Below are 92,646 nucleotides of genomic sequence, written 5' to 3'. Positions count from 1 at the left end.
ATAGTATTATTTATTTATTGTAACAAACTTCAGGCCAATTACAGAATGGGCTATATTTTCTTAAAATCAGGTACAAATCAACCGTACCAAAAACGCCTACATTTGTTTTACAGAGGCTAACCGCCATGACCTTTAATATAGGTCTCTAAAAACTTAATTTGACTGCCCTGAAGTTCAATAATATTTTTTACTAAATCCCCAACTGAAATAACGCCGATTACTTTATTTTTTTCCAGCACGGGTAAATGTCTAATATGTTTATGAACCATAATTGCCATACACTCATCGACCGAGTTGGTTAGGGTGACAGACAGTGGATTTGCTGTCATGATTTTAGAAACATTAACCTGTTTTGGATTGTTGTGAGGTAATAACACTTTTATAGCGCAATCGCCTTGAGAAACGATACCAACTAAATTACCGTCATCAATTACTAAAATGGCCCTTACTCGATGATCTCTCATCAGTATTAAAACCTTCTCTACAGTATCTGTTGAGCTAACCGAAATGATAGTGTTATTTTTTTGTTCAATAACTTGTTTAACTGTTGTCATTAAAATCAACCTATTAAATGAAAATCGACTAAATTCGTTACTACGGAACTATTTTCTACTGAAACATCAACTATTGTATTCTTTCTCGCTAGTAGACAAAAGGAAAAAGAAATTTACGCCATTTTGTGTTGAAGTTATTTAAATCCTCAAGACTTAATCTTACTAACCATCCATTGATGTAAAAAATCAGCAATTTCTAAATTATTTTTTTCAAGCATAACCATATGACCATTACCGCGAATACCCCTGTCAGGTAATCGAATGAAATCGATTTGCGCTCCGGCTTGTTTTAAATACGCTGCGGTGCAATGATCGTAAGGTGCATGATAAGAACTCTCTGATACTGTCACTAAAATCGGAAACTTTTGAAAGTTGACTAACTGCCGTGGCGGATCAGCTTGCAAGGTACAAGCAATCAAATCCTTACCATCTGGTGATACTTGTACTTGAGTTTTGATTTGCTCAGGTGCTGTTACGACAGGTTTATAAGTAAGAGCAATATCTGTTATACCCCAAGCACGTGCTTTGGGGTTACCTGGTGCATTGTTATGAAATGGCGGACCGGACGGCTCAATGGCAACAATACCTTTAATCATTTGCGGACGAGCCTCCGCAATGACCCAGCCCAAAGGACCTGACTGTGAATGTGTTAACAAAATAGCCGGGCCAATTTTATCTAGCAAAGCAGCACCAGCGACTTGATTTAGAGTTTGCGTTTCGACATCACTTAATAATGACTCAACCTGCGTTGCATAAAAAGCATCAAACGTTGCGTCTCCTCGCTTACCCGATCCCGGCCATTGAGTGTGAAGTTTTGCCTGAGGCCAATTTCCCAATGTGGCTAACGCCGTAAAAAGTTGCTCAATTTGTGGCGCAGTATACATACGCAATTTGCCATTCACGTCTGGATGCCATGCCGACCGTCCGCGTGCTGGTTGGTCTACCATATAGACCACATAGCCCAAGTCTAGAAAATGCTCAGCCTACCCCTTTCGACCATCGGGTGTCATCATCCAATTGGTGGCCGTTTGTGCTGCACCGTGGATCAACACCAATGGATAAGGTTGTTTAACTTGTTGGGGCTGGAGTTTTTCAACATATATTTGTCCTTGCATGATTTCCTTACCCGGACTACCAACATAACTGCCACCCACGTAAAAGAAACTTCTATTAGGTACTGATTGGTTCGACAAATTGGCGCAAGCAGACAAGAAAAATATCAATGAACAGATCCAAAAACATTTGGGGGTTTTTAATTGCATATTGCACCTTATGAATGATTTTTCCGCGAAATAATGAAGAACAAAACGACTACTCACCTAGCGCGAGTATATGGAATCCTTGAAGGCAATTCAATCAGTAATTACGTTAGCAATGAATTCTAAACTTTGATCGATGAACGGCGATCTTACGCTAATACGATAGTTCTGTAATTTGACGCCACTAGAGTTGACTTGATGAGTAACCATTTTTTGGATATGCGTATCGATGGATGAGAACTCGGCGTACTGGGTTACTTTCATTAGCAAAATGAAAGCGACCAATTGGGGGGTTCTTGTGTTCAATCAAGTTTTATTCTAAAGTAAGACTAAAACTGACAGGAAAGAGTACGTTACTCTAATTTCAACACAAAAAATGAGGCATCCTGAAAGTAATAAAGTTGGGGACTTCGTCGTCTTTCTTCGTTGTCGATAATCCTCAAGAATGAAGGTATCGAAGTAAAAAAAAGTTAACGCTTATTAAAACAACAATTGACCTATTAGGGAGATAGATATGCCAAAAGACTTTTCAAGAAGACGCTTTTTAATAACGGCTAGTGCACTTGGTGCCATGAGCTCGATGAACTTATCTTTTTCGCAGACTCCTCCTAATTGGGAATTTCTTCCCCCCTTACCAGAGGCATCAGGTGAATTAGTCGGTGCAACTATTGGTAATACGATGTATGTGATGGCTGGGCTAGATGACATTGAGTTCTCACCGAAAGGCTTAAGCTATAAGTACGATAAAGCAACCAAAGCATGGACCAAACTCCAAAATATGCCATTGCCAGCTCATCATATTGCTTTAGTGCCACTCAATGGAAAACTATACGTGTTTGGTGGTTTTAATAAACCTAACCCAGAAAAAGAATGGAAGCCTCTGGATAACGCGTGGGAATATACGCCAGAAACAGATATATGGAAAGCCATTGCTCCATTGCCTAAAGCAAGGGGTGCGGCGCAAGCCGTAGTTGCCGGAGGTAAGATTTATCTGATTGGTGGTGCAAGGTCTAATTCAAAGAATGGCCCTGGTACACCAATTCCTAGAGGTTCAAATACGCATATTGTTATTGGCGATGTGGATGAATATGATCCCGCTACGAATAAATGGCGTTCAAGAACACCAATGCCAACCCCAAGAAATCATTTTATTGCTGGAGAAGTTGGGGGGAAAATTTACGCCATTAATGGTAGGATTGGTGCGGTTTTTGTCATTGCTTCCGATGTGACCGATGTCATTGAAGAGTACGATCCCGTCAGCGATACCTGGCTATTAGTCGGGCGTGCTCCAACGAGTCGAAGTGATGTAGGTGGTGGTGTTTATAACGGAAAAATTTATATCACTGGTGGAGAATATCAAGATACCAAGAGAAAAATGACGTTTTGGGCATTTGAAGCATATGATCCCGCTACGAAAACATGGCAAATTTTGCCCCATATAATGGTCGCTCGACATGGTTTTGCAGCTGCCATGATGGGGAATGAGCTACATATTGTTGGCGGTAGTTTTCAATCGGACGGTATGCCTGGAGCGGCTTCTCCAATACCCTCTCATGAATACTATAAGCTTTAAAAGAGCAAACATTATGATTTCTTGATTCTAGTGGTAAATTAATTTCGTCAACTAGATTACATTTACCTTAATCATATGCGGGTGTCTGACTCAAGAGGATTAATTTCATTCGGCTATAAAATGTCTTAGTGAAAGATTCCAAGTTCAATTATCTAGAGCTTAAGGGAGTAACCATCTCTTATCTTGGCTCCCTAAAATCTGACAAGGTCTTATTATTCCTTGGACGAAACAATTCACATAAAAACTCAATCCCCCTTCAAGAGCTTTTGAATAGGCTGATTTTGGATGGATATCTTCTCGTCTGGACCAAAGAGAGAACTCAATTAATTAGTGAGTTTTTAGAAGAAAAAAGTAAAAAAGTAGTAAGTTTTCTCGATAGAATCCATGGTCCACAAGAGCGACCAATCAAAGTTTGGACGCTAAGATTCGTTAGGGGATTGATCTTGATTTTTCATCCATCCAAGTGGAATTATTTTATTCATTGGGTCTTTGTTAGGCAGATTAATGGCCAAAACCAAGTCATCAGAAAAGTCATCCAAACACTGGGTGAGAATAAATCCATCTTTATCCTATCTAATTCGGCTGGGGGTATTACCGCTTCGGCTTTAGCGAACTTACCAACGATAAATGGAATTATTTGTTTTGGATATCCGTTCAAGCATCCCGATAAAGGGGAAGAAGGTTATAGAACGAATTGTCTCAAAGATATTCAAAAGCCATTTCTGATTATTCAGGGCGCTAATGATGAGTATGGCGGGAAAGAAGTTCCGCATCGTTATGTCCTTTCACCATGTATAGAGTTTGAATTTGTTGAAGCGACACACGAGTACGAAAACCTTTCAGCTGACGACTGGGCTAGGGTTACTCATAAGATTGAGACATTGCTCCAAACCAAATAAATTATGCTACATGAAAATTCAGCCGGAGGATGTTTTGACACCTATTGGGAGACTGATACTGAATAGAACTACCGACACAGGAATTTTTAATCCAATTTTCAACTACTTCTTACCGAGATCTAGCTGTTTATTAGTTGCCTTGAAGACTTCCAATAAGGGTTTGAACGTTAGTCGATGTTTTCATATTGAATCCTTTCTATGTCGGCTAATCCCCCTAAGAAATCAGACACCCGTTTTCTATCAGTTCACTTTGGAATTTGTAAACTGAGTTATTACTAATCCCAAGATCAGCAATCCAACTCCTACAAGTCTCAACATGCTAACTGGACGCATAGCAGCACCAAATAAACCAAAATTATCTATTACAACGGACATAATGATTTGGGCAACAACTATGAAGACTATAAAATTAACGACTCCAATACGCGGCGAAATAATCGTCGCACTGATTATATAAAAACCCATAATCAATCCACCTAACAGCTCTATGGGTTTTGCCTCTGAAATCCTACCAAGATCTGGAAATGATCGGGTTAATACCAAGCTGACTAACAAACAAAACAGCAGGCCAACACACGATGCGATAACTGGAGCATGAAGTGTAACTCCCAAAGTCCTTCCAAGTCTGCCATTAATAATTCCTAAGATTGGAATAAGACTACCTGAAAGTAAGGCCCACATAGCGTATTTCAAATAGTCCATGATGAGACTTCCTTCCATTGATTATTGTGGTCTAAATAATTTAAAAAGTTGTTCTTTGCCAATAGTGAAGTAATCACCTGGTCCACCGCCTCGAAGAACATGACCAGCTTCTGAAGTTTCATAAATCCCTTCTTTTAATAAAGAATTGCTGATATGAATCTGGACAACTTCGCCAAGCACTAGCCATGACTGCACCTTTTCACCTGAAATGCCTTTGAGCTGAACAATTTCAGTGCACTTACATTCAAAAGCAACTTTGGATCTAGCAACTCTGGGTGGAATGACCAAAGTAGATTTAGCTTGTTCAAGACCTGTTGCATCAAATTCACTAACTTCAGGGGGATAAGGAGCACACGATTGATTCATGGCTTCTACCAAATCAGTTGTAACCAAGTTCCAAACAAATTCACCAGTCTCTTCAACATTTCTTAGAGTGTCTTTATAACCAACGCTAGAAAAACCAACAATCGGTGGGACATAGTTAAACGCATTAAAGAAGCTATAAGGAGCCAGATTAACTATACCCGCCTTACTTTTTGTTGAGATCCACCCAATCGGTCTCGGACCAACAATGGCGTTAAAAGGATCGTGTGGTAATCCATGGCCATTCTTTGGTTCGTAAGAATACATATCTGTCATCAAAACTCCTTAAACGAGTGGTGGTACTAACGCCTCTAATTTGGATATAGCCACTTTTACTGCTGGACGTTGTGCTATCTGTTCATACCACCGCTTTACATGAGGATAGTCTACCAAATTTATTCCAGCAAAAGCACTTCGCCACATCCAACCAAGGTGTGCCATATCAGCAATGGTGTATTCATTACCAGCAACAAACTCTTTATTTGCTAAGAGCGCATCTAACAATCCGGTTAAGCGTTTCGACTCACCAAAAAATCGATCAATAGCCATTGGTACTTTTTCAGAGGCTAACTTTTGAAAAAATCCTGAGTTGCCAAAGGCAGGACTGATGCCAGAAGCATGAAAGAATAATTGCTCAAATACAATAGCTTTTTCTTCCACGGTAGTTGGCAGGAATTTGCCATACTTTTCAGCCAAATAAACCAAAATTGCTGCTGACTCTGTCAACACAAATTCATTTCGTCTACCCTCTGGATCAACTAGAACAGGTACTTTTGCGTTTGGATTGAGCTTTAGAAACGCATCCACTTTTTGTTCTCCCTGACGAATATTGACGGGGAGTAATTCGTACTCCAATCCAAGCTCTTCCATCATGATGACAGGCTTGAGATTATTTGGCGTAGCAAAAACATATAACTTCAAAATAAGATTTCCTTTACTGTTGCTGTCCTCTAAAAAGACCTATTCAAAAAATTAGCTGATTGCAGGTGCCGCTGGAAAATCGACTGGCACTTTTGTTGTGCCATGTAAATAGTTACTAATAACTTTATCTCCAATAACAACGATTGCATCAATAAGGTTTGCTTCACTCCAACCAGCGTCGAAGAAAGCCTGAACGAATAGTTGATTAGCGTGACCACGATCAACAACAATATTCTTAACCAATATTGCCAAAACATCTAAACGCTGATCAAATGACGCTGTTCCTTTACGGATTTCTATGATTTGTTCGTCTGTAAAACCAAGCATCTTCCCTAACGCTGTATGAGCGGCTAGGCAATATTCACAATTGTTTACTTGACTCACCACCAAGTTAATGACTTCACGAGCTTTAGGTGGCAAAGAGCTCTTGGCATTTTGCAGGGCCAAGTAAGTTCCTAAGGCCGTCTCTGAGTGTGCAAAGGTAGCATAGAGATTGGGAACAAACGATAACCCTTTTTTAAGTTGATCAAATATCGCTTGATTAGCTGGACTAACTTGTTCATAAACTGGTACTCGAATGATTTTCATCATAGCTCCTTAATTAAAGAAGTATTGATTCTGATTCATTCAAATTAAGAATACTAGATAGATAATAGAGCTATCATATATTCTTATTTAGAATATATTCATTATGGACAAACTATCCGCCATCCAAACCTTTGTTCGCGTAGCTGAGGCCGGCAGCTTTTCTGCAGTGGCAAAGGAGCAAGGCACATCCCAAAGCTCCGTCAGCAAAAGTGTTGCGGCCCTAGAAAAAGTTTTAGGCACACAATTACTAAGCCGTACTACACGCTCTATTTCACTAACGGAGGAAGGTGAGCGTTACTTTGAACAAGTTAGACGCTTGGTTGCTGAAATACAAGATGCCGAGTTAGCACTAAAAAAAGGTGAGCATCAACTAATCGGTATATTAAGAGTAGCAGCCCCAGTCGGTTATGGTCGTAAAGTTTTATTACCATTAATTGATCAGTTTTTAACACAGCACCCTGAAGTGAAAATTGATTTGAATTTGAATGATGGATTTATTGATATTGTTGAACAATGTATCGATGTGGCTATTCGAATTGGTGAACTACCTGATAGCTCACTTCTTGCAAAGAGGGTAGGGACAACTTATAGGGCATTGATGGCTAGCAAAGGCTACTTAAGGAAGATTAAAAAAACCATTGGTGTACCTCAAATACCCTCAGATATTGAACAACATGAGTGCGTGATTTATACAGGACTTCAACATATGGTCAGGGTGCTTCAGCTGAGTTAGTTGTTATGACTACAATTTTTGCAGCTGATCACTATGGTCTACCGGTATCAACTACCCAGGTTTTATCTTCTGGAATGGCTGGAACAATGGTTGCGAATGGGTCAGGTATGCAAGCAAGCACGATTCGTAGTTTAGCTCTCGCTTGGCTCTTAACCTTACCTGTAGCAATGTGTTTATCTGCGCTGCTATTCTTTCTATTTAGTCAGATTTTTTAATTAATATTGCTTTAGATAAAAACCGCCTCTTTTATTTGGCGGTTTTTTTATTAGGAAAAACCCTAAAAATGACAATTTTGAAATAAGTCTTTCATCAATTTAGTCTACAAATAAAAAATTATCTATTTTTTAACAAGAAAGGGAACACTATGTCACACGCACAAGACGCAAAAACAATCAGTGATGAGCACCATGAGTTACAGTATGTGGCGACGAAGTATAGTTGCACAATTGACCAGGTGAAACAAGCTAAAAAGGATGCAGGAACCAATGAGCGTCAAGCTGTATATGCTGCGCTTGAAAAGATTTTAGCTAACTAATACAGCCACTAGCTATAGCTTTAAAAATTGTAGCTAGTGTTTTTGAGATTTATACCGTTTCAGTATTAATCTAGATTAGTCTTCTCCCCAAAGACTAGATATGGGCACAGCCCAAATCCGATCTCCAACTGGCAGAGTTTCTGATCCGTCATACAGTAAAACTCCCATTTGAAAATTCTCACCACAAATTGTGGCAAGCTTTTTTAAACCTTTTAAATGCGTATCTTTGACTGTTGCAGTTGCTTTCACTTCAATTCCAACTACTTGACTACGTGCATTTTCAAGAACGAAGTCGACTTCTACTTTTTCTAAATCTCTGTAGAACATTACTTGATAGTCTTCGTTTGAAGTAGTGATATGTTTTAGTATTTCGCTGTAAACAAAACTCTCCAGCACATTACCAAAACGGCTTCGATCGATGAGGACTTCTTGTTTATTTAGGCCAATTAAGGTACTTAAAAGACCAGAGTCAATAAACTGTAATTTAGGAGTTTTCGTAATTCGGCCAAGTTGATTATTTGAAAAAACCTCAATTCTGCGCAAAAGATACATCTTTTCAAAAATACCTATGTATTTCGCTACAGTTTTACTATCCAATCCAACCTGTCCGCCTAATTGACTGTAGTTACAAATTTGTCCTGCAGTTTGCGCTAATCCCCTTAAAAATCTCGGTAATTGATCTAATTTTTCAATTTCTGCTATGTCACGCACATCGCGTTGGATGATTGAATCAATGTATTGCCTAAACCATGCCAATCTGCGATGGTCTTGTGACCTTGAGACGGCTTCAGGAAATCCACCATGTAATACACGATCTATTAGACTCTCGCCAATAGCAAGATTTCTAACTTTCAGAATTTGCTGAAGAAATAGGCGATCAACCCAATTTTCCTTCTGCCCCCCTAATTCACTTTGAGAGAGAGGTAACAAAACAAGTGTTTCCATTCGTCCAGCTAATGAATCAGCGACGGTAGGAAGTGTCATGATATTAGCCGAGCCAGTTAATAAAAATCTGCCTGGTCTGCGATCTTCGTCGACTGATTTTTTAATTGCTAATAGCAATTCCGGAGCACGCTGAATTTCATCAATGACCACATAATCTAAACTGCGAATAAGACCTTCGGGGTCTTCTTTTGCAGACAACCGGGTTAATTCATCATCCAATGTAAGAAAGCGTAATTTTTTTTCTTGTGTAACTTGCTTTACTAAGGTTGTTTTTCCAGCTTGCCTAGGTCCTGCAAGAAGCACAATAGGCGTATCCTGAAGAGCCTCTAAAAGCTTAGGTTCAATAGCTCGAGCAAAAAAATGTTGTGGATTCATAACCGTATTTTACTGTAAATTACGGAATTAATGTCAATAAATTACGGAATAAACGTCAATAAATTACGGAATTAAGGCGCTTAAATTACGGAATAAACATCCAAATATTGATATTTATTCAAGATACTTGCTAAGTAAAAGTGATTTTTACTTAGCAAGTTGAGATTCAATCAAGAGTAATGTTCGCAGCTTTAATTGCTGCTTTAGTTTCAACAATCTCTTTATTAAGCATTTCTGTCATCTTAGCTGGTGGTAAATAACGCAGTTCAATCCCAGCTAGTTCAGCACGTTTCTTTGTTTCAGGTAAAGCTAAGGCCTTCTCAACGCTACTAGACAAAGATTGAATTACATTTGCAGGCGTGCCTGCCGCAACGTATAGTGCAACCCATGATTCAAGCTCAAAGTTTCCACCGCCTGCTTCAGCCATGGTTGGGACATTCGGTAACATCGGGTGTCTTGTTTTACTCGTTACTGCTAAGGCCTTGAGTTTACCTGTTTGCACTGCGCCCATCACGGAAGGAGGTGTAGACATGAAGACTTGTACTTGACCAGCTAACACATCTGCCATAGCAGCTCCTGACCCTTTATAGGGTACATGGACCATTTCAATCCCTAACTTTTGCTTCAGAATTTCAGTGCCAATGTGTGAAACAGATCCATTGCCTTGCGAAGCATAGTTCAGTTTTTGTGGATTCGCTTTGGCATAAGCAATAAATTCTTTTAGATTATTTACTGGTATGGAAGGATGGATTGCAATGACGTTGGTGGACGTAGTAATTAAACCAATTGGGGTCAAAGACTGTAAATCCCATGGTAATTTATCCATCAAAATTGGATTAGATACATGGTAACCAGAGTAAGACACTAACACGGTATAGCCGTCTTTATTGCTTCTGGCAACTGCTTGATAGGCAATATTGCCACTACCGCCAGGTTTATTTTCAATAATGCTAGGCTGAGGCAAAATACTAGTTAAGGCATCTCCAATAATTCTGCCAGAGGTATCAACTAGGCCACCCGGAGGATTTGGGACTATAAAAGTAATCGGTTTACTCGGATAGTTTTGAGCGATCGAAAACGCACTCATCACCATATAAAGCCAAATTGCTAACAAGAATTTTTTTGAGTTCACTTTAGTGCCTTTACATGAATTATTAAACAAACAGTTTTAGTAAAAGATTATTGTATTTCAAATGCTATATTCATTGGGCTCTTGCTCAATGCTATGACTGGACGAGAGTGCTTGGTCTACTAATTTTTTATTTAGTGTAGGTGAGAATTGTTCAATGAAAAAATAGGTATAAGCCCTTAAGTAAGCATCCTTTTTAATGGCTAACTTTGTCGTATTCGTCCCAAATAAGTGACCGGCAGGTAACATCTCTAAATCCTTGTCACGATTCACATCGTAGGCCGCACCAGCGACGATACCAACCCCTAAACCCGTTTCAACATAAGTTTTGATCACATCTGCATCAATCGCCTCAAGAACGACGTCAGGAATTAGCCCTTTTCTGGCAAACGCTTCATTAATTTTTTTGCGACCCGCAAAAGCTACATCATAGGTAATAATCGGATACTGGACTAAATCTTCTAAAGCAAGTGGCTTTTTTTGAAGTAACGGATGGCCATGGGGTACAACCACAATATGCTGCCATTGATAGGCTGGCAAAGCAATAATCCCTGGCACCTTACTCAAACCCTCTGTAGCAATTGCAATATCCGCTTGATCATGCAAAATTAATTCAGCAAGATGTTCGGGGCTTCCTTGTTGGATGCTAACTCTGACTTTGGGAAACTTTTTAGTAAATTCAGAGATAACCTTAGGCAAAGCATATCTAGCCTGAGTATGTGTCGTTGCAATCACAAAATTTCCTTGGTCTGATGAAGCATACTCAGTACCAATCTTTTTGAGGTTTTCAATATCGCCCAAAATACGTTCAATCGCTTCAAGTATTTTTTTACCCGGTTCGGTTAAGTTACGGATTCTTTTACCGTGGCGGCGAAAAATCTCCACCCCTAGTTCATCTTCTAGCTCCAAAATTGCCTTAGAGACCCCTGGTTGTGATGTGAAGAGTGCTTTGGCAGCATCCGTGAGGTTGAAATTTTGACGAACTGCTTCTCTGACGAACCGAAATTGATGAAGATTCATGAGAAATACCTTTTCTTTATATTGATTTCGTTATATTAAAACGATTTTATATTATTTGTAAATCTAATTAAATGCCGTCAGAATGACGTCTATGGAAAATTCTCTCATTCAAACGATTCCTTACATCCTTTCTGGAGGACTTGTTGGCCTTTTAGTTGGGCTAACTGGGGTAGGTGGCGGGTCTTTAATGACGCCTTTATTAACCTTGATTTTTGGTATTTCACCCTCTGTGGCGGTCGGTACTGATTTAGCATTTGCCGCCATTACCAAAGGTGTTGGCACGATTGCTCATCGAATGCATGGTCATATTCGCTGGAATATTGTGAAGTTGTTGTGTCTAGGAAGTTTAACGACCGCATTGTTCACTTTATTAGTTTTAAAGCAAGTAGGTACTCTGAACGATCAATGGCAATCATTAATTAAAGTTTCGATTGGTATTTCAGTGATTTTGACCGCTCTATCCATCGTATTTAGAAAAAAAATGCTAGTTTGGTTAGATTCTCATCCCAAATGCCAACTTGAGGGGCATTCTTTACAGATAGCAACCATCATATTGGGTGCCGTGATTGGAGTATTAGTTACAATTTCATCTATTGGTGCTGGAGCAATTGGTGCAACAGGAATTTTGCTGTTATATCCAAAGCTAAAGCCTGCCGATGTAGCTGGAACTGATATTGCTTATGCTGTTCCCTTAACAGCGTTAGCAGGTTTAGGACACTGGTGGTTAGGGAATGTGAATTTTATGCTGCTTGGTGGACTACTGATTGGCTCAATACCTGCAATTTGGTTGGGCGCAAGGTTATCAAAACAACTGCCAGAGAGATATACGCGAACAGCTTTAGCTGTCGTGTTGACTTTGGTTGGTTTTAAATTAGTTATTTAATAGAATTTAGGATTTTTAATTTATGTATCAATATGACGCGATTGATCAACAACTAGTCGATGAGCGAGTTAACCAGTTTAAAGATCAGGTGCAAAGAAGAATAAGAGACGAAATCGCTGAGGATGACTTCAAACCTTTGCGTTTGCAAAATGGCTTGTACATGCAGCGCCATGCTTATATGTTAAGAGTAGCGATACCATATGGCATGTTGAGTAGTCGCCAACTCAGGAAATTAGCAGATATCAGTGATCGTTACGACCGTGGGTATGGTCACTTCACGACGCGTCAAAATATTCAATTTAACTGGGTGACTCTCGAAGAATCGCCCGCAATTTTGGCAGAATTAGCCAGTGTCGAAATGCACGCAATTCAGACTTCGGGTAACGTCGTGCGCAATATTACAAGTGACCCATTTGCTGGAGTTGCCAAAGATGAGCAAGTCGATCCAAGACCTATTTGTGAGTTGTTGCGTCAGTGGTCAACTTTACATCCTGAATTTGCCTTTTTACCAAGAAAATTTAAGATTGCGATTAATGGTGCGGACCATGATCGTGCCGTAATATTGGCACATGATGTTGGTTTACAACTTAAAAAAGATGCCAGCGGAGAAATCCTTGTTGATGTATATGTTGGTGGTGGCTTGGGTAGAACGCCTATATTAGGATCATTGATCAAAACGGACCTGCCATGGGCAAAATTACCTAGTTATTTATCAGCTATTTTACGCGTCTACAACCGCTTTGGTCGTAGAGATAATATTTATAAGGCACGCATTAAAATCTTAGTAAAAGCACTAGGTCCTGAAGAGTTTACTCGTCAAGTAGAAGCACAATGGCAAGATTGGCAGGACACGAGTGAAGACTTTTTACCAACGGAGTGGAACCGCGTCGCAAAATATTTTTCTGCGCCAAATTATTTAAAGCTTGCAGAAATTACTTCATCTTCCCTCATTGCGCTAGCCCCCGAAAAAGAACAAAAATCTTTTGGGCGTTGGTTAACAAGAAACGTTAAACATCATCAGCAGCAAGGTTATGTGAGTGTGACTTTGTCGTTAAAGCCTCATGGAACGGCAGCAGCTGGGGACGCAACTAGTTTGCAAATGCGTCAAGTTGCTGATTTGGCGGATGAGTATAGTTTTGGTGAGTTACGCGTTACTCATGAACAAAACTTAGTTCTAGCAGATGTTGAACAGTCAAGATTGTTTGAACTGTATCAAAAGGCGTCAGAGGCAAATTTAGTGATTCCAAATATTGGCTTATTGACTGATATGATTGTTTGTCCAGGCGGTGATTTTTGTTCCTTGGCGAATGCTAAATCTTTACCTATTGCCAGCGCCATCCAAGAGCGTTTTGATAATTTGGATTATTTGTTTGATTTAGGCGATATCTCTCTCAACATCTCTGGATGTATCAACTCTTGTGGTCATCATCACATTGGTAATATTGGTATTTTGGGCGTTGATAAAGATGGTTCAGAATGGTATCAAGTAACCCTAGGTGGTGCTCAAGGAAACCAAACCAGTATTGGTAAGGTCATCGGCCCGTCATTTGGCGCAGAACAAATGCCAGATGTAATTTCTGATGTGATTAATGTCTACGTCGAAAACCGTGAGCCTTCTGAAACTTTTGCTAGCACTGTAAGTCGAATTGGAATTACACCATTTAAAGAACGCGTTTATCCAGTTAAAAATATTGTGAATGAGGAATCAACTCATGCATAAAATTATTTCATATAAAAAGCTGGCAACACCCTCCATTCAAGATGATGTTTGGCAAGTTATCCGCTCTGATAAAGAGCAATTATCCGCGGACCTACCAGATGGAAAGCTGATTGTGCCATTTACGATGTGGCTTACTGAACAGCATAATCCAAAGTGGACCCAGCGTATCAAAGCAGGCGATATTGCCGTATGGTTTGGAGTTGAGGATGATGTCCAACTACAAGCAGATGTGATTCAGCAATCACTAGGTGTCTGGCCCCTGATAGCGATTGATTTTCCGATTTATAGAGATGGTCGAGGATTTAGTACGGCAGCAATACTACGCAAACGTTTTACTGCGGATAAAGAAATTCGTGCAATCGGTGATGTCCTAGTCGATCAACTAATCCAAATGGCTAGAGTTGGTTTTGATAGTTTCGATTTGCGCGCTGATCAATCGATTGAGGTTGGCTTGGCACAGTTTTCCATTTATCACGTGAGTATGCAAAATGATTGGCGTAGTGCTCGTTCACAATTAAAGACTGTGATCTCATGAAACCTGTTTTTTGGAAAATTCCAACTTCTCAACGAACACCAGCAAATATTCAGGAATTATTTGATAAGCTGGCGAAGCGATTACAGTTGATTACAACAGAGTATCAGCAGGTTAAGTTTGCAACGAGCTTAGCCGCTGAAGATATGGTCTTAACTGACGCCATTGCAGCTTTGTCGCTGCCGATTCAATTCTTTACCTTGAATACCGGTAGACTCCATGCCGTGACAGTGCAAATGGTTGAGCAAGTAAAAACTCACTATGGGATTCAAATTAAGTCTGTAATTCCAAATGAAGGGGATGTTAGTACATTCTTAGCACAATATGGTCTAAACGGCTTTTACGATTCTGAAGCTGCGAAAAAGGCCTGTTGTGGAGCACGTAAGGTGATTCCTTTGAATCAAGCTCTATCTGGAGCCGATGCATGGTTGTCTGGACAAAGAAGAGGGCAAGCGGTAACTAGGTCAGAACTTGATTTTCAAGAAGAAGATACAGATCGCAGCATGATGAAATTTAATCCTTTATTTGATTTTTCAGAAGAGGATGTTTGGGCTTACTTAACCCATCGAAATGTACCAATTCACCCATTACATTTTGAAGGTTATCCCAGTATTGGTTGTGAACCTTGTACTCGACCTGTCAAAGAGGGTGAGGATATTCGGGCTGGACGTTGGTGGTGGTTGCAAGGGGATAGTAAAGAGTGTGGCTTGCACGTAAAAGACGAAATAAATGAAATAGAAAATAATGACGAATCAACAATTACAAAATGAACACTTAGATTGGCTTGAAGCTGAGTCAATTTATATCATTCGTGAAGTGGCTGCACAATGTGCGAATCCGGCATTACTCTTTTCAGGTGGTAAGGATTCGATCGTGATGTATCACCTAGCGCGCAAAGCTTTTCAGTTTGGCACTCGTCCCATACAAATCCCTTTCCCTTTACTCCATGTAGATACCGGTCATAACTATCCAGAGGTCATCCAGTTTAGAGATGACATTGTCGCAAAGACGAATGCGAAGTTAATCGTTGCCCATGTGGAAGACTCGATCAAGAAGGGGACCGTAAAACTTCGCAAAGAAACGGATTCTCGTAACGCTGCGCAAGCCACGACCTTGCTTGAAGCGATTGAAGAATATGGTTTTGATGCCTTGATGGGCGGTGCAAGAAGAGATGAAGAAAAAGCGCGGGCCAAGGAACGCATCTTTTCATTTCGCGATGAGTTTGGTCAATGGGATCCTAAAGCACAACGCCCAGAATTATGGAATCTCTATAATGCCCGAATCCACAAGGGCGAAAATATGCGTGTTTTTCCCATTTCTAATTGGACAGAGTTGGATGTATGGCAATACATTGCCCGTGAAAATTTAGATTTACCAACCATTTACTTTACTCACCAACGTGAAGTGGTTCGACGAGGTGACTTATTATTTCCTGTGACTCCCTTAACACCCAAAGCAAGTAATGATCATAGCGAGCTGTTGTCGGTTCGTTTTCGTACTGTAGGGGATATCAGTTGTACCTGTCCAGTGCTCAGTGTGGCGGATAATCTATTCGATATTATTGCCGAAACTGCCTTGTCGGAAATTACGGAGCGAGGTGCTACACGAACGGATGATCAAACTAGCGAAGCATCGATGGAACGTCGTAAAAAAGAAGGATATTTCTAATGAGTCAAGGTTTAATCAGGTTTATTACCGCGGGTAGTGTAGATGACGGAAAGAGTACGCTCATTGGTAGGATGTTGTTTGACTCAAAAGTAGTCTTAGCAGACCAGTTGTTGGCCGTCTCTAAGACGAAATACGCAAGAGTGACATCGAGTGATGCCGCCATTGACTTAGCCCTTTTAACGGATGGCCTCGAGGCAGAGCGTGAACAGGGAATTACAATTGATGTCGCATATCGTTATTTTGCGACAGCCAAGAGAAAATTTATTGTTGCCGATGCTCCTGGTCATGAGCAATACACTCGAAATTTAGTAACGGGTGCTTCCCAATCCGATGTGGCGGTAATATTGATCGATGCCACTCGCGTAGATCTTTCGACTACACCCCCAACATTATTGGATCAGACGAAAAGACATAGTGCGATAGTGAAGTTGTTAGGTATTCGTCACATGATCTTTGCGATCAATAAGATGGATCTAATGGGGTTTGATGAAGTTGTTTTTCAACAAATTGAAACGGCTATTCAAGACCTTAAAAATACTTTATCTCTCGGTGAAATACAGTTAATTCCGATGTCAGCCTTATTAGGTGATAACGTTGTAACCCGAAGCGATCAAATGCCATGGTACTCTGGCCCAACTTTTATCGAGTATTTAGAAGACTTAGATATCTCTCAAGATTCCTACCTGACCGGTTTACGTTTGCCAGTGCAATATGTTGCTAGGCAGGATGGTAGTGCAAATGAAGACTTTAGAGGCTATCTTGGTCGAATCGAATCAGGAAAAATACAAAAAGGTCAGACTATTCAAGTTTTGCCAAGTGGACATGAAGCTAAAGTGACTGAAATCCATGTTGGGAATGACCACGCTAATAATATTTCGGAAAATGGCTCTGTGCAAGCAATTGCTGGTCAGGTAGTGACAATTTGTTTGGATCGTGATGTGGATGTTTCAAGAGGCGATATGATTGTTGAGCTAATAAACTCTAGCTCAATTGAAACTTCCCAGCCACATTTGGCCAAAAATATTATGGCTGACATTTGTTGGTTGGACCAAGATGCTTTATCCCTTGCTCGTAAATATATACTGCGCCATACTACTAATCAGGTATTTACAAAAATCAAATCGATTGAAACGGTGCTTGATGTGAAAACGTTGTCACATGGTTCACAAACGAATCACATGAAAATGAATGATATTGGAAAAGTGCAACTCACCTTACAAAAACCGATTGTGACGGATACTTTTATGCAAAATCCTTTGACGGGCGCCTTTGTACTCATCGACGAAAGTACCAACCATACTGTCGCTGCAGGCATGATTCGAGAGATTTTAGTTTGATATCCCCTCCTAACTCTCCTCTGCAAAATTCGACTGACTTAGATCGCAAAGTCTTGGGTAAAGTTTATTTAATTGGTGCAGGGCCCGGAGCGGCAGACTTAATAACGGTGCGCGGAGCGAGAATTTTAGCAAAAGCCGACATTGTTTTTTATGATGCTCTGGTCGACCCAAGTATGTTAGAGCTTTGCCCCCAAGCAAAGTTGGTACTCGTTGGTAAGCGTTGTGGCAAATTATCTACTGCGCAAACTTTTATTTCGAAGCGATTAGTGGATGCGAGTGAGCAATATGGTTTAGTTGTTCGACTCAAAGGAGGCGATCCGATGATTTTTGGTCGTGCAGATGAGGAAATCACCACTCTCAGAAAACATGGCGTTCCCTTTGAAATCGTGCCAGGTATTACTTCTGCTTTAGCTGCAGCTGCTAGTATTGAGCAGTCACTTACTTTAAGGGGCGTTTCGCGCAGTGTCGCGTTTGTAACCCTAGCTAAAGCAAAAGAAGAGGGGGACGAACCCAGCTCAAATCATCCTACTCTTTCAAACTTAGCAGATACGATGGTTTACTACATGGGCAAAAAGGATACTTCCACGATCGCTCATGGATTAATGCGTGCAGGTAAAGTTGCTGATACGCCTGCAGTAATTGTAGAGTCGATTAGTACCCCTGCTGAGCGGATTTTTAGAACGACCCTGTCAGAGCTAGCGAATGGCGTTGCACAGTCATGGTTGAGTGAAAACGCTCCTGCTATTTTGGTGATTGGTGAGGCGCTTCGCACCCATTCAATCGATTTGCTCGAAAGCGAAGCCCAAGATGGCTTGCAAAATCAAATCACTTTCACCGACAGCGCAAGAAGCGCTTAATTCGATATTTGGGAATTTTAATTTCGCGTCATCTAGCAACACAGGGAAATCTTTGCGTAAATGACCCCCCTGGCCAAAAAAGACCGGAATAATTTTGATATTTTGGATACTTTGATCGACTAAGCTTTGAATTGCCTCCTCCAAGCTTGGATTCATCATTTCTAAAAAAGCTAACTCACAGGGTATATTAGGGTGAGCAGATTGCCAAAGTTCTTTTAAACGATCAAAGGGCTCGCGCCACCGAATATCTCTGGCACCATGCCCAAAATAAATAATTCCTGTTAGCGTCGAGATACCCATAATAAACCGCCGATTCCTAAAAGTAAGTAAATTGCAGGAGGAATAATGGCCGTGACCGGTGCTGTCCAGTCTGCCAGTAAACCTAAGTGTGAAAATAAAGTATTAAATAATTGAAAGCTCATCCCGAGCATGATCCCACCAAACACTTTAATACTAATTCCACCAGATCTCGCATGCAGATAACCAAATGGTAGGGCGAGGCTTAGCATGACTAAAATAGTAAAGGGATAGATGATTTTTTTCCATAGCGCAATACTGTAATTTTTACTATCTTGTAAGTTCTCTTGAAGGTGATTGGTAAATTTAATCAAGCTACTAATGGACATTCTTTCAGGGCTAATTGATAAGACAGAAAGAATTTCAGGCGTGACTTCAGACTTAAGCCTTTGGGTGGGTAATTTAATGGAACTAGCCTTATAGCTGGTATCTAAATCGGTAGCACCAACCTGTTCTTTTACTCGTGTTTCTGTGACATCCACCAAATTCCAAAAACCTCTTTCATCGTAACTTCCTGAAGCAGCTTCTCGGATCACAATCAAATAACGATTTTCATCAAACTCGTACATCCTAATCCCCATGATTTCAGCCCGATTTTTAATCGTGTTGACATTCACAAAGCGCACACCCGGCAGAATGGGGCCTGGCCCATCAGGATCTTGTAATTTATCTTTTACCCAAGTGCCCGATTTGAAACTTAGCCCAGTTGCAGAGCCCACCGCATTAGCCCTTATTTCTTCAGCTTTGGTGTCACAGTAAGGGCCGACAACTTCACTTAACATCAAAGTAAAAAAAACAATTGGAATGCCAACTTTAAAAAGGGTCCAAAGTCCTTTGGGGATATTTAAACCTGCCATTCTTAAAATCGTAAACTCAGACTGACTTGCCATCTGAGCAAAAACATAGATCGAACCAATTAAGCCAGCAATTGGGATAATTTCAACCAATCTACCTGGCGCCTTGAGAATAATGTGAAGAAACGCCAAATAATTATTGTAGTTTCCCATTAGGGAATTAATTTCATTGAGGTAATCAAAGAAAATAAATAGGGTAATAAGGGCAAAAAGAATAAATGCAAAGATCTGATAGATCTGCCTCGCTAAATATTGCTCATAAATTTTAGGAAAAAGTAGGGAGAGCATTATATTTTTTTACCACCTGGAATTTGTCTTTTCCACCAGACAATTGAAGGATTTAAGCGGTGATTGACTAGAAGCATAGCAGTGATAAAAGCCAATAAATGAAGTGGCCAAACCGCATTCGTGAAGCTTTCTTTCGAATCTGAAACTAAAGTTTGTGAAATGTTTAATAAATTACTATAAATTAGGTAAATCAAAACCGCATAAAGGAGCGCAATGTAATTCCCCCTTCTTGGATTTACATAGGCTAAGGGGATGGCAATCAAAATTAGCCCCAAAGCCATTAAAGGCAGACCGATGCGCCACAATAACTCCCCATTGGCAATAGGGGTATGCGTTTTGAGTAGCTCTAAAGTGGGAGATTCTTTGGAACTTAAATTAACGGGTGATTGTGCCTTCTTTTCAATATCGACGGTATATTGTTTAAACTCCAAGATCTTAAAGTCCCCCTCAGTTGGCTTACCTTCATAACGGCGACCGTTAAAAATTTTTACCACTTTAGTACCGTCTGGTAAGTTTTCAATATAACCTGACTCCGACATGGCAACTGTTAGCCTTTGATTACGAAAGTCAGTAACAAAGACATTTTGAATTTCATTCGAAATACTATTGATTTTTTCAACAAAAAAGACTCTTCCTGAATTGGCTGATTCAAAAAACTGCCCAGGAACTATCATTGAGGCTTCATCACGCCCTTTAAATTTTTGCGTAATTTCGGTAGTTTTTGCGTTGGACCAAGGCCAAATGAAAAGTGACAGGGCAGTAATAATGATCAACCAAGGGAAAGCAAAGCGTAATACTGGGTAATAGAGCCTTTTGAGACTTAAGCCACTGGCATACCAAACTACCATTTCTGAATCTTTATGCCAGCGAATCAAGACAAAAATAATGGCAATAAAAATAGATACAGATAAAAGCACCGCAATATAACCAATCATTGCTAACATAATGAGTATGATGACATCTTTAGGACTGACAGAACCAGTTGCAGCGAAACCTAAGATACGAATGACTAAGGTGGTCATCATGATCGTGATTAAAACCAAAAAAACACCGCCCGTAGTATAGGTGAGTTCTTTTCTTAAGGCTTTTTCATAAATCATGGTGCTATTGAGTGGATAATATAATTTTAATTAAATGACTTTTAACGAACGGCAAAAGAGTATGCAAACAAAATTTAATACTAAAGTTTTCGCTGATGGCGCTAATCGCTTGCACTTGCAATTACAAACAACTGCAGATTGCATTGTAATTCCATTTGCATTAATTGATTTGGCAAAAAACAATAACCTTGGCCCCCATTTTAAACATTTAGATGAATCACTCGATGGTGCGATTTCTTTTGCCATGGAACGGCGCGACTTTACAGGTAAGTTAGGTGAGACTTTATTATTAAATCAACAACAGTCTTGGATTGCAGAAGGCATTAAAGTTCCTCGTATTTTATTAGTCGGTGCAGGTGATATTTCTGAAACGGATGAAGTTTCTGATGTGAAAATTTTGCAAGACTTCCTGAAAGCAAGTCGGGCAGCTATTAAAGCTTTACAAACCACCCAGGCGCAGTCTTGCTTATGGGTGTTAGATAGTGGCTTTAGCGCCGCATTCCCTTCATCCTCGATTGATTTTATTCGCCATTCTATTCTTCTATTTGAGGAAAATTATTATCGCTTTAGTCAACGCTTTGAACATCTCAAATCATTTAAATCGGATAGTTTTTCTCCTGCTTTGAAATCAGTTACATTTGCTTGTTCAAGTAAAAATGAAAAGCAAACGAAGGACGCTATTAAAGTCAGTGCAGCGATAGCGCTTGGAATGGGCTTGACTAAAGATTTAGCTAACTTGCCACCTAACGTTTGTAATCCATCCTATTTGGCAGAAATAGCAACTAATTTAGGGAAAGATTCCACGCTGAAGGTGCAAGTTTTAGAGAAGAAAGATTTAGAGAAACTTGGAATGGGTGCTTTTTTAGCAGTTACCCAAGGATCAGCGACTCCGCCAAAATTCATTATCATGCAACACCTTGGAGGAGTTACAAAAGAAGCCCCCATCGTCTTAGTTGGTAAAGGAATTACCTTTGATACGGGCGGAATTTCTCTGAAGCCTGGTGAGGGTATGGACGAGATGAAATATGATATGTGTGGCGCTGCTTCAGTACTTGGCACGATGCTCGCTATTACAGAAATGAAACTTAAAAAGAACGTGATCGGGGTGATTCCGACTTGCGAAAATATGCCCTCAGGGATTGCTACTAGACCTGGAGATATTGTGAAAACGATGTCTGGAAAAACCGTAGAGATTCTCAATACTGATGCAGAAGGTCGTTTGATTTTGTGTGATGCCCTTACTTATGTGGAGCGATTTAAGCCCCGTACTGTGATTGATATTGCCACTCTGACGGGAGCTTGTGTAATTGCTTTAGGTTCAGTTCATTCTGGGCTTTTCACGAAAGACGAGAAGGTTAGTCGAGATTTAGTTGAAGTTGGGAAATTGACTTTAGATACTGTTTGGCCGATGCCACTAGATGATGCTTATCAAGAGCAGTTGAAATCTAATTTTGCTGATATGGCAAACATCGGTGGTCGTCCCGCTGGAAGTGTTACGGCAGCATGTTTCTTAGCTAGATTTACCTCTGCTTACACCTGGGCGCATTTGGATATCGCCGGAACGGCTTGGAAGTCAGGAGCTAATAAAGGGGCTACAGGAAGACCAGTCCCATTGTTAACAGAATATTTATTACGTCATTAAGATTTATTGTGGCTAAAGTAGATTTTCATAGTCAAGTTAAAGACAAAGTTCATTATGCTTGTCGGTTAATCCGTAAGGTGATTTCACTATCGTCAGAAAATGAGCCTTTTCAGACGATAGTGGTGCTTGGAGAGCAGGAAGTTTTGCAGGATTTGAATGAGAGGTTGTGGACTTTTAGTGCGGATGATTTTTTGCCGCACGCTTTTCTGGATGATGATGCTTCCGAATTGTGTCCGATTATTTTGGTTGAACTTGCTGATGAAAATCGAATCGATCAATTACCTCACAAAGATGTATTAATTCATTTAGGACAAAATTCTTTAGACCGCATTGAAGCATTTACCCATCGATTTCAACGTGTAGTAGAAGTGGTTTCAATGGAAAATACAGACTTACTAGCAGGACGAGAGAGATATAAAAAATATCGGGAACTCGGCCTTGAGTTGCAAAATTTTGATCAAAAAGGTGCTTGATGATTCACCCACAGTTTGACCCGATAGCAATTCAAATAGGTCCTTTAGCAGTTCATTGGTATGGCCTCATGTATTTGATGGCCTTTATGCAATATTTGTTGCTTGGACGCTTGCGCGTGAAGCAACCTCAAATGCAGGAAAAAGGATTCATTGCTCAAGATATTGAGGACCTGCTGTTTTATGCTGTTTTAGGAGTGATTTTAGGTGGACGTTTAGGCTATTGTTTTTTTTACCTACCTAGTTATTACTTTGCTAACCCACTTGATATTTTTAAGGTATGGCAAGGCGGGATGGCCTTTCATGGAGGTTTTTTAGGTGTCATTATCGCCATTGCTTGGTTCGCCAAAAAGCGTGGACTACAATTTTTTACGGTAGCAGATATGATTGCTCCCTTAGTGCCTTTTGGACTTGCCTTTGGTCGTATTGGCAACTTCATTAATGGCGAGTTGTGGGGGCGTCCAACAACAGTTTCTTGGGGAATGATTTTCCCTCAGGCTGGAGATCAACTTTTAAGACATCCATCCCAGTTATATCAATTTGCAGGTGAAGGTGTGCTACTGGGTCTATTACTCTGGTTCTATTCAAAGTATCCAAGGAAAACTGGACAAACTTCGGGTGTCTTTGCTTTAGGTTATGGCATATTTAGATTTTTAGTGGAGTTTACCCGAGAGCCAGATCGCTTTTTAGGGACCTTGTCATTAGGGTTATCCATGGGGCAATGGTTATCGATACCGATGATAGTGTTGGGAATTTATCTCTTATTCAGAAAAACTTCCTAGATTGTTGCAGTTTTATGTAAGATAGGCTGAATTAGATTCTTTTGTTGTAAATTCAACACCTATTTTAGAAAATACCAATGGCAATTTTGCAAAAATTAGCTCAAGTACGCTCACTCTCACGGGCAATTAACGCTGCGACAAAATTACTTACTGAAAGAGGTGAGGCAAACTCCGTCAGTATGGCGAATGAGATTTTAAGTCAATATAAATTATTGAGCGAAGACCAAAAGATTAGTTTTTATCAAGCCTTGGCTACTAAATTTAATCCCAATCCGGAATTAGTACTGAAGGTTGCGCAAGACTATGCAAAAGATCCGAATGCAAAAAATTTAATTCAATTAACGAAGGTGACCGAACCACCAAGACAGGAGTTACTCCGCAGAATAAATCGGGTCGAGGGTGCTACTAAAGAAATTGTGGTGATGCGACGTCATTTGATTAAAGTATTGGGTAAAAAGCCTGAGTTATACCCGCTTGATTTCGACATACATCACTTGTTTGTTTCATGGTTTAATCCTGGTTTTTTAAAAATGCACCGGGTCGATTGGAATTCACCAGCCCAGATCCTTGAAAAGATTATTCAGCATGAAGCGGTGCATGAAATTGATGGATGGGATGATTTAAGAAGACGTCTTCAACCTGATCGTCGGTGCTTTGCATTTTTTCATCCCCAATTAAAAGATGAACCACTAATCTTTGTGGAAGTTGCATTGGTTCCTGAAATTTCTGGAGCGATTGGCCCACTTGTCGATAAAAAATCAGAGCCAGTTAATCCTGCTCAATTTAAAACGGCCGTTTTTTATTCGATTAGTAATTGTGAACCAGGGCTAAAAGGCGTTTCCTTAGGTAACTTCTTAATCAAACGCGTTGCAAGTTATCTTAAAGAGGAATTTCCAAGTTTAAAAAACTTTGTTACCCTATCCCCATTGCCTGGCTTTATGGATTGGGTGATAGCTGGATGCAATGTTGGGGAGCCGGCAATTTCTGCTCAGGCGAGTGAAAAAATAAATCATGCTTTGCAAGTTCTTAACTTAAAGGAAAAGTCTTGGCCTGAACGAATCTCTAGCGGTTGGCATCCAACGACTGCTTCCGAGGAAGAGAAAAATGCCTTGATGCAATTATGTGCACATTATTTAACCACCCTAACAGTGCGCAAAGGCGGTAATGCAGTCGCTAAATTCCACCTAGGTAACGGTGCTAAACTGCACAGAATTAATTGGGCTGGAGACTTGTCTAAAAAAGGCTTAAAACAATCCGCAAGTCTTATGGTGAATTATCTATATGACTTAGAAAAAATCGAAGAGTTTCACGAACGCTTTGTTCAGGGTGAGGTTATTTACTCGAGACCTGTTGGTCAATTACTGTAAATTTAAAATTTAAGGAAGAAATTATGATTCGTAATCTTAAAAAAATCCCCTTCATAGCAGTGTTTTCATTAAGTGTATGTTTTTTATTCAGTCAAGTCTCTTGGGCAAATGATCCTAACTGGCCATCAAAGCCAATTAATATAATTGTTCCGTTTCCCGCTGGTGGTGGAACAGATGCATTTGCCAGACCACTATCTGCACAATTGACAAAGCAATTAGGTAAGCAAATCGTAATTGATAACCGAGGTGGAGCCGGTGGGACATTAGGAGCAAGTATTGCTGCTAAGGCCCCACCTGATGGCTATAATTTTTTCATGGGTGCCGCGCATCATGCAATTGCCCCGTCTGTTTATCCAAAGCTAGATTACGATATTGAAAAAAGTTTTATTCCGATCATGCTGATTGCAGCGCCACCTCAAGTGATTGTTGTAACACCAAAACTACCTGTTAATGATTTAAAAGGACTAGTTAGCTACATGAAGGTTAATCCAGGTAAACTAAATTACGCCAGTGCTGGTAATGGAAGCTCCCACCATTTAGCTGGTGAGCTATTTAAGATGCAAACTAAAACATTTATTACGCATATTCCCTACCGTGGGGCTGGACCTGCCTTGTCAGATCTGATGGCAGGGCAAGTAGACATTATGTTTGATGGCTTAGGATCTTCCGCCCAACATATTAAAAGTGGCAAGATTAAAGCTTTAGCTGTTGCCTCAGAGAAAAGAGTGCCAGCTTTTCCAAATCTTCCTACTGCGACAGAAGCAGGAGTGCCTGGTTATGTAGTGAGTACTTGGTACGGTCTGTGGGCCCCAAAAGATACCCCGAAAGAAATAATTGATAAAATGACGGCAGAAGTCACCAAAGCAATTAACTCCCCAGAGTTAAAAGAAATTTGGATGAATAACGGTTCAGAAACTCCGAATTTAACGGGTGATAATTTCGGTAAATTTGTTTCTGAAGATATTAAAAGATGGGCAGCCGTTGTAAAAGCATCTGGCGCTAAATTAGATTAAATAAATAAATTATGAATTTATATTCCATATTGGAAACGGGTTTTCCAAAAGATAAATCCGCATGTGCGATTGAAACTCCAGAGGGTCTTTTTTACTCATGGGATGATTTAGAAAAAGCCACTTCGAAACTTGCGAACCTGTTGTCATCCTTAGATCTTCCTAAGGGTTCAAGAGTTGCAGTGCAGGTTGAAAAATCGCCTGAGGCTTTATTTTTATATTTAGCCACGATTAAAGCTGGACTGGTTTATCTGCCATTAAATACAGCGTACCAATCCGCCGAAATTGAATATTTTCTGGATAATGCTAAGCCTGGGGTTGTGATTTGTAGTCCTAAAAATTTCGCATGGTTTTCTCAAATTGCATTTAAGGCGAATACCGAGTTTGTATTCACTTTAGGTGAGCATCGTGATGGTACTTTGATTGAGCGGGCCGCTGCACAGTCTGATCAATTTGAGACGGTTCCTAAGGAGGATGATGAATTAGCCGCTATTTTATATACCTCTGGAACCACAGGTAGGAGTAAAGGCGCAATGTTGTCGCACAAGAACCTAAGTAGTAATGCGAAGGTTTTAAAAGATTTCTGGCACTGGCAAAAAGGGGATGTGTTATTGCATGCATTACCAATTTTCCATGTTCACGGACTTTTTGTTGCATCACATGGCGCCTTAATTAACGGTAGCAAAATGATTTGGTTACCCAAATTAGATATCGCCCAGCTTCTCAAGTATTTACCTCAGAGTACGGTAATGATGGGGGTTCCAACCTTTTATACAAGACTTTTAGCAGAACCAAAATTTGACGCCAAAGTATGTGCAAATATGCGCTTGTTCATTGCTGGTTCAGCACCGTTATTAACGGAAACCTTTAATGATTTTATTGCTCGTACAGGTCACACGATTTTAGAACGTTACGGTATGAGTGAAACAGCGATGTTGACTTCAAACTCCTATTCTGGCAAACGAGTTGCTGGCGCTGTTGGAGTTCCGCTACCTGGGGTCAAGGTTCGAGTTATCACTGATGACGCTAAATTATGCGGGGTTGATGAAGTTGGTAATGTTCAGGTTCAAGGTCCTAACGTGTTTTCAGGTTACTGGCAGATGCCTGAAAAAACTAAGGAAGAATTCACTGCGGATGGTTGGTTTAAGACCGGTGATGTAGGGCGTTGGGGTGGGAGTACTACTGCAGGACCGGTGCCTGATGATTACTTGTGCATTGTCGGTAGGAGTAAGGATTTGATTATCTCTGGCGGGTATAACATCTATCCAAAGGAAATTGAAAGTTTTGTTGATGAAATGGATGGTGTTGAAGAGAGTGCTGTCATTGGTATTCCTCACCCTGATTTCGGAGAAGCAGTATTGGCTGTTGTGGTTCCTAAAAAGGGAGCTGAGCTTGATCCAGCGCAAATTATTGCTGAATTAAAAGGTAAAATTGCAAACTTTAAGGTACCCAAGAAAGTCATTGTCGTGGCTGAGTTACCCCGCAATGCAATGGGTAAAGTACAAAAAAATATCTTGCGTCAGGAATATACGCCCGCCTAATTTTCTCTAAATTCTCTAATAAGTCATCGAATCTTTTACCTACCTTTTTTACAGAACATGGGCAAAGATTTCGATACTTTGAATAAGGTAGTAGATTTGTGGTAGATTAGTAGTTAATTTTAACTGTATTCAATCCGTTTTGTACTATTCTTTCGCATATCCACTGCAATGTTCTTCGTTTTATGCAATACGCTAACGAACTTTATTTTGCTATTGTTGCCACCATATTGTGGGGCATCGTTATTGGTGGAAAATCCTTAGTCGACCAAAGTAAAGTTTTCCAGCCTGAGGGCTATTGGTTCCTAGCCCTCATTCTGACAGCATGTAGTTTTACTATTTTTGCGATTGCATCAATTCTTTTCATAGGACTCCTCAACCCAGCAAATACCTTATTTGTGGGAGGTTATTTATATTTAGGAGCATATTATCGATCTCTTCATCAACCGCTGACAAAGCAATTTAATAAATTCATTCTACTAGCGATAGTACTATTTGCAGTGGTATATCAATACCTCATGCAATTCGGGACATTTACCCAAAGAGTCGGTTTGATAGGTGCGGTAATTTCTTTATGCCTTTTATGGCAATTAGTTGAATTAAGGCAATTGCAAAAACACCAGATAAGGATGCCCATCTTTTTGATTTTCACAATTATGGCTGAATTGAGTTTGACGGCGTTCAGGTTGATCATTCTTATTTATAGTGATACACCAAGTAATATCAACTTATATCAAGAGGCCTTTTTATCTTCGGTAGTTAGGTGGTTTTGGACTGCCTTCACAGTTCTTTCCTTTATAGCACTTGTTGGTTATAAGATAGAAAGAGTGAGTGCTGAGAGTCAAAAAAATAATATTCAGAATCATTTAATGAAGCTAGAGTTAGCGAATAAAAAAGCGGAACAATCCGAATTACAGCTATTGGCGTCCCTCAATGCTCTTGCTAAAGCTCGGGATAATGAAACAGGAAACCATATTATTCGTACACAAAATTACGTAAAAATATTAGCCTTGCGTCTAAGGAATGATGGGTATTACACGGAAAGCCTCTCTGATCAATCCGTTGATTTATTGTTTAAAGCTGCACCGTTACATGACCTTGGAAAAATTGGCATTCCGGATAAAATTTTGCTTAAGAATGGCCCTCTTACGGATGAAGAGTGGATCATTATGAAAACCCATACTTTGATTGGTGAGTCGGTATTAAATACTTCAGGTGTAGAGCTTGATTTTAATTCCGACTTGATTGCTAAGGCGATTAAGATTGCTGGAGGTCACCATGAGAAATGGGATGGCACTGGTTACCCTCGCGGATTAGAAGGGGTGGCAATTCCCTTGGAAGCTAGGATCATGTCTCTAGCGGATATGTATGACGCATTGGTTAGTGAGCGAGTGTATAAAAAAGCCTGGACACATGAGCAAGCAGTACAAGAGATTATTTCTAAGAGGGGAGCTAATTTTGACCCTTGGATTGTTGATGCGTTTATCGCTGAGCAAGACTCTTTTAGAGAAATTGCATATCTTCATAGAGATATTTAGCTTCAGATGTGCAACATTAGAAGTACTTTGCTTTGATTGACTTCCAGCTGTTCAATGAAAGTTAACTAATTACTCAACATAACCCAGTAATACTTTTTCTTATTATAGAAAGCCAAAAAGATGTAAGCTTTTATAAATCATAAAACTAGCAATCACCAACAATAGAAAAGCAAAGGTTTTTCTGAGTTGCATGGTATTCATTGAGTGTGCCAATTTCACACCCAATGGAGCAAACAGTACACTCGTAATTGAAATACATATCAGTGCTGGTAGATAAATATATCCCAAGGAATAGCTTGGAAGCCCGGGAAGGTCATAAGCGCCATAAATATAACCGATAGCACTTGCGATCGCGATCGGAAATCCTAAGGCTGAGGAGGTTGCCAGAGCAGCATGAATGGGCACGTTACACCACAACATAAATGGGACAGAAATAAAAGCACCTCCTGCACCAACCAAACTCGACATTAAACCAATCAATGTGCCAACGCTAAATAAACCGATGAAGCCAGGTAATTCCCGACTTGGCTTCGGCTTTTTATTGAGTAACATTTGGTAGGCAGAAAAAATTTGAAAACTGGCAAATATTAGAGTCAGCCAAGGCGTTTTGAGTAGATTAAAAACTTCACTGCCTCCTACAATGCCCCCAAACAAAATTCCGGGCACTAAGGCTTTGACAATATGCCAATGAATCATCTTCTTTTTCATTTGTGCCCGCACACTTGAAAGAGAAGTGAAGGTAATAGTAGTCATCGAAGTTGCGATAGCGATATGGAGAAGGTGCTCCTCTGAAAAATGTGCTTGAGTAAAAATAAAGCTTAGAAAAGGTACCATAATCATACCCCCACCGATCCCTAACAAACCTGCAATGACACCGGTAGCCATGCCAAGAACGAGCAAGGATAAAATTTGTAGAGTAGTCATGGAAGTATTTTCAAAAGGTGGGTCTCCGCCTTGGCCGCTAGGTCGTCATCCTGAACCCAGAGAGTTCAAGTCGGTGCGGTAACATCGTTTTGGGCACATCAGTATTACCAGGGAGAGAATCACTCGAGGTGAACTCTATAGTAACAAGGCGCGCACGCCCACAATATATACTTGGCACCATATGCGTTAGCATCGGTTCAAGGAACTATTGACCTTGGCGAACCAGGCAGAGATAGATATTCTAGTGCAATATTCACTTCTTGTTCTATTGCACTAATTTGTGTGGTTAATTGCTGTAATACGAGGCTATCCACTTCGGGATCGACAGTTCTAGCGAGTTGTTCTTGAAGTTCTTGAACTTGACCGGCTAATTTCAGGGCAGTCATGATTGCTGCTCTTTCGATACTGCGGTTCCCACTTGAAGTAATCGCTGCAATTTGTTCATTCACCATCTGACTAGCAGATCTCAATTTTGCTTCATCTTGAGGTGTGGTTGCCAAAATCATGCGTTGACTTGCAATTTCAACTTCAATTCTGACAGCGTCATTACTCATCTAAGGAGGTCTCCACATTACCATTGTCTAACAGATTCAGTTGTCGAGTATCCGTTGTTTGGGGTAATTTATTTAATATTTTCTGAATTCGTGTCTGTGCATCAGAGATTTTATTTTCCATCGTACGACGTTCAGTCATCAAGTCATTCAAATGAAAATTCAGAAGGGCGAGTTTGCGCTGCAAAATCTCCATGCGGGCAATCAGACCCTCAGGAGTTTGTGCTGCGGAATTTGAATTAATTTCTGTCATATTGTTTATTGTATATAATTATTGAAGCAAGGTGCTCACGAATTGAGTCAATCATTCGTAGTTAAACGGGAATCACGAGTAGATATTCGCAATAACAATGTTATTCGCAAAGTAAAAACGAACTGAGCTGCCCCCGCAACGGTCAACATTCGCCATTGAATTAATGGCAACTTTATTCATAAACCACTGGGTAAACTGGGAAGGTAAATAAAGTGAATGCCAGCCCGGATACCGGCCTGCTAAGCATGACTTTGTTACGGGGTAAGTAACGTAGCCATAAAGAATCCAGTGCCTGCGGGGGAACAGGTCAGAGATTGTTTTATCTGAAAGTACCAATGAAATCTTTGATTAGTAAGAACCGTCAATTCAAACACGGTAAGCAGTTCAATTCTTTTTCCATCTCTATTTTTGCCGCGGTTACTGGTTTTGTTACGCCTCATTTGGCACATGCACAAGTGAACCAAATCAATCCAATTGTTGTCAGCGGAAATACTTCTGATCAACCCTTATCTGAGGTCATGCCATCAGTAAGTGTAATCTCAAGAGAGGATATTGATCGTCTCAATCCTCAAGATATGATGTCAATATTACAAGGTGAGCCTGGCGTTGATGTGTTTCGCAATGGTTCAGTGGGTTCACCTATCTCAGTTTTTTTACGCGGTAGCTCAAGCTCGCAATTTTTACTCCTCATTGATGGAGTAAGGATGGGCGATGAAGGCACAGGAATTTCCGGCATTGAGTATATTCCGATTAGTCAAATTGACCATATTGAAATATTAAGAGGAAACGCCTCGGCGTTGTATGGTTCAAAAGCCTCTGGTGGAGTCATTCAAGTTTTTACTAAAGGTGCTAAAGGGCTGAATGGACCGAATGCAGAAGTGAGTTACGGTAGTAGAAATTCTATTAGTACTTCTGCTGGATATGGGGTAGCAAATGATGGTTGGAAGACGAGTCTTCAACTGACACATCAACAGGGAGATGGCTACTCATCCGTCAATTTGAATCAATATCCGGGCACGAATACTGAGAAGAATAACTACCAGTTCGATAGTATTAGTGCAAATATCTCTAAACAAATTGCTACTGGTCAAGAACTAGGTGCTAAGTTGTTTTACACCCAAAATAACTATAAGTACAACAATCCAGTTAGCGTCAACTCAGGAGGACCAGACACGGGCTTATATAGCGTGGAAAACAGAATGCAAACCGTCCAAGCCTATAGTCAAAATGAAATCACTAATAATTGGCTCTCGAAGTTAACGATTGCTAACTCTAGGATGAACTCTACAACCAATTACTTGACGAAAGATAACGATTTTTCACTCAACTATTATGGGGTTTCACCTTTTCCTAACCCTTACTTGAAGGGCCAAACCGAGAGTAATGATTATCAGTGGCGAAATGAATTTCATTTAGGGCAAGCTCAGCAGATCACTGCAGGAGCAGAATTAAACACAATTCAATACAACTATCAATCGCTCTATGATCAGTCAATTGGTGATAGAAAACAGGTAAGCTTTTTTGGTGGTTACTCAGCAAAATATGACCGTATCGGTGTTCAGCTCAATGTCAGAAATGATCAGTTAAGTAACCAAGACCAAAAACAATCCGCCAATACAGGCTTGTTTGGACTCAGCTATGATTTGACATCCTCCTTAAAGTGGACAACTTCTGTATCCAACGCATTTAATGCCCCCACGGTTTACCAGCTCTATAGCTCTAATTATGGTAATCCGAGTTTGAAGCCTGAAAAGGCCAACTCAATGGAGACGGGGTTGCAATATTTACAAGATAATACCTTGTTAAAAGTCGTTGCATTTCAATCGAAATATCAAGATTTGATTACTTCCGACCCAGCTAATAATTTTCAATACATCAATGTGAGCCAAGCCTCGATTAAAGGGGTAGAGGCCTCTCTAAAATCCAAATGGATGGGCAACTACGTGCAGCTGGGTTTAACCTTTCAGAACCCAACAAACGATGAAGATGGTTCCCAATTGATTGGTCGGTCAAAAAGTTTCGGATCTGTGGATGTGAGTAGAAAAATTGAACAGTGGACTTTAGGCAGTCAAGTCATTGCAGTTAGTTCGAGGACTTACCCGGATGATTCTGGCAGTCAAGTTACTTCAGGAGGATATGCCATCATGAATCTATATGGTGGCTATCAATTTGATTCAAATTGGTCCACCCGCTTGCGGATTGATAACCTATTCAATCGAGACTACCAAAATGCTTATGGGTATAACACGCCGAAATTCGGTGCATTTTTGACTTTAAGATACCAGCCTAGTTGAGTTTAGATTTCTAAATTATCAATTAAGCGTGTCTTACCTAGTTTAGCTGCTGCTAACATCACCAAGGGATCCTTTCGAGAAAGGTTCTCTTGGTTCGGCACATCAAGATTACTTTGTAGTCTTATCGCAGTGTAATCTGGATTCCAACCACGTTGCTTTAAAGCGCTCATTGCTTGTTGTTCAAAAGATTGAACAGTAGCCTCTGTGAGGTCTTTTGTATTGTGTAATTGATTTTGAATTTGACCTAATAGCTGATATAAATGCGGCGCTTCAGCGCGTTCTTCAACACTTAAGTAACCATTTCTAGAAGAAAGTGCTAGGCCATCTGAGGCCCGTATGGTTTCAGCAGGAACAATCGTCACCGGCAAGGCCAATTGATGAGCCATGCGACGAATAATCATAAGTTGTTGGTAATCTTTTTTGCCAAAGATTGCAGCACTAGGCTGGACGCAAGAAAACAACTTAAGAACAACCGTGCAGACCCCTTTAAAAAAGCCTGGTCTAAATTCTCCCTCAAGCATATTCCCTAGGTTCTTTGGTGGGTCAATTTGGTAATCTTGCGGCTCTGGATATAAATCTTTCTCAGTTGGTGCAAATAGAATATAAACACCTTCCTTCTCCAACTTTTCAATGTCGGCCTCAAAAGTACGGGGATAAGCCTCGAAATCTTCATTGGGTCCAAATTGCAGTCGATTGACAAAAATACTGGCAACAACTGGATCACCATGAAGTCGTGCTTGGCGCATCAGGGATAAATGGCCCTCATGTAAATTGCCCATTGTAGGGACAAATGAGGCTCTATTTTGACCTCTTAAATGGTTCCGTAATTCATGGATGTCACTAATAATTTTCATTCGGCAGGGGTGTAAGTTAAACGAACATAAATTGGAGCAAATGGCTCTGCTTGGGTAATCTCAACCAGAGATTCTCTGGATAACTCTAACAAGGCAATAAAGTTCACAACTAATACAGAGATACCTTGACCTGATTCAATTGCGTCTGAGAATAAATCAAAGAATTCGATGAATTTATGGTTTTGTAATCTACGTAAAATTTTTGTCATAAAGTCCCGCACTGACAAGGTTTCACGAGTAATAGTATGGTGTTGAGTTAGCTTGGCACGGGATACTAAATCACGCCATGCCTGTTGTAAATCAACTAGCTCAACCGTTGGTGGCACGATATTAATGGTTCGATCAATGAATGCATTCGCTTTCAGAAAGTCACGACCCAATTGCGGAATTTGGTCTAATTCCTGAGCTGCGAGTTTCATTTTTTCATATTCCAATAATCTTCTAACCAATTCCGCTCTAGGATCCTCAATAATCTCATCGCTATCCGCTTTTTTCATCGGCAATAACATACGAGATTTGATCTCAATTAGCATCGCAGCCATCAGCAAATAATCAGCAGCTAACTCTAAATTATGGTGACGAATTTGATCTACATAAGTCAAGTATTGATGAGTCACTTGTGCCATTGGAATATCTAGCACATTGAAATTTTGTTTGCGAATGAGATACAACAATAAATCTAATGGCCCTTCAAAGGCTTCTAGAAATATTTCTAGAGCATCCGGAGGGATATATAAATCGTTTGGTAAAGCAAAGAGAGGTTCGCCGTAAAGCTTGGCAAACGATTCAGACATTCCATCCATTAAAGATGGAGTGGAATCAGTCATTCGAGTAAACGTATGGTTTTTGAGCTACTCTAGCCAATTTGATACGCTTTTGTTCATCAAGTCGTATGGGTGCTTTATCCCAAAGTAGCGCACGACCTAATAATTGGCCCTTTTCGATTTCGGGGTTGCTTTTTTTAAGGTCATTCAGAAATTGTGTAATTTGTGATTGATAGTGAGCCATAAAATTCAATTCAAGAAGTTAAACAATTAAAATTTGTTTGCAGATGCCATTGCAAACATACATTTACCAATTGTAGATGAAAACCATTTACATGCTTGCTTTATTAGCCTCCAACAGACGGTCTATCATGTCACTTTCCACCCGAGACATCAAATGTTTGTAAGCGTTAATTGGCTGATCTTCACTCAGAGGGACTTGGACGCTTGCCCAGTTCATTTCAGGGATATTTAAAAACTCCTCCACACCCTTTGCTAAAGTTGGTAGAACCGGTTTTAAGTAGACAGAGAGAATTCTAAATGCCTCTAAAGTAACAGTACATACTGATTGCAGTTCATTCTTCAGCTCTAAGGACTCGGAAGTTTTGAGTTGCTTCGCTATATCCCAAGGCTTATTGGCATCTACGAAAATATTCACGGAATCTGCCATCTCCATAATGAGCCGGATGGTCTTAGCAAATTCTCGCTGTTCATAAAGCGTTGCAACTTCTTGACTTTTACCACGTAAGTTGATAAGTAATGGATTATTTAAGGCTGAGGAGAGTATCCGCCCGCCAAAGTTTTTCACTAAGAAACCAGCGCTTCTACTTGCTATATTGATATATTTTCCAAGTAAATCACTATTCACTCTAGCAACAAAATCTGTCAGATTTAAATCTAAATCTTCCAATGAGTTATTGAGTTTCGCGGCGAAATAGTAACGTAACCACTCAGGTGATAAGCCCACGTCAATAAAACTATGCGCCGTGATGAAAGTACCCCTAGACTTACTCATTTTTTCGCCATCCACAGTTAAAAAACCATGCGCAAAAACATTAGTCGGGGTCCTTAAATTGGCAAATTTAAGCATTGCTGGCCAAAAGAGGGTATGAAAGTAAAGAATATCTTTACCAATAAAATGGTACATATCAGTGGAAGTGTCTGGTCCTATCCATTCTTGAAAGTTCAAATTGTTTTTTTCACAAAAAGCTTTAAAACTTCCAAAGTAGCCGACTGGAGCATCTAACCAAACGTAAAAGTACTTACCCGGAGCATCTGGTATTTCGAATCCAAAGTAAGGCGCATCCCGAGAGATATCCCAGTCGCCTAATTTTGACTCACCAGGCTCCCCAACCCATTCCTTCATTTTATTTTTTGCTTCAGACTGCAAGGGGGTACTTACTTGTGTCCAGTCACGTAAAAAATTTTCACAGCGTGGATCTGATAGTTTGAAAAAGTAATGTTCCGAAACTTTTCGAATTGGAGTCGCCCCACTCACTGCAGAATAGGGGTTAATCAAGTCAGTTGGGCTATAGGTTGCGCCACACTTTTCACAGGAATCACCATATTGATCTTTGGCATGGCATTTTGGGCACTCACCTTTGATAAAACGGTCAGGTAAGAACATTTCCTTAACGGGATCATAAGCTTGCTCAATTGATTTTTTCTCAATGAGGGCATTTTCTTTTAAAGCGAGGTAAATCTTAGAAGAAAGTTCTTTGTTTTCTGGACTATCTGTAGAGCCGTAATGATCAAAGGAGATGTGAAAATCGTCAAAGTCTCTTTTGTGTTCTGCCCACACCCTATCAATCAATTCTTTGGGCGTAATGTTCTCAGCTTGAGCGCGAAGCATGATCGGGGTACCATGGGTATCGTCAGCCCCTATATAATAGACTTCTTTTTGTTGCATTCTGAGGAATCTTACCCAAATGTCCGTTTGAATATATTCCACTAGGTGACCAATGTGAATTTGGCCATTGGCATAAGGAAGTGCAGAGGTAACTAATATTTGATTTGAGAGTGGTTTCATAAGTAGATTTTATCAAATAAGCTTGAAAATGCTTTGTTTTAAAGCATAAACTCTCCAATCACAGTAGAGTTATACATTATTTTGAAATAGGTTTTTAGGGAGAAAATTTTGCAATTATCAGAAAGTCAGATTCTTAGTCAGTTAAAGACGGTAATAGATCCCAATACTGGAGTCGATTTAGTCACGGCTAAAGCCATTAAAAATCTCAAAATTGATACAAATGAGGTTATTTTTGAAGTGGTATTAGGCTACCCATCAAAAAGCCAATTTGATTTGATCAGAAAAGCTTGTGTCGCTGCGGTTAGACAAATTCCTGAGGTAGCTAATGTCAGTGTTACTGTTCGTATGGAAATTGCATCGCATGCGGTACAACGCGGCGTCAAACTGATTTCTGAAGTAAAGAATGTAATTGCGATCGCGAGTGGCAAAGGTGGGGTAGGTAAATCTACTACTGCAGTTAATTTAGCCTTAGCATTAGCCGCTGAGGGTGCTAATGTCGGCATTTTAGACGCGGATATTTATGGCCCTAGTTTGCCAACGATGTTAGGTATTACGGGACGTCCAGATTCTTATGCTGAAAATTCGATTGAACCAATGCACGGTCACGGCTTACAAGCTAGCTCGATTGGTTTTTTGATTGAAGCTGATAGTCCAATGGTTTGGAGAGGTCCAATGGTTACCTCTGCTCTTGAACAGCTATTGCGCCAAACTAATTGGCAAGGCCTAGATTATTTGATTGTTGATATGCCACCAGGTACCGGCGATATTCAATTGACACTCTCACAAAAAGTACCAGTTACTGGTGCAGTGATTGTTACAACGCCTCAAGATATTGCTTTACTAGATGCTAGAAAAGGTCTGAAAATGTTTGAAAAAGTAGGCATTCCAATTTTAGGTATTGTTGAGAATATGAGTGTTTATGTTTGTCCATCTTGCGGCCATTCTGAGCATATTTTTGGCTCTGGCGGCGGGCAGAAAATGTGTGATGATTATTCTGTTTCTTTTTTAGGCAGTTTGCCACTCAATTTATCGATTCGTGAACAAGCTGATTCGGGCAGACCTACTTTAGTCGCAGAGCCTGACAGTCCAATTAGTGAAATTTATAAGTCGATTGCTAGAAAAATTGCGATTCAGATTGCTGTTATGTCTAAAGACATGTCGAGCAAGTTTCCTAACATTGTGATTCAAAACACCTAATGGGTCTTGCACTAGCCATTGCTATGCGGTTGGAAGCCATGGATAATCCTTGGCAATCCCATCGTTGGGTTTTGGATAGCGTTGAGGCTGATCTGGGACAATTTAAAGAGCCAATGAAGTTTCAAGTTGCCATTGGTCGGGAAATTATTACCGCACACCCCAGCAATGATGAAGATTCTGATCGGTGGATTTTTAAAGGGTTTAATCTCGACTTATTTGTTGATGAGGCTGAAGGTTATTATCTGAATGTCAGCTCACCTGAACCCAGTTGGTTTGTGATGTGGCGATTAGAAGAAGCTCTTTGGCATCCTCTCAAAGAAATCGCTGTGCCTCATCGTGTGATGCTTAGTTATAACGAAGCTGGCAGATTAATGGATGGTGGTGAGCAGATTGAACGGTTTCCGCTTTCAGCAATGATTTTGAAATCAGTACAAGAATATGTTGATGAATACTATCGACCAGAGCCCAAAAGGCGGATTCGCCCCGCATCCTTTGAAGGAGCGTATCGTCCTAAGGATAAATTTTCGGGTGGTTCGAGGTGAGTAATTTTTTTAAAAGATGGTCAAACTTAAAAGCTGAAAATACAGCGAATAAGTTACCTGAATCCATAGAGAGTCAAAAAAGTCTGGTGACGGATAAAGGGATAACTGACAACTCTTTACCCGCCCTAAATGCTGAACCTCAACTCACTGATGGGGGATTACTTAAAGAGCCAGGGTCTGAAGAAATTACCCATAAATCTACTCAAGGTCCTAGTTTAGAAGATGTTGGTAAATTGACCTCTGAGTCAGACTTTACGACTTTTATGAATAAGGATGTTGCTGGAGATGTGCATCAAGCCGCCATGAAAAAGCTGTTTAGTGATCCACACTTTAATATCATGGACGGCCTTGACATTTATATTGATGATTATTCTATCGAGGATCCTTTACCAGAAGGGATGTTAGAAAAAATGTATCAATCTACCGCCCTTGGACTTTTTAAGCCTCTAGAAGATGAGGTTGCTAATTCTGATCAAAGTACCTTGTTGCCATCAAATAGTTTAAAGAGCGAACCAGAAGTACAGTTGAATTCTGAACTCAATTCAGAATTAAATGTCTCATTGAGTAAAGCGAAAACTGGAGTTCCTCACCAAGAACAATTTGATTTCACCTTAACCAGTCCAATGGATCAAAAGGGTGAGGCTGTGCAGGTAAAAAATATAAATAATATTGAGGTGGAGAATAAAGATGACCACACTGGTTTGTAATTGTAATAAGACGATTCCTTTGGATCAAAGTAATCTGGCTAAAGTTTTAGGTGCAGGCCCAACCGTACATGAAGGCTTATGCCGACAGGAAATTGGGAGCTTTATGCGTACTTTAGATGCCACAGATGAAATTATCGTGGCGTGTACCCAAGAAAGAGCACTTTTTCAAGAGGTTGCAAATCAGTCCAATAAGCCATTGATTGCACCCATTCGTTTTGTCAATATTCGTGAAACAGCGGGTTGGGGTCGTCAAGGTAGTCAAGCTCAGGCCAAAATCAACGCTTTACTAGCGCTTGCACAAATGCCTCCGCCAGAACCATTAGCGACAGTCAGTTACGATAGTTCTCGGGGCAGAATATTAATTATTGGTGGGCAGGAAAATGCACTCGAAATTGCTCAAAGTTTAAGTCAAGACTTTAATACTACCGTTTTACTGAATCATGCTACGAAGTTACCAGAGCAGAAGTCATTCATTTGGGTTGGTGGACAGATTGAGTCGATTCAAGGCTATCTGGGTAAATTTCAGGCGAGCTGGAAAATTGAGAATCCAATTCAATTAGATTTATGTACAGGTTGTGGTGCTTGTATTGAGGCTTGTCCTGAGGATGCGATTGATGATCGCTTTCAAATTAAATTGGATTTATGTAATGATCATCGCAGTTGCGTTAAGGCGTGCGGTTCGATTGGTGCCATTCAATTTCATCAATTAGGCGAAGCCGTAGATGAAGAATTTGATTTTATTCTTGATCTTAATGAAACGGCATTTTTAAAAGTTCCAGAATTACCTCAAGGTTATTTTGCACCCGGTTCGGATGTCATAAATATTCAACGGGCAATTCAAAAATTACAACAATCCGTCGGTGAATTTGAAAAACCACGGTTTTTTAAATATCAAGAAAAACTATGTGCTCATGGTCGTAATGGTCAAACGGGCTGTACTGCTTGTATTGATAGTTGTTCGACAAAAGCCATTTCATCGGTTTTTTTTGCTGGCAAAGGAAAAGTGGAAGTCAATCCTCACCTTTGTATGGGCTGTGGAGCCTGTGCTAGCGCCTGTCCATCAGGTGCAATGACCTATGCTAATACAACCGTGGAGTATTTGGGGCGTCAAACAGCGACGATTGTTAAAGCGTTTCAAGCATTTAAAAGCATAGAAGATGTAGCGCCTAGTATATTGTTTCATTCTGGCTCTGCTGGCGGTGAAAAAATAATTGATCAATTAGGTCAAAGAAGTCGTACACACTCAAAATCGGTTGTGGGTATACCAGCGCACATCGTTCCTTTGGCCATCCACCACATAGCATCTATTGGACTTGAATATTGGTTAACTGCTTTATGTCACGGAGTTGGGGATGTAATTCTTTTATCTAGCAATGAGGAATACAGCGGTTATCGCGCTTTGATTGAAGAACAAATTGAATTGGCGAATCAAATTTTAGTGCAGTTGGGTTATGAACCCCGGGTTAGCTTGATTCAGTTTTTGAGTATCGACCAACTTGATAAAGATCTAACGATAACTCAAAAGAGAAAACCTTTAGTTCCCTTAGCAACTTTTGCAATTACATCTGATAAACGTCAAAACTTGGAATTTTCTTTAGACCATCTTTTACAACATGCGCCAAAACCTTTACTGCTAGACCAGCAAATTGATTTACCAAGTCACTCACCGATTGGTGCAGTTAAAATTGACTCAAATCGTTGTACTTTGTGTATGTCATGCGTGGGAGCCTGTCCCGAAAGTGCACTCTTAGATCATTTGCAAGCACCACAATTAAATTTTATTGAAAAAAATTGCGTACAGTGTGGTTTATGTGTTTCTACCTGCCCAGAAAATGCCCTAGCACTAGAGCCAAGACTGATCCAAACTGAGCTAAGAAAACAAAAGAAAATTATTCACGAAGCCAAGCCTTTTCATTGTACAAAGTGTGCCAAACCTTTTACAACAGAAAGAATGATGGAAGCCATGTTATTGAAAATTGGCAATCATCCCGCTTTTCAGGGGGTAGCTCAAAAACGGCTAAAGATGTGCTCTGATTGCAAGGTGATTGACATGATGGAACATCAGGACTTTAAATAGGAAAAACATGAGTGATTTAAATGCCAATGAAGCGATTCAATTAGATACCGGCTTATCCGCTGAAGATTTGGCGCGTGCTGATCTATATGGTTTGTTAGCCTTACTCTTCTATAAAGCACCTGATCAAGCACTACTAGATATGATTGGTAGTTCCTCCGAAGTTGATTCAAGTAGCTCAGCAGAGTTGACTCTATTAGAACAAGTATGGAATCCCCTAGTGGACTTAGCAAAATCCACTCCTGTTAAAGATTGGGAAGACGAGTATGAATCCAATTTTATTGGCGTTGGTAAACAAGAAATCTTCTTATACGGATCTTACTATTTGGCTGGATTTTTACACGAGCGTCCTTTGGTCAAATTGCGTAATGATTTGAGTAATCTAGGACTTGAATCTTCAGAACTTGTGGTTGAAACTGAAGATCACATTGCTTGTTTATGTGAAGTAATGAGATATTTGATTGCGGGTGAGGATTTAAGCATCTGTAACTTAACTTCCCAAAAGCAATTTTTTAATGACCATATCCGTCCGTGGGCGCATCAATTATTTGATGCAATTGAAAGTCACCCCAATATTCAACTTTATCGTCAACTTAGCCTCCTCACGAGGTCATTTTTTGAAATAGAAGGCCAAGCTTTTGATATGGTTTAGTCATTTATTTCAAAAAGTTAGCAAAAAATTAGGGTATATACCTAATTTGTGAAAAATGATACTGTGGCATATTAAAATCTACTGCAAAATGTGTAATAATTTGCCGATACAGCGTTTACTAAAAACACCAAATTTAAAATAATTAAAAGGTGGTTCAATATGCTTGAAAACATTCAAAAAACTAGTCGTAGAAGTTTTTTTGTTGGTGCAGCAGCTTTAACAGGGGCTGTAGTGGTTGCATCCCAAACACCAACGGGTCAAAAAATTGTGTCAGAAGTTGAAGAAGTTTTATCGCCAGCCAAAAAAAATGGTTACCAACTTTCTGAGCACGTTAAAAAATACTATAAAACTACCTTAGTTTAATTTCGTTGTAACGATCCTTCTCGCGTTTTCATTGGATAATTTATGAACCTTACTCGCAAAACCAATCTGCAGTCTTCATCAGGCTCAACTACCCATTTTATTAATCACTTGTCTAGAAGCATGAGCCAAGTAATCCCAACCATGGATCGTCGCTCTTTCTTGAAGCGTTCTGGTCTTGGAGTTGGCGTTGGAATCGCTGGGTCACAATTAACCCTAGTTAAAAAAGCCAAAGCAATGGGCTCTAAACCTAATGCTGAGCAAGGTATTGTGGTTAAAAGAACTGTTTGTAGTCATTGCTCAGTTGGTTGTGCAGTAGATGCAGTGGTTGAAAACGGGGTTTGGACCCGTCAAGAAGCTGTTTTCGATTCACCAATCAATATGGGTGCTCACTGTGCCAAAGGTGCTGCTTTGCGCGAGCATGGACATGGTGAATACCGCCTCAAATACCCAATGAAATTGGTAGACGGTAAATATAAGCGTATTTCTTGGAATACAGCACTCGAAGAAATTACTGCCAAGATGTCAGAACTTAAAAAAGACAATGGACCTGACTCCTTGTTCTTTATTGGTTCATCAAAACACAATAATGAACAAGCATATTTATTAAGAAAGTTCGTATCCTTTTTTGGTACCAATAATACCGATCATCAAGCTCGTATTTGCCACTCAACCACAGTAGCTGGTGTGGCAAACACTTGGGGTTACGGGGCCATGACAAACAGTTATAACGATATGCAAAACGCTAAGGCTGCTTTGTATATTGGCTCTAACGCTGCTGAAGCGCACCCAGTATCCATGTTGCATTTGTTGCATGCGAAAGAAAGCGGCTGTAAGGTAATCGTAGTTGACCCACGTTACACAAGAACTGCAGCGAAGTCTGATCAGTATGTAAGAATTCGCTCTGGTTCAGATATTCCATTTTTGTATGGTGTTTTGTACCATATTTTTAAAAATGGTTGGGAAGACAAAAAGTATATTAATGACCGTGTCTACGGCATGGAAAAAATTAAAAAAGAAGCACTTGAAAAATGGAGCCCAAAGGTTGTTGAAGAGGCTTGTGGAGTTTCGGAAGAACAAGTTTATTTAGTTGCTAAGACTATGGCTGAAAATCGCCCATCAACAGTTGTATGGTGCATGGGTCAAACACAACACACCACTGGTAATGCAATTGTACGGATGTCTTGTTTAGTACAATTAGCCCTCGGTAATATCGGCAAATCAGGCGGTGGTACGAATATTTTCCGTGGTCATGATAACGTTCAAGGCGCAACCGATGTTGGTCCAAATCCTGATTCATTGCCGGGTTACTATGGCTTGGCTGCTGGTGCGTGGAAGCATTTTGCTAAGGTTTGGGATGTTGAATACGACTGGATCAAAGCGCAATTTGCACCAAATATGATGGAGAAGTCTGGTACGACGGTTTCTCGTTGGGTGGATGCTGTTCTTGAGAAAAATGAACTCATCGACCAACCAACGAACGTGAAGGGACTGTTCTTCTGGGGTCATGCACCGAACTCGCAGACGCGTGGTTTGGATATGAAACAAGCCTTAGACGCACTGGAGTTATTGGTCGTTGTGGATCCTTATCCAAGTGCTACAGCAGCGATGGCAGCAATGAAGTCAGAGGGAAGTACTGTTAATGCGAAAAGAGCAGTTTATCTTTTACCGGCAGCGACACAATTTGAAACTTCAGGAACTTGTACAGCATCGAATCGCTCCATTCAGTGGCGTGAAAAAGTCATTAATCCCCTTTTCGAATCAGTGCCTGATCACACTTTAATGCAGGCATTTGCAGATCGTTTGGGCTTTGGTAAAGAATTATCTAAGAACTTTAAAATGCTTGACACAAAGTATGCAGGTCAAGATTGGAAAGAACCAGAAATTGAGTCAATCTTAGGCGAGATTAACCGTTCATGCTGGACAATTGGTTACACCGGTCAAACTCCAGAAAGATTAAAGGCGCATATGAGAAATATGCATTTATTTGATCCTAAGACTCTCAAATCTCGCGGCGGTAAAGATCCAGTAACAGGTTACGATACGACGGGTGACTACTTCGGTTTACCATGGCCATGTTATGGTACTGCTGAAATTAAGCATCCTGGCTCACCTAATTTATATGACACAAGCAAGCATGTTATGGAAGGTGGCGGCAATTTCCGCGCGAACTTTGGAGTAGAAAGAGAAGGCAATAACTTATTGGCTGAAGATGGATCTCATTCTGTCGGTTCAGATATTAAGACTGGTTATCCAGAATTTGATCATATCCTAGTGAAGAAATTGGGCTGGTGGGGTGATTTAACCGAAGCTGAGCAAAAAGCAGCTGAAGGTAAAAACTGGAAAACTGACTTGTCCGGCGGCATCCAACGCGTTGTAATGAAGCATGGTTGCCATCCGTTTGGTAATGCCAAAGCTAGGGCAATTGTTTGGAACTTCCCTGATCCAATTCCTCAGCATAGAGAGCCTTTGTATGGCACGAGACCTGACCTGACTGCAAAGTACCCGACACACGCTGACAAAAAAGCATTTTGGAGATTACCAACGCTTTACAAGACCATTCAAGACAAGAATATTGCGGATAAGGTCTATGAAAAGTTCCCAATTATTTTGACCTCTGGACGTTTGGTTGAATATGAGGGCGGTGGTGAAGAAACGCGTTCAAATCCTTGGTTAGCTGAGTTACAACAAGAAAACTTTGTTGAAATCAATCCTAAAGCAGCGGCAACTCGCGGAATTAAACACAATGACTATGTCTGGGTGAAAAGCCCAACAGGCGCAAAAATTAAAGTGCGCGCTTTGGTAACGAATCGTGTCGATGAAGAACATGCCTTTATTCCATTCCATTTTTCTGGATGGTGGCAAGGTAAAGACATTATTGATGCTTATCCTGAAGGAGCGCATCCAATCGTTAGGGGTGAGGCAGTTAATACAGCTACAACATACGGATACGATAGTGTCACGATGATGCAAGAAACTAAAACAACTGTTTGCCAAATTGAAAAATTTGCCTAATAAATAGAAAGAATAGAGGAAAAAATCATGGCAAGAATGAAATTTATTTGTGACTCAGAGCGTTGTATTGAGTGTAATGGCTGTGTTACAGCTTGTAAAAATGAACACGAAGTACCTTGGGGTGTCAATCGCCGTCGTGTGGTAACGATTAATGATGGCGAAATTGGTGCTGAGAAGTCCATCTCTGTTGCTTGTATGCATTGCTCAGACGCCCCATGTATGGCAGTCTGCCCAGTGTCTTGTTTTTACAAAACAGATGAAGGTGTAGTGCTACATAATAAGGATACTTGTATCGGTTGTGGTTACTGCTCTTATGCTTGCCCATTTGGTGCTCCTCAGTTCCCAAGTCAAGGAACCTTTGGCATGCGCGGTAAGATGGACAAATGTACTTTCTGTGCTGGTGGCCCTGAAGAAAATGGCTCTGAAGAAGAGTTTGAAAAATATGGTCGTAATCGCTTAGCAGAAGGTAAGTTACCTGCATGTGCTGAAATGTGTTCTACCAAAGCATTGCTTGCTGGTGATGGTGATGTGATCTCTGATATTTTCCGTAACCGTGTTACGCATCGTCAAAGAAACGGTAAAGCGGCTGGTGGTGATGTATTTGGTTGGGGGTCAGCATACGGTAAGCCAACTCAAGGAGCAAAATCATGAGATCAGTCGGATTAATCTCAATGGCACTACTAACACTATTGGTATCAGCCTGCTCTGAAAAACCACAGTTTTTGGGAAGTAACAAATCTGATGCAGCAGCTTATACCGGTGCCAAAAATCCTTATGTAGAAAAGGGTTGGAACGCAGGCGATAAAACGAGTTGGGAAATGCAATTACGTGCAAGAGCTCAAAATCAGAACGAATACACTAAAACAGAGTAATCGCTGGTAGATAGAAGGAATGTATGAAAATCTTTAAAAATATACTGATTCAATTGACTTGTGTATTAGGCATCACACTCATGTTGCCTAGCCTTGCAGCTGAGTCTGCACCTGCTACTCCGACTGCTGCTAAGTCTTTACCTGCCGTAGAATCTGCCAACATCATGGATGTGGATACGCGCTCAGATGCGCAAGCACAACGCGAACGGGCAATTACGCAACCTGCTAACAACGCACCTTTTTGGCGTGCGGTTAATTCTGATACTGCGCACTATGTCAGTATCCCCAATAAAGAAGCTGGGGTACTGATTCAAAAATCAGGTGAGCAGTGGCGTTTATTCAGAAATGGCGTTATTACAGTTTTTGGTGGTTGGTTGATTATCTTGGTGGTAAGTGCTATCACTATCTTCTACTTTTTCAAAGGCCCAATCAAATTAGAACATCCAAGAACGGGTAAGAAAATTGAGCGTTTTACTGCAGTAGAAAGACTGGCCCACTGGACAATGGCATATAGTTTTCTTGCTTTAGCAATCACAGGCCTATTTATTCTGTTTGGTAAACACTTAGTGTTACCAATCATTGGATCTTATCTTTACGGCTTGATTTTGTTCCTGTTCAAAAATGTACACAACCTAGTCGGACCCCTCTTTACGGTTAGTGTGATTGTGTTTTTTGTCATGTTCGTTAAAGATAATATTCCTGGACCATCTGACTGGGCTTGGATTAAGTCTATGGGCGGAGCAAGAGGACACGCTGCTGCTGGGCGCTTTAACTTTGGTGAAAAAATGTGGTTTTGGATTGGTATGACAACACTTGGTTTAATCGTCTCTGCTTCAGGTTGGGTATTGGACATGATCGTACCAGGCCTTGATTATTGGCGCGGTACAATGCAGATAGCCAATGTTATACACGGTATTGCAGCCATCCTCATTATGGTGTTTGCGATGGGTCATATTTATATCGGAACAATCGGTACCGACGGTGCCATTGATGGTATGAAAACAGGTTACGTTGATGAGGCTTGGGCCAGACAACATCACAGTACTTGGTTAGAGGACATTGAGTCGGGAAAAATCCCAGAGTCACGCGAACCTGAGAAATCGGCTACTGCTGATTTAGCTAAAAAAATTCTTCGGAGTGCTTCATGAAAAAATTAAATACAACTACAACATTTGCAATTACTATCTCAAGCTTACTAATGATTTCATCATCCAGTTTTGCTAAGTTGCCAGATCCTAGCCCAGAAGCTAAGGCAGCGGCTGCTTTAACAGCAGCGAAGAATGCTCACAATGATAAAGTTTCAGCCTATCAGTTATGTCTCGCACAAGATAAAGTTGCAAAAAAATATGCAAGTAAACCTCAAGCTGGTGAAAAAGCCATAGAGACTCCTCCTTGTAAAGATCCTGGAAAATTTGAACCACCAGCAGAGTTGGCTGTTGCTCCTGTCGCTGCGCCCGCTGTTGCTGCCGCTCCCAGTGCACCTGCAGCACCAGTAAAAAAATAATTCTTTTTGAATCAGCCCGTTCTTAGACTCTTTGAGGATGGGTTTTTTTATGCCTGAAATTTACTTCCCCCATTTAACCAATAATGCCTTACCCGTTACCCATGAAGTTGAGGTGATGGATGAAAAGGGTCGTAAACAAACGATTTCGATTCCTGGGGAGCGCTCACTCACTATCTATCTTGATAAAAAAGAGATTGTGACCTTAATGACTTTGGGGGCAGCACCTGAAGCTTTAGTCTTGGGTTATCTTAAAAATCAAAATTTAATCGATACGATAGAAAATATCGAAAGTATTCAAGTTGATTGGGAAACCGATTCAGCTGCTGTAAAAACCATCGTCAAAAAAAATGATATTGAAGCATTAACCAGCAAAAGGGTTGTAACCTCTGGTTGTGGTCAAGGGACAATGTTTGGTGAGTTCATGGCAGATTTAGATCGAATTCAATTACCAACTGACGCGAGGCTGAACCAAGTTGCCATTAATCAAATTATTGAGAAGATACGGCAACATCCTTCCATTTATAAACAAGCTGGATCAGTACATGCTTGTGCGGTATTTGAAGTGATTGATAACAATGTGGAGCTTCTATACTTTATTGAAGATGTTGGGCGTCATAATGCAGTTGATGCCATTACAGGTTTAATGTGGCTGGATCGAAAAGATGGCAGAAATCTCGTCTTTTACACGACAGGAAGGCTTACCTCTGAAATGGTTATCAAGGGTGGGCAAATGGGGATTCCATTTCTAATGACCCGTTCCGGGGCAACCCAAATGGGTTTAGAACTCGCAAAAAAAATTAACTTAACCCTTCTGGCTCGTTGTTCTGGGACACATTTTTTAATTTATGAAGGTCAGAGTAGAATTCAATTACAACAGGAAAACCCCTGAATTTCTTAATTTATTGGCTTGTTGAGCAAGTCTGTTTACAATAACACTATGAGTATAAAATCTGACCGTTGGATCCGACGTATGGCTGAACAAACAGGCATGATTGAGCCGTTTGAGCCAGGACAAATTCGTGTAAATGCCTTGGGTGAAAAAATCGTTAGCTATGGCACTTCTAGCTATGGTTATGATATTCGCTGCGCCCCTGAATTCAAAATATTTACCAACATTAATAGTACGATCGTCGATCCTAAGAATTTTGACGAGAAGTCGTTCGTTGACTTTCATGGTGATGTTTGTATCATTCCCCCTAATTCATTTGCTCTAGCTAGAACTGTTGAGTATTTCCGGATTCCTAGAGATATTTTGACTATATGTGTAGGTAAGAGCACCTACGCAAGGTGCGGAATCATCGTCAATGTCACTCCCTTTGAACCAGAGTGGGAAGGCTACGTTACTTTGGAATTCTCAAATACAACACCATTACCTGCGAAAATCTATGCAGGTGAGGGCTGTGCTCAAGTCCTGTTTTTTGGTGCTGATGAAGTCTGTGAAACTTCCTATAAAGACCGCGGCGGAAAATATCAGGGGCAAGTAGGAGTTACACTTCCTAAAACCTAAGGAATTTCCATGGTAGGAAAACGGTTTTTTTCAAAAAAACATCTTGAAGTTGATTTAGAAAAATATCGTTCAGAATTAATTAAACCTACGATTCCTAAGTTTGAAAGTAATCTATACCACTGGTTACTTAGCACCAACTGGCAGATGTTTTTCCTGCTAGTTGTAGTCGTTTATTTATCTTCTAATTTTTTATTTGCAATTGCGTATTATGCCTGTGGACCTGGTTCAGTCAGTAATGCAAGGCCTAATAGTCTAATTGATTTGTTTTTCTTTAGCGTCCAAACCATGGCAACTATCGGTTATGGTCAGATGACTCCTATCGGTACTTTACCTAATTCAATTGTTTCCTTGGAAGCCTTTTTTGGCATTGTTTTTTCAGCTTTAACAACGGGACTTGCGTTTGCTCGCTTCACAAGACCAACCGCCGGAATTCGATTTTCTAAAACGGCACTTGTAGGCTTACATGATGGTAAAAAAGTTTTAAGATTCCGGTTAGGTAATTTACGCTCTTCCAATATTGTAGAGGCGCAGCTTAGTTTATGGCTTGTAATAGACCGCCTCAATCAAGAAAAAGAATTCTATCGTGAAATAGTTGAACTAAAATTAGACAGGAATGAAACACCCTTGTTTACGTTTAGTTGGACAGCTTTTCACCAATTAAGCGAAAATAGCCCTTTGACTGAAATCATTAAAAATCCAGGTCAGAAAAATTGGCACCTATTAGTCACATTCACTGGATATCATGAAAGCTTCGCTAATCAAGTGTATGCAAGGCATGTATATGTACCTTCGCAAATACTCCACAATGCTAATTTTGTGGAACTTCTGAAGACAACGAGTGATGGTAGTAAAAGTATTAGTATGGAAAATTTTGAAAAGATAAAAAGCTATAAAGCTGGAGAGAATAAGGACCTGACATGAAATTAAAATTCCCTGTTGTAATCATTGATGAGGATTTTCGCTCTGAAAATATCTCTGGTTCTGGCATTAGAGATCTAGCCGAAGCGATTGAAAATGAAGGGATGGAAGCCCTTGGGATGACTAGTTATGGTGATTTAACCTCATTCGCTCAACAAGCCGCTCGCGCTTCCTGCTTTATCCTATCGATTGATGATGAGGAATTTTCGGAACCTGATTTTGATGGCTTTGTTGACGTGATCGAAAACCTCAGAAACTTTGTCAAAGCGGTGCGTAAACGTAATGAAGATATTCCAATCTTTTTATACGGAGAAACGAAAACCTCCAGAAATATTCCGAATGATATTTTGCGCGAATTGCATGGCTTTATTCATATGAACGAGGATACGCCGGAATTTGTTGCTCGTCACATTATTCGTGAAGCCAAAGTGTATTTAGATTCACTTGCTCCGCCATTTTTTAAATCTTTAATTCATTATGCCTCGGAAGGTTCTTACTCCTGGCACTGCCCTGGTCACTCAGGTGGAGTCGCCTTTTTAAAGAGCCCTGTGGGACAAATATTCCATCAATTTTTTGGTGAAAATATGCTCAGAGCAGACGTCTGTAATGCGGTTGAGGAATTAGGACAGTTGTTAGATCATACCGGTCCAGTTGCGGCGAGTGAGCGCAATGCAGCTCGTATTTTCGGGGTTGATCACTTATATTTTGTAACGAACGGCACTTCAACTTCAAATAAGATTGTTTGGCACTCAACGGTTGCTCCAGGCGATATAGTGATTGTGGACCGAAACTGTCATAAGTCCGTTCTTCACTCCATTATGATGATGGGCGCGATACCCGTCTTTTTAATGCCAACTAGAAATAATTTTGGCATCATTGGCCCTATTCCAAAAGAAGAGTTCGAGTGGAGCAATATTCAAAGGAAAATTAATAATAATCCTTTCATTAAAGATAAAAATGCTTTGCCTAGAATTTTAACGATTACTCAAAGTACTTATGATGGAGTTGTTTATAACGTTGAAATGATTAAATCCATGTTAGATGGAAAAGTAGATTCATTACATTTTGATGAGGCTTGGTTACCTCATGCAACCTTCTCCGATTTTTATAAAAATATGCATGCAGTAGGTCGCGATCGTGCCAGACCTCAAAAGAGTTTGGTGTTTGCAACCCAATCTACCCATAAGTTACTGGCTGGCTTATCACAGGCATCCCAAATTTTAGTACAAGAATCTGATGATAGAAAACTTGATCCTACTTGCTTTAATGAGTCTTATTTGATGCACACATCAACGAGTCCGCAATATGCAATTATTGCTTCTTGTGACGTGGCTGCAGCAATGATGGAACCACCAGGAGGAACAGCTCTAGTAGAGGAGTCTATCGCGGAAGCGTTAGACTTTAGACGGGCGATGAAAAAGGTAGATGCAGAGTACGGAGATGATTGGTGGTTTAAAGTCTGGGGCCCTGATACCATCGTAGAGGAAGGAATTGGCACTCAAGAAGATTGGATCTTACATGCAGATGATAGTTGGCATAACTTTGGTAAGTTAGCCGATGGTTTTAACATGCTTGACCCAATTAAAGCTACGATCGTAACGCCTGGTATTGATATCGATGGAAATTTTGGTGTTGAAGGTATTCCCGCTAGCATTGTGACAAAGTATTTAGCTGAACATGGCATCATCGTTGAAAAAACAGGCTTATATTCATTCTTTATTATGTTCACCATCGGCATCACCAAAGGACGGTGGAATACCCTAGTTACTGAGTTGCAACAATTTAAAGATCACTATGATAAAAATATGCCTCTATGGAGATGTTTGCCCGAGTTTGCTACCAAGTATCCAAAATACGAAAGGGTGGGACTAAAGGACATTGCCAATACAATTCATGCATTTTATAGAGAGCATGATGTGGCGAAGATGACCACAGAAATGTATTTATCTGACATGATTCCTGCTATGCCGCCTAGTGAGGCTTTTGCAAAAATGGCGCACCGTGATATTGAAAGGGTTTCCATTGACCATTTAGAAAATAGGGTGACTGCGATGCTAGTTACTCCTTACCCACCAGGAATTCCTTTGTTAATCCCAGGTGAGAGATTTAACAAACGGATTGTTGACTATTTAAAATTCGCGCGCGATTTTAATGAAAAATTCCCAGGCTTTGAGACGGATATTCATGGCTTGGTGAAGGATGAAATCGATGGTAAAAAAGCCTATTTTGTAGATTGTGTAAAAGATCTTTAAGTTCTCTTGTTATCAAAAAGCCTATCTAATGAACATTTAGATAGGCTTTTTTTTACCGGTCACAATGAGGCTAAAAAGTGATTTGGTTTTTTAAATTAGCCTTTAAATATTTAGGCTCATTTTAGCGATTGCGATGGCTTTGAGTACCTGTTCTGGTGCTGTACCACCAGTGTGATTGCGAGCATTCACAGAACCTTCAAGTGTTAAAACAGCATATATGTCCTCGCCAATCATTTCTGGCTTTGCTAATTCACAAGCATCTCTAAGAGCGTTCAGGGGGAGTTGGGAAAGATCTAGGCCAAGACTTGCACTCACCTTTACAGCATTCGCTACGGCCTCATGCGCGTCCCTAAAGGCCATTCCCTTACGCACCAAGTAGTCGGCTAAGTCGGTAGCTGTTGCGAAACCTTTACCGACAGCAGAACGAAGATTATCAGGTTTGAACTGGATATGGGGAACCATATCAGCAAAAATTTTCAATGTATCCAAAAGGGTATCAGCGGAATCAAATAAAGGCTCTTTGTCTTCCTGGTTATCCTTGTTGTAGGCCAGAGGTTGACCCTTCATCAGAGTGAGTAAGCTGACTAAATTACCATTGACTCGGCCAGTTTTCCCTCTCGCTAATTCCGGAACATCAGGATTTTTTTTCTGAGGCATGATGGAGCTACCTGTACAGAAGCGATCAGGTAAATCAATGAACCCAAATTGCGGACTCATCCATAGGATCAGTTCCTCAGAAAAGCGAGAGATATGCGTCATGATGATAGATGCAACGGAACAAAACTCAATCGCAAAATCTCGATCAGATACGCCATCGAGAGAGTTTTGGCAAACGCTATCGAATCCGAGTAATTCAGCAACTCGTTCACGGTTAATTGGATAACTAGTGCCCGCTAGAGCGGCAGAACCTAGAGGTAATACATTAAGACGTTTACGACAATCTTCCAGACGACTGGCATCTCTTGTGAACATTGCCACATAAGCCATTAAATGGTGTCCGACAGTAATTGGTTGGGCTACTTGCAAATGGGTAAAGCCCGGCATGATGGTACTTGCATGCTGCTCTGCTAAATTGCAAAACCCCAGCCTTAATTGTTTTAACTCTTGTAAGATTTGATCAATTGCTTGTCGTGTCCATAAGCGAATATCGGTAGTAACTTGGTCATTTCTAGATCTGGCGGTATGTAATTTTTTACCAGCATCGCCAATTAAATGGGTTAGTCTAGCTTCTATGTTTAAGTGAACATCTTCGAGAGCTAATTGCCAATTAAAATCGTCTGATAAAATTTCAGATTGGATTTGTAATAAACCCGATTGAATTTGTTCAAAGTCTTCTTTTGCAATGATTCCTTGTTCAGAAAGCATTTGTGCATGAGCTAGAGAACCGAGTATGTCCACTTCGGCCATACGGTAATCAAAGCCAACAGAGGCCGTGTAACGTTGAACTAATTCAGAAACAGGTTCTGAGAAGCGGGCTGACCACGCTTGTGATTTATTATCTAGAGAATGTTTGGATGATGACATGAATAATATTTTACCCCCAGAACGATTAGTGATGGCTTCTCGTGCAAGTCACCCCGCAAAGATGCAGGCGAAGCATAGTCAACAACTGTTAAAAGGGTTTGAACCTCGTTGCGAAACCTCTATTTTAGGCATGACTTCGGGTGGCGCCCAAATTTTCGTTACAAGCATAGCAAAAATAGCAACTAAAGGCATTTTTAATCAAGAATCAGAAACTACGTTATTAGCTAATCGGGCAATTTTAGCCATTCAATCATTACAGGATGCGGTTATGGATACACCACAAAGGGTTGCTTTACCCTCAATGTTGGAAATCAAGGAACTCCATTGAATTTATTCACAATCATCGTTACAAGACCTCGTGATCAACTTCATCAGGCAATCAAGGCCATTCAAGACGATTTGATTTTCAATGACTTCGATTTAGAAGTACTAGGTCTTCCCTTGTTAGAAATTGTTCCGGATGTCAATGAAAACTTGGCCGGAGAGTTTTATCAAGCTTTATTAGACGCACAGTGGTTAAGTTTTGTCAGTCCCAATGCATTTTTGACTGCAGATCATTTATTAAAAACTTTTCATTATGATTGGCCCACGCATTTAAAGTTGGCTTTGATTGGCGGCGGTACTGAAAAAATCATTTTGGCATCAAGATTCAAACCTGCACTAATGGTTAAGCCTGCCAATGAAGAACAGTGGGACTCAGAGGGACTTTGGTTGCAGTTGTCGGCACAGGAAAAAAAATGGGATGGTAAAAAGGTACTCATCGTAAGGGGTGATACCGGAAGAGATTGGTTGGTCAATCGATTAGAATCCGAGAAAGCCGATGTTCAATTGATTTCGATCTATAAAAGAAAAAATTTAGATCAAAATGATGAATATTGGCAAAATTTCCTTTTAAAGTGGAAAAATTTATCTAAATTACATGTGGCGGATAAAAATAAGCCTTTAATTTGGGTAATGAGTTCATCCCTTGCCTGCCAATACTTAGCTGATACCTTGATTACTCTCGGACTAAAAGAGGTAATATTGAGTCAATCTATCGCATTAGCTACACATGAAAAAATTGCACAAACAGCAAAAGATATTGGTTTTTCAAGGGTGTTGAATATTTTGCCAGGACAGGAAAGTATTTCACAAAGTATTAAAAATTTAATCTTAAAGAAAGCCTAATAAACATGCAGACCACCAAAATTGGTGAAGAAGATAGCCCAACTATTGTGACACGAGAGTTTTCTGACACTAAAAAGCCAAATGGTTTTCAGGTAACTTCATTATTGGATTCTCGCCGTTTTATTCCAATCTTATTTATTACGTCTATCTTATTATTGATAGGCTGTATTTTTTTAGGAGTTCGTTTAAGTGGTAATGTCACAAAGGTTAATGCGTTGGAAGAAGTGACTACTAAAAATGCACGTCAACTAGCAAACTTAAATGAGCTATTGGGTAGAACTTTAGACACGAATAAAGAAGAAGTTGGAGCATTGCCATCAGTTAATCTCAAGCTTTCTTTAGAATTTTTTAAGCACTTAAATGAGTTATTAGCCTCAGTTGATACTTTAACTTTTACCAACCTTCAATCAACAACGAATATTGAAAAACCAAATTCAGTCGAGCCAGTATTAGAAAAATCGAACCGATCTACTAATGCTGAGATTCGATGGTGGAGTAGTTTTTTTAAGCAATTTCTGATTCCATTAAAAACCTATTTCACAGAATTAGTTCATGTTCAAGTGATTGATTCGCCGGTAACTGAATTAGCGATTTCGCCCACTTCACAGACCTTAATGAAGCAAGAAGTGACACTTAGACTCTTAACAATTCGCCAATTGGTCTTGAACGGACTAGCTCATGAAGCTCTGATTGAAACAAAAAACTTACACGCATTAATTTCTAAAAATTTCAACCTAATGGATGAATCAGTTAAAAAATTTATAGCCAATTTAGATCAGTTAGTTATTGAACTTGAAAAAATTAAAAATGGTTTTCAATCTAATCAAAAAAACATGAAAGAGAACTAACATGCGCTTTCTTATTTGGTTAGCTATCCTATCAGTGGGTGCAGTCGTCGCAGCTTGGTTGATGAAATTTAATACTGGACATGTGGTTCTTTTTTGGAATATTCATCGCATAGACTTAAGCCTGAATATGGCCTTGATTCTTTTTGTCATTTTTAGCAGTATCTTTTTCGTTACTTTGCGTCTAATTAATGAATTAATCAACTTACCACTTAAAGCTAAAGCCTATCGATTAAGATCAAAAAGTATACAGGCTGCTGAGGACTTGGCTAGGGCCATGGATTATTTATTTGCAGGCAGATTTAGCAAAGCAATTAAAGTAGCTCATTTCCCAAGCCTCTTTCCTGAAACTTCTAATATTGCATTAATGATTGTTGCACAAGCGAATCATCAATTAAAAAATGGTGAATCACGTGATGAAGCTTTAGAAAACATTAAAGATTCAAAACATCTTCAAGCTAAATTAATTTTACAGGCACAGTTTTTAGTAGATGATCGCCAGTCTAGTGCTGCCCTAAAAATTATTAAACAACTACAAGAAAAGGGTGCACGTCAGTTTCTTGTGCAAAGTATTGCGATGCGAGCGCATCAAATTTCAAAAAACTGGTTAGAAGTAATTCGGTTGGCAAACAATCTAAAAAAACGTAATTATTTAAGTCCCTTATTGGCTGATGCAAGAATGTTAGAAGCTTTAAATCAGCTATTAAATAATAAACAGTACACCAGTCAAGATCTACTAAAACAGTGGCAGGAGTTATCCTCAGTGGATCAACAAAATCCAGCCTTAATGCGCTTATTTATTAAGGGCTTTATTCAGTTGAATGATTCTACGAACGCTAAAAAATTATTTGATTTTGGCTTCGCTATTAAAGTTTTCCCAGAGTTGGTTTTGTTGGTGCCAAGCTATACCAAAATGAGTGGTGTTTTAAGGAATGAATCCATTCTGCTGATAGAGAAACTCTTAAAACAAGATATGGCAAATCATTATCTGCAATTTGCAATGGGGGAGTTATGTTATTTGCAACAGTTGTGGGGCAAGTCCATCGCCTGTTATGAATCTGTAATTAGCTCTCCTCATGTGAAGAATGATTTGAAGGAGCAATCCCACTTTAGATTATTTTCTATCTATGAAGAAAATGAAAATGCACAGCAAAGTGCTGTGCATCAGAAAAAATTAATACAACTCCTCGCAAATAAAATTAATTACGAGTAGTTGTATATTTTCAATTAACGCGGGCGAAAAGCAGATGGTTTGCTAAAAGTTTTAGCAGGTTTATCTCTATTGAAACCGCCTTCTTTAGCTTTAGGGCCAGTATAGCGTTGTTCTGCCGAACTACCTGTTGTAGCAACTGGTTTCTTTCTGGCTGGCTCACCAAAGGGTTTAGCACTTGTTCGTGGAGCTGAATCAGGCTTTCCAAATGATTTGGTTTCACTTCTTCTACCTTTGCCGTACTTGTCGCTGCTTGCACCTTCAGATGGCGCGAAAGTTCTTTTAGGACCTTCAGAAGGAGTAAATGTCCTTTTTTCACCTTCAGATGGAGTAAAAGTTCTTTTTTCACCAGTGTAACTGGAGCTTGAAGAACCCTCAAAAGAGGAACGGTTTGGACCACCACGACGTGCATTGCCGCCACCATTACCACCACCATAACCACCGCTACGCTCAGATGAACGACCACCACCAGACCGACCGCCGCCAGATCTTCCACCTGGGCGTCCTGAACTGGATTGTTCAGGTTTTTTCTGGGGTTCTAAACCAGGAATGACTGAAGCCGGTAAAGGCTGTTGAGTAAAGCGTTCAATTGCACGAATTTTAATTCTTTCACTATGTTGGGCAATCGTAATCGCAACACCACTTCTGCCAGCACGACCAGTACGACCGATACGGTGTGTGTAATCTTCAGGTTTCATTGGTAAGCCAAAGTTAATGACATGGCTAATCGTTGGTACGTCAATACCTCTTGCGGCGACGTCAGTTGCGACCAAAATTTTTGTGACACCTTTACGTAATGAATCTAAGCGACGATTACGAACTGCTTGGGGCATTGCACCATGCAAGGCACTCGCCGCATAGCCGTCAACTCGTAAGTTCTCAGCAATATCTTCACTCTCAATTTGAGTACTTGCAAAAATAACTGCTTGGTCCAAACTTGGATCTGATAACCAGTGACGTAAGATTTTATGTTTATGTGAAACACTGTCAGCCCAGTGCATAGTTTGTGTAATATTCGAGTGCACATCACCTGCATGAGCTAACTCGATACGGGTTGGATTATTCACGAGTTCTGCCGCTAATTCCATAATTCTAGGCGCAAAAGTTGCTGAGAACATGAGTGTTTGCTGAAGTGTTTCGCAACGACGATGAATGTTTTCTAAATCCTCGGCAAAACCTAAGTCCAACATACGATCTGCTTCATCAACTACTAAAGCTTGCACTTTATCTAAGCGAATAGCACGACTATCATTTAAATCGAGTAAACGTCCTGGGGTCGCTACAACGATTTGTGCACCTTTAATTTGTGCGATTTGTTTACCGTAAGGCATACCGCCCATAATAGTGGCGATTCTGATACCACGACAGAATTTGACTAAATCAATTGCATCTGCGGCAACCTGTTGAGCAAGTTCTCTAGTCGGACAAAGTACCAAGTAAGTTGGTTCTGCACGACCGGGTATTGGTTTGTTATTTGGGTTTGCTTCAATTAGTTTTTGTAAAAGTGGTAATAAGAATGCCGCAGTCTTACCGCTTCCGGTTTGACTACTCACCATCAAGTCACCACCATCCATTGCGGCTGGGAAAACTTGTTCTTGTACAGGGGTTGTTGAGGTAAAGCCTAATGCTTCCACGGCTTCAAGCAAAGGGGCTGCTAAGTTTAATTCTTTAAAAGTTAAGGACATATCTACTCACACCCGATTAAGAGTGTCTCCAATGTTGGCGCCATGCTGCTTGAGCAAGTTATAGACGCACTAGGTCAAAAGGCATCGACCATCAACATTAGGAGTAGGCGCTAATACTAAATAAATAGTTATTGCTCAGTGAAATCAATATATGGGATTTCGGGGCGACTACGTCTTCAAGACTAACCTAAATATACATTTAGGGGTTTTTGTCAGCACTGCTGGGGACGATGAAATATACAACAGTGCGTATTATTGCATGATATGTTAGGGTTTGTCCTAATTATTTTTATAAATATCTTAAATTCCTCAATTTCAAAGGATCTTAAGAAGTTTTTTAATTCGGTTACCGTAGGGCGGATGAGCCATTTTGGTTCCACCTAGCGATTTGATGCCAAGAAAACTTCTCATTTCCATTACTGGCTTTAAATGACTAAAGGTATCAAAACCAAATTTTCCATGATAAGAGCCCATTCCACTTGCACCAACTCCACCAAAGGGCAGGTAATGTGAACTGTAGTGCAGTAAGGTGTCGTTCAAAGTAACACCGCCTGATTTTGTTTGATTTAAAAGCAGGGAAATGTTGGCTGATGATTGACCAAAATAGTAAATGCAAAGAGGGTTTGGCCTTTGATTGATAAAGGCATATGCATCTTGAATCTTGTCGTATCCTAAAATTGGCAAAATAGGGCCAAAAATTTCTTCCTGCATTACTGCTGATTGACTGGTAGGCTTTAATACGAGGGTTGGCACAAATGGTGAGTGATGTGTTTCATCTGCTAAGCCCAATGGAATCGTTTGAAAGCCTTTATCAATTGCATCCTGTAGTAAAAAATTCCATCTAGTCAATTGGGCTTGATCAATCGGATGGGTTAAACCTTCATCAGTAGGATACATTTTTAGAAAACTTTTTTGTAACTCATTAATGCATTCTTCAAGTAAGTGATGAGGAACTAAAAGGTAGTCAGGGGCAATACAAGTTTGGCCGGCATTAAATAACTTACCATACATAATTCTTGCACAAGCATCAGCTAGATTTACGGAAGTATCAATAATGGCTGGCGACTTTCCACCTAATTCAAGGGTGACTGGTGTCAAATTTTCAGCAGCTGCTTTTGCGACTAATTGTCCAGTACTCGTGCTACCTGTGAATAATAAATGGTGAAAGGGTAATTCTGAAAAATTCCTTGAAACATCAGCTCCCCCAGTAATCACGGTCAGTTCGGCAGGATTAAAGTATTGTTGAACTAGGGTGGCGAGATAACCGGAAGTGCGTGCTGAGCGTTCTGAAGGTTTTAACCAGACGCGGTTACCCGCTGCAAAAGCAGTAATTACTGGAATGAGCGCTAGGGCCAAGGGATAGTTCCATGGACTCATGATGCCAACAATACCCTTGGGTTGAGGCACTATATAAGCTTTGCTGGGCCTTAAATAGGCTGGGTTAGGCACTTTTTGCTTAGCCGCCCATTTATTTAGGTTCTTTAAAGTAAATTTTGCTGAACTACGGATCATCGCAATTTCGGCTATTTGCGTTTCAATGTTGTTACGAAAATGAAAATCTGCTTGAATGACTTTGCAGAGATTTTCCTCATTTTCATTTAACATAGTTAACAGACGATTAATCCTATCTTTTCGAACTGAAACGGTTGGACAAGGATCTAGAAGGTAGGCTTGACTTGCTAAGTCAAAATCATATAAAAATGGGTTCATAAATACGTGAGAAGGTGAAATGATTAATTCAATTGATTTAGATAATAAATTACAAATTGCAACATTAGGTGGTGGTTGTTTTTGGTGTTTGGAAGCTGTATATCAGGACCTTAGAGGCGTTCATCAAGTTATTTCTGGATATGCAGGGGGTCATGTTGAATTTCCTGATTATGAGTCTGTTTGTGATGGGGTTACGGGACATGCTGAGGTTGTTCAGATTCATTTTAATCCTGATGAAGTTACTTATCGTCAAATTTTAGAAGTGTTTTTTGTCATCCACGACCCAACCACCCCAAATCGTCAGGGGAATGACGTTGGAACGCAGTATAGATCCGTTATTTATTGTGAAGATGAAGATCAAATTAATTGCGCTTTAGATGTAATTAATGAACTTACTACCCAAAAAACCTACGCTGATACCATTGTCACTGAAATTATGTTAGCCCCCACTTTTTATCCGGCAGAGGCTTATCACCAAAACTATTTTAAACAGCATCCTGGGCAAGGTTATTGTGCTTATGTGGTGGCTCCAAAACTACAAAAATTTCAAAAGACTTTTAAAGCAATTTCTTTATCAAGCTCATCTTAAGTATTCAAAATTACGGGGCTAGGCGGCTAATTACCCATTGGTTGTCTTGTTTAGTGTAGCTAATCCGATCATGCAGTCTTGAGGGTCTGCCTTGCCAAAACTCGATTCTGTGGGGCACCACCATATATCCCCCCCAATGCTCTGGCCTTGGGGGATTTTCGCCAAACTTTGCAAGGTAAAACTTTTCTTGATTTTCTAGATACTCACGATCCGGAACACGTTCGCTCTGACTTGATGCCCAGGCCCCAATGCGCGAGGCTAGTGGACGGGAGTAATAATACTTATCGCTCATTTCAGCGGACACTTTTTGTACTATGCCATCAACTCGAACTTGTCTTTCAAGTTCATGCCAAAAAAACAATAGAGCAACTTGCGGATTGTTTTTCATCTCATTTGCTTTTTGGCTTAAATAATTTGTATAGAAGACGAATTGATCGTTTTCTAAGCCCTTTAAAAGAACGGTTCTCAAGCTCGGTGCGCCATCGGAGTTGACGGTAGCAAGACTCATGGCGTGCGGTTCAGGACATTGTGCTTTACTTGCTTGGTCAAACCAAAGCTTAAATAGTTCGAAAGGATTATCTAAGGCATCTTTTTCAGATAAACTTCCTTTGGAATACGTTTTTCTTAAATCTGCTAAATTATTCATCGTTTTAATAACCTGAATTGAAAGTAAATAATACTGAATACAATGAATGATACAACTGAAATCACTGTTGAGCGAAGGTTAGGGGGGGTAGCTAGACTTTACGGAGTTGATGGATACGAATCCTTACAAAATGCCCACGTCATTGTGGTTGGCTTAGGTGGTGTAGGGTCTTGGGCTGCAGAAGCGCTTGCGCGTAGCGCCGTTGGCGAAATTACTTTAATTGACTTTGATCACATCTCAATTAGCAATACGAATCGACAATTACACGCTTTAGATGGTGAGTTTGGAAAGTCTAAAGTGGCAGCGATGCGACAGCGCTTACAACTGATTAATCCCGATGTAATGGTGCATATGATTGATGATTTTCTAAAGCCTGAAAATATTGAAACCTACATTCCCTCAGGGAGTTTTGTATTAGACGCAACCGATGATTTAAAAACAAAAGTTAGTTTAGCTGTCTGGTGTAAATACCATCACATTCCTTTTGTGATGGCGGGTGCCGCTGGAGGTAAGTCAGACCCTACAGCGATTCAAATAGCCGATTTATCACTGTCCACCCAAGATCCATTACTCTCGAAGATTCGTGCATTACTCAGACAAAAACATGGCTTTGAAAAAAATCCAAAGAAAAAAATGAAGGTGCAAGTGGTCTATTCGAGTGAACCAAGAAAAGGAATTGCAAACGGTGGATTAGCTTGTAATGGTTACGGCTCTGGCGTAACAGTGACAGCTAGTTTTGGTATGATTTGCGCTTCTTATATCATTACCAAAATCATTGCATCAAAGAAAACGGTCTAATATTTTTCTGCTTTGTTTATCAATAGTTTTTCTATTTTTCAATAAATATTGAATACCATCAGCATCTGTAATTAAAAGCGCCACATCAGAAATCCTGCGAATATCTTGTTCGCTCTTTAATTTGAGTCTAGTCGGACCTCTGTCAGTTTGGATATCCCACATGCTAGGAAGAGAGAAAGTATTCAGTCCTGAGATTTTGTGGATGACTGGAATAAACTCGATTTGAGAAAGTGTCTCACTAACAATATTTCGCTCATATGGGGTTAATTCATCCAAACTTTCGAACCAAATTAATTCATGTCCATCTGAATCGACAATTGAAAAACCATTCTCAGGATCTGAAATTGGAAAGGCTCTAGTAATACGAATATTCTCAAATACTGTACCTTGAGAGTCTTCAGCTTTGACAGTACCATTCTTGTTTTTGCTAATTGTGTAACCTTGCATAATTAAATGGACTCCGCAATTTCGGCAGCATGTCTCGCTTGGGCCTGATAGAGTTGATAGTAAGTGCCTTGAGCTAACATTAATTCATCATGATTACCAACTTCAACAATTTCACCTTTATCCAAAACAATCAGTCGATCTGCTTTTCTTAAAGTTGATAACCTATGTGCAATGGCCAAGGTAGTTCTCCCTTGAACTAAATTATCTAGTGCTTTTTGTATTTCTTTTTCTGTGGTGGTATCAACTGAGGAGGTGGCCTCATCTAGTATTAAGATCCTAGGATTAATTAATAAGGCACGCGCGATAGAAATCCTTTGTCGCTCGCCGCCAGACAGGGATTGACCTCGTTCGCCGACTAAGGAGTCGTATCCTAATGGTAAGCGCAAAATAAAATCATGGGCATTGGCTGCTTTAGCTGCTTGGACGATTTCAGAGCGGGTAGCGTTTGGTTTACCGTAGGCAATATTTTCAGCAATAGTGCCGAAAAATAAAAACGGCTCTTGTAAGACCATCCCGAATTGTTTTCTTAGCTCATCAATAGCAATGGACCTTACATCAACACCGTCAATCTTCACTGAACCTTCGCTGACATCATAAAAACGACAAATAAGATTCACAAGGGTACTTTTACCAGAGCCGCTATGTCCAACTAATCCAATCATTTCACCCGGTTGAATATCTAAATTAATATTTTTGGTGACTGCACGGTTGCCATAACGAAAGCCAACATTGCGTAATTCAATCTTCCCTTGAACTGGCTGGTTCATTGGCACCGGTTGAGTAGGTTCAGGGACGCTGGATACGTGATCTAAAATATCAAATACTCGCTTGGCCCCAGCGGCTGCTTTTTGAGTATGGGAAACAATTCGACTCATCGAGTCCATTCGACTATAAAAGCGTGCAATGTAAGCTAAAAAAGCAGTTAAAACTCCGACCGTGATCTTATCATTAGCTACTTGATAAATGCCAAATCCCCAAACCACCAATAAACCGATTTCTGTCAGTAAGGTTACCGTAGGTGCAAAGGATGCCCAGATTCTATTCACCTGATCATTCACCTCTAAATTTCGTTGATTTGCTTGAATAAAGCGTTGATTTTCTCGATTTTCTTGGGCAAAGGCTTTTACCACTCGAATACCTGGGATGGTATCTGAGAGGACATTATTCACTTCTGACCAGTTTCGATCGACTTTTTCAAAGCCAAAGCGCAGTTTATCCCTCACAAAATGAATCATCCAAGCAATAAAGGGTAAAGGCATTAAAGTGACTAATGCCAATAGAGGATCAATACTAATCAAGATGCAGGCGGTCATGATTAGCATCAATAAATCCGTAGCAAAATCCAACAAATGCAATGAGAGGAATATACAAATTCGATCGGTTTCAGCACCAATTCGAGACATCAAGTCACCCGTTCTTTTCGAACCAAAATACTCTAAAGACAAGCGAATCATATGGTTAAACGTTTTGGTTCGAAGTTCCATGCCAATTCGCTCACTAACCAAGGCAAGAATATAAGTTTTCCACCAGCCAAGACCCCATGCCATTAAGGCGGCTAGTAAAAGCCCCCCTAAGTACATGGCTGCCAAATCAAAATTCATTACCTTGGTGGCTTGATAAGGAATCAATACCTCATCCATTAATGGCATGGTGATATAAGGAGGGATTAAAGTCGCTCCAGTCGAAAGGATGGTTAGAAAAAAACCAAGGATGAGTTGAGATTGATAAGGTTTTGCAAAACGCCACAACTTAAAAAGAGTCCAAGTTGAGGGAGGAACTTCATTTTCTGGGTCACATACCAAGCATTGTTCTTGGTTTGGCAGAAGTGGCGTTTGACAATATGGACAGTTAACCTCATTAACCAGCGATAAAGAGGTGGACTCTGCACTTTTAGAACGATTCTGAAATTGCTCTTTGAACTGATTTACTGCCAAATTAAGGGATAGGGTATGGTGCCACGATTCGATATGCTGTTCAAATTCTAAGAGCCTAATATGACCAATTCCAGCATGATCATACTGTTGAAAATAAGCTTCTGATCCAAAAGACCATTCCCCAATGATTTTTCCCGCAGTTGAAATCTGCAAAATTTTAAACTGTTCACGTCGCTCGGTTGACAGCAAAATTAAAAGGGATTTCTCAAAGAAGAGATGTTGATTTAAGTCTATCTCTAAGCAACTTAATAAGGTCAGTGAAGATTCCCATAATTGTTCAGATTGAACAATGTTTTTCCACTTTAAGGGTAATGGAAAATTAGCGGAGATATGATTTAGATTCGAATCCATCAGAAAAGTATAGTGGACAGAATTGAAATTTGTAACATTTTTGAAATTCAATTTTAGTTACTGATGGCATTTTAATGAATTGCATCTGAGTAATGTCAACTTTTCGTGAACAATGGAGTTATATACTTATAAAATACACATTAAGAGTTTTTTAATAATTTATTAAATTTAATGAATCTCAGTCTCCAAACAATTAGAAAAACATAAATGCCACAACTACTTGATAAGAAAATAGAAATTTTACAAATTAAGCATATTCGTGGTCCAAATATGTGGTGTTGGGTAGAAGTGTTAGAGGCATGGATTGATATTGGGGAATTGGAAGATTATCCATCCGATAAGATCCCAGGTTTTTATGATCGTTTAGTGAACAAATTACCAAGCCTTGTTGAGCACCGTTGCAGTTATGAAGAACGTGGTGGATTTTTAAAAAGAGTAGAGGAAGGTACTTGGCCAGTACATATTATGGAGCATCTCACCCTTGAGTTACAGGGGTTAGCTGGATTTGCAGGTGGTTTCGGAAGAGCTCGAGAAACGACTAATAGAGGGATTTATAAACTAATTGTGGCAAGTCCTCATGAGCAAGTTACTCGAAAAGCAATCGAATATGCTAGGCAATTGCTACTCTCCTTGATCCAAGATCAACCCTTTGACTTAGAGCCCTGTATTGAAGATTTAAGAGAGTTAATTGATGATTTATGCCTAGGGCCTAGTACCAGAGAGATCGTTAATGCTGGAGTAAAGCAGTCGATACCCTCCATCCGATTGTCGAGTGGTAATTTAGTTCAACTCGGTTATGGAGCCCTCCAAAAACGTATTTGGACTGCTGAAACTGCTCAAACTGGAGCGATTGCTGAAACAATTTCTAGAGATAAAGATTTAACTAAATCTTTACTATCGACAGTCGGAGTTCCTATCCCTGAGGGGGAGCTTGTTGACAATCCTGAACATGCCTGGGAAGTTGCCCAATCGATTGGACTCCCCGTGGTAGTGAAGCCTCAAGATGGAAATCACGGCCGTGGTGTTTTTACCAATTTACAAACAGAGTCAGAAATCATTGCTGCCTACAAGGTAGCTGTTGAAGAGGGTAGCGGGGTCTTAGTTGAAAAGTTTATCGAGGGAGATGAACATCGTTTATTAGTGGTTGGTGATCATTTAGTAGCTGCTGCCAAGGGTGAAGAATGTAAAGTAATTGGTGATGGCTTGCACACCATATTAGAGTTGATTGATCGCCAAATTAACTCTGATCCTAGGCGAGGATCTTCTGAGGACTTCCCTTTAAATCCAGTTAGAATCGACTCCATTGCCCATTTAGAGTTGCAAAGTCAGGGTTTTGAGCCAGAGAGTATCCCAGCTCTAGGTCGTGCAGTCTTGATTCAAAGAAACGGCAATGTGGCTTTTGATGTAACGGATCTAGTTCATCCTTCAGTTGCTAAAAAAGTAGTTTTAGCTGCCAAAGTGGTTGGTTTAGATATTGCTGGCGTAGATTTGGTCGCCAAGGATATTTCTAAGCCAATGGAGGAACAAGGTGCTGCTATTGTTGAGGTGAATGCAGGGCCTGGTTTATTGATGCATATTAAGCCTGCCAAAGGCAAACCTCGAGAAGTAGGACGCGCCATTATTGAACACTTATTTCCAGATAATAGTGTTGGCAGAATCCCAGTGATTGGGGTGTGTGGTTCTTCTAGTGCAAAAGAAGTGGCTCACTTATGCGCCTATTTATTAAAACTAGCTAATCACTATGTTGGCCTTTCATCAGAAAAAGGACTCTACTTTAACCAACATCCTGTGCAAAGAATGAATTCGTCGGAGTGGGATAGTGGTCGAAGAACACTCATGAATCCGATGGTAACTGCTGCTGTGATTCAAGCTACGCCTAAGGGGATTATTAATGAAGGCTTACCTTATGATTTGTGTCAGGTAGGTGTTATCACCTCAGTCGATTTACAAGAAACTTTTCCGGAAGACTCAATCGTTGAAGAACGACAATTATTTTCAGTTCACCGTACACAAATTGATGCCCTTATTCCTGAAAAAGGAATTGCTGTTTTAAATGCAGATGAAGCAATTTCTGCTGAAATTGCTGAAATTAATCCAGGTAAAGAAATCATCTTTTTCACTTTAAACCATCAGAACACGTTAATTGAAAAACATCGCTCTGAGGGCAAAAGTACAATCGTAGGCAATCCAGAGGCTATTCACCTGTATAAGGGACAAAAAATAGTTTATTCAATTCCTTTAGCTGATGTGGCTTACTTTCAGGCTAATAAGTCCAGTAAAAACTTACTAGAGATAGTTAGCGCAATCGCAACTTTGTGGGCAATTGAAATTCCTTTAGAAACGATTGAGGCAGGTCTTGAGGCATATTCGCCAGAATCATTGGAGGTTTAATTGGAAATTCAGCGTATTCGAGCACTCCGAGGCCCTAATTTATGGAGCCGTCATACCGCTATCGAGGCGATTATTCATTGCGATGACCAAGAGCAAGTGATTGAGAATTTGGCAGAGTTTGAGATTGAATTAAGAACATTATTCCCCCAGTTACGATTAATGCGAGTTAATCAAATGGATGAATTGATTTCGATGGCATTGGTATTGGAACATGTTGTTTTAGGCTTACAAGCTCAAGCGGGCTGTCCAGTAACCTTTAGTCGAACCGTTAAAACTAAAGAACCTGGTGTATTTCAAGTTGTAGTGGAATATAGCGAGGAGTCCGTTGGTAGAATGGCATTTAATTTTGGTGTCGATTTAATAAAAGCGGCAGTGAGTAAACAATCTTTTGATTTGGAAGCTGCCTTAAAGAAACTGAGTGCTCTAGATGAAGATATACGTCTTGGACCTAGCACTGGTTCGATAGTGCAATCTGCAGTCGAAAGAAATATTCCCTACCGAAGGTTAACTGAGGGTAGTTTGGTTCAGTTTGGTTGGGGAAGCAAGCAAAAACGTATTCAGGCAGCAGAAACTAGTCAAACGAGCGCAATTGCAGAAGCGATTGCTCAGGATAAAGAATTAACAAAAGATTTGCTCCATGCGGCGGGAGTAGCTGTACCGATGGGGAAGGTTGTTGATAACGCAGAAGATGCTGTCCAGGTTGCTCATGAGCTAGGTAAATTGGGTAATACGGTAGTGATTAAACCCCGTGATGGAAATCAAGGTAAAGGTGTTGCTGTCAATATTCAATCAGAATCTCAGGTTAGAGAGGCGTTTGAAGTTGCTCAACATTATGGTTCAAAAATTATTGTTGAGCGCTATATGCCAGGTCAAGATTTTCGATTGCTTGTTGTCGGCGATAAACTGATTGCAGCAGCCAGACGTGACCCTCCAAATGTTAATGGAGACGGCGTATCAACGATTAAGCAGTTAGTTGACAAGGTAAACCTTGATCCTCTCAGAGGGGATGGCCATGCAACCCCCCTCACTAAAATTCGTTTGGATGATATTGCGATTGCCACGTTAGCTAAACAAAATTATCAAGTTGACTCTATTCCTAGAGTAGGTGAGCGAATTGTTTTACGTAACAATGCAAATCTCAGCACGGGTGGGAGTGCAACGGATGTGACAGAAGATGTCCATCCTGATTTAGCTGCGAGTGCAGTGACTGCTGCAAAAATGGTAGGGCTTGACGTATGTGGAGTGGATGTGGTTTGTGAGGCCGTCTACAAATCTCTAGAAGAGCAGGGTGGGGGTGTTGTAGAAGTTAACGCTGCACCAGGCTTACGGATGCATTTAAATCCTTCCTATGGGAAAGCGCAACCCGTGGGCGAAGCCATCATTTCATTACTTTTTCCGGAAGGTGAAAATGGCAGAATTCCAACTGTCGCAGTTTCTGGTACGAATGGAAAAACGACAACCGTGCGATTAATTACGCATTTGATTCGTGGGACAGGTAAGCGTGTTGGTTTCACTTCAACGGATGGTATTTACGTAGAAAATGAAAGGATCGACACAGGGGACTGTAGTGGACCGAAAAGTGCGAGAAATATTTTGATGCATCCTGAAGTGGATGCAGCAGTATTTGAAACAGCAAGAGGTGGCATTCTTCGAGAAGGTCTAGGTTTTGATATGTGTGATGTAGCGGTAATCACAAACTTAGGAGAAGGCGATCACCTTGGAATGGGTTATATCGATACGGTAGAAGAGTTAGCGCTAGTCAAAGGCGTCATTGTGAGGAATGTTCCAACAACGGGTATGGCAGTGCTAAACGCGGCAGATCCTGCAGTTGCTAAGATGGCTCGTAATTGTAGAGGGCAGGTTACTTTTTTTGCTCTGAATGGCCATCATCCAATCATCTCATCCCACCGAGCTCAAGGTAAAAGAGCGATTTTTAGGCACCAAGATAACTTGCATGCGGTCATTGGTAATCAAGTAATACGAAAAATTTCCTTAGCAAATATTCCTCTAACTGAGGGCGGTCAAATTGGTTTTCAGGTTGAGAATGTGATGGCTTCTATTGCTGCAGCTTGGGCCCTAAATATTCCTTGGGAGACGATTGAGCAAAGTTTAAAAAGCTTTGTCAGTGATGTACAAACCGCGCCAGGTCGATTTAATTTATTTAAATTTAAAGGCGCTACAGTGATTGCTGATTATGGGCATAACCCAGACGCTATAAGGGCTTTGGTCGATGCGACAAATTCTATTGCGGCTAAACGTCGATTCGTCGTGATTAGTGGAGCTGGTGATCGACGTGATGATGATATTCGAGCACAAACAAAAATTCTTGGAGAGGCTTTTGATTCAGTGATTCTTTATGAAGATCAATGTCAGAGAGGCCGTGCTGATGGGGAAGTCATTTCTCTTCTGAGAGAAGGTTTAGTTGGTGCAAGCAAAACGAAATCAATTGAAGAGATTCGTGGAGAGTTTCTGGCTATTGATACGGCATTAAATCAACTGCAACAGGATGATTTATGTCTAATATTAATTGACCAAGTAGAAGAGTCCCTACAGTATTTAGGACAATTGACGCAAAAAAACCACTAAATTGGAGTTAATTTCAAATTATTTTTAGGAACATGAAAAATAAATTTTACTGATTTCTAAGAAGAAAGAACTAAACGTCCAAGTTAGTTTTATCGAATAAATTAGATTTAATAAAGTACGGGCTATGCAAATAGTCCGTATTTTTTTATCCTCCCAATGTCAATTCTGACTTTTAAAGGAGGTGGTAAGTGTCAATCAATGAAACCCTAAAAACTTTGGATGAGATTCCCGAAAGCGCATCGCAACATTCTCTAAAGCGGCATCTTAAAGCACGTCATATTCGCCTAATGGCACTCGGATCAACAATCGGAGTTGGACTTTTTTTAGGATCTGGATCCGCAATATCTTACGCAGGACCTTCTATCTTGTTAGGTTATATCTTAGCTGGCTTAGTTGCCTTTGTCGTATTGAGAGCATTGGGAGAAATGGCAGTTCATCAACCTGTGGCAGGATCCTTTGCGCAATACGCCAATGATTATGTAAGCCCATTAATGGGTTATATGGTGGGTTGGAGTTATTGGTTTTATTGGATGATTGTAGGGATTGCAGAGGTAACCGCTGTAGGTATTTATATGGGTATCTGGTTCCCAGAATATCCTCAGTGGATATGGGCAATTAGTGCACTCATGATGATGGGATTACTCAATTTTGTGGCGGTAAAACTTTTTGGAGAAATTGAATTTTGGTTTGCACTGATTAAAGTGGTTGCGATAGTTGTTATGATTGCTATCGGATTTTCAGTCATTCTCTTTGGATTTACCAATGGTGGCATACCAGTAGGTTTTGACAATATCTGGAAACATGGAGGATTTTTCCCCAAGGGTTTAGAGGGTTTTTTAATTTCTATTCAGATGGCGATGTTTGCTTATATCGGTATTGAAATGATTGGTCTTTCTGCTGGTGAAACGGAATCTCCAGAAAAAACAATTCCGATTGCAATTAATTCATTGATCATTCGAATCATCATCTTTTATGTTGGTGCACTTTTGGTAATCTTAGCCATTTATCCTTGGAATGAAATTTCTCATCAAGGTGGTAGTCCTTTTGTAGCGATGTTTGAGCGCCTAGGATTGCGAGAAGCTGCAGGTATTGTCAATTTTGTCGTCATTACAGCAGCATTATCATCCTGCAATGCTGGTATTTTTAGTGGTGGTCGATTATTACTTAGTCTTTCGAAAAATGGCTATGCCCCACAATTTTTACAAAAGATTTCCATCTCTGGGGTGCCAAAGTCAGCAGTCTTCCTAACAGTGCTTCTTTCTGCAATTGGAACTTTGTTAAATTATTTTGTTCCAGAAAAAGCATTTCTATATTTAACATCAGCTCTAACTCTCGTTGGTTTGTGTGTTTGGATTGCGATTTTGTACACGCAAATATGTTTTAGAAAAAAGCTAAGGGATTCAGAACTTCAAAACCTACATTTTAAATGTAAGTTTTGGCCCTACTCTAGCTATATTGCTACGGTATTTATTTTGCTAGTGATTGGACTTATATCGTTTTATGAGGAAACTCGCATCGGCTTATATGTCGGTAGTACGATATTTATAAGTCTAATTCTTTTCTATTATTTATTGGGCTTGAACAAAAGAAATTGAAATGATTTTTTAAATGTATCAGCGAAATTGAAACTTCCGTGCAGGATATTCAATTCGTTGATACAGGAAATGAGCTGCAACCCAACTTGCAATCATAATCATCACCATCATTACTATGGCAAATTTAGAGCTGTGAAGATCAAGAAGGAAATATATCGTATTGCCAAGTAGGATAAAAGAAAAATGCATCAAAAAAGCGCAATAGGATCTTTGGCTGATCCATATTAAGAACTTTGCCCACTTAATGGAAGATTCTTTATATGGTCTTTTACCTTGCCAAATAAGTAATAAAGCAACAGCGTAAGCAAGAACATTTTTAATACTTAAATCAAACAGTACCGAAGAAAAAATAATGACGCCAAAGAATACGAATAAAATTTTTGCAATGACTTTGGTGGGTTCGTGCAAGTTGTCGTCGCACAAAAAAGCAATCATACCCAGACCATATACCCCAATGAAATAAATGAAATAATCTTCGAATTCAACTTTCTGACTATAGTAACTAAATGCCGCCAACATAAATATACTTAGTACTAAGATCGACCATCGGTAAGACTTTAATAAAAAGAAGATCATGGTAAAAAAAACATAAAGCTGCCAATCTATCGCTACATACCAAACACCTAAAGAAATGGATTCAAAGCCTAATATTTGTTGCAGTAATAACAAGTGACTTAACACTTGCCAAATTGTTTCGGGTTGCCCCATATATAACTGATAATTAAAGTAGCGTGCAACTGAAGCGCAGAGGATAGTGAACAGTAACGCAGTAAAGTAAGTTGGCACAAGTCTTAAATAACGATTTAAAACAGTTAACCAAAGGCCTTTACTAGAAACTTGGGTAGAGATGTTCTTGATAGCCAAATAGCCACCCATGACTAAAAAAATTTGTACTGCGAATCGCCCGTAATTGCCTAACCATTCAAAGAACGCCGGCCATAATTCCCTAGCAGCATATGAAATATCACCATAATTACTTAAATGATGAAGAATGATGATTTGAACGGCAAGGGATTTTAATAAATCAATCGTGAAAAAATGATTTTTAAAATTAGTAGAGTGTTGAACCATTATCTTTACAAGATGGTGAGTTAATTAAAGTTATCGGCACTGGCACTTTAAGCAATCTAATTTACAAGTAAATTATTAAAAATTCGCTTGTGAAGCAGGGGATTAACATCTTATTTCTGTAAATGATACTCTTGTACCAAAGCAACTTCGTTTTTAGATCCTAGAATCACCGAAACACGCTCATGTAAATGATTCGGTTGGATAGTTGAAATCGACTCTGGCCCATTAATACTGAGGCCACCAGCTTGTTCTACTAAAAAACTCATTGGATTTGCTTCATAGAGCAATCTTAATTTGCCTGGTTTGTTTGGATCTCTTTTATCCCATGGATACATGAAGATACCCCCGCGCGTTAGGACGCGATGGACATCTGCCACCATTGATGCAATCCAGCGCATATTAAAATCTTTATTTCTAGGACCTTCTTTGCCAGCGATGCACTCATCAATATAACGCTTCACTGGAGTATCCCAATGACGCAAATTTGACATATTGATCGCAAATTCCTTCGTGTCTTCAGGGATCAATACATTTGATCTAGTCAAAATAAATTGTCTATTATTTGGGTCTAGGGTAAACATATGAACCCCAGACCCAGTTGTGAGGGTAAGGATGGTTTGCGGACCATATAAAGCATAACCTGCGGCGACTTGCATATTGCCAGGCTTCAAAAAATCCTGTTCAGTAACTGAGTCACTTTGGGTCGTTTCAAGGATTGAGAAAATGGTACCAATTGATACGTTCACATCAATATTGGATGAGCCGTCAAGTGGGTCAAACAACAACAGATATTTTCCCTTTGGCATGTCATTGGGTATTGGATAAATGGTATCCATTTCTTCCGAGGCCATACCAGCCAAAAGACCACTAGATACGTTGTCATCTAATAAAATATCATTGGAGAGAATATCTAGTTTTTGCTGAGTTTCACCTTGGATATTGCCACTTCCTGCTGAACCTAAAATATTATCGAGTGCTCCTCGATTAACAGCTTGACTAATGGAGTCACAAGACTTGGCAACTTGCATTAATAGTTCTTTTAATTGCTCGGGTATATTTTGCTGTTGCAAAAATAATTCTAAATTTGGAGAGGATGAATTTGTCATAGGGGACTTCAATAGTTAAATTACTTAAGATAATGCTTTCTGAATTACTTCTTTTACATCATTAGATAATGGGTTTGTTAAAAGCTTTTCTAATTGTGCGTGCATCATGGTTTGATATGGTATTTTAAACTTTTTCCAGCGATCTAATCCTCTTGCTAGTCTTGCTGCAACTTGTGGATTGATTCCATCTAATTCTAGGACATTGTCGTACCAAAATTCATAGCCTTGCCCTGAAATATCATGAAATCCTGCTGGATTATTCATACAAAAGGTATGGATAACACTTCTGACACGATTTGGATTACGAATTTTAAAATCAGGGTGTTGTTTAAGTTGGCGAATTTCTTCAAGCATGCTGCGCTGATTGAGTGGAGCCTTAGTTGCCTGAATTGCAAACCATTTGTCTAGCGCTAAATCATTTTCTTGATGGCGCCGATAATACAACTCGAGTGCCTGTGCTGAGTAAGTACTTTCAAAATGGACTAAAAGGGTGAGAGCGGCTAAAAAATCTGTCATGTTGTCACAGGTGTTTAATTGCTCGAAAGCTCTTTGTTCATGCACAGATAAATTGGCTTCCAACAACATTTTTAATGCGAAGTTTTTTAAAGCCCTTTTTCCAGCATCAATCGGGTTCGGACTATATTCGCCTGTACTTCTATTTTGTTGATAAAGGGTTAACCATTCATTTTTTAAAGCCAGTGCCAATTCGTTTTGGTATTTGGCTTTTGCTTGATGAACTAATTGTGGATCAACTGTAACTAATTGTTCGTGTAAATAAGTTTCAGCAGGCAAGGTAAAGCATAGTTCTTTAAATGCTGGATCTAAATCTGGGTCTAGGATTAAGTTTCGATATGCCTCAATCAAGGGTTGACTTGGGGTTAGATTATTTAGAATATTCTGAGATGCTATCTTTTGGATAGCTTCCCAACGATTGAAAGCGTTATCATCATGGCTAATCAGGGTAAGAAGCTCATTCTCATTTTGGTCAAATTCCAAAATAATCGGTGCTGAAAAATCACGGTTAATGGATAAGATTGGTTTTTGAAGGATATCTTTTAGAACTATCTCTTGTTCCGTCTGCTGTAATTCAATCAAGAACTCTTCAGTAGGTTGTGATGGAAATAGTAATTTTGTTTTTAATGGAATATGAAACGCCTCTTTGACCAATTGATTAGGTGATGGAGGGCAATACTGGCTGAGTTGGATAGTGTAAGTTTTATTTATTTCATCAAAGTGCTCTTTGACTTTAACGCGAGGAGTTCCTGCTTGACTATACCAATGCTTAAATTGCTTTGCGTTAAAGTTATTAGCATTAGCCATACAAGCTAAAAAATCATCACATGTAACGGCTTGCCCATCATGACGCTGAAAATAGAGTTTCATACCTTTCATAAAGCCCTCCTCACCCAAAAGAGTGTGGAGCATACGAACTACTTCAGCGCCTTTTTCATATACTGTAACCGTATAGAAGTTATTAATTTCTTGATAACTATCTGGACGAATTGGGTGGGCCATTGGACCTGCGTCTTCAGGAAATTGAACTTGTCTGAGCAGTCTGACATCTTCAATTCTTTTCACCGCTCTACCAGAGGCTGAGCCCATCAAATCCGCTGAAAATTCCTGGTCACGAAAGACGGTAAGCCCCTCCTTAAGTGAAAGCTGAAACCAATCTCTACAGGTCACACGGTTACCCGTCCAGTTGTGGAAATACTCATGTCCTACAACACTTTCAATATTGGCAAAGTCAGTATCAGTAGCTGTGTTCTGATCTGCTAATACATACTTGGTATTAAAAATATTGAGGCCTTTATTTTCCATTGCTCCCATATTGAAATCGCCAACGGCGACAATCATAAAACGCTCTAGATCGAGTTCTAAGCCAAACCGCTTTTCGTCCCATTCAATGGAGTGGACAAGACTTTCCATGGCATGAGCTGTTCTTGATAGGTCCTTTTTTTCAACCCAAATTTGTAATAATTTTTTCTCTCCAGAATTCGTAACGTAATGGCGCTCCAGAGCTTCCAGTTTTCCTGCAACTAAAGCAAACAAATAAGAGGGCTTTAGAAAAGGGTCTTCCCAGACTGCAAAGTGCCAACCATTATTAAGCTCTCCCTCTTCAATTAAATTACCGTTGGATAACAGAACTGGATAATCCACTTTTGAGCCACTTAATTTGACGGTGTATTTAGAAAGAACATCGGGTTGGTCCAGAAAATAGGTGATTTTCCTAAAACCTTCAGCCTCACATTGGGTAAAAAAATTATCATTTGAAACGTATAAGCCCATCAAACTTGTGTTGATATTTGGCTGATTGGAGCTAGTAATTTCTAGTTCAAACGCTTCTGGTAAGTGATGCAGGATTAACTCTTTACTGTTTAGCTCAAACTGACGATAGTCCTCATTGTTAACGGAAATACTGATTAACTCCAAGTCTTCACCCTTGAGAACGAGTGAACCTGGACTTAATCGTCGCATTTGAAGGGTTGATTTAACGATGGTTTTATTCGGATTTAAAGAAAAATCTAAATAAACTTGATCGATAGCAAAATTGGGGGCGACGTAATCGTTTCGGTGGAATACGCTTGGGTTATCTATATTATTCATATGTATATTGTATTGGCTCTTGAGAGAGATTAAGCGTGCTTTTAAGTTTTTGTCACAATTATTCCCGAAAAAGCGAGAAGCTATCACTAAGTGCCAACATTGACCGAGGAACTGTTGATTAATTTAAAAAAATCAGTGGTTATTGGTTCCAAGATTGTGAACTTGTTTTGACTCAATAAATGTCTCATCGTGCTTTTGTAGCATAATAAACACGTGAAAATTAAAAACATTATCGACTTTATTTTATTAAGTGCCCTTTGGGGTGGTTCTTATGTTTTTATGAAGTTTACCGCCGGTCATATCGAACCGATTGTAGTTGCTGAATCTAGAATGTTGATTGCAGCTATTTGTCTTGGGCTCATCAGTCTATTTAATCGCCGTTGGTGGCAGCATTTAAAAATGACATGGCCTCAATATCAAAAAACTTTTGTCATTGCAATTTTTAATTCGGTTATTCCTTTTACCTTATTCACTTATGCGATGCAATATCTGAATGTTGGGATTGGGGCTATCTTAAATGCGACCTCACCAATTTGGACTGCTATTATTGCGACTTTTTGGTTAAAAGATCACTTAAATCGTTTTCGATTATTAGGTCTTTTGCTTGGATTTTTAGGTATTGTTTTATTGGTATGGGGTAAAGTAGATTTTGGCGTTGGCGGACTTGGTTTGCCTTTTTTGGCAAGTATTGGTGTCACGATTTCATATGGGTTTGCTACAAATTATATGAAAAAATACTGTGATGGAATTCATCCAATAGGGATGACGATGGTCAGTATGATTTTCGGGTCCTTTGTTCTTGCAATCCCAGCTTACCAGCATTTTCCGACGGGTTTTGTCCCTAATACAGCTTGGATTGGAATGATTGGCCTCGGGGTTGGATCGACTGCGATTGCGTATTTTTTGTTTTACCGATTAATTGAGCAAACCAGTCCGGCGATTGCTATTTCGACCACCTTTTTGGTCCCAGTCTTCAGTATTCTCTGGGGTGATATTTTCCTAAATGAAGAACCAACTTTGCAAATGATTCTTTGCGGCTGCATTATTTTGTTAGGAACTGCTTTAGCAGTGGGGATCTTGCCATTCAAAAAAGTAGTCAAGGAATCTGTTAACTAAATTTCTGCGTTTCGTTACTAAAATGTTGGTATGTAGGTATTATCGATCGGATTTGATTTTTTTCTAAGAAAACGACATGTTCACTCAAACGCTGAACTTGATGTATATCATGAGAAACAATTAAAAATCTCGTTCCTTCATTCGTCATTTCAACGATGAAGCTTTCTATTAAATCTCGAGAATTTGCATCTAATGAGGAAGTTGGTTCGTCGAGAAGAATCAATTGTGCATTTAATAAATAAGCTCTTGCTAAAGCTAAGCGTTGCTTTTCCCCAGTAGATAGAAGAGGAGCAGGGCTTTTGCTAAATTGTATTAATTGAAATTTTCTAAGTACTTGATCTACTAATGTGGATGTGATTGATTTATCAACATCCTTGAGCAAGGTTAAATTTTCTTTGACACTCATTTTTAAAACGGTTGATTGATTATGTACCATGCAAGTGCTTAGCTTTGGGAAATCAATGCAAGCCTGCGAGGTTTTATCTAAGCCCGCAATCAATTTTAATAAACTCGTTTTACCTGAACCGTTTTCTCCTACGATGCATGTGATTTTTTCTATCGGAATAGCCGCTTGATCAATCCTTAAAATTGATTTTTTATTATTACGTAGGTCAAGGTTTCGTATGTGAATGAAGAATGGGTCAGCCATATTTTCTTTCTGCAGCTGATTTAATCAAATTGGCGATACTATTGATGAATAGTACTAGCCCCATTAAAACAATCCCTAACGCTAGAGCAAGTGGTAGATCTCCCTTGCTGGTTTCTAAAGAAATAGCTGTGGTCATTGTTCTCGTTGCGTGGGCGATATTGCCCCCTACAATCATGACAGCACCTACCTCAGAGATGGCTCTTCCAAATCCCGCTAAGAGCGCAATAACGAGAGAGAATCGACACTCCCATAGAGTCCATTTAATTAAGTAAATGCCTGAGAGATGAAAAGATTTGAGTGTTTGAGAGTGAAGTTCCCAAGCATCTGCAATGATTTGTCTGGCAATCGCAGCAATCAAAGGGGTGGTGATTAAGCTTTGGGCAATAATCATGCCTTTGATAGTAAAAAGTAATCCCCATTCACCTAAAGGCCCGCTTCGAGACAGGAGAAGGTAAATACAAACTCCAACGATCACTGTGGGGACATTCATCACCGAATTCAGAATAGTTATGACCAGATTTCGACCCGGGAAGGTATTTGTGGCTAAGAAGCCACCCAAGGGTAAGCCTAGGAAGGTACCAATTAATACGGCACTTAAACTTGTCTGAATAGACACTGCCACAATTTGCCAAACCTCTGAGTCAAATTGTTTTAGTAGTATCGCAGCTTGGATAAAAGCTTCCCACATGGATTGAGTTGATTCTAATTAAAAGTCTATTTTAGCCTTTACTGCGATTTACTTATCAACTTCGCAACCTAGGCAACCTGATCTATGTTTTGATGAAAATGATCCATCCCTTTGAGTTCTCAAGGACTTGGTATCTAGAAATTTCCTCTATAAAAAGGTGTTCAATATTCGTCATCTATTTATTGAATCAGCTAAAATCAATTTTTATCCATCTTTTAGGTTTAATAATGAAATTTTTTAAAAAGCCACAGTTGATTTTTACCTTACTTATTTCGGCGGTACTTAGTTTATCAACACCTTTAGTGAATGCTCAATCTGTTCAAATTAAAGATGCTTTTGCTAGAGCAACCAATCCAGGTCAATCAGTTGGCGGGGGGTACTTGACGATTGATAATCCAAATGACACGGCTGATAAGTTAATTGGCGTTACTTTTGCTAAAGCATCTAGCGTTCAAATCCATGAAATGAAAATGGAGGGTGATCGTATGATGATGCGTGATATAGGTTCATTATCTATTCCGGCTAAATCAAAAGTAGAACTCAAACCAGGTGGCTATCACTTGATGCTAATGGGTTTAAAAGAGCCGTTAAATGACGGGGACGTTATTTCTATTAGTTTGCAATTCGAAAAAGCAGGTAAGGTCGATGTCAAAATGCCTGTAAAAGCACTCCCTCAATCCCACATGCATTAATCTGGTATCAAAATAAAAAGCCCGGACAAGAACGTAATTCTTATCCGGGCCTTGTAAGCAAAAAATCTATCAGTCGTTTTCTAGATTTAAATTCAGATCTGTTACAGCACCTTTACTTGCTGTACTCGCTAATTTTGCATATTTTGCCAATACACCACGGGTATATTTAGGTGCTGGTTTTTTCCAGTTTGCGCGACGTCTAGCTATTTCATCCTCTCCAACATTGAGTTGGATTAACAGTTGATGTGCATCAATCGTGATTGAGTCACCTTCCTCAATGAGGGCGATAGTGCCACCCACAAAAGCCTCAGGAGCTACGTGACCAACTACCATGCCCCAAGTGCCACCAGAAAATCTACCATCGGTGATTAAGCCTACGGTTTCTCCAAAGCCCTGTCCGACTAGAGCAGAAGTAGGTGCTAACATTTCACGCATTCCTGGACCACCCTTAGGACCCTCGTAGCGGATCACAACAACGTCACCATGGGTGATTTTATTGGCCATAATCGCAGCCATACAATCATCTTCAGAGTTGAATACTTTGGCAGGACCGGTAATGCTTGGGTTCTTAAGGCCAGTAATCTTAGCAACGCAACCCTCAGGAGAAATATTTCCTTTAAGGATTGCCAAATGCCCTTGCTCATACATTGGATTATCAATTGGACGAATCACTTTTTGATCCGCTCTTGGTGTGTCCGGCACATCTTTTAGAACTTCCGCAATCGTTTTACCTGTGATGGTCATACAATCACCATGAAGAAGACCGGCAACTAGAAGAACCTTCATCACCTGTGGAATACCGCCAGCAAGGTGAAGATCGGTCGCTAAATATTTGCCAGAAGGTTTCATATCTACCAAGACGGGAACTTTACGACGGATTCTTTCAAAGTCGTCAATTGTCCATTCAATATCGGCAGCACTAGCAATCGCTAAAAAATGCAAGACTGCATTGGTAGAACCACCAACCGCCATAATCACACTAACCGCATTTTCAATTGATTTTTTTGTAATGATATCGCGCGGACGAAGATTATTTTTAACCGCCTCAATTAATACCCTTGCTGATTCTGCAGTGCTATCCACTTTTTCTTGGTCAACGTTTGCCATCGTTGAAGAGTAAGGCAAACTCATCCCTAAAGCTTCAAAAGCTGAACTCATTGTGTTGGCTGTATACATACCACCACAAGATCCACTACTAGGACAGGAATTTTGCTCGACGCCTTTAAAGTCCTCTTCACTCATGCGGCCAGAGGTAAATTCACCCACTGCCTCGAAAGCAGAAACGATGTTGAGTTCGCGCCCTTTATAGTGTCCAGCCTTAATAGTGCCACCATAAACATAAATACTCGGTACATTGGTTCTAGCCATTGCCATCATGCCACCAGGCATATTCTTATCGCAACCACCAATCACAATGACGCCATCTTGCCACAAACCATTGACACAGGTTTCAATTGCATCTGCAATAACTTCTCTTGATATTAAAGAGTATTTCATTCCTTCCGTACCCATACCCATGCCGTCAGAAACGGTTGGTGTGCCGAAGGTCTGAGAGTTTGCACCACCCTTTTCGAGGGCTTCTACTGCTGCATCAGCTAATTTTTGTAAGCCACTATTACAAGGCGTAATGGTCGAGTGGCCATTGGCGACACCAATCATTGGCTTTTTAAAGTCAGCTTCCTCGTACCCCATTGCATAATACATAGAACGATTGGGCGCACGTGCAACTCCTTCGGTAATATTACGGGAACGACGGTTTACGGGGCTTTTTTCATCTGCCATTTAAATCTCCATGAATTATTAACAAAATCGCGAATTATCTTAAAACCTCTATTTTGCCCTTAATTTAAACGGAAGCTGATTTTCTAGAGCAAAATACTATTTTGCCCGAAATTTTCTTTGGAAGTGATTATGGATTCGTATGATGTGATTGTGGTTGGAGCAGGTGCTGCCGGCTTATTTTGTGCTGGAATTGCCGGTCAATTAGGCAAAAAAGTGCTTGTTATTGATCATAGTGCTGTAATCGGAGAGAAAATTCGAATTAGTGGGGGGGGGCGTTGTAATTTCACGAACCTCCATTGTGGGCCAAGTAATTTTTTATCCATGAATCCTCATTTTGTGAAAAGCGCTTTATCGCGCTATAGCAGCCAGGATTTCATCGAGTTGGTTAAAAAGTACGGCATTGCTTTTCATGAAAAACATAAAGGTCAGCTATTTTGCGACAATTCTGCAAAAGAAATTGTGCAAATGCTGCTCAGTGAGTGTGAACTCGGCAAGGTGAAAATTCAATATCCTGAGGAAGTTCAAACCATAAATCAGTGTGATACAGGTTGGCAGGTTGAGACTAACCTTGGTAATTACGTATCAAGCAATTTAGTGATGGCCACTGGTGGACTACCTGTTCCTGCTATTGGCGCGAGTGACTTTGCTTTGACATTTGCCAAAAAATTAGAGATCCCCGTCATTTCTACTAGGGCCGCCTTAGTTCCTTTAGCTTTTACCTCTGGGATTTTTTCAAAAATGGAGGACTTTGCTGGTATCAGTTTTCCAGTACAAATTTCAGCTGGCCTTAAGAAAAAAAATTATGGAACAGCGAACTTTGCCGAAGACCTATTAATTACCCATAAAGGTTTATCCGGCCCCGCAGTTTTACAGGCGAGTTCTTATTGGCAAGAAGGGGAGCCTGTGCAAATTGAATGGCTAAATCAAGAAAAATGGGAAACCTTAACCGGCAACCCAGAAAATCGCTTAAAAACAATTGATCAACTATTAATTGAGTTTTTCCCTAGCAAACTTGCAAAAGAATTTGCTACTCAACTTGGACTTTTTGGCGTGAAATGGGCTGAGGTATCGAATAAAAATAAAGAGTTAATTATTAATCACCTGTGCAGGTGGAGTATAAAACCTGCCGGAACATTAGGCTGGAATAAAGCTGAAGTAATGGTTGGGGGAATCGATACTAAAGCTCTTGAAGGAAAGACGATGATGGTAAAAAAATACCCAGGATTATTTTTTATTGGAGAGTGTGTAGATGTTACAGGCCATTTAGGGGGGCATAATTTTCAGTGGGCTTGGTCCAGTGCATATGTCTGCGCCAATAGCCTCATTAATGCTCACTCTGAAAAAACTCACTCTTAAATTACAGAAATGACTAAACGGCCTTTTTTTAGAAAACTCTGGTTGTAACCTTAAGTATCTTGTGATTAAAAAAAGACTCGAAAAAACAAGTATTAAGGCCCTCCTAATTTGTTGAAGATACAATACTATCTATTACAAAATTATTAGGAACGCCATGTTGAATCATCCATTAAAAATGCTAGTTGTAACAGGCATTATCGCCCTTGGTACAGTTTTGCAATTTGACGTGAGAGCTCAAGCCTACCCTAATAAACCCGTAAAAATTGTAGTTGGTTTTTCCCCAGGGGGTGGACCGGATATTACTGCAAGGGTTCTAGGCCAAAAATTCTCAGAAAAATGGAATCAAAGTGTTGTGATTGAAAATAAGGTAGGTGCTGGTGCCAACATTGCTTCTCAGTTTGTGGCGAATTCCAAACCTGATGGCTATACTTTACTTTCTGTTTCAAATGCCTTTTCGATTTCTCCGGCCATATATCCAAAGTTGCCATTTGATGCGATGAAAGACTTTGATGGCATTACTCTTACTGCTACAGGTCCGGCACTGCTGATTATTTCCCCAAAGTTAAAAGTAACGTCGGTGGCTGAGTTAGTTGCGATGGCCAAGAAAAATCCTGGTCAAATGACTTATAGCTCTGCTGGTATTGGCAGTGGCTCGCATTTTGCGGCAGAAATATTGCGTTCTAAAGCAGGTCTAGAGCTGTTGCATATCCCAACTAAAGGCATTCCTGAGGGTTTGACAGAGGTGATGTCTGGGCGAGTTGATTTTTTTATTAGCCCTTATGCAAGTGCGATTGCAATGGTTAAAGATGGAAGAGCAAAAGCAATTGCAATTACCTCTTTAAAGCGCAGTAAAGAGATGGCAGATATGCCAACCGTTGCCGAGACAGTTCCTGGTTATCAATGGCAGTTTTGGTATGGCTTGTTAGCACCTGCAGGAACACCCAAAGACATTCTTCAACAAATTGCCCTTGAAGTGAAGCGGATCAATGAATTGCCAGAATTGAAAGAGCGCTATGCATCCATTGGGATTGAGCCAGCCTCTGATACACCAGCTCAGTTTGATATTTTTGTGCAAAATGAAATCAAAGATTTTTCAGCCATTGCAAAAGCTGCAAAAATCATCGCAGAATAAACAATAAAATTAATTATTAAAAAAGGAGAAGAAAATGCAAGGTACAGCTAAAAACGGTATTTACTATGAAATCGAAGGTGAAGGTCCATGGATGACTTTATCCCATTCACTTGCCTGTGATATCCACATGTGGGATCCACAAATGGATCTGTTAACCAAGCACTTTAAAGTGCTGCGTTTTGACACTAGAGGACACGGTAAAAGTGTCGTGCCACAAGGTCCTTATACGATGGAGCAATTAGCTGATGATGTTTATGAGTTATTTGGTGAACTCGGGATTACGAAGACCCATTGGATGGGTTTATCGATGGGCGGTATGATTGGTCAAACTTTAGCGCTAAAACACCCAGCAATCTGCACTTCGTTGGTTCTTGCAGATACTACTAGCCGCAGGCCTGATAACGCTTTAAAGATGTGGGGTGACCGCATCATTACAGCTAGAAATGAAGGGATGCAAGGTGTACTCGAAAGCACGATGCAAAGATGGTTTACAGAGCCGTTCCGGATTGCTAACTCTGCAGCCTATCAAGCGACTGCGCAAGGCGTGTTGAACACTCCAGTTGAGGGTTTTGCGGGTTGTTGTGAAGCTATTTCCAGAATCGATACCTTTGATCGATTACCGGAATTAAAGTGCCCAGTCTTGATTATGGTCGGCAGTGACGATCACGGTACACCTCCAGAGATGGCCAGAAAGATTCACGCACAAATTCCGCAATCCGTTTTACACATCATTGATCAAGCTTCCCACATCTCAAACGTGGAACAAACTGCTACCTTTAATCAACATTTAATTGATTTTTATCAGCTTAGCTAAAAAAATCGTAAGCTTGATTGTCAGCGCTTAGTCGAAACCTGAAAACTTGGGTTTTGGTTAGCGCTGATTTTCTTAGTGATGGAGACCTTATTCGGGCTTGAGACCGGAAGCATCAATCACTCGTTTCCAATGTACTTTATCCTTAACCAGGAAAGCTTTAAATTCGCTTGGGGTATTGCCTACAGTAATGGCGCCTAAATCGTTTAGACGTTTTTTGATTTCTGGTTTTGCCATTGCAATTTGCATGGCATTATAGATTTTTTGTACGATGGGCGCAGAGGTGCCGGCTGGAGCTAACATCCCAACCCAAGGTGCCGTGGCTTCAAAACCTTTGAAACCCAACTCTTCCATGGTAGGGGTGTTGGGAAAATCAGGGTGACGTTTGGTCGTTCCCACGGCTAGAGGGATTAAACGCTTTTGTCCAACTTGATCGGCAATACCGATAATTGGATAGAAAATAAAATTAACATTGCCAGACATGACTTCAGTTAAGGCTGGAGCATTCCCTTTAAAAGGCACATGCGTCAATTCCACTTTTGCATCAGTCGCAAGCAGGGCACCAGCAAGATGCGAGGAGCCAGCATTACCTGAAGAACTATAACTAATTGCACCCGGTTTCTCTTTCGCAACCTTTAAGAATTCACCCAGAGTTTTATATGGAGAGTTATAGCCTGTAACGAGAATCATCGGTAAATCGGCAACAAGTGAAATTGGCTCAAAGCTAGTTATCGGATCATATCCTGGTTTTTTCATCATGATTGCATTGACGTTGTGCGATAAGGAGGCAAACAGCAATGTGTAACCATCTGGCTGGGCTTGTGCAACATATTCAGTCGCAATTTTCGCATTTGCACCTGGTTTGTTATCCACAATCACGGATTGTCCTAGAGTCGCTGTCATATCTTGCGCAAGGACTCTCGCAATCACATCGGTCGGGCCACCTGCTGCAAAACCAATGATGACCTTAATCGGTTTTTCTGGATAATTACTCTGCGCTAATACCTGTTGATGAGGCAAGATAGCTAAATTTAGAAGCAGACCTAAAAAGAGGGCTCGGAAGGTGTTTTTATGGGTAACGCGTGAATTGAATCGAATTTTTGTCATGAGTGGTCTCTGGGTTTTTGATTTAAGGTTTTCTAGAAAACTAGTTATTAAAAAAAACGATTGGCTGCCACTTGAAAGCGCTGAATATAACGATGTTCATGGGGGGCGTAATCAGCTACTGCATTATGAATCGTACCCATGTTATCCCACATTAAGACGCTTTTCTCTTCCCATTCAAAGGCGTAGCGAAATTCAGGACGGAGTTGATGAGCAAATAAATACTCAAGTAACTCATCACTCGCTTGCTGATCGAGTTCGTTGATGCGGATTGAGTAGCCTGGATTGGCATATAAAACCTTTTTTCCAGTAATGGGATGAACCATAATGGCAGGGTGCGAGACCGGGGGTTTTGCTTGCAATTGTTCTGGTGTAAGTGGGGGTCTAGTACTACCTTTTTCAAGACGCATTTTCTCCCAAAATTTATTAAAGTCGTGAGTAATCGTTTTACCTTCTAACTTTTCGGCAATTTCTTTAGGTAATGCATCATAGGCAGCGTGCATATTACAGAATTCAGTATTTCCGAGGGATTTCCCATCGCGCATTGGAATCTTGATACCGTACAAAATATTTGCAAAAGCAATTTGGCGACTATAGGACATATCCGTGTGCCAATCTTGTCCTGCATCGGATAAGCCCAAAGGTTTGCCATTTTCGACCATATTGGAGAGCGTCATCATTTCAGGAATTTTTGGATCTTGTGCGATTTTTGCAACATTAATTTCGAGTTCACCAAAATGAATGGCAAAGTCTTTGAGTTGTTGTGGAGTGACTTCTTGCTTGGGAAAAGTGAGAACGCCATACTCGCCCAACCATTGAATCAGTTGGTGTAATTGGGCCTCCGTAATTTTTTGGCTTAAATCTAGATCAAGCACTTTGGCACCGAGTGATTGTTTACTAGGAACTAGGTTCATTTAATACACCTTTTTACATTATTGTCTAATGAAGATGGGATAGAATAACTCAATTATTTTAGACTTTCTAATATGTTACCAGTCAATGAACTCTATTCTATCGAGGAACTACGCCTAAAAGCAAAGGAAAGATTGCCCCAAGCAATTTTTGACTTTTTCGATGGCGGGGCTGAGGACGAAATCACCCTAAACGCTAATCGTCAGGCTTTCAAAGACCAGTTTATAGTGCCCCAAGGTCTCAATGACGTTAGTAATGTCGATACCGCTACTAATATATTAGATCACTTTTTCTCTTTTCCCTGTGCTGTTGCACCAACCGGTGCGGTCGGTTTTGGCTGGCGCGGGGGTGATCTAGCTATTGCTAAGGCTGCTGCCAACCATCAAATTCCTTACACTTTATCTACTACCGCAACTGCCTCCATTGAAAACATCGCTCGCAATGTTCCTGGCCGTTTGTGGTTTCAGGCCTATGTGTTAAGAGATCATGACTTTTTCTTTAAGCTCTTACAGCGTGCCTACCATTGTGACTATGAAGCACTCATGATTACGATTGATTTACCGGTAGGAGGTAAAAGAGAGCGCGATTTAAGAAATCATTTTTCAGTGCCATTCAAGTTTACTTCTCTCAATCTAAGAGATTTTGCTTCAAAACCCCGGTGGGCAATTCCCATGTTGCTTGGGGGAGTACCTAAGTTTGAAAATTTAGTCGGTATGAGAAACACCAACTCCTATGGTGAAAACTCGGCTTCTTCCGTTGGGAAGTACTATGATGCCTCGTTTGATTGGGAATCCTTAGCTAAAGTCAGAGAATATTGGTCCCGTAAATTGATTATTAAGGGCGTACAAAGTCCAATCGATGCAAAACGCTTAGTGGATTTAGGCGTTGATGCGATTGTGGTCTCTAATCATGGTGGCCGACAATTAGATGGAGCGCAAGCAACGCTGCGAGCTCTGCCAGCCATCTTGAAAATTGTTGATGGTAGGATCCCAGTATTTGTGGATGGTGGGATTCGACGCGGTAGTGATATTTTCAAAGCCCTCGCCATGGGTGCCCAAGGTACCTTGGTTGGACGTGCTACCTTATATGGTGCTCTCGCAGCAGGTAATGAAGGCGCAAACCGAGCCTTAGAAATTCTGTTGGATGAATTCACACGCACGATGCAACTTACTGGTATGCGAACGATTGCAGAAATCCATCATTACGGTACCTACTTGCTCGCCAATAATAAGTAAGCTAAAAGACATTTAACCAAATTAATTAGAGCGACGCAGTTGATATACGGCGTGCCTCTGTAAACCGGGTAGACCAATACGGTGTCTGCAATTGTTCTAATCTGACGGTGCCACCTGCATTGGGAGCATGTACGAAACGACCTTTGCCAACATAAATACCGACGTGAGAATAGGGTGAACCCAAAGTGTTAAAAAAAACCAAATCACCTGGTGCCAATGGTGCGTTCTCAACTAAAGAGCTAACCTTGGGCATCTCCGCTGTGGTTCTTGGGATTTTTTTTCCACGAGTACTAGCAAACACATAATGAATCAGGCCACTACAGTCAAAACCGCCGTCAGGGTTATTGCCACCCCAGCGGTAAGGGATTCCAATCAAACCAATCGCTGTTACAGAAATATCTTCTTGACCAACACTAATATCTTGGGCTAAGTTAGGTAGTCGACTAGAACCATTTTGCGTCCCCGACAAAGGGTTCGATGCTTGATTACCTTTAGTGCCACACCCTACCAAGAACAAAAGGCAGAGTATGGCAAGCCAACTTTTAGAGAATTTCAGCCGCATGATCCGCTAAGCGTGAACGCTCACCTCTAGCCAAGGTGACGTGTCCACCATGACGCCAACCTTTGAATCGATCGACTACATAGGTTAAGCCGGATGATCCCTCGGTTAAATAAGGCGTATCAATCTGAGCAATATTACCTAAGCAAATCATTTTCGTACCAGGGCCTGCTCTAGTGACTAAGGTTTTCATTTGTTTCGGGGTTAAATTTTGTGCCTCATCAATAATCACAAACTTAGATACAAAGGTTCTGCCCCGCATAAAGTTCATACTCTTTACTTTAATTCTGGATCTGATGAGCTCTTGTGTTGCGGCTCGTCCCCATTCCCCCGCGCTATCATCGCTGCGGTGGAGTACTTCTAAGTTATCATCAAATGCACCCATCCATGGTTGCATTTTCTCTTCTTCAGTACCTGGCAGAAAACCAATATCCTCACCCACTGGAACGGTAGCACGCGTAATAATGATCTCGTTATAACGTTTACTATCTAACACCTGTTCTAAACCAGCCGCTAAGGCTAATAGGGTTTTACCTGTACCTGCTTGGCCTAATAAAGTAACAAAATCTATTTCAGGGTTCATTAATAAATTGAGGGCAAAGTTTTGTTCACGATTACGCGCTGTAATGCTCCAGACATTATTTTTTTGATGAGAAAAATCTCTTAAGGTTTGTAATAGTGCTGTTTTGCCATTAATTTCTTTTACTTGAGCATAAAAGGGAGTACTGCCATCACTATTTTCTTGATACACAAATTGGTTGACCATCATCGAATTAACGAGGGGGCCTGTAATTCGATAAAACATTGTGCCGGATTTACCATCACTCCAACTTTCCATCGCCTTGCCGTGCTTAGGCCAAAAATCAGGAGGTAATTGTAAAACGCCAGCGTACATGAGGTCACGATCTTCAAGTACTTGGTCGTTAAAGTAGTCTTCAGCCGGTAAGCCAATTGCGCGAGCCTTGATTCGCATATTGATATCTTTTGATACCAATACGACTTCTTGATTTGGGTGTGACTCCTGCAGAGAGCGAACAACCCCTAAAATCATATTGTCGCCTTTACCTTCAGGCAAACCCTCGGGTAATTTAATTTCTTTTAAATCGGTTTGGAAAAACAGTTTGCCTGTAGCGTCTTTATTACCTAATTTGTCTAAAGTAATCCCTTCATTCAGAAAGCCACTAGTTCCGTCCACTAGACCATCTAAAGAGCGACTTACTGCTCGTGCATTTCTGGCTACCTCGCTCATGCCTTTTTTATGATTATCTAATTCTTCTAGAGTTGTCATTGGCAAATACACGTCATGCTCTTCAAAGCGGAACAAGGAAGAAGGATCATGCATGAGCACGTTGGTGTCTAAGACAAATAAACGTTTTTTAGAAGAGGCAGATTTCGTTGGTTTTGTTCTTGAAGATCGATTTGTTTCCTGTTTGATACGCTTGATTGCTTCTTTTGCGATGGTATTAGCAACGCTAGGTGTTTCATTGCTTGCCCTCGGCAATTCAGGCTCGAAACTTGCAAGAAAGGTTTCATCTTCCTCCAACACTGTAATTTGAGCTTTTGGAGGCTTTTTAAGATCGGGTTTACGCATGCGAGGCAAATTGAGTTCATCAGCTGCTTGGTTGGGTGCTGGGGGCAAAGGCATGCATTAACTCCTATGGGGTTCGTTAAAAATGGGATTAAAAATGGGCCATATTGTGCCAAGCACAAGCTGAGCCAAACTAGGCTTTACTTGCGAAGGCGTTAAAGTTGGCTGCAGTATTTGGGTAAAGCAGAAAAAATGTTGAATTACTAAATACAAACTTTTGGGGGGTAATGGCCTGTCTTGATAAACTGATTCAAGAATATTGTGGTTGAGGAGCGTACTTCGTTTTCTTCGCATTAAGAATACATTAGCCCAAATTTCAAGACATTGCAACCACAGTTTTCAAAACTTCTTCCACATGCCCTGGAACCTTAATGCCACGCCATTCATGACGTAAAATCCCTTTAGAATCAAAGAGAAATGTACTTCTATCTAGCCCTCTTACCTGTTTGCCATACATATTTTTCATTTTCATGACTTCAAAAATAGAGCATAAATCCTCATTTACGTCGGCAACTAGCTCAAAAGGTAACTCATGTTTGCTTTTGAAATTTTCATGTGACTTTAAAGAATCGCGAGAAACACCCACAATCACAGCATTTGCTCTCGTAAAAGCCTCGATCGTATCTCTGAAATTGCCAGCTTCAACAGTACAACCAGGGGTTGCGTCTTTTGGATAAAAATATAAAACTAGTTTTTTGCCTAAAAAAGAGCTCGGTTCAAAAACTAAACCTGAAGTCGCTTGGATAGAACAATGGGGGATTGATTCGCCAATTTGCACTGCCATTTTAAATTCCCTTATAAATTGATTACACTAATTTTGCCATGTTATTTGGATCAAATCACAAATATGATTTTTCAGCATTAGGATGAATTGAATCTATTCTGTCATCATAAGTTAAATAACCGATTCAATTGGCATTCGCATTAATTCCCCACTACGATTAGGGATTTCTCCCCAAGTAAAAGGTAATTCAATTAGATGCTGTAATTGTCCGGTTTTTTGCCATGAAAGATGTAATTCTTGCATACTTACTAGCTCATGCCCTTGACTCAACCACCCCTTTAAAAGTTGCTCGAAAAGGGGTAAAAATTTCTGACCTTCAAGCTCAGCATGCAGCGTGAACACTTGATCATTGGGATTACTCGCAGTCAGACTTAAAAGATGGCTAATTACATCCTCACCAGTCATGTTATTGACCCCAATCAACTCATCTAAGGTCGGGAGTGTGGTTGGATATTGAATGTGATGGCAGGTTTTCATACCCTCTAACTTAACGCGGTAAGGTACTAAATTCAGCGGTGCACGTCCGTCCGAAGAGTATTTCATCTGCCATGTATCCAAATGTTTAATAGCTGTTGGATTCATTTGCCAACCGGCAGCACCATGGGTTTTTGGGACTTCTTTAAAAATATCAGTAAATCGATCCCAGGCGAGATTCATTTGTTGCAAGGTCCACTCTGGGGTTGCGTCGCGGACATTGTCCTGCCAGACGCGATGATCCCAAGTATGAATCCCAACTTCGTGTCCACTTTTTGCTACTGATTGCATTTCTGAGCGTGCTTTTTTACCAATATCTGGGGCTGGTAAAAGAACTCCATAACTTAAGGTTTTGAGACCATAATGCTCAACGACTGAAGTACGAGAAACCTTTTTGAAAAAACCCGGTTTAAAAATGTTCTTGAAAGCCCAACCGGTATGATCAAAACCCAAACTAAATAAAAAAGTAGCCTGCAGATGATTCGTGTCGAGTACTTTTTGTAAACGGGGTACGCCTTCTTGCGTTCCTCGCAAAGTATCGACATCGATTTTGAGTGCAATCCTTCCCATTATTAGGTGTTCCTAAAAGTCAAGGTGTAAAAGGGTAATTGCGCCAATTAATGATCGACTAAACTGCGTGCACGAACCACATCATGACGATAGGCTTCGAAAATGTGCTCTAGGGCATCTTCCATCGTCGTGGAAGGTTTCCAACCTAGTTCGGTCATCGTATTTTCGATTTTTGGGACACGATTTT

87 protein-coding genes, 1 other RNA gene, 3 pseudogenes and 1 riboswitch (1 of these 92 cut by a window edge) are annotated in these 92,646 nt (G+C 40.2%); of the genes and pseudogenes, 50 read left to right on the top strand and 41 right to left on the bottom strand.

What is annotated here, in order from left to right:
- Positions 1-116: 116 nt before the first annotated feature.
- From AOC35_RS08230 to AOC35_RS15545, 4 genes are all read right to left on the bottom strand, one after another.
- Entirely contained in the window at positions 117-554 is a 438-nt protein-coding gene (locus AOC35_RS08230; protein WP_108646628.1) for a CBS domain-containing protein, read from the bottom strand.
- A gap of 146 nt (positions 555-700) precedes the next feature.
- The gene (locus AOC35_RS08225) at positions 701-1,501 is read right to left on the bottom strand and encodes an alpha/beta hydrolase family protein (protein WP_108646627.1); all 801 of its coding nucleotides are present in this window, start codon (positions 1,499-1,501) and stop codon (positions 701-703) included.
- 36 nt (positions 1,502-1,537) lie between these two features.
- Entirely contained in the window at positions 1,538-1,816 is a 279-nt protein-coding gene (locus AOC35_RS08220) for an alpha/beta hydrolase family protein (protein ID WP_108646626.1), read from the bottom strand.
- 90 nt (positions 1,817-1,906) lie between these two features.
- The gene (locus tag AOC35_RS15545) at positions 1,907-2,077 is read right to left on the bottom strand and encodes a hypothetical protein (RefSeq protein ID WP_159077525.1); all 171 of its coding nucleotides are present in this window, start codon (positions 2,075-2,077) and stop codon (positions 1,907-1,909) included.
- Positions 2,078-2,327: 250 nt separating this feature from the next.
- Here AOC35_RS15545 and AOC35_RS08215 point away from each other — a divergent pair, with 250 nt between their 5' ends.
- Both AOC35_RS08215 and AOC35_RS08210 read left to right on the top strand, forming a co-directional pair.
- A complete protein-coding gene (locus AOC35_RS08215) occupies positions 2,328-3,386 on the top strand; it encodes a Kelch repeat-containing protein (protein ID WP_108646625.1) in 1,059 nt (352 codons plus the stop codon).
- A 266-nt stretch (positions 3,387-3,652) separates the two neighbouring features.
- Positions 3,653-4,285 (top strand): alpha/beta family hydrolase, encoded by a 633-nt coding sequence (locus AOC35_RS08210; RefSeq protein WP_159077524.1) that lies wholly within the window; start codon positions 3,653-3,655, stop codon positions 4,283-4,285.
- 240 nt (positions 4,286-4,525) lie between these two features.
- On the opposite strand, the gene AOC35_RS08205 is transcribed toward AOC35_RS08210, so the two are convergent.
- Genes AOC35_RS08205 through AOC35_RS08190 form a run of 4 tightly spaced genes read right to left on the bottom strand, consistent with a single transcriptional unit; the run spans position 4,526 to position 6,859 of the window.
- On the bottom strand, positions 4,526-5,005 hold the full coding sequence (locus AOC35_RS08205) for a DMT family transporter (RefSeq protein ID WP_108646623.1): 480 nt from the start codon (positions 5,003-5,005) through the stop codon (positions 4,526-4,528).
- Positions 5,006-5,008: 3 nt separating this feature from the next.
- Complete coding sequence (locus AOC35_RS08200; protein ID WP_108646622.1) at positions 5,009-5,626, bottom strand: flavin reductase family protein; 618 nt, start codon at positions 5,624-5,626, stop codon at positions 5,009-5,011.
- 9 nt (positions 5,627-5,635) lie between these two features.
- Positions 5,636-6,271: a glutathione S-transferase family protein gene (locus tag AOC35_RS08195; RefSeq protein WP_245898461.1), complete on the bottom strand. Its 636-nt coding sequence runs from the start codon at positions 6,269-6,271 to the stop codon at positions 5,636-5,638.
- A gap of 51 nt (positions 6,272-6,322) precedes the next feature.
- The gene (locus tag AOC35_RS08190) at positions 6,323-6,859 is read right to left on the bottom strand and encodes a carboxymuconolactone decarboxylase family protein (RefSeq protein WP_108646620.1); all 537 of its coding nucleotides are present in this window, start codon (positions 6,857-6,859) and stop codon (positions 6,323-6,325) included.
- 103 nt (positions 6,860-6,962) lie between these two features.
- Here AOC35_RS08190 and AOC35_RS08185 point away from each other — a divergent pair, with 103 nt between their 5' ends.
- From AOC35_RS08185 to AOC35_RS08175, 3 genes and pseudogenes are all read left to right on the top strand, one after another.
- Complete coding sequence (locus AOC35_RS08185) at positions 6,963-7,592, top strand: LysR family transcriptional regulator (RefSeq protein ID WP_108646619.1); 630 nt, start codon at positions 6,963-6,965, stop codon at positions 7,590-7,592.
- Positions 7,562-7,807, top strand: a pseudogene (locus AOC35_RS08180) (inorganic phosphate transporter); the annotation flags it as partial. The gene AOC35_RS08185 and the pseudogene AOC35_RS08180, both read left to right, overlap by 31 nt.
- 149 nt (positions 7,808-7,956) lie before the next feature.
- Positions 7,957-8,127: a DUF3606 domain-containing protein gene (locus AOC35_RS08175; RefSeq protein WP_108646617.1), complete on the top strand. Its 171-nt coding sequence runs from the start codon at positions 7,957-7,959 to the stop codon at positions 8,125-8,127.
- A 75-nt stretch (positions 8,128-8,202) separates the two neighbouring features.
- Here AOC35_RS08175 and AOC35_RS08170 read toward each other — a convergent pair whose 3' ends face one another.
- The 3 genes from AOC35_RS08170 to AOC35_RS08160 form a co-directional block, all read right to left on the bottom strand.
- Positions 8,203-9,447 (bottom strand): ATP-binding protein, encoded by a 1,245-nt coding sequence (locus tag AOC35_RS08170; RefSeq protein WP_108646616.1) that lies wholly within the window; start codon positions 9,445-9,447, stop codon positions 8,203-8,205.
- Positions 9,448-9,613: 166 nt separating this feature from the next.
- Positions 9,614-10,579: a Bug family tripartite tricarboxylate transporter substrate binding protein gene (locus tag AOC35_RS08165; RefSeq protein WP_425440624.1), complete on the bottom strand. Its 966-nt coding sequence runs from the start codon at positions 10,577-10,579 to the stop codon at positions 9,614-9,616.
- Positions 10,580-10,636: 57 nt separating this feature from the next.
- Positions 10,637-11,596: a CysB family HTH-type transcriptional regulator gene (locus AOC35_RS08160; RefSeq protein ID WP_108646615.1), complete on the bottom strand. Its 960-nt coding sequence runs from the start codon at positions 11,594-11,596 to the stop codon at positions 10,637-10,639.
- Between the two features lie 91 nt (positions 11,597-11,687).
- Between AOC35_RS08160 and AOC35_RS08155 the strand changes: the two genes are divergently transcribed.
- The 7 genes from AOC35_RS08155 to cobA are packed head-to-tail and all read left to right on the top strand — an operon-like array spanning position 11,688 to position 18,593.
- On the top strand, positions 11,688-12,479 hold the full coding sequence (locus AOC35_RS08155; RefSeq protein ID WP_108646614.1) for a sulfite exporter TauE/SafE family protein: 792 nt from the start codon (positions 11,688-11,690) through the stop codon (positions 12,477-12,479).
- A 22-nt stretch (positions 12,480-12,501) separates the two neighbouring features.
- Positions 12,502-14,199, top strand: coding sequence for a nitrite/sulfite reductase (locus AOC35_RS08150; RefSeq protein ID WP_108646613.1), 1,698 nt, complete (start codon positions 12,502-12,504; stop codon positions 14,197-14,199).
- Entirely contained in the window at positions 14,192-14,734 is a 543-nt protein-coding gene (locus tag AOC35_RS08145; protein WP_245898460.1) for a DUF934 domain-containing protein, read from the top strand. Before AOC35_RS08150 ends, AOC35_RS08145 begins: the two co-directional genes overlap by 8 nt.
- Positions 14,731-15,501, top strand: a complete 771-nt coding sequence (locus AOC35_RS08140) for a phosphoadenylyl-sulfate reductase (protein WP_108646611.1) — start codon at positions 14,731-14,733, stop codon at positions 15,499-15,501. The genes AOC35_RS08145 and AOC35_RS08140 overlap by 4 nt, the downstream gene beginning before the upstream one ends.
- Complete coding sequence (gene cysD, locus AOC35_RS08135; RefSeq protein ID WP_108646610.1) at positions 15,476-16,399, top strand: sulfate adenylyltransferase subunit CysD; 924 nt, start codon at positions 15,476-15,478, stop codon at positions 16,397-16,399. Before AOC35_RS08140 ends, cysD begins: the two co-directional genes overlap by 26 nt.
- Positions 16,399-17,736 carry a sulfate adenylyltransferase subunit 1 gene (locus AOC35_RS08130; RefSeq protein ID WP_108646609.1) on the top strand — a complete coding sequence of 446 codons (1,338 nt, stop codon included), beginning with the start codon at positions 16,399-16,401 and terminating at the stop codon, positions 17,734-17,736. The genes cysD and AOC35_RS08130 overlap by 1 nt, the downstream gene beginning before the upstream one ends.
- A gap of 53 nt (positions 17,737-17,789) precedes the next feature.
- A complete protein-coding gene (cobA, locus tag AOC35_RS08125; protein WP_425440642.1) occupies positions 17,790-18,593 on the top strand; it encodes a uroporphyrinogen-III C-methyltransferase in 804 nt (267 codons plus the stop codon).
- Here the strand turns inward: cobA and AOC35_RS08120 are convergent.
- Genes AOC35_RS08120 through lptF form a run of 3 tightly spaced genes read right to left on the bottom strand, consistent with a single transcriptional unit; the run spans position 18,513 to position 21,132 of the window.
- Positions 18,513-18,893, bottom strand: coding sequence for a sirohydrochlorin chelatase (locus AOC35_RS08120; protein ID WP_108646608.1), 381 nt, complete (start codon positions 18,891-18,893; stop codon positions 18,513-18,515). The genes cobA and AOC35_RS08120 overlap by 81 nt on opposite strands.
- Positions 18,875-20,032 carry an LPS export ABC transporter permease LptG gene (lptG, locus tag AOC35_RS08115; RefSeq protein WP_108646607.1) on the bottom strand — a complete coding sequence of 386 codons (1,158 nt, stop codon included), beginning with the start codon at positions 20,030-20,032 and terminating at the stop codon, positions 18,875-18,877. Before lptG ends, AOC35_RS08120 begins: the two co-directional genes overlap by 19 nt.
- Positions 20,032-21,132, bottom strand: coding sequence for an LPS export ABC transporter permease LptF (gene lptF, locus AOC35_RS08110; protein WP_108646606.1), 1,101 nt, complete (start codon positions 21,130-21,132; stop codon positions 20,032-20,034). The genes lptG and lptF overlap by 1 nt, the downstream gene beginning before the upstream one ends.
- Before the next feature lie 61 nt (positions 21,133-21,193).
- Between lptF and AOC35_RS08105 the strand changes: the two genes are divergently transcribed.
- From AOC35_RS08105 to AOC35_RS08075, 7 genes are all read left to right on the top strand, one after another.
- Positions 21,194-22,774, top strand: coding sequence for a leucyl aminopeptidase (locus tag AOC35_RS08105; protein WP_108648768.1), 1,581 nt, complete (start codon positions 21,194-21,196; stop codon positions 22,772-22,774).
- 8 nt (positions 22,775-22,782) lie between these two features.
- Positions 22,783-23,247 carry a DNA polymerase III subunit chi gene (locus tag AOC35_RS08100; RefSeq protein ID WP_108646605.1) on the top strand — a complete coding sequence of 155 codons (465 nt, stop codon included), beginning with the start codon at positions 22,783-22,785 and terminating at the stop codon, positions 23,245-23,247.
- The gene (gene lgt / locus AOC35_RS08095; protein WP_108646604.1) at positions 23,244-24,026 is read left to right on the top strand and encodes a prolipoprotein diacylglyceryl transferase; all 783 of its coding nucleotides are present in this window, start codon (positions 23,244-23,246) and stop codon (positions 24,024-24,026) included. Before AOC35_RS08100 ends, lgt begins: the two co-directional genes overlap by 4 nt.
- A 77-nt stretch (positions 24,027-24,103) precedes the next feature.
- Positions 24,104-25,393: a malonyl-CoA decarboxylase gene (locus AOC35_RS08090; protein WP_245898458.1), complete on the top strand. Its 1,290-nt coding sequence runs from the start codon at positions 24,104-24,106 to the stop codon at positions 25,391-25,393.
- 23 nt (positions 25,394-25,416) lie between these two features.
- Positions 25,417-26,406 carry a Bug family tripartite tricarboxylate transporter substrate binding protein gene (locus AOC35_RS08085; protein ID WP_108646603.1) on the top strand — a complete coding sequence of 330 codons (990 nt, stop codon included), beginning with the start codon at positions 25,417-25,419 and terminating at the stop codon, positions 26,404-26,406.
- A gap of 11 nt (positions 26,407-26,417) precedes the next feature.
- Positions 26,418-27,944 carry a malonate--CoA ligase gene (locus tag AOC35_RS08080; RefSeq protein ID WP_108646602.1) on the top strand — a complete coding sequence of 509 codons (1,527 nt, stop codon included), beginning with the start codon at positions 26,418-26,420 and terminating at the stop codon, positions 27,942-27,944.
- A 182-nt stretch (positions 27,945-28,126) separates the two neighbouring features.
- Positions 28,127-29,479 carry an HD-GYP domain-containing protein gene (locus tag AOC35_RS08075; RefSeq protein WP_108646601.1) on the top strand — a complete coding sequence of 451 codons (1,353 nt, stop codon included), beginning with the start codon at positions 28,127-28,129 and terminating at the stop codon, positions 29,477-29,479.
- Between the two features lie 102 nt (positions 29,480-29,581).
- Here AOC35_RS08075 and AOC35_RS08070 read toward each other — a convergent pair whose 3' ends face one another.
- The 4 genes and pseudogenes from AOC35_RS08070 to AOC35_RS08055 form a co-directional block, all read right to left on the bottom strand.
- On the bottom strand, positions 29,582-30,403 hold the full coding sequence (locus AOC35_RS08070) for a sulfite exporter TauE/SafE family protein (RefSeq protein WP_108648766.1): 822 nt from the start codon (positions 30,401-30,403) through the stop codon (positions 29,582-29,584).
- Positions 30,404-30,421: 18 nt separating this feature from the next.
- A non-coding RNA gene (ssrS, locus tag AOC35_RS08065) (6S RNA) lies at positions 30,422-30,639 on the bottom strand.
- 36 nt (positions 30,640-30,675) lie between these two features.
- Positions 30,676-30,957 (bottom strand): annotated as a pseudogene (locus AOC35_RS15925) (cell division protein ZapA); the annotation flags it as partial.
- A complete protein-coding gene (locus AOC35_RS08055) occupies positions 30,950-31,207 on the bottom strand; it encodes a hypothetical protein (RefSeq protein WP_108646600.1) in 258 nt (85 codons plus the stop codon). The pseudogene AOC35_RS15925 and the gene AOC35_RS08055, both read right to left, overlap by 8 nt.
- Before the next feature lie 16 nt (positions 31,208-31,223).
- Positions 31,224-31,461, top strand: a riboswitch (cobalamin riboswitch).
- An 81-nt stretch (positions 31,462-31,542) separates the two neighbouring features.
- On the opposite strand from AOC35_RS08055, the gene AOC35_RS08050 reads away from it, so the two are divergent.
- A complete protein-coding gene (locus AOC35_RS08050) occupies positions 31,543-33,501 on the top strand; it encodes a TonB-dependent receptor (RefSeq protein ID WP_108646599.1) in 1,959 nt (652 codons plus the stop codon).
- Between the two features lie 2 nt (positions 33,502-33,503).
- On the opposite strand, the gene panC is transcribed toward AOC35_RS08050, so the two are convergent.
- The 4 genes and pseudogenes from panC to metG form a co-directional block, all read right to left on the bottom strand.
- Positions 33,504-34,355, bottom strand: coding sequence for a pantoate--beta-alanine ligase (panC, locus tag AOC35_RS08045; RefSeq protein ID WP_108646598.1), 852 nt, complete (start codon positions 34,353-34,355; stop codon positions 33,504-33,506).
- Complete coding sequence (locus tag AOC35_RS08040) at positions 34,352-35,182, bottom strand: segregation and condensation protein A (protein WP_108646597.1); 831 nt, start codon at positions 35,180-35,182, stop codon at positions 34,352-34,354. The genes panC and AOC35_RS08040 overlap by 4 nt, the downstream gene beginning before the upstream one ends.
- Positions 35,175-35,363 (bottom strand): DUF3460 family protein, encoded by a 189-nt coding sequence (locus tag AOC35_RS08035; protein WP_108646596.1) that lies wholly within the window; start codon positions 35,361-35,363, stop codon positions 35,175-35,177. The genes AOC35_RS08040 and AOC35_RS08035 overlap by 8 nt, the downstream gene beginning before the upstream one ends.
- 90 nt (positions 35,364-35,453) lie before the next feature.
- Positions 35,454-37,148, bottom strand: a pseudogene (metG, locus tag AOC35_RS08030) (methionine--tRNA ligase); the annotation flags it as partial.
- Positions 37,149-37,256: 108 nt separating this feature from the next.
- On the opposite strand from metG, the gene apbC reads away from it, so the two are divergent.
- From apbC to AOC35_RS07955, 15 genes are all read left to right on the top strand, one after another.
- Complete coding sequence (apbC, locus tag AOC35_RS08025; RefSeq protein ID WP_425440623.1) at positions 37,257-38,345, top strand: iron-sulfur cluster carrier protein ApbC; 1,089 nt, start codon at positions 37,257-37,259, stop codon at positions 38,343-38,345.
- On the top strand, positions 38,345-38,887 hold the full coding sequence (locus tag AOC35_RS08020; RefSeq protein WP_108646593.1) for a DUF3305 domain-containing protein: 543 nt from the start codon (positions 38,345-38,347) through the stop codon (positions 38,885-38,887). Before apbC ends, AOC35_RS08020 begins: the two co-directional genes overlap by 1 nt.
- Positions 38,884-39,594, top strand: a complete 711-nt coding sequence (locus AOC35_RS08015) for a DUF3306 domain-containing protein (protein ID WP_108646592.1) — start codon at positions 38,884-38,886, stop codon at positions 39,592-39,594. The genes AOC35_RS08020 and AOC35_RS08015 overlap by 4 nt, the downstream gene beginning before the upstream one ends.
- Entirely contained in the window at positions 39,575-41,671 is a 2,097-nt protein-coding gene (locus AOC35_RS08010) for a 4Fe-4S binding protein (RefSeq protein WP_108646591.1), read from the top strand. Before AOC35_RS08015 ends, AOC35_RS08010 begins: the two co-directional genes overlap by 20 nt.
- A gap of 7 nt (positions 41,672-41,678) precedes the next feature.
- On the top strand, positions 41,679-42,320 hold the full coding sequence (locus AOC35_RS08005; protein ID WP_108646590.1) for a TorD/DmsD family molecular chaperone: 642 nt from the start codon (positions 41,679-41,681) through the stop codon (positions 42,318-42,320).
- A gap of 159 nt (positions 42,321-42,479) precedes the next feature.
- Positions 42,480-42,683: a twin-arginine translocation signal domain-containing protein gene (locus AOC35_RS08000; RefSeq protein WP_108646589.1), complete on the top strand. Its 204-nt coding sequence runs from the start codon at positions 42,480-42,482 to the stop codon at positions 42,681-42,683.
- A gap of 42 nt (positions 42,684-42,725) precedes the next feature.
- Positions 42,726-45,695 (top strand): formate dehydrogenase subunit alpha, encoded by a 2,970-nt coding sequence (locus AOC35_RS07995; RefSeq protein ID WP_108646588.1) that lies wholly within the window; start codon positions 42,726-42,728, stop codon positions 45,693-45,695.
- A 27-nt stretch (positions 45,696-45,722) separates the two neighbouring features.
- Positions 45,723-46,346 carry a formate dehydrogenase FDH3 subunit beta gene (gene fdh3B, locus AOC35_RS07990; RefSeq protein WP_108646587.1) on the top strand — a complete coding sequence of 208 codons (624 nt, stop codon included), beginning with the start codon at positions 45,723-45,725 and terminating at the stop codon, positions 46,344-46,346.
- Complete coding sequence (locus tag AOC35_RS07985) at positions 46,343-46,567, top strand: hypothetical protein (protein WP_108646586.1); 225 nt, start codon at positions 46,343-46,345, stop codon at positions 46,565-46,567. The genes fdh3B and AOC35_RS07985 overlap by 4 nt, the downstream gene beginning before the upstream one ends.
- A gap of 23 nt (positions 46,568-46,590) precedes the next feature.
- Positions 46,591-47,715 (top strand): formate dehydrogenase subunit gamma, encoded by a 1,125-nt coding sequence (locus AOC35_RS07980; RefSeq protein ID WP_108646585.1) that lies wholly within the window; start codon positions 46,591-46,593, stop codon positions 47,713-47,715.
- Positions 47,712-48,071: a hypothetical protein gene (locus tag AOC35_RS07975; RefSeq protein ID WP_245898457.1), complete on the top strand. Its 360-nt coding sequence runs from the start codon at positions 47,712-47,714 to the stop codon at positions 48,069-48,071. Before AOC35_RS07980 ends, AOC35_RS07975 begins: the two co-directional genes overlap by 4 nt.
- 49 nt (positions 48,072-48,120) lie before the next feature.
- Positions 48,121-48,960 (top strand): formate dehydrogenase accessory sulfurtransferase FdhD, encoded by an 840-nt coding sequence (locus tag AOC35_RS07970; protein ID WP_108648764.1) that lies wholly within the window; start codon positions 48,121-48,123, stop codon positions 48,958-48,960.
- Between the two features lie 48 nt (positions 48,961-49,008).
- On the top strand, positions 49,009-49,578 hold the full coding sequence (gene dcd, locus AOC35_RS07965; protein WP_108646584.1) for a dCTP deaminase: 570 nt from the start codon (positions 49,009-49,011) through the stop codon (positions 49,576-49,578).
- A 9-nt stretch (positions 49,579-49,587) separates the two neighbouring features.
- Positions 49,588-50,499, top strand: coding sequence for an ion channel (locus tag AOC35_RS07960; protein WP_108646583.1), 912 nt, complete (start codon positions 49,588-49,590; stop codon positions 50,497-50,499).
- The gene (locus AOC35_RS07955) at positions 50,496-52,748 is read left to right on the top strand and encodes an arginine/lysine/ornithine decarboxylase (protein ID WP_108646582.1); all 2,253 of its coding nucleotides are present in this window, start codon (positions 50,496-50,498) and stop codon (positions 52,746-52,748) included. Before AOC35_RS07960 ends, AOC35_RS07955 begins: the two co-directional genes overlap by 4 nt.
- Before the next feature lie 102 nt (positions 52,749-52,850).
- Here AOC35_RS07955 and argH read toward each other — a convergent pair whose 3' ends face one another.
- Positions 52,851-54,272, bottom strand: a complete 1,422-nt coding sequence (gene argH / locus AOC35_RS07950) for an argininosuccinate lyase (protein ID WP_108646581.1) — start codon at positions 54,270-54,272, stop codon at positions 52,851-52,853.
- On the opposite strand from argH, the gene AOC35_RS07945 reads away from it, so the two are divergent.
- Genes AOC35_RS07945 through AOC35_RS07930 form a run of 4 tightly spaced genes read left to right on the top strand, consistent with a single transcriptional unit; the run spans position 54,271 to position 57,497 of the window.
- On the top strand, positions 54,271-54,600 hold the full coding sequence (locus AOC35_RS07945; protein WP_108646580.1) for a hypothetical protein: 330 nt from the start codon (positions 54,271-54,273) through the stop codon (positions 54,598-54,600). The genes argH and AOC35_RS07945 overlap by 2 nt on opposite strands.
- Positions 54,597-55,439, top strand: a complete 843-nt coding sequence (locus AOC35_RS07940; protein WP_159077523.1) for a uroporphyrinogen-III synthase — start codon at positions 54,597-54,599, stop codon at positions 55,437-55,439. Before AOC35_RS07945 ends, AOC35_RS07940 begins: the two co-directional genes overlap by 4 nt.
- Positions 55,440-55,444: 5 nt before the next feature.
- Positions 55,445-56,287, top strand: coding sequence for a hypothetical protein (locus AOC35_RS07935; RefSeq protein WP_108646578.1), 843 nt, complete (start codon positions 55,445-55,447; stop codon positions 56,285-56,287).
- 1 nt (position 56,288) lies between these two features.
- Entirely contained in the window at positions 56,289-57,497 is a 1,209-nt protein-coding gene (locus tag AOC35_RS07930) for a heme biosynthesis HemY N-terminal domain-containing protein (RefSeq protein WP_108646577.1), read from the top strand.
- Positions 57,498-57,511: 14 nt separating this feature from the next.
- Here the strand turns inward: AOC35_RS07930 and AOC35_RS07925 are convergent, their stop codons facing one another.
- Positions 57,512-59,179: a DEAD/DEAH box helicase gene (locus AOC35_RS07925; protein WP_108646576.1), complete on the bottom strand. Its 1,668-nt coding sequence runs from the start codon at positions 59,177-59,179 to the stop codon at positions 57,512-57,514.
- A gap of 315 nt (positions 59,180-59,494) precedes the next feature.
- Entirely contained in the window at positions 59,495-60,889 is a 1,395-nt protein-coding gene (locus tag AOC35_RS07920) for a coniferyl aldehyde dehydrogenase (RefSeq protein WP_108646575.1), read from the bottom strand.
- A gap of 19 nt (positions 60,890-60,908) precedes the next feature.
- Here AOC35_RS07920 and msrA point away from each other — a divergent pair, with 19 nt between their 5' ends.
- Positions 60,909-61,478, top strand: coding sequence for a peptide-methionine (S)-S-oxide reductase MsrA (gene msrA / locus AOC35_RS07915; protein ID WP_108646574.1), 570 nt, complete (start codon positions 60,909-60,911; stop codon positions 61,476-61,478).
- A gap of 10 nt (positions 61,479-61,488) precedes the next feature.
- Here the strand turns inward: msrA and pdxH are convergent, their stop codons facing one another.
- Complete coding sequence (gene pdxH, locus AOC35_RS07910; protein ID WP_108646573.1) at positions 61,489-62,124, bottom strand: pyridoxamine 5'-phosphate oxidase; 636 nt, start codon at positions 62,122-62,124, stop codon at positions 61,489-61,491.
- A 42-nt stretch (positions 62,125-62,166) separates the two neighbouring features.
- On the opposite strand from pdxH, the gene AOC35_RS07905 reads away from it, so the two are divergent.
- Positions 62,167-62,922, top strand: coding sequence for a tRNA threonylcarbamoyladenosine dehydratase (locus tag AOC35_RS07905; protein ID WP_108646572.1), 756 nt, complete (start codon positions 62,167-62,169; stop codon positions 62,920-62,922).
- On the opposite strand, the gene AOC35_RS07900 is transcribed toward AOC35_RS07905, so the two are convergent.
- Both AOC35_RS07900 and AOC35_RS07895 read right to left on the bottom strand, forming a co-directional pair.
- A complete protein-coding gene (locus AOC35_RS07900; RefSeq protein ID WP_108646571.1) occupies positions 62,905-63,369 on the bottom strand; it encodes a cyanophycin metabolism-associated DUF1854 family protein in 465 nt (154 codons plus the stop codon). The two genes, AOC35_RS07905 and AOC35_RS07900, sit on opposite strands and share 18 nt — an antisense overlap.
- A 2-nt stretch (positions 63,370-63,371) precedes the next feature.
- Positions 63,372-65,654 (bottom strand): cyanophycin metabolism-associated ABC transporter, encoded by a 2,283-nt coding sequence (locus AOC35_RS07895; protein ID WP_108646570.1) that lies wholly within the window; start codon positions 65,652-65,654, stop codon positions 63,372-63,374.
- Positions 65,655-65,861: 207 nt separating this feature from the next.
- On the opposite strand from AOC35_RS07895, the gene AOC35_RS07890 reads away from it, so the two are divergent.
- From AOC35_RS07890 to AOC35_RS07880, 3 genes are all read left to right on the top strand, one after another.
- A complete protein-coding gene (locus AOC35_RS07890) occupies positions 65,862-68,045 on the top strand; it encodes a cyanophycin synthetase (protein WP_108646569.1) in 2,184 nt (727 codons plus the stop codon).
- Entirely contained in the window at positions 68,046-70,631 is a 2,586-nt protein-coding gene (cphA, locus tag AOC35_RS07885) for a cyanophycin synthetase (RefSeq protein WP_108646568.1), read from the top strand.
- 224 nt (positions 70,632-70,855) lie between these two features.
- Complete coding sequence (locus AOC35_RS07880; RefSeq protein ID WP_425440641.1) at positions 70,856-72,226, top strand: amino acid permease; 1,371 nt, start codon at positions 70,856-70,858, stop codon at positions 72,224-72,226.
- An 18-nt stretch (positions 72,227-72,244) separates the two neighbouring features.
- Here AOC35_RS07880 and AOC35_RS07875 read toward each other — a convergent pair whose 3' ends face one another.
- The 3 genes from AOC35_RS07875 to pepN all read right to left on the bottom strand — a co-directional run bounded on the left by AOC35_RS07875 (position 72,245) and on the right by pepN (position 77,007).
- Positions 72,245-73,297, bottom strand: coding sequence for an acyltransferase family protein (locus AOC35_RS07875; RefSeq protein ID WP_108646567.1), 1,053 nt, complete (start codon positions 73,295-73,297; stop codon positions 72,245-72,247).
- A gap of 110 nt (positions 73,298-73,407) precedes the next feature.
- Complete coding sequence (locus tag AOC35_RS07870) at positions 73,408-74,403, bottom strand: class 1 fructose-bisphosphatase (RefSeq protein ID WP_108646566.1); 996 nt, start codon at positions 74,401-74,403, stop codon at positions 73,408-73,410.
- 24 nt (positions 74,404-74,427) lie between these two features.
- Complete coding sequence (pepN, locus tag AOC35_RS07865) at positions 74,428-77,007, bottom strand: aminopeptidase N (RefSeq protein WP_108646565.1); 2,580 nt, start codon at positions 77,005-77,007, stop codon at positions 74,428-74,430.
- A 213-nt stretch (positions 77,008-77,220) separates the two neighbouring features.
- Between pepN and AOC35_RS07860 the strand changes: the two genes are divergently transcribed.
- Entirely contained in the window at positions 77,221-78,123 is a 903-nt protein-coding gene (locus tag AOC35_RS07860; RefSeq protein WP_108646564.1) for a DMT family transporter, read from the top strand.
- On the opposite strand, the gene AOC35_RS07855 is transcribed toward AOC35_RS07860, so the two are convergent.
- Complete coding sequence (locus AOC35_RS07855; RefSeq protein WP_108646563.1) at positions 78,116-78,772, bottom strand: ATP-binding cassette domain-containing protein; 657 nt, start codon at positions 78,770-78,772, stop codon at positions 78,116-78,118. The two genes, AOC35_RS07860 and AOC35_RS07855, sit on opposite strands and share 8 nt — an antisense overlap.
- Positions 78,765-79,460, bottom strand: a complete 696-nt coding sequence (locus AOC35_RS07850; RefSeq protein WP_108646562.1) for an ABC transporter permease — start codon at positions 79,458-79,460, stop codon at positions 78,765-78,767. The genes AOC35_RS07855 and AOC35_RS07850 overlap by 8 nt, the downstream gene beginning before the upstream one ends.
- Positions 79,461-79,687: 227 nt before the next feature.
- On the opposite strand from AOC35_RS07850, the gene AOC35_RS07845 reads away from it, so the two are divergent.
- Positions 79,688-80,152, top strand: a complete 465-nt coding sequence (locus AOC35_RS07845; protein WP_159077522.1) for a copper chaperone PCu(A)C — start codon at positions 79,688-79,690, stop codon at positions 80,150-80,152.
- A 69-nt stretch (positions 80,153-80,221) separates the two neighbouring features.
- Here AOC35_RS07845 and ilvD read toward each other — a convergent pair whose 3' ends face one another.
- Positions 80,222-81,934 carry a dihydroxy-acid dehydratase gene (gene ilvD, locus AOC35_RS07840; protein WP_108646560.1) on the bottom strand — a complete coding sequence of 571 codons (1,713 nt, stop codon included), beginning with the start codon at positions 81,932-81,934 and terminating at the stop codon, positions 80,222-80,224.
- A 129-nt stretch (positions 81,935-82,063) separates the two neighbouring features.
- Between ilvD and AOC35_RS07835 the strand changes: the two genes are divergently transcribed.
- From AOC35_RS07835 to pcaD, 3 genes are all read left to right on the top strand, one after another.
- Positions 82,064-83,290, top strand: a complete 1,227-nt coding sequence (locus tag AOC35_RS07835) for a BaiN/RdsA family NAD(P)/FAD-dependent oxidoreductase (RefSeq protein ID WP_108646559.1) — start codon at positions 82,064-82,066, stop codon at positions 83,288-83,290.
- A 154-nt stretch (positions 83,291-83,444) separates the two neighbouring features.
- Positions 83,445-84,422 (top strand): tripartite tricarboxylate transporter substrate binding protein, encoded by a 978-nt coding sequence (locus tag AOC35_RS07830; RefSeq protein ID WP_108646558.1) that lies wholly within the window; start codon positions 83,445-83,447, stop codon positions 84,420-84,422.
- Positions 84,423-84,456: 34 nt separating this feature from the next.
- Positions 84,457-85,236, top strand: a complete 780-nt coding sequence (gene pcaD / locus AOC35_RS07825; protein WP_108646557.1) for a 3-oxoadipate enol-lactonase — start codon at positions 84,457-84,459, stop codon at positions 85,234-85,236.
- An 87-nt stretch (positions 85,237-85,323) separates the two neighbouring features.
- Here pcaD and AOC35_RS07820 read toward each other — a convergent pair whose 3' ends face one another.
- Positions 85,324-86,340 (bottom strand): tripartite tricarboxylate transporter substrate binding protein, encoded by a 1,017-nt coding sequence (locus AOC35_RS07820; RefSeq protein WP_108646556.1) that lies wholly within the window; start codon positions 86,338-86,340, stop codon positions 85,324-85,326.
- Between the two features lie 47 nt (positions 86,341-86,387).
- A complete protein-coding gene (locus AOC35_RS07815) occupies positions 86,388-87,251 on the bottom strand; it encodes a TauD/TfdA dioxygenase family protein (protein ID WP_108646555.1) in 864 nt (287 codons plus the stop codon).
- 72 nt (positions 87,252-87,323) lie between these two features.
- Here AOC35_RS07815 and AOC35_RS07810 point away from each other — a divergent pair, with 72 nt between their 5' ends.
- Positions 87,324-88,484 carry an alpha-hydroxy acid oxidase gene (locus tag AOC35_RS07810; protein ID WP_108646554.1) on the top strand — a complete coding sequence of 387 codons (1,161 nt, stop codon included), beginning with the start codon at positions 87,324-87,326 and terminating at the stop codon, positions 88,482-88,484.
- Between the two features lie 25 nt (positions 88,485-88,509).
- Here the strand turns inward: AOC35_RS07810 and AOC35_RS07805 are convergent, their stop codons facing one another.
- The 5 genes from AOC35_RS07805 to AOC35_RS07785 all read right to left on the bottom strand — a co-directional run.
- Positions 88,510-89,046 (bottom strand): C40 family peptidase, encoded by a 537-nt coding sequence (locus AOC35_RS07805; protein ID WP_108646553.1) that lies wholly within the window; start codon positions 89,044-89,046, stop codon positions 88,510-88,512.
- On the bottom strand, positions 89,027-90,688 hold the full coding sequence (locus tag AOC35_RS07800; protein WP_108646552.1) for a PhoH family protein: 1,662 nt from the start codon (positions 90,686-90,688) through the stop codon (positions 89,027-89,029). Before AOC35_RS07800 ends, AOC35_RS07805 begins: the two co-directional genes overlap by 20 nt.
- 259 nt (positions 90,689-90,947) lie before the next feature.
- On the bottom strand, positions 90,948-91,415 hold the full coding sequence (locus tag AOC35_RS07795; RefSeq protein ID WP_108646551.1) for a peroxiredoxin: 468 nt from the start codon (positions 91,413-91,415) through the stop codon (positions 90,948-90,950).
- 111 nt (positions 91,416-91,526) lie between these two features.
- Positions 91,527-92,459 (bottom strand): polysaccharide deacetylase family protein, encoded by a 933-nt coding sequence (locus AOC35_RS07790; protein ID WP_108646550.1) that lies wholly within the window; start codon positions 92,457-92,459, stop codon positions 91,527-91,529.
- Between the two features lie 47 nt (positions 92,460-92,506).
- On the bottom strand, positions 92,507-92,646 hold the 3' portion of the coding sequence (locus tag AOC35_RS07785; protein ID WP_170107035.1) for a bifunctional UDP-4-keto-pentose/UDP-xylose synthase. The gene runs 907 nt beyond the window's last position; 140 of the gene's 1,047 nt are visible here — the last part of the coding sequence; the start codon falls outside the window, past its right edge; it ends in the stop codon at positions 92,507-92,509.

This window comes from Polynucleobacter rarus, from assembly GCF_003072505.1.
GTDB classification, from domain to species: Bacteria; Pseudomonadota; Gammaproteobacteria; order Burkholderiales; family Burkholderiaceae; genus Polynucleobacter; species Polynucleobacter rarus.
This window is presented reverse-complemented; position numbering and strand designations above follow the sequence as displayed.

What these genes read in the sequence shown, in the direction of transcription:
- AOC35_RS08230 (WP_108646628.1), bottom strand. Translation starts at nt 554, where the DNA reads ATGACAACAGTTAAACAAGTTATTGAACAAAAAAATAACACTATCATT.
- AOC35_RS08225 (WP_108646627.1), bottom strand. Translation starts at nt 1,501, where the DNA reads ATGGTAGACCAACCAGCACGCGGACGGTCGGCATGGCATCCAGACGTG.
- AOC35_RS08220 (WP_108646626.1), bottom strand. Translation starts at nt 1,816, where the DNA reads ATGCAATTAAAAACCCCCAAATGTTTTTGGATCTGTTCATTGATATTT.
- AOC35_RS15545 (WP_159077525.1), bottom strand. Translation starts at nt 2,077, where the DNA reads ATGAAAGTAACCCAGTACGCCGAGTTCTCATCCATCGATACGCATATC.
- AOC35_RS08215 (WP_108646625.1), top strand. Translation starts at nt 2,328, where the DNA reads ATGCCAAAAGACTTTTCAAGAAGACGCTTTTTAATAACGGCTAGTGCA.
- AOC35_RS08205 (WP_108646623.1), bottom strand. Translation starts at nt 5,005, where the DNA reads ATGGAAGGAAGTCTCATCATGGACTATTTGAAATACGCTATGTGGGCC.
- AOC35_RS08200 (WP_108646622.1), bottom strand. Translation starts at nt 5,626, where the DNA reads ATGACAGATATGTATTCTTACGAACCAAAGAATGGCCATGGATTACCA.
- AOC35_RS08190 (WP_108646620.1), bottom strand. Translation starts at nt 6,859, where the DNA reads ATGAAAATCATTCGAGTACCAGTTTATGAACAAGTTAGTCCAGCTAAT.
- AOC35_RS08185 (WP_108646619.1), top strand. Translation starts at nt 6,963, where the DNA reads ATGGACAAACTATCCGCCATCCAAACCTTTGTTCGCGTAGCTGAGGCC.
- AOC35_RS08175 (WP_108646617.1), top strand. Translation starts at nt 7,957, where the DNA reads ATGTCACACGCACAAGACGCAAAAACAATCAGTGATGAGCACCATGAG.
- AOC35_RS08170 (WP_108646616.1), bottom strand. Translation starts at nt 9,447, where the DNA reads ATGAATCCACAACATTTTTTTGCTCGAGCTATTGAACCTAAGCTTTTA.
- AOC35_RS08160 (WP_108646615.1), bottom strand. Translation starts at nt 11,596, where the DNA reads ATGAATCTTCATCAATTTCGGTTCGTCAGAGAAGCAGTTCGTCAAAAT.
- AOC35_RS08155 (WP_108646614.1), top strand. Translation starts at nt 11,688, where the DNA reads ATGGAAAATTCTCTCATTCAAACGATTCCTTACATCCTTTCTGGAGGA.
- AOC35_RS08150 (WP_108646613.1), top strand. Translation starts at nt 12,502, where the DNA reads ATGTATCAATATGACGCGATTGATCAACAACTAGTCGATGAGCGAGTT.
- AOC35_RS08145 (WP_245898460.1), top strand. Translation starts at nt 14,192, where the DNA reads ATGCATAAAATTATTTCATATAAAAAGCTGGCAACACCCTCCATTCAA.
- AOC35_RS08140 (WP_108646611.1), top strand. Translation starts at nt 14,731, where the DNA reads ATGAAACCTGTTTTTTGGAAAATTCCAACTTCTCAACGAACACCAGCA.
- cysD (WP_108646610.1), top strand. Translation starts at nt 15,476, where the DNA reads ATGACGAATCAACAATTACAAAATGAACACTTAGATTGGCTTGAAGCT.
- AOC35_RS08130 (WP_108646609.1), top strand. Translation starts at nt 16,399, where the DNA reads ATGAGTCAAGGTTTAATCAGGTTTATTACCGCGGGTAGTGTAGATGAC.
- AOC35_RS08120 (WP_108646608.1), bottom strand. Translation starts at nt 18,893, where the DNA reads ATGGGTATCTCGACGCTAACAGGAATTATTTATTTTGGGCATGGTGCC.
- lptG (WP_108646607.1), bottom strand. Translation starts at nt 20,032, where the DNA reads ATGCTCTCCCTACTTTTTCCTAAAATTTATGAGCAATATTTAGCGAGG.
- lptF (WP_108646606.1), bottom strand. Translation starts at nt 21,132, where the DNA reads ATGATTTATGAAAAAGCCTTAAGAAAAGAACTCACCTATACTACGGGC.
- AOC35_RS08105 (WP_108648768.1), top strand. Translation starts at nt 21,194, where the DNA reads ATGCAAACAAAATTTAATACTAAAGTTTTCGCTGATGGCGCTAATCGC.
- AOC35_RS08090 (WP_245898458.1), top strand. Translation starts at nt 24,104, where the DNA reads ATGGCAATTTTGCAAAAATTAGCTCAAGTACGCTCACTCTCACGGGCA.
- AOC35_RS08085 (WP_108646603.1), top strand. Translation starts at nt 25,417, where the DNA reads ATGATTCGTAATCTTAAAAAAATCCCCTTCATAGCAGTGTTTTCATTA.
- AOC35_RS08080 (WP_108646602.1), top strand. Translation starts at nt 26,418, where the DNA reads ATGAATTTATATTCCATATTGGAAACGGGTTTTCCAAAAGATAAATCC.
- AOC35_RS08075 (WP_108646601.1), top strand. Translation starts at nt 28,127, where the DNA reads ATGCAATACGCTAACGAACTTTATTTTGCTATTGTTGCCACCATATTG.
- AOC35_RS08070 (WP_108648766.1), bottom strand. Translation starts at nt 30,403, where the DNA reads ATGACTACTCTACAAATTTTATCCTTGCTCGTTCTTGGCATGGCTACC.
- AOC35_RS08055 (WP_108646600.1), bottom strand. Translation starts at nt 31,207, where the DNA reads ATGACAGAAATTAATTCAAATTCCGCAGCACAAACTCCTGAGGGTCTG.
- AOC35_RS08050 (WP_108646599.1), top strand. Translation starts at nt 31,543, where the DNA reads ATGAAATCTTTGATTAGTAAGAACCGTCAATTCAAACACGGTAAGCAG.
- panC (WP_108646598.1), bottom strand. Translation starts at nt 34,355, where the DNA reads ATGAAAATTATTAGTGACATCCATGAATTACGGAACCATTTAAGAGGT.
- AOC35_RS08040 (WP_108646597.1), bottom strand. Translation starts at nt 35,182, where the DNA reads ATGACTGATTCCACTCCATCTTTAATGGATGGAATGTCTGAATCGTTT.
- AOC35_RS08035 (WP_108646596.1), bottom strand. Translation starts at nt 35,363, where the DNA reads ATGGCTCACTATCAATCACAAATTACACAATTTCTGAATGACCTTAAA.
- AOC35_RS08020 (WP_108646593.1), top strand. Translation starts at nt 38,345, where the DNA reads ATGGGTCTTGCACTAGCCATTGCTATGCGGTTGGAAGCCATGGATAAT.
- AOC35_RS08010 (WP_108646591.1), top strand. Translation starts at nt 39,575, where the DNA reads ATGACCACACTGGTTTGTAATTGTAATAAGACGATTCCTTTGGATCAA.
- AOC35_RS08005 (WP_108646590.1), top strand. Translation starts at nt 41,679, where the DNA reads ATGAGTGATTTAAATGCCAATGAAGCGATTCAATTAGATACCGGCTTA.
- AOC35_RS08000 (WP_108646589.1), top strand. Translation starts at nt 42,480, where the DNA reads ATGCTTGAAAACATTCAAAAAACTAGTCGTAGAAGTTTTTTTGTTGGT.
- AOC35_RS07995 (WP_108646588.1), top strand. Translation starts at nt 42,726, where the DNA reads ATGAACCTTACTCGCAAAACCAATCTGCAGTCTTCATCAGGCTCAACT.
- fdh3B (WP_108646587.1), top strand. Translation starts at nt 45,723, where the DNA reads ATGGCAAGAATGAAATTTATTTGTGACTCAGAGCGTTGTATTGAGTGT.
- AOC35_RS07985 (WP_108646586.1), top strand. Translation starts at nt 46,343, where the DNA reads ATGAGATCAGTCGGATTAATCTCAATGGCACTACTAACACTATTGGTA.
- AOC35_RS07980 (WP_108646585.1), top strand. Translation starts at nt 46,591, where the DNA reads ATGAAAATCTTTAAAAATATACTGATTCAATTGACTTGTGTATTAGGC.
- AOC35_RS07975 (WP_245898457.1), top strand. Translation starts at nt 47,712, where the DNA reads ATGAAAAAATTAAATACAACTACAACATTTGCAATTACTATCTCAAGC.
- AOC35_RS07970 (WP_108648764.1), top strand. Translation starts at nt 48,121, where the DNA reads ATGCCTGAAATTTACTTCCCCCATTTAACCAATAATGCCTTACCCGTT.
- dcd (WP_108646584.1), top strand. Translation starts at nt 49,009, where the DNA reads ATGAGTATAAAATCTGACCGTTGGATCCGACGTATGGCTGAACAAACA.
- AOC35_RS07960 (WP_108646583.1), top strand. Translation starts at nt 49,588, where the DNA reads ATGGTAGGAAAACGGTTTTTTTCAAAAAAACATCTTGAAGTTGATTTA.
- AOC35_RS07955 (WP_108646582.1), top strand. Translation starts at nt 50,496, where the DNA reads ATGAAATTAAAATTCCCTGTTGTAATCATTGATGAGGATTTTCGCTCT.
- AOC35_RS07945 (WP_108646580.1), top strand. Translation starts at nt 54,271, where the DNA reads ATGAATAATATTTTACCCCCAGAACGATTAGTGATGGCTTCTCGTGCA.
- argH (WP_108646581.1), bottom strand. Translation starts at nt 54,272, where the DNA reads ATGTCATCATCCAAACATTCTCTAGATAATAAATCACAAGCGTGGTCA.
- AOC35_RS07935 (WP_108646578.1), top strand. Translation starts at nt 55,445, where the DNA reads ATGCAGACCACCAAAATTGGTGAAGAAGATAGCCCAACTATTGTGACA.
- AOC35_RS07930 (WP_108646577.1), top strand. Translation starts at nt 56,289, where the DNA reads ATGCGCTTTCTTATTTGGTTAGCTATCCTATCAGTGGGTGCAGTCGTC.
- AOC35_RS07925 (WP_108646576.1), bottom strand. Translation starts at nt 59,179, where the DNA reads ATGTCCTTAACTTTTAAAGAATTAAACTTAGCAGCCCCTTTGCTTGAA.
- AOC35_RS07920 (WP_108646575.1), bottom strand. Translation starts at nt 60,889, where the DNA reads ATGAACCCATTTTTATATGATTTTGACTTAGCAAGTCAAGCCTACCTT.
- msrA (WP_108646574.1), top strand. Translation starts at nt 60,909, where the DNA reads ATGATTAATTCAATTGATTTAGATAATAAATTACAAATTGCAACATTA.
- pdxH (WP_108646573.1), bottom strand. Translation starts at nt 62,124, where the DNA reads ATGAATAATTTAGCAGATTTAAGAAAAACGTATTCCAAAGGAAGTTTA.
- AOC35_RS07905 (WP_108646572.1), top strand. Translation starts at nt 62,167, where the DNA reads ATGAATGATACAACTGAAATCACTGTTGAGCGAAGGTTAGGGGGGGTA.
- AOC35_RS07900 (WP_108646571.1), bottom strand. Translation starts at nt 63,369, where the DNA reads ATGCAAGGTTACACAATTAGCAAAAACAAGAATGGTACTGTCAAAGCT.
- AOC35_RS07895 (WP_108646570.1), bottom strand. Translation starts at nt 65,654, where the DNA reads ATGGATTCGAATCTAAATCATATCTCCGCTAATTTTCCATTACCCTTA.
- AOC35_RS07890 (WP_108646569.1), top strand. Translation starts at nt 65,862, where the DNA reads ATGCCACAACTACTTGATAAGAAAATAGAAATTTTACAAATTAAGCAT.
- AOC35_RS07875 (WP_108646567.1), bottom strand. Translation starts at nt 73,297, where the DNA reads ATGGTTCAACACTCTACTAATTTTAAAAATCATTTTTTCACGATTGAT.
- AOC35_RS07870 (WP_108646566.1), bottom strand. Translation starts at nt 74,403, where the DNA reads ATGACAAATTCATCCTCTCCAAATTTAGAATTATTTTTGCAACAGCAA.
- pepN (WP_108646565.1), bottom strand. Translation starts at nt 77,007, where the DNA reads ATGAATAATATAGATAACCCAAGCGTATTCCACCGAAACGATTACGTC.
- AOC35_RS07855 (WP_108646563.1), bottom strand. Translation starts at nt 78,772, where the DNA reads ATGGCTGACCCATTCTTCATTCACATACGAAACCTTGACCTACGTAAT.
- AOC35_RS07850 (WP_108646562.1), bottom strand. Translation starts at nt 79,460, where the DNA reads ATGTGGGAAGCTTTTATCCAAGCTGCGATACTACTAAAACAATTTGAC.
- AOC35_RS07845 (WP_159077522.1), top strand. Translation starts at nt 79,688, where the DNA reads ATGAAATTTTTTAAAAAGCCACAGTTGATTTTTACCTTACTTATTTCG.
- ilvD (WP_108646560.1), bottom strand. Translation starts at nt 81,934, where the DNA reads ATGGCAGATGAAAAAAGCCCCGTAAACCGTCGTTCCCGTAATATTACC.
- AOC35_RS07835 (WP_108646559.1), top strand. Translation starts at nt 82,064, where the DNA reads ATGGATTCGTATGATGTGATTGTGGTTGGAGCAGGTGCTGCCGGCTTA.
- AOC35_RS07830 (WP_108646558.1), top strand. Translation starts at nt 83,445, where the DNA reads ATGTTGAATCATCCATTAAAAATGCTAGTTGTAACAGGCATTATCGCC.
- pcaD (WP_108646557.1), top strand. Translation starts at nt 84,457, where the DNA reads ATGCAAGGTACAGCTAAAAACGGTATTTACTATGAAATCGAAGGTGAA.
- AOC35_RS07820 (WP_108646556.1), bottom strand. Translation starts at nt 86,340, where the DNA reads ATGACAAAAATTCGATTCAATTCACGCGTTACCCATAAAAACACCTTC.
- AOC35_RS07815 (WP_108646555.1), bottom strand. Translation starts at nt 87,251, where the DNA reads ATGAACCTAGTTCCTAGTAAACAATCACTCGGTGCCAAAGTGCTTGAT.
- AOC35_RS07810 (WP_108646554.1), top strand. Translation starts at nt 87,324, where the DNA reads ATGTTACCAGTCAATGAACTCTATTCTATCGAGGAACTACGCCTAAAA.
- AOC35_RS07805 (WP_108646553.1), bottom strand. Translation starts at nt 89,046, where the DNA reads ATGCGGCTGAAATTCTCTAAAAGTTGGCTTGCCATACTCTGCCTTTTG.
- AOC35_RS07800 (WP_108646552.1), bottom strand. Translation starts at nt 90,688, where the DNA reads ATGCCTTTGCCCCCAGCACCCAACCAAGCAGCTGATGAACTCAATTTG.
- AOC35_RS07795 (WP_108646551.1), bottom strand. Translation starts at nt 91,415, where the DNA reads ATGGCAGTGCAAATTGGCGAATCAATCCCCCATTGTTCTATCCAAGCG.
- AOC35_RS07790 (WP_108646550.1), bottom strand. Translation starts at nt 92,459, where the DNA reads ATGGGAAGGATTGCACTCAAAATCGATGTCGATACTTTGCGAGGAACG.